General features: G+C 51.4%; 106 protein-coding genes and 1 tRNA gene (1 of these 107 only partly in view). 66 read left to right on the top strand and 41 right to left on the bottom strand.

Annotated elements, in window-relative coordinates; translation table 11 throughout:
- Positions 1-189: the 5' end (the start) of a 30S ribosomal protein S12 methylthiotransferase accessory factor YcaO gene (gene ycaO / locus ACJHYD_RS12200; protein WP_001328457.1), read on the bottom strand. The gene continues 1,572 nt to the left of window position 1, outside the view; the window shows 189 of its 1,761 coding nt (coding positions 1-189); it begins with the start codon at positions 187-189; the stop codon falls past the left edge of the window.
- Positions 190-318: 129 nt separating this feature from the next.
- On the opposite strand from ycaO, the gene ACJHYD_RS12195 reads away from it, so the two are divergent.
- From ACJHYD_RS12195 to ACJHYD_RS12130, 14 genes are all read left to right on the top strand, one after another.
- A complete protein-coding gene (locus ACJHYD_RS12195) occupies positions 319-1,011 on the top strand; it encodes a DUF421 domain-containing protein (protein ID WP_000642852.1) in 693 nt (230 codons plus the stop codon).
- Positions 1,012-1,209: 198 nt separating this feature from the next.
- Entirely contained in the window at positions 1,210-2,298 is a 1,089-nt protein-coding gene (gene serC, locus ACJHYD_RS12190) for a 3-phosphoserine/phosphohydroxythreonine transaminase (protein ID WP_000057132.1), read from the top strand.
- Between the two features lie 70 nt (positions 2,299-2,368).
- A complete protein-coding gene (gene aroA, locus ACJHYD_RS12185) occupies positions 2,369-3,652 on the top strand; it encodes a 3-phosphoshikimate 1-carboxyvinyltransferase (RefSeq protein ID WP_001550903.1) in 1,284 nt (427 codons plus the stop codon).
- A 168-nt stretch (positions 3,653-3,820) separates the two neighbouring features.
- A complete protein-coding gene (ycaL, locus tag ACJHYD_RS12180) occupies positions 3,821-4,585 on the top strand; it encodes a metallopeptidase YcaL (RefSeq protein WP_001550904.1) in 765 nt (254 codons plus the stop codon).
- A 172-nt stretch (positions 4,586-4,757) separates the two neighbouring features.
- Positions 4,758-5,441 (top strand): (d)CMP kinase, encoded by a 684-nt coding sequence (gene cmk / locus ACJHYD_RS12175; RefSeq protein ID WP_000125016.1) that lies wholly within the window; start codon positions 4,758-4,760, stop codon positions 5,439-5,441.
- A gap of 110 nt (positions 5,442-5,551) precedes the next feature.
- Positions 5,552-7,225, top strand: a complete 1,674-nt coding sequence (gene rpsA / locus ACJHYD_RS12170; protein WP_000140327.1) for a 30S ribosomal protein S1 — start codon at positions 5,552-5,554, stop codon at positions 7,223-7,225.
- Positions 7,226-7,384: 159 nt separating this feature from the next.
- Positions 7,385-7,669, top strand: coding sequence for an integration host factor subunit beta (gene ihfB / locus ACJHYD_RS12165; RefSeq protein WP_000167336.1), 285 nt, complete (start codon positions 7,385-7,387; stop codon positions 7,667-7,669).
- 206 nt (positions 7,670-7,875) lie between these two features.
- A complete protein-coding gene (locus tag ACJHYD_RS12160; RefSeq protein ID WP_001550905.1) occupies positions 7,876-10,140 on the top strand; it encodes a ComEC family protein in 2,265 nt (754 codons plus the stop codon).
- Positions 10,141-10,176: 36 nt separating this feature from the next.
- A complete protein-coding gene (gene msbA, locus ACJHYD_RS12155; protein WP_000551270.1) occupies positions 10,177-11,925 on the top strand; it encodes a lipid A ABC transporter ATP-binding protein/permease MsbA in 1,749 nt (582 codons plus the stop codon).
- Complete coding sequence (lpxK, locus tag ACJHYD_RS12150) at positions 11,922-12,908, top strand: tetraacyldisaccharide 4'-kinase (RefSeq protein ID WP_001550907.1); 987 nt, start codon at positions 11,922-11,924, stop codon at positions 12,906-12,908. The genes msbA and lpxK overlap by 4 nt, the downstream gene beginning before the upstream one ends.
- Positions 12,909-12,944: 36 nt before the next feature.
- Positions 12,945-14,177, top strand: a complete 1,233-nt coding sequence (gene ycaQ, locus ACJHYD_RS12145) for a crosslink repair DNA glycosylase YcaQ (protein ID WP_001550908.1) — start codon at positions 12,945-12,947, stop codon at positions 14,175-14,177.
- Between the two features lie 51 nt (positions 14,178-14,228).
- Positions 14,229-14,411, top strand: coding sequence for a protein YcaR (gene ycaR, locus ACJHYD_RS12140; protein WP_000350058.1), 183 nt, complete (start codon positions 14,229-14,231; stop codon positions 14,409-14,411).
- Complete coding sequence (gene kdsB / locus ACJHYD_RS12135; RefSeq protein ID WP_000011612.1) at positions 14,408-15,154, top strand: 3-deoxy-manno-octulosonate cytidylyltransferase; 747 nt, start codon at positions 14,408-14,410, stop codon at positions 15,152-15,154. The genes ycaR and kdsB overlap by 4 nt, the downstream gene beginning before the upstream one ends.
- Positions 15,155-15,307: 153 nt before the next feature.
- Entirely contained in the window at positions 15,308-16,201 is an 894-nt protein-coding gene (locus ACJHYD_RS12130) for a YcbJ family phosphotransferase (RefSeq protein WP_000436922.1), read from the top strand.
- Here ACJHYD_RS12130 and elyC read toward each other — a convergent pair.
- On the bottom strand, positions 16,178-16,957 hold the full coding sequence (gene elyC, locus ACJHYD_RS12125) for an envelope biogenesis factor ElyC (protein WP_000899599.1): 780 nt from the start codon (positions 16,955-16,957) through the stop codon (positions 16,178-16,180). The genes ACJHYD_RS12130 and elyC overlap by 24 nt on opposite strands.
- 135 nt (positions 16,958-17,092) lie before the next feature.
- Here elyC and cmoM point away from each other — a divergent pair, with 135 nt between their 5' ends.
- From cmoM to gloC, 7 genes are all read left to right on the top strand, one after another.
- Positions 17,093-17,878 carry a tRNA uridine 5-oxyacetic acid(34) methyltransferase CmoM gene (gene cmoM, locus ACJHYD_RS12120; RefSeq protein WP_001298300.1) on the top strand — a complete coding sequence of 262 codons (786 nt, stop codon included), beginning with the start codon at positions 17,093-17,095 and terminating at the stop codon, positions 17,876-17,878.
- Positions 17,875-19,197, top strand: coding sequence for a chromosome partition protein MukF (gene mukF / locus ACJHYD_RS12115; protein ID WP_001288850.1), 1,323 nt, complete (start codon positions 17,875-17,877; stop codon positions 19,195-19,197). Before cmoM ends, mukF begins: the two co-directional genes overlap by 4 nt.
- On the top strand, positions 19,178-19,882 hold the full coding sequence (mukE, locus tag ACJHYD_RS12110) for a chromosome partition protein MukE (protein ID WP_001295931.1): 705 nt from the start codon (positions 19,178-19,180) through the stop codon (positions 19,880-19,882). Before mukF ends, mukE begins: the two co-directional genes overlap by 20 nt.
- Entirely contained in the window at positions 19,882-24,342 is a 4,461-nt protein-coding gene (mukB, locus tag ACJHYD_RS12105) for a chromosome partition protein MukB (RefSeq protein WP_000572620.1), read from the top strand. The genes mukE and mukB overlap by 1 nt, the downstream gene beginning before the upstream one ends.
- Positions 24,343-24,602: 260 nt before the next feature.
- Entirely contained in the window at positions 24,603-26,450 is a 1,848-nt protein-coding gene (ldtD, locus tag ACJHYD_RS12100) for a L,D-transpeptidase (protein WP_000925997.1), read from the top strand.
- 180 nt (positions 26,451-26,630) lie between these two features.
- Positions 26,631-27,179 (top strand): YcbK family protein, encoded by a 549-nt coding sequence (locus ACJHYD_RS12095; protein WP_001295932.1) that lies wholly within the window; start codon positions 26,631-26,633, stop codon positions 27,177-27,179.
- Between the two features lie 26 nt (positions 27,180-27,205).
- Positions 27,206-27,853, top strand: coding sequence for a hydroxyacylglutathione hydrolase GloC (gene gloC / locus ACJHYD_RS12090; RefSeq protein ID WP_001109449.1), 648 nt, complete (start codon positions 27,206-27,208; stop codon positions 27,851-27,853).
- 50 nt (positions 27,854-27,903) lie between these two features.
- On the opposite strand, the gene aspC is transcribed toward gloC, so the two are convergent.
- The 4 genes from aspC to pncB form a co-directional block, all read right to left on the bottom strand.
- The gene (gene aspC / locus ACJHYD_RS12085) at positions 27,904-29,094 is read right to left on the bottom strand and encodes an aspartate transaminase (RefSeq protein ID WP_000462687.1); all 1,191 of its coding nucleotides are present in this window, start codon (positions 29,092-29,094) and stop codon (positions 27,904-27,906) included.
- Between the two features lie 184 nt (positions 29,095-29,278).
- Positions 29,279-30,352 (bottom strand): porin OmpF, encoded by a 1,074-nt coding sequence (ompF, locus tag ACJHYD_RS12080; RefSeq protein WP_000977905.1) that lies wholly within the window; start codon positions 30,350-30,352, stop codon positions 29,279-29,281.
- A gap of 602 nt (positions 30,353-30,954) precedes the next feature.
- Positions 30,955-32,355, bottom strand: coding sequence for an asparagine--tRNA ligase (asnS, locus tag ACJHYD_RS12075; protein WP_000117881.1), 1,401 nt, complete (start codon positions 32,353-32,355; stop codon positions 30,955-30,957).
- 169 nt (positions 32,356-32,524) lie between these two features.
- Positions 32,525-33,727 (bottom strand): nicotinate phosphoribosyltransferase, encoded by a 1,203-nt coding sequence (gene pncB / locus ACJHYD_RS12070; protein WP_001305916.1) that lies wholly within the window; start codon positions 33,725-33,727, stop codon positions 32,525-32,527.
- Between the two features lie 265 nt (positions 33,728-33,992).
- Here pncB and pepN point away from each other — a divergent pair, with 265 nt between their 5' ends.
- Positions 33,993-36,605: an aminopeptidase N gene (gene pepN / locus ACJHYD_RS12065; RefSeq protein WP_001550911.1), complete on the top strand. Its 2,613-nt coding sequence runs from the start codon at positions 33,993-33,995 to the stop codon at positions 36,603-36,605.
- Positions 36,606-36,646: 41 nt separating this feature from the next.
- Here pepN and ssuB read toward each other — a convergent pair whose 3' ends face one another.
- From ssuB to ssuE, 5 genes are read right to left on the bottom strand one after another with little or no spacing between them, the layout of a single operon-like run.
- Complete coding sequence (gene ssuB, locus ACJHYD_RS12060; RefSeq protein WP_001550912.1) at positions 36,647-37,414, bottom strand: aliphatic sulfonates ABC transporter ATP-binding protein; 768 nt, start codon at positions 37,412-37,414, stop codon at positions 36,647-36,649.
- Positions 37,411-38,202 carry an aliphatic sulfonate ABC transporter permease SsuC gene (gene ssuC, locus ACJHYD_RS12055; protein WP_000235203.1) on the bottom strand — a complete coding sequence of 264 codons (792 nt, stop codon included), beginning with the start codon at positions 38,200-38,202 and terminating at the stop codon, positions 37,411-37,413. The genes ssuB and ssuC overlap by 4 nt, the downstream gene beginning before the upstream one ends.
- Before the next feature lie 11 nt (positions 38,203-38,213).
- Positions 38,214-39,359, bottom strand: a complete 1,146-nt coding sequence (gene ssuD / locus ACJHYD_RS12050) for an FMNH2-dependent alkanesulfonate monooxygenase (RefSeq protein ID WP_000055996.1) — start codon at positions 39,357-39,359, stop codon at positions 38,214-38,216.
- Positions 39,356-40,315, bottom strand: coding sequence for an aliphatic sulfonate ABC transporter substrate-binding protein SsuA (ssuA, locus tag ACJHYD_RS12045; RefSeq protein WP_001244354.1), 960 nt, complete (start codon positions 40,313-40,315; stop codon positions 39,356-39,358). The genes ssuD and ssuA overlap by 4 nt, the downstream gene beginning before the upstream one ends.
- Positions 40,308-40,883, bottom strand: a complete 576-nt coding sequence (ssuE, locus tag ACJHYD_RS12040) for an NADPH-dependent FMN reductase (RefSeq protein WP_001550913.1) — start codon at positions 40,881-40,883, stop codon at positions 40,308-40,310. The genes ssuA and ssuE overlap by 8 nt, the downstream gene beginning before the upstream one ends.
- A gap of 355 nt (positions 40,884-41,238) precedes the next feature.
- On the opposite strand from ssuE, the gene ACJHYD_RS12035 reads away from it, so the two are divergent.
- The 9 genes from ACJHYD_RS12035 (at position 41,239) to zapC (ending at position 49,865) form a co-directional block, all read left to right on the top strand.
- Positions 41,239-41,778 carry a fimbrial protein gene (locus ACJHYD_RS12035; protein WP_000750289.1) on the top strand — a complete coding sequence of 180 codons (540 nt, stop codon included), beginning with the start codon at positions 41,239-41,241 and terminating at the stop codon, positions 41,776-41,778.
- An 82-nt stretch (positions 41,779-41,860) separates the two neighbouring features.
- Positions 41,861-42,562, top strand: coding sequence for a molecular chaperone (locus ACJHYD_RS12030; RefSeq protein WP_001550914.1), 702 nt, complete (start codon positions 41,861-41,863; stop codon positions 42,560-42,562).
- A 24-nt stretch (positions 42,563-42,586) separates the two neighbouring features.
- A complete protein-coding gene (locus ACJHYD_RS12025; protein ID WP_001550915.1) occupies positions 42,587-45,187 on the top strand; it encodes a fimbrial biogenesis usher protein in 2,601 nt (866 codons plus the stop codon).
- Positions 45,178-46,248 carry a fimbrial protein gene (locus tag ACJHYD_RS12020; RefSeq protein WP_001550916.1) on the top strand — a complete coding sequence of 357 codons (1,071 nt, stop codon included), beginning with the start codon at positions 45,178-45,180 and terminating at the stop codon, positions 46,246-46,248. The genes ACJHYD_RS12025 and ACJHYD_RS12020 overlap by 10 nt, the downstream gene beginning before the upstream one ends.
- Before the next feature lie 11 nt (positions 46,249-46,259).
- Positions 46,260-46,802, top strand: a complete 543-nt coding sequence (locus ACJHYD_RS12015; RefSeq protein WP_000730623.1) for a fimbrial protein — start codon at positions 46,260-46,262, stop codon at positions 46,800-46,802.
- Positions 46,803-46,809: 7 nt separating this feature from the next.
- Positions 46,810-47,325, top strand: a complete 516-nt coding sequence (locus ACJHYD_RS12010; RefSeq protein WP_019842300.1) for a fimbrial protein — start codon at positions 46,810-46,812, stop codon at positions 47,323-47,325.
- Entirely contained in the window at positions 47,291-48,028 is a 738-nt protein-coding gene (locus ACJHYD_RS12005; RefSeq protein ID WP_160362612.1) for a fimbrial chaperone, read from the top strand. Before ACJHYD_RS12010 ends, ACJHYD_RS12005 begins: the two co-directional genes overlap by 35 nt.
- 110 nt (positions 48,029-48,138) lie before the next feature.
- The gene (gene pyrD, locus ACJHYD_RS12000) at positions 48,139-49,149 is read left to right on the top strand and encodes a quinone-dependent dihydroorotate dehydrogenase (protein ID WP_001305914.1); all 1,011 of its coding nucleotides are present in this window, start codon (positions 48,139-48,141) and stop codon (positions 49,147-49,149) included.
- Positions 49,150-49,322: 173 nt separating this feature from the next.
- Positions 49,323-49,865 (top strand): cell division protein ZapC, encoded by a 543-nt coding sequence (gene zapC / locus ACJHYD_RS11995; RefSeq protein ID WP_001295353.1) that lies wholly within the window; start codon positions 49,323-49,325, stop codon positions 49,863-49,865.
- Here zapC and ycbX read toward each other — a convergent pair.
- Positions 49,862-50,971: a 6-N-hydroxylaminopurine resistance protein YcbX gene (gene ycbX, locus ACJHYD_RS11990; protein ID WP_001550919.1), complete on the bottom strand. Its 1,110-nt coding sequence runs from the start codon at positions 50,969-50,971 to the stop codon at positions 49,862-49,864. The two genes, zapC and ycbX, sit on opposite strands and share 4 nt — an antisense overlap.
- A gap of 243 nt (positions 50,972-51,214) precedes the next feature.
- On the opposite strand from ycbX, the gene rlmKL reads away from it, so the two are divergent.
- The 6 genes from rlmKL (at position 51,215) to rmf (ending at position 59,253) form a co-directional block, all read left to right on the top strand.
- Positions 51,215-53,323, top strand: coding sequence for a bifunctional 23S rRNA (guanine(2069)-N(7))-methyltransferase RlmK/23S rRNA (guanine(2445)-N(2))-methyltransferase RlmL (gene rlmKL / locus ACJHYD_RS11985; protein WP_001086527.1), 2,109 nt, complete (start codon positions 51,215-51,217; stop codon positions 53,321-53,323).
- Between the two features lie 11 nt (positions 53,324-53,334).
- Positions 53,335-55,242 (top strand): ABC transporter ATP-binding protein, encoded by a 1,908-nt coding sequence (locus tag ACJHYD_RS11980; RefSeq protein WP_000053080.1) that lies wholly within the window; start codon positions 53,335-53,337, stop codon positions 55,240-55,242.
- A 129-nt stretch (positions 55,243-55,371) separates the two neighbouring features.
- Positions 55,372-56,625, top strand: a complete 1,254-nt coding sequence (pqiA, locus tag ACJHYD_RS11975) for a membrane integrity-associated transporter subunit PqiA (protein ID WP_000333176.1) — start codon at positions 55,372-55,374, stop codon at positions 56,623-56,625.
- A gap of 4 nt (positions 56,626-56,629) precedes the next feature.
- Positions 56,630-58,270: an intermembrane transport protein PqiB gene (pqiB, locus tag ACJHYD_RS11970; protein ID WP_000445541.1), complete on the top strand. Its 1,641-nt coding sequence runs from the start codon at positions 56,630-56,632 to the stop codon at positions 58,268-58,270.
- Positions 58,267-58,830, top strand: coding sequence for a membrane integrity-associated transporter subunit PqiC (gene pqiC / locus ACJHYD_RS11965; protein ID WP_000759123.1), 564 nt, complete (start codon positions 58,267-58,269; stop codon positions 58,828-58,830). The genes pqiB and pqiC overlap by 4 nt, the downstream gene beginning before the upstream one ends.
- A 255-nt stretch (positions 58,831-59,085) precedes the next feature.
- Positions 59,086-59,253, top strand: coding sequence for a ribosome modulation factor (rmf, locus tag ACJHYD_RS11960; RefSeq protein WP_000828648.1), 168 nt, complete (start codon positions 59,086-59,088; stop codon positions 59,251-59,253).
- 69 nt (positions 59,254-59,322) lie between these two features.
- Here rmf and fabA read toward each other — a convergent pair whose 3' ends face one another.
- Together fabA and ACJHYD_RS11950 are read right to left on the bottom strand one after the other, a co-directional pair.
- Positions 59,323-59,841 carry a bifunctional 3-hydroxydecanoyl-ACP dehydratase/trans-2-decenoyl-ACP isomerase gene (fabA, locus tag ACJHYD_RS11955; RefSeq protein ID WP_000227927.1) on the bottom strand — a complete coding sequence of 173 codons (519 nt, stop codon included), beginning with the start codon at positions 59,839-59,841 and terminating at the stop codon, positions 59,323-59,325.
- 68 nt (positions 59,842-59,909) lie between these two features.
- The gene (locus ACJHYD_RS11950) at positions 59,910-61,670 is read right to left on the bottom strand and encodes a Lon protease family protein (protein WP_000156479.1); all 1,761 of its coding nucleotides are present in this window, start codon (positions 61,668-61,670) and stop codon (positions 59,910-59,912) included.
- A gap of 185 nt (positions 61,671-61,855) precedes the next feature.
- Between ACJHYD_RS11950 and matP the strand changes: the two genes are divergently transcribed.
- Entirely contained in the window at positions 61,856-62,308 is a 453-nt protein-coding gene (gene matP, locus ACJHYD_RS11945) for a macrodomain Ter protein MatP (protein ID WP_000877161.1), read from the top strand.
- 74 nt (positions 62,309-62,382) lie between these two features.
- Here matP and ompA read toward each other — a convergent pair whose 3' ends face one another.
- Together ompA and sulA are read right to left on the bottom strand one after the other, a co-directional pair.
- Positions 62,383-63,435 carry a porin OmpA gene (ompA, locus tag ACJHYD_RS11940; protein ID WP_000750418.1) on the bottom strand — a complete coding sequence of 351 codons (1,053 nt, stop codon included), beginning with the start codon at positions 63,433-63,435 and terminating at the stop codon, positions 62,383-62,385.
- Between the two features lie 356 nt (positions 63,436-63,791).
- The gene (sulA, locus tag ACJHYD_RS11935; protein ID WP_000288704.1) at positions 63,792-64,301 is read right to left on the bottom strand and encodes an SOS-induced cell division inhibitor SulA; all 510 of its coding nucleotides are present in this window, start codon (positions 64,299-64,301) and stop codon (positions 63,792-63,794) included.
- 218 nt (positions 64,302-64,519) lie between these two features.
- On the opposite strand from sulA, the gene sxy reads away from it, so the two are divergent.
- Positions 64,520-65,149, top strand: a complete 630-nt coding sequence (gene sxy / locus ACJHYD_RS11930; protein WP_000839153.1) for a CRP-S regulon transcriptional coactivator Sxy — start codon at positions 64,520-64,522, stop codon at positions 65,147-65,149.
- Here the strand turns inward: sxy and yccS are convergent.
- Together yccS and ACJHYD_RS11920 are read right to left on the bottom strand one after the other, a co-directional pair.
- Positions 65,112-67,274, bottom strand: coding sequence for a YccS family putative transporter (gene yccS / locus ACJHYD_RS11925; RefSeq protein WP_001550920.1), 2,163 nt, complete (start codon positions 67,272-67,274; stop codon positions 65,112-65,114). The two genes, sxy and yccS, sit on opposite strands and share 38 nt — an antisense overlap.
- Positions 67,275-67,283: 9 nt before the next feature.
- Entirely contained in the window at positions 67,284-67,730 is a 447-nt protein-coding gene (locus tag ACJHYD_RS11920) for a YccF domain-containing protein (RefSeq protein WP_001261235.1), read from the bottom strand.
- Between the two features lie 122 nt (positions 67,731-67,852).
- On the opposite strand from ACJHYD_RS11920, the gene helD reads away from it, so the two are divergent.
- Positions 67,853-69,907, top strand: coding sequence for a DNA helicase IV (gene helD, locus ACJHYD_RS11915; protein WP_021561301.1), 2,055 nt, complete (start codon positions 67,853-67,855; stop codon positions 69,905-69,907).
- A gap of 31 nt (positions 69,908-69,938) precedes the next feature.
- Here the strand turns inward: helD and mgsA are convergent, their stop codons facing one another.
- Positions 69,939-70,397 carry a methylglyoxal synthase gene (gene mgsA, locus ACJHYD_RS11910; protein ID WP_000424181.1) on the bottom strand — a complete coding sequence of 153 codons (459 nt, stop codon included), beginning with the start codon at positions 70,395-70,397 and terminating at the stop codon, positions 69,939-69,941.
- A 95-nt stretch (positions 70,398-70,492) separates the two neighbouring features.
- A complete protein-coding gene (locus ACJHYD_RS11905; protein WP_000847791.1) occupies positions 70,493-71,155 on the bottom strand; it encodes a DUF2057 family protein in 663 nt (220 codons plus the stop codon).
- A 172-nt stretch (positions 71,156-71,327) separates the two neighbouring features.
- Between ACJHYD_RS11905 and ACJHYD_RS11900 the strand changes: the two genes are divergently transcribed.
- A complete protein-coding gene (locus ACJHYD_RS11900; RefSeq protein WP_000665218.1) occupies positions 71,328-71,741 on the top strand; it encodes a CoA-binding protein in 414 nt (137 codons plus the stop codon).
- Between the two features lie 44 nt (positions 71,742-71,785).
- Here ACJHYD_RS11900 and hspQ read toward each other — a convergent pair whose 3' ends face one another.
- Both hspQ and rlmI read right to left on the bottom strand, forming a co-directional pair.
- Positions 71,786-72,103 carry a heat shock protein HspQ gene (gene hspQ, locus ACJHYD_RS11895; protein WP_001295356.1) on the bottom strand — a complete coding sequence of 106 codons (318 nt, stop codon included), beginning with the start codon at positions 72,101-72,103 and terminating at the stop codon, positions 71,786-71,788.
- 57 nt (positions 72,104-72,160) lie between these two features.
- Positions 72,161-73,351, bottom strand: a complete 1,191-nt coding sequence (gene rlmI / locus ACJHYD_RS11890; RefSeq protein WP_019842299.1) for a 23S rRNA (cytosine(1962)-C(5))-methyltransferase RlmI — start codon at positions 73,349-73,351, stop codon at positions 72,161-72,163.
- A gap of 94 nt (positions 73,352-73,445) precedes the next feature.
- Here rlmI and yccX point away from each other — a divergent pair, with 94 nt between their 5' ends.
- On the top strand, positions 73,446-73,724 hold the full coding sequence (gene yccX, locus ACJHYD_RS11885; RefSeq protein WP_001550923.1) for an acylphosphatase: 279 nt from the start codon (positions 73,446-73,448) through the stop codon (positions 73,722-73,724).
- Here the strand turns inward: yccX and tusE are convergent.
- From tusE to ACJHYD_RS11870, 3 genes are all read right to left on the bottom strand, one after another.
- Positions 73,721-74,050, bottom strand: coding sequence for a sulfurtransferase TusE (gene tusE / locus ACJHYD_RS11880; RefSeq protein WP_000904442.1), 330 nt, complete (start codon positions 74,048-74,050; stop codon positions 73,721-73,723). The genes yccX and tusE overlap by 4 nt on opposite strands.
- Before the next feature lie 90 nt (positions 74,051-74,140).
- The gene (yccA, locus tag ACJHYD_RS11875; protein ID WP_000375136.1) at positions 74,141-74,800 is read right to left on the bottom strand and encodes an FtsH protease modulator YccA; all 660 of its coding nucleotides are present in this window, start codon (positions 74,798-74,800) and stop codon (positions 74,141-74,143) included.
- A gap of 206 nt (positions 74,801-75,006) precedes the next feature.
- Positions 75,007-75,094: transfer RNA gene (locus ACJHYD_RS11870), tRNA-Ser, on the bottom strand.
- Between the two features lie 426 nt (positions 75,095-75,520).
- On the opposite strand from ACJHYD_RS11870, the gene hyaA reads away from it, so the two are divergent.
- The 10 genes from hyaA (at position 75,521) to appA (ending at position 85,309) form a co-directional block, all read left to right on the top strand.
- Complete coding sequence (gene hyaA, locus ACJHYD_RS11865; RefSeq protein ID WP_001058323.1) at positions 75,521-76,639, top strand: hydrogenase 1 small subunit; 1,119 nt, start codon at positions 75,521-75,523, stop codon at positions 76,637-76,639.
- Complete coding sequence (gene hyaB, locus ACJHYD_RS11860) at positions 76,636-78,429, top strand: Ni/Fe-hydrogenase large subunit (RefSeq protein WP_001550924.1); 1,794 nt, start codon at positions 76,636-76,638, stop codon at positions 78,427-78,429. The genes hyaA and hyaB overlap by 4 nt, the downstream gene beginning before the upstream one ends.
- An 18-nt stretch (positions 78,430-78,447) precedes the next feature.
- Positions 78,448-79,155: a Ni/Fe-hydrogenase b-type cytochrome subunit gene (gene hyaC / locus ACJHYD_RS11855; protein ID WP_001550925.1), complete on the top strand. Its 708-nt coding sequence runs from the start codon at positions 78,448-78,450 to the stop codon at positions 79,153-79,155.
- On the top strand, positions 79,152-79,739 hold the full coding sequence (gene hyaD / locus ACJHYD_RS11850) for a hydrogenase 1 maturation protease (RefSeq protein ID WP_001550926.1): 588 nt from the start codon (positions 79,152-79,154) through the stop codon (positions 79,737-79,739). The genes hyaC and hyaD overlap by 4 nt, the downstream gene beginning before the upstream one ends.
- Complete coding sequence (gene hyaE, locus ACJHYD_RS11845; protein WP_001550927.1) at positions 79,736-80,134, top strand: hydrogenase-1 operon protein HyaE; 399 nt, start codon at positions 79,736-79,738, stop codon at positions 80,132-80,134. The genes hyaD and hyaE overlap by 4 nt, the downstream gene beginning before the upstream one ends.
- Complete coding sequence (locus tag ACJHYD_RS11840) at positions 80,131-80,988, top strand: hydrogenase expression/formation protein (RefSeq protein WP_000004895.1); 858 nt, start codon at positions 80,131-80,133, stop codon at positions 80,986-80,988. The genes hyaE and ACJHYD_RS11840 overlap by 4 nt, the downstream gene beginning before the upstream one ends.
- A gap of 133 nt (positions 80,989-81,121) precedes the next feature.
- On the top strand, positions 81,122-82,666 hold the full coding sequence (appC, locus tag ACJHYD_RS11835) for a cytochrome bd-II oxidase subunit 1 (protein WP_001550929.1): 1,545 nt from the start codon (positions 81,122-81,124) through the stop codon (positions 82,664-82,666).
- Positions 82,667-82,677: 11 nt separating this feature from the next.
- On the top strand, positions 82,678-83,814 hold the full coding sequence (appB, locus tag ACJHYD_RS11830) for a cytochrome d ubiquinol oxidase subunit II (protein ID WP_000460792.1): 1,137 nt from the start codon (positions 82,678-82,680) through the stop codon (positions 83,812-83,814).
- A gap of 12 nt (positions 83,815-83,826) precedes the next feature.
- A complete protein-coding gene (cbdX, locus tag ACJHYD_RS11825) occupies positions 83,827-83,919 on the top strand; it encodes a cytochrome bd-II oxidase subunit CbdX (RefSeq protein ID WP_000270305.1) in 93 nt (30 codons plus the stop codon).
- A gap of 79 nt (positions 83,920-83,998) precedes the next feature.
- Complete coding sequence (gene appA, locus ACJHYD_RS11820; protein WP_001550931.1) at positions 83,999-85,309, top strand: bifunctional acid phosphatase/4-phytase; 1,311 nt, start codon at positions 83,999-84,001, stop codon at positions 85,307-85,309.
- Here the strand turns inward: appA and cspH are convergent.
- A complete protein-coding gene (gene cspH / locus ACJHYD_RS11815) occupies positions 85,297-85,509 on the bottom strand; it encodes a cold shock-like protein CspH (protein ID WP_000087763.1) in 213 nt (70 codons plus the stop codon). The two genes, appA and cspH, sit on opposite strands and share 13 nt — an antisense overlap.
- A 285-nt stretch (positions 85,510-85,794) precedes the next feature.
- Between cspH and cspG the strand changes: the two genes are divergently transcribed.
- From cspG to ACJHYD_RS11795, 4 genes are read left to right on the top strand one after another with little or no spacing between them, the layout of a single operon-like run.
- Positions 85,795-86,007 (top strand): cold shock protein CspG, encoded by a 213-nt coding sequence (gene cspG, locus ACJHYD_RS11810; protein ID WP_000066490.1) that lies wholly within the window; start codon positions 85,795-85,797, stop codon positions 86,005-86,007.
- Positions 86,008-86,017: 10 nt separating this feature from the next.
- Positions 86,018-86,206: a cold-shock protein gene (locus tag ACJHYD_RS11805; RefSeq protein WP_071528143.1), complete on the top strand. Its 189-nt coding sequence runs from the start codon at positions 86,018-86,020 to the stop codon at positions 86,204-86,206.
- On the top strand, positions 86,181-86,411 hold the full coding sequence (gene ymcE, locus ACJHYD_RS11800; protein WP_001309400.1) for a protein YmcE: 231 nt from the start codon (positions 86,181-86,183) through the stop codon (positions 86,409-86,411). The genes ACJHYD_RS11805 and ymcE overlap by 26 nt, the downstream gene beginning before the upstream one ends.
- Positions 86,401-86,574, top strand: a complete 174-nt coding sequence (locus tag ACJHYD_RS11795; RefSeq protein WP_001019197.1) for a GnsA/GnsB family addiction module toxin — start codon at positions 86,401-86,403, stop codon at positions 86,572-86,574. The genes ymcE and ACJHYD_RS11795 overlap by 11 nt, the downstream gene beginning before the upstream one ends.
- Positions 86,575-86,622: 48 nt before the next feature.
- Here the strand turns inward: ACJHYD_RS11795 and ACJHYD_RS11790 are convergent, their stop codons facing one another.
- Positions 86,623-87,696: a 4Fe-4S binding protein gene (locus ACJHYD_RS11790; RefSeq protein ID WP_001550932.1), complete on the bottom strand. Its 1,074-nt coding sequence runs from the start codon at positions 87,694-87,696 to the stop codon at positions 86,623-86,625.
- A 71-nt stretch (positions 87,697-87,767) separates the two neighbouring features.
- Positions 87,768-90,512 (bottom strand): TMAO reductase system sensor histidine kinase/response regulator TorS, encoded by a 2,745-nt coding sequence (torS, locus tag ACJHYD_RS11785; RefSeq protein ID WP_023909335.1) that lies wholly within the window; start codon positions 90,510-90,512, stop codon positions 87,768-87,770.
- An 82-nt stretch (positions 90,513-90,594) separates the two neighbouring features.
- Here torS and torT point away from each other — a divergent pair, with 82 nt between their 5' ends.
- Entirely contained in the window at positions 90,595-91,623 is a 1,029-nt protein-coding gene (gene torT, locus ACJHYD_RS11780; protein WP_001550934.1) for a TMAO reductase system periplasmic protein TorT, read from the top strand.
- Here the strand turns inward: torT and torR are convergent.
- Positions 91,596-92,288: a two-component system response regulator TorR gene (gene torR / locus ACJHYD_RS11775; protein WP_001120121.1), complete on the bottom strand. Its 693-nt coding sequence runs from the start codon at positions 92,286-92,288 to the stop codon at positions 91,596-91,598. The genes torT and torR overlap by 28 nt on opposite strands.
- Before the next feature lie 129 nt (positions 92,289-92,417).
- On the opposite strand from torR, the gene torC reads away from it, so the two are divergent.
- The 3 genes from torC to torD are packed head-to-tail and all read left to right on the top strand — an operon-like array spanning position 92,418 to position 96,732.
- Entirely contained in the window at positions 92,418-93,590 is a 1,173-nt protein-coding gene (gene torC / locus ACJHYD_RS11770) for a pentaheme c-type cytochrome TorC (RefSeq protein WP_001550935.1), read from the top strand.
- Positions 93,590-96,136, top strand: coding sequence for a trimethylamine-N-oxide reductase TorA (torA, locus tag ACJHYD_RS11765; RefSeq protein ID WP_001550936.1), 2,547 nt, complete (start codon positions 93,590-93,592; stop codon positions 96,134-96,136). The genes torC and torA overlap by 1 nt, the downstream gene beginning before the upstream one ends.
- Positions 96,133-96,732, top strand: a complete 600-nt coding sequence (gene torD / locus ACJHYD_RS11760) for a molecular chaperone TorD (protein WP_001544437.1) — start codon at positions 96,133-96,135, stop codon at positions 96,730-96,732. The genes torA and torD overlap by 4 nt, the downstream gene beginning before the upstream one ends.
- A 151-nt stretch (positions 96,733-96,883) precedes the next feature.
- Here torD and cbpM read toward each other — a convergent pair whose 3' ends face one another.
- Both cbpM and cbpA read right to left on the bottom strand, forming a co-directional pair.
- Positions 96,884-97,189 carry a chaperone modulator CbpM gene (gene cbpM / locus ACJHYD_RS11755; protein ID WP_000024560.1) on the bottom strand — a complete coding sequence of 102 codons (306 nt, stop codon included), beginning with the start codon at positions 97,187-97,189 and terminating at the stop codon, positions 96,884-96,886.
- Positions 97,189-98,109, bottom strand: a complete 921-nt coding sequence (cbpA, locus tag ACJHYD_RS11750; RefSeq protein ID WP_000420641.1) for a curved DNA-binding protein — start codon at positions 98,107-98,109, stop codon at positions 97,189-97,191. Before cbpA ends, cbpM begins: the two co-directional genes overlap by 1 nt.
- A 259-nt stretch (positions 98,110-98,368) precedes the next feature.
- On the opposite strand from cbpA, the gene ACJHYD_RS11745 reads away from it, so the two are divergent.
- Positions 98,369-99,625, top strand: coding sequence for a YccE family protein (locus ACJHYD_RS11745; RefSeq protein ID WP_001550937.1), 1,257 nt, complete (start codon positions 98,369-98,371; stop codon positions 99,623-99,625).
- Between the two features lie 291 nt (positions 99,626-99,916).
- Positions 99,917-101,158 (top strand): bifunctional glucose-1-phosphatase/inositol phosphatase, encoded by a 1,242-nt coding sequence (gene agp, locus ACJHYD_RS11740; RefSeq protein WP_001044307.1) that lies wholly within the window; start codon positions 99,917-99,919, stop codon positions 101,156-101,158.
- A 37-nt stretch (positions 101,159-101,195) separates the two neighbouring features.
- Here the strand turns inward: agp and ACJHYD_RS11735 are convergent, their stop codons facing one another.
- On the bottom strand, positions 101,196-101,423 hold the full coding sequence (locus ACJHYD_RS11735) for a YccJ family protein (protein WP_001143120.1): 228 nt from the start codon (positions 101,421-101,423) through the stop codon (positions 101,196-101,198).
- Positions 101,424-101,443: 20 nt separating this feature from the next.
- The gene (gene wrbA / locus ACJHYD_RS11730) at positions 101,444-102,040 is read right to left on the bottom strand and encodes an NAD(P)H:quinone oxidoreductase (protein WP_001151437.1); all 597 of its coding nucleotides are present in this window, start codon (positions 102,038-102,040) and stop codon (positions 101,444-101,446) included.
- A gap of 372 nt (positions 102,041-102,412) precedes the next feature.
- Between wrbA and ACJHYD_RS11725 the strand changes: the two genes are divergently transcribed.
- The gene (locus ACJHYD_RS11725) at positions 102,413-102,586 is read left to right on the top strand and encodes a general stress protein (RefSeq protein ID WP_001273658.1); all 174 of its coding nucleotides are present in this window, start codon (positions 102,413-102,415) and stop codon (positions 102,584-102,586) included.
- Between the two features lie 82 nt (positions 102,587-102,668).
- On the opposite strand, the gene rutG is transcribed toward ACJHYD_RS11725, so the two are convergent.
- From rutG to rutA, 7 genes are read right to left on the bottom strand one after another with little or no spacing between them, the layout of a single operon-like run.
- Positions 102,669-103,997 (bottom strand): pyrimidine utilization transport protein G, encoded by a 1,329-nt coding sequence (gene rutG, locus ACJHYD_RS11720; protein WP_001365093.1) that lies wholly within the window; start codon positions 103,995-103,997, stop codon positions 102,669-102,671.
- Positions 103,998-104,017: 20 nt separating this feature from the next.
- Positions 104,018-104,512, bottom strand: coding sequence for an NADH-dependent FMN reductase RutF (rutF, locus tag ACJHYD_RS11715; RefSeq protein WP_069903812.1), 495 nt, complete (start codon positions 104,510-104,512; stop codon positions 104,018-104,020).
- A gap of 10 nt (positions 104,513-104,522) precedes the next feature.
- Positions 104,523-105,113: a malonic semialdehyde reductase gene (locus ACJHYD_RS11710; RefSeq protein WP_001550938.1), complete on the bottom strand. Its 591-nt coding sequence runs from the start codon at positions 105,111-105,113 to the stop codon at positions 104,523-104,525.
- Positions 105,114-105,122: 9 nt separating this feature from the next.
- Positions 105,123-105,923: a pyrimidine utilization protein D gene (gene rutD / locus ACJHYD_RS11705; protein WP_001550939.1), complete on the bottom strand. Its 801-nt coding sequence runs from the start codon at positions 105,921-105,923 to the stop codon at positions 105,123-105,125.
- Between the two features lie 7 nt (positions 105,924-105,930).
- Positions 105,931-106,317: a 3-aminoacrylate deaminase gene (gene rutC / locus ACJHYD_RS11700; protein WP_001126780.1), complete on the bottom strand. Its 387-nt coding sequence runs from the start codon at positions 106,315-106,317 to the stop codon at positions 105,931-105,933.
- 11 nt (positions 106,318-106,328) lie between these two features.
- A complete protein-coding gene (gene rutB, locus ACJHYD_RS11695; RefSeq protein WP_001446784.1) occupies positions 106,329-107,021 on the bottom strand; it encodes a peroxyureidoacrylate/ureidoacrylate amidohydrolase RutB in 693 nt (230 codons plus the stop codon).
- A complete protein-coding gene (gene rutA / locus ACJHYD_RS11690) occupies positions 107,021-108,112 on the bottom strand; it encodes a pyrimidine utilization protein A (protein WP_001313729.1) in 1,092 nt (363 codons plus the stop codon). The genes rutB and rutA overlap by 1 nt, the downstream gene beginning before the upstream one ends.
- 287 nt (positions 108,113-108,399) lie before the next feature.
- On the opposite strand from rutA, the gene rutR reads away from it, so the two are divergent.
- Positions 108,400-109,038: an HTH-type transcriptional regulator RutR gene (gene rutR, locus ACJHYD_RS11685; protein ID WP_000191701.1), complete on the top strand. Its 639-nt coding sequence runs from the start codon at positions 108,400-108,402 to the stop codon at positions 109,036-109,038.
- Between the two features lie 39 nt (positions 109,039-109,077).
- Here rutR and putA read toward each other — a convergent pair whose 3' ends face one another.
- Entirely contained in the window at positions 109,078-113,040 is a 3,963-nt protein-coding gene (gene putA / locus ACJHYD_RS11680; RefSeq protein ID WP_001550940.1) for a trifunctional transcriptional regulator/proline dehydrogenase/L-glutamate gamma-semialdehyde dehydrogenase, read from the bottom strand.
- 54 nt (positions 113,041-113,094) lie between these two features.
- Here putA and ACJHYD_RS11675 point away from each other — a divergent pair, with 54 nt between their 5' ends.
- Both ACJHYD_RS11675 and putP read left to right on the top strand, forming a co-directional pair.
- Positions 113,095-113,304: a hypothetical protein gene (locus tag ACJHYD_RS11675; RefSeq protein WP_000979516.1), complete on the top strand. Its 210-nt coding sequence runs from the start codon at positions 113,095-113,097 to the stop codon at positions 113,302-113,304.
- Positions 113,305-113,462: 158 nt separating this feature from the next.
- On the top strand, positions 113,463-114,971 hold the full coding sequence (gene putP / locus ACJHYD_RS11670) for a sodium/proline symporter PutP (protein WP_001522832.1): 1,509 nt from the start codon (positions 113,463-113,465) through the stop codon (positions 114,969-114,971).
- The last annotated feature ends 372 nt before the right edge of the window (positions 114,972-115,343 follow it).

The raw sequence follows: 115,343 nt of genomic DNA, 5'->3' as shown, positions 1-115,343 counted from the left end.
TGCGCCTTTACCGTTGGTAAAACACAGTGCGCACTCTTTGTCGCGAATATGTACAGACCAGACGTTAGGCACGGGATTCAGCCAGGAGGCCTCTTCAATCTGAAAGCCGAGGTCTGAAAGTTTTTGCTGGAAGCGAGCGATGGAATCTTCCAGTGCGGCATCTTTGCCGGGGATAAATGTTTGCGTCATGAAAATCACTTTAGTCGTACGGAAAGCGCGCAATAATACGGGTTTTATCTCAAAGGCGCTATCACCGCCGCCATGCCGATGATCTGTTGACTATGCTTTTAGCGGATAAACCACGATAAGAGCATACAAATGAAGGCGTTCGATCTCCACCGTATGGCATTTGATAAAGTGCCTTTTGATTTCCTTGGCGAAGTGGCACTACGTAGTCTGTATACCTTTGTACTGGTTTTTTTGTTCCTCAAAATGACCGGAAGACGCGGAGTGCGGCAGATGTCGCTGTTTGAAGTGTTAATCATTCTGACGCTGGGGTCAGCGGCGGGAGATGTGGCGTTTTATGATGATGTGCCGATGGTCCCGGTACTTATCGTCTTTATCACTCTGGCGTTGTTATACCGCCTGGTAATGTGGTTGATGGCACACAGTGAAAAACTGGAAGATCTTCTGGAAGGTAAGCCGGTTGTCATTATTGAAGATGGCGAGCTGGCCTGGTCGAAACTCAATAACTCCAACATGACGGAATTTGAGTTCTTTATGGAGCTACGATTGCGCGGTGTAGAGCAGTTGGGGCAAGTACGTCTGGCGATTCTCGAAACCAACGGGCAAATCAGTGTTTATTTCTTTGAAGATGACAAGGTGAAACCGGGCTTACTTATTTTACCCAGTGACTGTACTCAGCGTTACAAAGTGGTGCCGGAGTCGGCGGACTATGCCTGCATCCGTTGCAGTGAAATCATTCATATGAACGCGGGGGAAAAACAATTATGTCCGCGCTGTGCAAATCCAGAATGGACGAAGGCAAGTCGAGCTAAACGGGTGACCTGACAGCAAAAATATCGGTTTTTTGGTAATAATCCGAGAGATTCTGTTGTGTGACGCGTGCCGCATTTTTGCCCTCAACGCTTTTACCCATTGCGATGCGTGTCACTGAATGATAAAACCGATAGCGACAGGAATAACATATTACCCGCGGTCGCAATCGATTGACCGGGGGTTAATAGCAACGCAACGTGGTGAGGGGAAATGGCTCAAATCTTCAATTTTAGTTCTGGTCCGGCAATGCTACCGGCAGAGGTGCTTAAACAGGCTCAACAGGAACTGCGTGACTGGAACGGTCTTGGTACGTCGGTGATGGAAGTGAGTCACCGGGGCAAAGAGTTCATTCAGGTTGCAGAGGAAGCCGAGAAGGATTTTCGCGATCTTCTTAACATCCCCTCCAACTACAAAGTATTGTTCTGCCATGGCGGCGGTCGCGGTCAGTTTGCTGCTGTTCCGCTGAATATTCTCGGTGATAAAACCACCGCAGATTATGTTGATGCCGGTTACTGGGCGGCAAGTGCCATTAAAGAAGCGAAAAAATATTGCACGCCTAATGTCTTCGACGCCAAAGTGACTGTTGATGGTCTGCGCGCGGTTAAGCCAATGCGCGAATGGCAACTCTCTGATAATGCTGCTTATATGCATTACTGCCCGAATGAAACCATCGACGGTATCGCTATCGACGAAACGCCAGACTTCGGCAAAGATGTGGTGGTCGCCGCCGACTTCTCTTCAACCATTCTTTCCCGTCCGATTGACGTCAGCCGTTATGGTGTAATTTACGCTGGCGCGCAGAAAAATATCGGCCCGGCTGGCCTGACAATCGTCATCGTTCGTGAAGATTTGCTGGGCAAAGCGAATATCGCGTGTCCGTCGATTCTGGATTATTCCATTCTCAACGATAACGACTCCATGTTTAACACGCCGCCGACATTTGCCTGGTATCTGTCTGGTCTGGTCTTTAAATGGCTGAAAGCGAACGGCGGTGTAGCTGCAATGGATAAAATCAATCAGCAAAAAGCAGAACTGCTGTATGGGGTGATTGATAACAGCGATTTCTACCGCAATGACGTGGCGAAAGCTAACCGTTCGCGGATGAACGTGCCGTTCCAGTTGGCGGACAGTGCGCTTGACAAATTGTTCCTTGAAGAGTCTTTTGCTGCTGGCCTTCATGCGCTGAAAGGTCACCGTGTGGTCGGCGGAATGCGCGCATCTATTTATAACGCCATGCCGCTGGAAGGCGTTAAAGCGCTGACAGACTTCATGGTTGAGTTCGAACGCCGTCACGGCTAATGCCGAAATTTTGCTTAATCCCCACAGCCAGCCTGTGGGGTTTTTATTTCTGTTGTAGAGAGTTGAGTTCATGGAATCCCTGACGTTACAACCCATCGCTCGTGTCGATGGCACTATTAATCTGCCCGGTTCCAAGAGCGTTTCTAACCGCGCTTTATTGCTGGCGGCATTAGCACACGGCAAAACAGTATTAACCAATCTGCTGGATAGCGATGACGTGCGCCATATGCTGAATGCATTAGCAGCGTTAGGGGTAAGCTATACGCTTTCAGCTGATCGTACGCGTTGCGAAATTATCGGTAACGGCGGTCCATTACACGCAGAAGGTGCCCTGGAGTTGTTCCTCGGAAACGCCGGAACGGCAATGCGCCCGCTGGCGGCAGCTCTTTGTCTGGGTAGCAATGATATTGTGCTGACTGGTGAGCCGCGTATGAAAGAGCGCCCGATTGGTCATCTGGTGGATGCGCTGCGCCTGGGCGGGGCGAAGATCACTTACCTGGAACAAGAAAATTATCCGCCATTGCGTTTACAGGGCAGCTTTACTGGCGGCAACGTTGACGTTGATGGCTCCGTTTCCAGCCAGTTCCTCACCGCACTATTAATGACTGCGCCTCTTGCGCCGGAAGATACGGTTATTCGTATTAAAGGCGATCTGGTTTCTAAACCTTATATCGACATCACACTCAATCTGATGAAGACGTTTGGTGTTGAAATTGAAAATCAGCACTATCAACAATTTGTCGTAAAAGGCGGGCAGTCTTATCAGTCTCCGGGTACTTATTTGGTCGAAGGCGATGCATCTTCGGCTTCTTACTTCCTGGCAGCAGCAGCAATCAAAGGCGGCACTGTAAAAGTGACCGGCATTGGACGCAACAGTATGCAGGGTGATATTCGCTTTGCTGATGTGCTGGAAAAAATGGGCGCGACCATTTGCTGGGGCGATGATTATATTTCCTGCACGCGGGGTGAACTGAACGCTATTGATATGGATATGAACCATATTCCTGATGCGGCGATGACCATTGCCACGGCGGCGTTATTTGCAAAAGGCACCACCACGCTGCGCAATATCTATAACTGGCGTGTTAAAGAGACCGATCGCCTGTTTGCGATGGCAACAGAACTGCGTAAAGTTGGTGCGGAAGTAGAAGAGGGGCACGATTACATTCGTATCACTCCACCGGAAAAACTGAACTTTGCCGAGATCGCAACATACAATGATCACCGGATGGCGATGTGTTTCTCGCTGGTGGCGTTGTCAGATACACCAGTGACGATTCTTGATCCCAAATGCACGGCCAAAACATTTCCGGATTATTTCGAGCAGCTGGCGCGGATTAGCCAGGCAGCCTGAATGAACAACGTGCAATAAATAGCCAAATCTTTCTTTATCAAAACGTCGGCACATTGCCGGCGTTTTTTTTCGGACCTTGTGAGTCATTTTGATTAATGGTAGCGTCGTTTGTCAATGTAAGTTATTGATACATAATATTTATATATGATTAATCAACGGATGATTCACATGAAGAATACTAAATTACTGCTGGCGATTGCGGCCTCTGCAGCATTACTGACAGGGTGTCAAAATACCCACGGTATTGATACCAATATGGCTATCAGCTCAGGTTTAAATGCCTATAAAGCAGCAACGTTAAGCGATGCTGATGCAAAAGCGATTGCCAATCAGGGCTGTGCCGAAATGGACAGCGGCAATCAAGTCGCAAGTAAATCCAGCAAGTACGGTAAACGTCTGGCAAAAATCGCCAAAGCATTGGGTAACAATATTAATGGCACGCCGGTCAACTATAAGGTTTATATGACCAGCGACGTCAACGCATGGGCGATGGCGAACGGCTGTGTTCGTGTCTACAGTGGCCTGATGGACATGATGAACGACAACGAAATTGAAGGCGTTCTGGGTCATGAACTGGGCCACGTCGCGTTGGGTCACTCGCTGGCTGAAATGAAAGCTTCTTATGCGATCGTTGCCGCACGTGATGCGATTTCCGCTACCAGCGGTGCGGCTTCCCAGCTTTCTCGCTCACAATTAGGTGATATCGCAGAAGGCGCGATCAATGCTAAATACTCCCGCGATAAAGAGTCCGAAGCAGATGATTTCTCCTTTGAACTGTTGAAGAAACGTGGCATCAGCACCCAGGGGCTGGTTGGCAGCTTTGAAAAATTGGCCAGCCTGGATGGCGGTCGTACCCAGTCCATGTTTGACTCTCACCCACCATCAACAGAGCGTGCGCAACACATCCGTGATCGTATCGCCTCTGGTAAGTAAATCATTGTCATCTTTCGGGCTGGTCTTCTGCCAGCCCGCTATAATTGCGCAATAAATCCCCATCTGAATACAGACAAAACTGGTTTTTGCACACAACGTTAACGATTTGTGGCGTCGGCGCGTATAATGCGCGCGGTTATGTTAACGGTACGCCTGTTTTAAGGAGATAAAGATGACGGCAATTGCCCCGGTTATTACCATTGATGGCCCAAGCGGTGCAGGGAAAGGCACCTTGTGTAAGGCTATGGCGGAAGCGTTGCAATGGCATCTGCTGGACTCGGGTGCAATTTATCGCGTACTGGCACTGGCGGCATTACATCACCATGTTGATGTTGCATCGGAAGATGCGCTCGTGCCGCTGGCATCCCATCTGGATGTACGTTTTGTGTCGACCAATGGCAATCTGGAAGTGATCCTCGAAGGGGAAGATGTCAGCGGCGAAATTCGTACTCAGGAAGTGGCGAATGCTGCTTCACAAGTCGCGGCATTCCCACGCGTTCGTGAAGCATTATTGCGTCGCCAACGCGCGTTTCGCGAATTACCAGGCTTGATTGCCGATGGCCGCGATATGGGAACGGTGGTATTCCCTGATGCGCCAGTGAAAATTTTCCTTGACGCCTCCTCGGAAGAACGTGCGCATCGCCGCATGCTACAGTTGCAGGAGAAGGGCTTTAGTGTTAACTTTGAGCGCCTTTTGGCCGAGATCAAAGAACGCGACGACCGCGATCGTAACCGAGCGGTAGCGCCACTGGTTCCGGCAGCCGATGCTTTAGTGTTGGATTCCACCACCTTAAGCATTGAGCAAGTGATTGAAAAAGCGCTACAATACGCGCGCCAGAAATTGGCTCTCGCATAAGCGACCGAATTTGCAGTACCCCCGTTGCAATGGAATGACAGCGGGTATGTTAAACAACCCCATCCGGCATGGAGCCAGGTGGACGTTAAATATAAACCTGAAGATTAAACATGACTGAATCTTTTGCTCAACTCTTTGAAGAGTCCTTAAAAGAAATCGAAACCCGCCCGGGTTCTATCGTTCGTGGCGTTGTTGTTGCTATCGACAAAGACGTAGTACTGGTTGACGCTGGTCTGAAATCTGAGTCCGCCATCCCGGCTGAGCAGTTCAAAAACGCCCAGGGCGAGCTGGAAATCCAGGTAGGTGACGAAGTTGACGTTGCTCTGGACGCAGTAGAAGACGGCTTCGGTGAAACTCTGCTGTCCCGTGAGAAAGCTAAACGTCACGAAGCCTGGATCACGCTGGAAAAAGCTTACGAAGATGCTGAAACTGTTACCGGTGTTATCAACGGCAAAGTTAAGGGCGGCTTCACTGTTGAGCTGAACGGTATTCGTGCGTTCCTGCCAGGTTCTCTGGTAGACGTTCGTCCGGTGCGTGACACTCTGCACCTGGAAGGCAAAGAGCTTGAATTCAAAGTAATCAAGCTGGATCAGAAGCGCAACAACGTTGTTGTTTCTCGTCGTGCCGTTATCGAATCCGAAAACAGCGCAGAGCGCGATCAGCTGCTGGAAAACCTGCAGGAAGGCATGGAAGTTAAAGGTATCGTTAAGAACCTCACTGACTACGGTGCATTCGTTGATCTGGGCGGCGTTGACGGCCTGCTGCACATCACTGATATGGCCTGGAAACGCGTTAAGCATCCGAGCGAAATCGTCAACGTGGGCGACGAAATCACTGTTAAAGTGCTGAAGTTCGACCGCGAACGTACCCGTGTATCCCTGGGCCTGAAACAGCTGGGCGAAGATCCGTGGGTAGCTATCGCTAAACGTTATCCGGAAGGTACCAAACTGACTGGTCGCGTGACCAACCTGACCGACTACGGCTGCTTCGTTGAAATCGAAGAAGGCGTTGAAGGCCTGGTACACGTTTCCGAAATGGATTGGACCAACAAAAACATCCACCCGTCCAAAGTTGTTAACGTTGGCGATGTAGTGGAAGTTATGGTTCTGGATATCGACGAAGAACGTCGTCGTATCTCCCTGGGTCTGAAACAGTGCAAAGCTAACCCGTGGCAGCAGTTCGCGGAAACCCACAACAAGGGTGACCGTGTTGAAGGTAAAATCAAGTCTATCACTGACTTCGGTATCTTCATCGGCCTGGACGGCGGCATCGACGGCCTGGTTCACCTGTCTGACATCTCCTGGAACGTTGCAGGCGAAGAAGCAGTTCGTGAATACAAAAAAGGCGACGAAATCGCTGCAGTTGTTCTGCAGGTTGACGCAGAACGTGAACGTATCTCCCTGGGCGTTAAACAGCTCGCAGAAGATCCGTTCAACAACTGGGTTGCTCTGAACAAGAAAGGCGCTATCGTAACCGGTAAAGTAACTGCAGTTGACGCTAAAGGCGCAACCGTAGAACTGGCTGACGGCGTTGAAGGTTACCTGCGTGCTTCTGAAGCATCCCGTGACCGCGTTGAAGACGCTACCCTGGTTCTGAGCGTTGGCGACGAAGTTGAAGCTAAATTCACCGGCGTTGATCGTAAAAACCGCGCAATCAGCCTGTCTGTTCGTGCGAAAGACGAAGCTGACGAGAAAGATGCAATCGCAACTGTTAACAAACAGGAAGATGCAAACTTCTCCAACAACGCAATGGCTGAAGCTTTCAAAGCAGCTAAAGGCGAGTGATTCTCTGACTCTTCGGGATTTTTATTCCGAAGTTTGTTGAGTTTACTTGACAGATTGCAGGTTTCGTCCTGTAATCAAGCACTAAGGGCGGCTACGGCCGCCCTTAATCAATGCAGCAACAGCAGCCGCTTAATTTGCCTTTAAGGAACCGGAGGAATCATGACCAAGTCAGAATTGATAGAAAGACTTGCCACCCAGCAATCGCACATTCCCGCCAAGACGGTTGAAGATGCAGTAAAAGAGATGCTGGAGCATATGGCCTCGACTCTTGCGCAGGGCGAGCGTATTGAAATCCGCGGTTTCGGCAGTTTCTCTTTGCACTACCGCGCACCACGTACCGGACGTAATCCGAAGACTGGCGATAAAGTAGAACTGGAAGGAAAATACGTTCCTCACTTTAAACCAGGTAAAGAACTGCGCGATCGCGCCAATATTTACGGTTAAGTTTTTACTCAAACTTGAACGCGAGAAAAGCACCTGTCGGGTGCTTTTTTCATTTCTCTAATCTGGAACTGGAAGCTGCCTCGCAGAGTTTTGAACAGTTTTCACCCTCTCGTTAAATTCTTCTGAACGTGCCTCGGGGAACGCAAAACTCCCACCAGACAACCGCTCAACAAAGTTGCACACTTTCCATAAATACGGAGGGGTGCATGAAAATAACGACAGTCGGCGTATGCATAATTTGCGGAATTTTTCCGTTGCTGGTTTTGCCCCAATTGCCTGGGACATTAACCCTTGCGTTTCTGACTGTCTTCGCCTGCGTACTGGCATTTATTCCTGTTAAAGCCGTCCGTTATATCGCGCTGACGTTGCTGTTTTTTCTTTGGGGCATATCAGCGGCAAAGCAAATTTTGTGGGCAGGAGAAACCTTAACTGGCGCGACGCAGGATGCAATAGTTGAGATCACTGCTACTGACGGCATGACCACTCATTACGGTCAAGTCACTCATCTACAAGGTCGACGTATATTCCCTGCGCCAGGCCTCGTGCTGTATGGCGAATATCTCCCGCAAGCGGTTTGTGCCGGACAACTATGGTCAATGAAACTCAAAGTTCGTGCAGTTCATGGCCAACTTAATGATGGCAGCTTTGATAGCCAGCGTTATGCCATTGCCCAGCATCAGCCGCTGACCGGCCGCTTTCTGCAGGCAAGTGTCATTGAACCGGATTGTAGCTTGCGTGCACAGTATCTGGCGTCATTACAAACAACGCTGCAACCCTATCCGTGGAATGCGGTTATTCTTGGTTTAGGTATGGGGGAACGGTTATCCGTTCCCAAAGAAATCAAAAATATCATGCGCGATACTGGAACGGCGCATTTAATGGCGATATCGGGATTGCATATCGCTTTTGCGGCGTTGCTGGCTGCCGGACTCATTCGCAGTGGACAAATTTTTCTGCCTGGGCGCTGGATCCACTGGCAAATGCCATTAATTGGCGGAATCTGCTGTGCTGCTTTTTATGCCTGGCTGACGGGAATGCAACCTCCTGCATTTCGTACCGTGGTGGCGCTTGCCATGTGGGGAATGCTTAAGTTAAGTGGGCGACAATGGAGTGGCTGGGATGTATGGATATGTTGTCTGGCGGCAATTTTGCTGATGGATCCTGTTGCCATTCTCTCGCAAAGTTTATGGCTCTCTGCCGCTGCGGTCGCGGCACTGATTTTTTGGTATCAGTGGTTTCCCTGTCCTGAGTGGCAGCTGCCGCCGGTATTGCGTGCGGTTGTTTCCCTCATCCATCTGCAACTGGGAATCACCCTCCTGCTTATGCCCGTGCAAATCGTCATATTTCATGGCATTAGTCTGACCTCGTTTATTGCAAATCTATTTGCAATTCCCCTGGTGACATTTATCACGGTTCCATTGATCCTCGCCGCGATGGTTGTGCATTTAAGCGGGCCGTTAATCCTGGAACAGGGGTTATGGTTTCTTGCCGACCGGTCTTTGGCTTTACTTTTCTGGGGGTTAAAGAGTTTGCCGGAAGGGTGGATCAACATTGCTGAACGTTGGCAATGGCTAACATTTTCCCCATGGTTCTTACTGGTGGTATGGCGATTAAACGCCTGGCGAACGTTGCCAGCAATGTGTGTGGCTGGAGGCTTGCTGATGTGCTGGCCGCTGTGGCAAAAACCTCGACCTGACGAGTGGCAAGTGTACATGCTTGATGTCGGGCAAGGGCTGGCAATGGTCATTGCGCGAAACGGCAAAGCGATTCTCTATGACACGGGACTGGCCTGGCCCGAAGGGGATAGTGGGCAACAACTGATTATCCCCTGGCTCCACTGGCATAATCTTGAACCGGAAGGCGTTATTCTGAGTCATGAACATCTGGATCACCGGGGAGGGCTGGACTCAATATTGCACACATGGCCGATGTTATGGATCAGAAGTCCGTTAAACTGGGAACATCATCAGCCCTGTGTGCGTGGCGAAGCGTGGCAATGGCAAGGATTGCGTTTCAGCGCGCACTGGCCTTTACAAGCTAGCAACGATAAAGGAAATAACCATTCCTGTGTGGTTAAGGTTGATGACGGGACGAATAGCATTCTTCTAACCGGTGATATTGAAGCCCCCGCTGAACAAAAGATGCTAAGCCGTTACTGGCAGCAAGTGCAGGCAACATTGCTTCAGGTACCTCACCATGGCAGTAATACCTCATCATCGTTGCCATTAATTCAGCGAGTGAATGGAAAAGTGGCACTCGCATCGGCATCGCGCTATAACGCATGGCGATTGCCCTCCAACAAAGTTAAGCATCGCTATCAACAACAAGGTTATAAGTGGCTTGATACTCCACATCAGGGTCAAGTGACGGTCAATTTTTCAGCGCAAGGCTGGCGGATTAGCAGCCTCAGGGAGCAAATTTTACCTCGTTGGTATCATCAGTGGTTTGGCGTGCCAGTGGATAACGGGTAGAATATGCGGCTATTTCAACAAATGCTGGTTTTTTGAATGCATAACGACAAAGATCTCTCTACGTGGCAGACATTCCGCCGACTGTGGCCAACCATTGCGCCTTTCAAAGCGGGTCTGATCGTGGCGGGCGTAGCGTTAATCCTCAACGCAGCCAGCGATACCTTCATGTTATCGCTCCTTAAGCCACTTCTTGATGATGGCTTTGGTAAAACAGATCGCTCCGTGCTGGTGTGGATGCCGCTGGTGGTGATCGGGCTAATGATTTTACGTGGTATCACCAGCTATGTCTCCAGCTACTGTATCTCCTGGGTATCAGGAAAGGTGGTAATGACCATGCGTCGCCGCCTGTTTGGTCACATGATGGGAATGCCAGTTTCATTCTTTGACAAACAGTCAACGGGTACGCTGTTGTCACGTATCACCTACGATTCCGAACAGGTTGCTTCTTCTTCTTCCGGCGCACTGATTACTGTTGTGCGTGAAGGTGCGTCGATCATCGGCCTGTTCATCATGATGTTCTATTACAGCTGGCAACTGTCGATCATTTTGATTGTGCTGGCACCGATTGTTTCGATTGCGATTCGCGTTGTATCGAAGCGTTTTCGTAACATCAGTAAAAACATGCAGAACACCATGGGGCAGGTGACCACCAGCGCAGAACAAATGCTGAAGGGCCACAAAGAAGTATTGATTTTCGGTGGTCAGGAAGTGGAAACGAAACGCTTCGATAAAGTCAGTAACCGAATGCGTCTTCAGGGGATGAAAATGGTTTCAGCCTCTTCCATCTCTGATCCGATCATTCAGCTGATCGCCTCTTTGGCGCTGGCGTTTGTTCTGTATGCGGCGAGCTTCCCAAGTGTCATGGATAGCCTGACTGCCGGTACGATTACCGTTGTTTTCTCTTCAATGATTGCACTGATGCGTCCGCTGAAATCGCTGACCAACGTTAACGCCCAGTTCCAGCGCGGTATGGCGGCTTGTCAGACGCTGTTTACCATTCTGGACAGTGAGCAGGAGAAAGACGAAGGTAAGCGCGTGATCGAGCGTGCGACTGGCGACGTGGAATTCCGCAATGTCACCTTTACTTATCCGGGACGTGACGTGCCCGCATTGCGTAACATCAACCTGAAAATTCCGGCAGGGAAGACGGTTGCTCTGGTTGGACGCTCTGGTTCAGGTAAATCAACCATCGCCAGCCTAATCACACGTTTTTACGATATTGATGAAGGCGAAATCCTGATGGATGGTCACGATCTGCGCGAGTATACCCTGGCGTCGTTACGTAACCAGGTTGCTCTGGTGTCGCAGAATGTCCATCTGTTTAACGATACGGTTGCCAACAACATTGCTTACGCACGGACTGAACAGTACAGCCGTGAGCAAATTGAAGAAGCGGCGCGTATGGCCTACGCCATGGACTTCATCAATAAGATGGATAACGGTCTCGATACAGTGATTGGTGAAAACGGCGTGCTGCTCTCTGGCGGTCAGCGTCAGCGTATTGCCATCGCTCGAGCCTTGTTGCGTGATAGCCCGATTCTGATTCTGGACGAAGCTACCTCGGCGTTGGATACCGAATCCGAACGTGCGATTCAGGCGGCACTGGATGAGTTGCAGAAAAACCGTACCTCTCTGGTGATTGCCCACCGCTTGTCTACCATTGAAAAGGCAGACGAAATCGTGGTCGTCGAGGATGGTGTCATTGTGGAACGCGGTACGCATAACGATTTGCTTGAGCACCGTGGCGTTTACGCGCAACTTCACAAAATGCAGTTTGGTCAATGATCGAAAAAATCTGGTCTGGTGAATCCCCTTTGTGGCGGCTATTGCTGCCACTCTCCTGGTTGTATGGCCTGGTGAGTGGCGCGATCCGTCTTTGCTATAAACTAAAACTGAAGCGCGCCTGGCGTGCCCCCGTACCGGTTGTCGTGGTTGGTAATCTCACCGCAGGCGGCAACGGAAAAACCCCGGTCGTTATCTGGCTGGTGGAACAGCTGCAACAGCGCGGTATTCGCGTGGGGGTCGTATCGCGGGGATATGGTGGTAAGGCTGAATCTTATCCGCTGTTATTGTCGGCAGATACCACCACAGCACAGGCGGGTGATGAACCTGTGTTGATTTATCAACGCACTGGCGCGCCCGTTGCGGTTTCTCCCGTGCGTTCTGATGCGGTAAAAGCCATTCTGGCGCAACACCCTGATGTGCAGATCATCGTAACCGACGACGGTTTACAGCATTACCGTCTGGCGCGTGATGTGGAAATTGTCGTTATTGATGGTGTGCGTCGCTTTGGCAATGGTTGGTGGTTGCCGGCGGGGCCAATGCGTGAGCGAGCGGGGCGCTTAAAGTCGGTTGATGCGGTAATCGTCAACGGCGGTGTCCCCCGCAGCGGTGAAATCCCCATGCATCTGCTGCCGGGTCAGGCGGTGAATTTACGTACCGGTACGCGTTGTGACGTTGCTCAGCTTGAACATGTAGTGGCGATGGCGGGGATTGGACATCCGCCGCGCTTTTTTGCCACGCTGAAGATGTGCGGCGTACAACCGGAAAAATGTGTACCACTGGCCGATCATCAGTCTTTGAACCATGCGGATGTTAGTGCGTTGGTAAGCGCCGGGCAAACGCTGGTAATGACTGAAAAAGATGCGGTGAAATGCCTGCCCTTTGCCGAAGGAAATTGGTGGTATTTGCCTGTTGACGCACAGCTTTCAGGTGATGAACCAGCGAAACTGCTTGCGCAACTAACCTCGCTGGCTTCTGGCAACTAGTTACGCCGCGGCAGCGTTCGATTGATGGAGTCATGAATGTCGCTGCCGCACCTCTCTCTTGCTGATGCGCGTAATCTTCACCTCGCCGCGCAAGGCCTGTTAAACAAACCCCGCCGTCGAGCATCGTTGGAGGATATTCCGGCAACGATCTCCCGCATGTCCTTGCTGCAAATCGATACCATTAATATTGTTGCCCGTAGTCCATATCTGGTGCTTTTCAGTCGTCTGGGAAATTATCCTGCCCAGTGGCTGGATGAGTCTCTGGCGCGTGGCGAATTAATGGAATACTGGGCGCATGAAGCCTGCTTTATGCCGCGTAGCAACTTTCGTCTTATTCGCCACCGCATGCTGGCACCTGAAAAAATGGGCTGGAAATACAAAAACGCCTGGATGCAGGAACATGAGGCGGAAATTGCACAGTTAATTCAGCATATTCATGATAAGGGGCCGGTACGTTCAGCCGATTTCGAGCATTCTCGTAAAGGTGCAAGCGGCTGGTGGGAATGGAAGCCGCATAAACGGCATCTGGAAGGTTTATTTACTGCCGGAAAGGTGATGGTGATTGAACGGCGCAACTTCCAGCGCGTTTATGATTTAACCCACCGAGTCATGCCTGACTGGGATGATGAGCGCGATCTCGTTTCGCAAACAGAAGCAGAAATCATCATGCTGGATAACAGTGCGCGTAGCCTGGGAATATTCCGCGAACAGTGGCTGGCAGATTACTATCGGCTGAAACGTCCGGCACTGGCGGCGTGGCGCGAAGCGAGGGCTGAACAGCAGCAAATCATTGCTGTGCATGTTGAAAAATTGGGCAATCTTTGGCTGCATGCTGATTTGCTGCCGCTACTCGAGCGTGCGCTGGCCGGAAAGCTCACTGCAACGCACAGCGCGGTACTTTCGCCTTTTGATCCTGTTGTCTGGGATCGCAAACGCGCAGAGCAGCTTTTTGATTTTAGCTACCGGCTGGAGTGCTATACCCCAGCGCCGAAACGCCAGTATGGCTATTTTGTTCTGCCGTTATTACATCGTGGGCAATTAGTTGGGCGAATGGATGCCAAAATGCATCGCCAGACAGGCATCCTTGAAGTTATCTCTCTGTGGTTACAAGAAGGCATTAAACCAACGACAACGCTGCAAAAAGGGTTACGTCAGGCGATTACTGATTTCGCTAACTGGCAGCAGGCAACGCGGGTGACATTAGAACGCTGCCCGCAAGGCCTCTTTACTGATTGCCGCACCGGCTGGGAAATAGACCCCGTCGCATAAATGATTATGATAAGATTTATGCATTCATAACCCGATCCATCTGGAGGAACTATGGATCATCGTCTGCTTGAAATCATTGCCTGCCCGGTTTGCAACGGAAAACTTTGGTATAACCAGGAAAAACAAGAACTTATTTGCAAACTGGACAACCTGGCTTTCCCGCTGCGCGATGGCATTCCAGTGTTGCTGGAAACGGAAGCCCGCGTGCTGACTGCTGATGAGAGTAAATCATGAGTTTTGTGGTCATTATTCCCGCGCGCTACGCGTCCACGCGTCTGCCCGGTAAACCATTGGTTGATATTAACGGCAAACCCATGATTGTTCATGTTCTTGAACGCGCGCGCGAATCAGGTGCCGAGCGCATCATCGTGGCAACCGATCATGAGGATGTTGCTCGCGCTGTTGAAGCCGCTGGCGGTGAAGTATGTATGACGCGCGCCGATCATCAGTCAGGAACAGAACGTCTGGCGGAAGTTGTCGAAAAATGCGCATTCAGCGACGACACGGTGATCGTTAATGTGCAGGGGGATGAACCGATGATCCCTGCGACAATCATTCGTCAGGTTGCTGATAATCTCGCCCAGCGTCAGGTGGGTATGGCGACTCTGGCGGTGCCAATCCACAATGCGGAGGAAGCGTTTAACCCGAATGCGGTGAAAGTGGTCCTCGACGCTGAAGGGTATGCACTGTACTTCTCTCGCGCTACCATTCCTTGGGATCGTGATCGTTTTGCAAAAGGCCTTGAAACCGTTGGCGATAACTTCCTGCGTCATCTTGGTATTTATGGCTACCGTGCAGGCTTTATCCGTCGTTACGTCAACTGGCAGCCAAGTCCGTTAGAACACATCGAAATGTTAGAGCAGCTTCGTGTTCTGTGGTACGGCGAAAAAATCCATGTTGCTGTCGCCCAGGAAGTTCCTGGCACAGGTGTGGATACCCCTGAAGATCTCGAGCGCGTTCGCGCTGAAATGCGCTAATTTCACTTCACGACACTCCAGCCAATTTTGGGAGGAGTGTCGTACCGTTACGATTTTCCTCAATTTTTCTTTTCAACAATTGATCTCATTCAGGTGACATCTTTTATATTGGCGCTCATTATGAAAGCAGTAGCTTTTATGAGGGTAATCTGAATGGAACAGCTGCGTGCCGAATTAAGCCATTTACTGGGCGAAAAACTCAGTCGTATTGAGTGCGTCAATGAAAAAGCGGATACGGCGTTGTGGGCTTTGTATGACAGCCAGGGAAACCCAATGCCGTTAATGGCAAGAAGCTTTAGTACGCCCGGAAAAGCCCGACAACTGGCATGGAAAACCACCATGCTGGCAAGAAGTGGAACTGTCCGTATGCCGACTATTTATGGTGTGATGACGCATGAAGAACACCCCGGCCCCGATGTCCTGCTACTGGAGCGGATGCGTGGTGTTTCGGTGGAGGCACCAGCCCGAACACCAGAACGCTGGGAACAGCTCAAAGATCAAATCGTTGAAGCCTTACTGGCCTGGCACCGTCAGGACAGTCGCGGTTGCGTCGGCGCGGTCGACAATACTCAGGAAAATTTCTGGCCCTCATGGTACCGGCAACATGTTGAAGTGCTATGGACCACGCTCAATCAGTTCAATAACACCGGTCTAACGATGCAGGATAAGCGGATCCTGTTTCGTACTCGCGAATGTCTTCCGGCATTATTTGAAGGCTTTAACGACAATTGTGTGCTGATTCACGGTAACTTCTGTTTACGCAGCATGCTGAAAGATTCGCGCAGCGATCAGTTACTGGCGATGGTCGGGCCGGGACTAATGCTTTGGGCACCGCGAGAATACGAACTGTTCCGACTAATGGATAATTCTCTGGCGGAAGATTTGCTCTGGAGTTACCTGCAACGCGCGCCAGTGGCGGAGTCGTTCATCTGGCGGCGTTGGTTGTATGTGTTATGGGATGAAGTTGCGCAACTGGTTAATACCGGACGATTTAGTCGGCGCAACTTCGATCTGGCATCAAAATCACTCTTGCCGTGGCTCGCCTGACGGACCTTTCAGCCACTGCCAGATGCGGCCAAGCGTTTCATAGCCAACACGATCGCTATGCATCAACCAAACCGGAGAAGGGATTGCCCGTTCCCACGGATTAAGCGGCGAGTCGATGGCCAACTGATTCGCTGGGGCTGGTAGCGGATTTAACCCTTCCTGCTGAAAAAAGATCATCGCCCGCGGCAGATGTGATGCGGAGGTCACCAGCAGGAAAGGGGCGTCACCAATCGCCTGTTTCACTGCCGCAGCTTCTTCTTCGGTATCTTTTGGCAAATCCAGAGTGATAATTTGCTCGCGCGGCACGCCCAGCGATTGCGCAACTCTGGCACCTACTTCCGCTGTACTCACCGTATTGGTTTTTGCTACGCCTCCCGTGAAGATCAGTTTTGATCCCGGATTTTCGCGCCATAAGCGAATACCTTCATTCAGGCGAGGCAGACTGTTATTGATTAAATTCGAGCTTGGTGCCCACTGCGGGTTCCAGGTATAACCACCTCCGAGCACCACGATATAGTCCACTTTTTGCGAATTATTCCATGTCGGATAGGTGCTTTCGATGGGACGCAGCAGGCGGTCGGCTACCGGTTGCAAACTCAATAACAAGAGCGCCAGCCACCCAATGCTAATAAAAATCTTCCCGGTTTTTTGAAAACGGCTAAACCACAGCAGCGCCAGGCCAGCGCCAATAATCAACAACATCAGCGGAAGTGGCAGCAACATATTGCCAATCACTTTTTTCAGTGTAAAAAGCATCCTTTCTGGTTCCTTTTTTAACCATATAGCAAGGGATCGCCAGCGATATTACACCAGACAGGTTCATTCTCGCCGTGGCTGTGACAAAATAGCGTCTTTATCAGAAAACGTCTTAGCCAACCGGTGGAGAAAGCAATGCAGGATCGCAATTTTGATGATATTGCGGAAAAGTTTTCCCGTAACATTTACGGCACCACCAAAGGGCAGCTTCGACAGGCTATTCTGTGGCAGGATCTCGATCGCGTGCTGGCGGAAATGGGCCCGCAAAAACTGCGTGTGCTGGATGCTGGCGGTGGAGAAGGGCAGACCGCAATCAAAATGGCCGAGCGTGGGCATCAGGTCATTTTATGCGATCTTTCTGCGCAGATGATCGACCGCGCAAAACAGGCGGCAGAAGCAAAAGGTGTGAGCGACAACATGCAATTTATACATTGCGCCGCTCAGGATGTTGCTTCGCATTTGGAAACGCCCGTTGATCTGATATTGTTCCATGCGGTGCTCGAGTGGGTGGCCGATCCCCGCAGCGTATTACAGACCCTGTGGTCAGTGTTGCGTCCAGGCGGTGTGTTGTCGTTAATGTTCTACAATGCGCACGGCTTGCTGATGCATAACATGGTCGCCGGGAATTTTGATTACGTGCAGGCGGGAATGCCGAAAAAGAAAAAACGGACGCTTTCGCCAGATTATCCACGCGACCCGGCGCAGGTTTATCTGTGGCTGGAAGAAGCTGGTTGGCAAATTATGGGTAAGACAGGCGTTCGCGTGTTTCATGATTATCTGCGCGAGAAGCACCAGCAGCGCGACTGCTATGAAGCATTACTTGAATTAGAAACGCGTTATTGCCGTCAGGAACCGTATATTACCCTGGGGCGTTATATTCATGTCACCGCGCGCAAACCGCAGAGCAAGGATAAAGTATGAGTGAATTTTCCCAGACAGTCCCCGAACTGGTTGCCTGGGCCAGAAAAAATGACTTCTCCATCTCGCTGCCGGTAGACCGACTCTCTTTTCTGCTGGCGGTTGCCACGCTGAACGGCGAGCGTCTGGATGGTGAGATGAGTGAAGGCGAGCTGGTGGATGCATTCCGCCATGTGAGTGATGCGTTTGAGCAAACCAGCGAAACCATCGGCGTGCGCGCCAACAACGCGATCAACGACATGGTGCGTCAACGTCTGCTGAACCGCTTTACCAGCGAGCAGGCGGAAGGGAACGCAATTTACCGTCTGACGCCGCTCGGCATCGGCATTACTGACTATTACATCCGTCAGCGCGAGTTTTCTACGCTGCGCCTTTCTATGCAGTTGTCGATTGTGGCGGGTGAGCTCAAACGCGCAGCAGATGCCGCCGAAGAGGGCGGTGATGAATTTCACTGGCACCGTAATGTCTATGCGCCGCTGAAATATTCGGTAGCAGAAATTTTTGACAGTATCGACCTGACGCAACGTCTGATGGACGAACAGCAGCAGCAGGTGAAGGACGATATCGCCCAGTTGCTGAACAAAGACTGGCGGGCGGCGATCTCCAGCTGTGAATTGTTGCTTTCGGAAACTTCCGGAACGCTGCGTGAATTGCAGGATACGCTGGAAGCGGCAGGCGACAAATTGCAGGCTAATCTGTTGCGCATTCAGGATGCGACGATGACCCATGACGATCTGCATTTTGTCGATCGTCTGGTATTCGATCTGCAGAGCAAACTCGACCGTATTATCAGCTGGGGCCAGCAATCCATAGACTTGTGGATTGGCTACGACCGCCACGTACACAAATTTATCCGTACCGCAATCGATATGGATAAAAACCGCGTCTTTGCTCAGCGGTTACGTCAGTCGGTACAAACCTATTTTGATGAGCCGTGGGCGCTAACTTATGCCAATGCCGATCGTCTGTTGGATATGCGTGACGAAGAGATGGCTCTGCGCGATGAAGAAGTGACAGGAGAACTTCCTGAGGATCTGGAGTACGAAGAGTTTAACGAGATCCGCGAACAGCTGGCGGCGATCATCGAAGAACAACTCGCCGTGTACAAAACCAGACAAGTGCCGCTGGATCTTGGTCTGGTGGTACGCGAATATCTGTCACAGTATCCGCGTGCACGTCACTTTGACGTTGCGCGCATTGTTATTGATCAGGCGGTACGTCTTGGCGTAGCGCAAGCAGATTTCACCGGACTGCCAGCGAAATGGCAGCCGATTAATGATTACGGAGCCAAGGTACAGGCGCATGTCATCGACAAATATTGAACAAGTGATGCCGGTTAAGCTGGCGCAGGCGCTGGCGAATCCGTTATTTCCGGCGCTGGATAGCGCCTTACGTTCAGGCCGCCATATTGGCCTCGACGAACTGGATAATCATGCATTCCTGATGGATTTTCAGGAATATCTGGAAGAGTTTTACGCGCGTTATAACGTTGAGCTTATTCGTGCACCGGAAGGGTTCTTCTATTTACGCCCACGTTCCACCACGCTGATCCCTCGTTCCGTCTTGTCGGAACTGGATATGATGGTCGGGAAAATCCTCTGTTATCTCTATCTCAGCCCGGAACGGCTGGCGAATGAGGGGATTTTTACTCAACAGGAACTGTACGACGAACTGCTCACCCTGGCCGATGAAGCGAAACTGCTGAAACTGGTGAACAACCGTTCAACCGGTTCAGACGTTGACCGGCAGAAGTTGCAGGAGAAAGTACGTTCTTCGCTCAACCGTCTGCGTCGTTTGGGCATGGTGTGGTTTATGGGCCACGACAGCAGCAAGTTCCGCATTACCGAATCGGTGTTCCGCTTCGGAGCCGATGTGCGTGCTGGCGACGATCCCCGTGAAGCACAGCGTCGCCTGATTCGTGATGGCGAAGCAATGCCGATTGAAAATCATCTGCAACTCAACGATGAAACCGAAGAGAGTCAGCCAGATAGCGGAGAGGAAGAATAATGATTGAACGCGGTAAATTTCGCTCACTGACGCTGATTAACTGGAACGGCTTTTTTGCCCGAACTTTTGACCTTGACGAGCTGGTCACGACGCTTTCTGGCGGTAACGGGGCGGGTAAATCCACCACCATGGCGGCGTTCGTTACGGCGCTGATCCCCGACCTGACCCTGCTGCATTTCCGTAACACTACGGAAGCCGGGGCCACCAGCGGTTCGCGTGATAAAGGTCTGCACGGTAAGCTGAAAGCGGGTGTCTGTTATTCGATGCTCGACACCATTAACTCGCGCCACCAGCGCGTGGTGGTCGGTGTGCGTCTGCAACAGGTTGCCGGACGCGATCGTAAAGTGGATATCAAACCATTTGCCATTCAGGGCCTGCCGATGTCGGTGCTGCCGACGCAGTTGGTGACCGAAACCCTGAACGAACGCCAGGCGCGCGTGCTGCCGCTTAACGAGCTGAAAGACAAGCTCGAGGCGATGGAAGGCGTGCAGTTTAAACAGTTCAACTCCATTACCGATTACCACTCGCTGATGTTCGATCTGGGCATCATCGCGCGTCGTCTGCGCTCCGCATCTGACCGTAGCAAATTCTATCGTCTGATCGAAGCCTCGCTGTATGGCGGGATCTCCAGCGCCATTACTCGTTCTCTGCGCGACTACCTGTTGCCGGAAAACAGCGGGGTGCGTAAAGCGTTCCAGGACATGGAAGCGGCACTGCGTGAAAATCGCATGACGCTGGAAGCGATTCGTGTCACCCAGTCGGACCGTGACCTGTTTAAGCATCTGATCAGCGAAGCCACCAACTACGTGGCGGCGGACTACATGCGTCACGCCAACGAGCGCCGTGTCCATCTCGACAAAGCCCTGGAATTTCGTCGCGAGCTACATACTTCGCGTCAGCAATTGGCGGCTGAGCAGTACAAACACGTCGATATGGCGCGTGAGCTGGCAGAGCACAACGGTGCCGAAGGCGATCTGGAAGCGGATTATCAGGCGGCCAGCGATCACCTGAACCTGGTGCAAACCGCACTGCGTCAGCAGGAGAAGATCGAACGTTACGAAGCGGATCTCGATGAGCTGCAGATCCGTCTGGAAGAGCAAAACGAAGTGGTGGCAGAAGCCATCGAACGCCAGGAAGAGAACGAGGCTCGTGCGGAAGCTGCCGAACTGGAAGTGGACGAGCTGAAAAGCCAGCTTGCTGACTATCAGCAGGCGCTGGACGTCCAGCAAACGCGCGCGATCCAGTATAACCAGGCGATTGCTGCGCTTAATCGTGCCAAAGAACTGTGCCATCTGCCGGACTTAACCGCCGACAGCGCCGCCGAATGGCTGGAAACCTTCCAGGCGAAAGAGCTGGAAGCGACTGAAAAAATGCTCTCTCTTGAGCAGAAAATGAGCATGGCGCAAACCGCGCACAGCCAGTTTGAGCAGGCTTATCAGCTGGTGGTGGCAATTAATGGCCCGCTGGCGCGTAACGAGGCGTGGGATGTCGCTCGCGAACTATTGCGCGAAGGGGTCGATCAGCGTCACCTGGCAGAGCAGGTTCAACCGTTGCGGATGCGCTTAAGCGAACTGGAACAGCGTCTGCGCGAGCAGCAAGAAGCCGAACGCCTGCTGGCAGATTTCTGCAAACGTCAGGGCAAGAATTTTGATATTGATGAACTGGAAGCTCTGCATCAGGAGCTGGAAGCACGCATTGCCTCTCTTTCCGATAGCGTGTCTAACGCCCGCGAAGAGCGCATGGCACTGCGCCAGGAACAGGAACAGCTGCAGTCTCGCATTCAGAGTTTGATGCAGCGTGCGCCGGTTTGGCTGGCAGCGCAAAACAGTCTCAACCAGTTGAGCGAACAGTGCGGCGAAGAGTTCACCTCCAGCCAGGACGTCACCGAATATCTGCAACAGTTGCTTGAGCGTGAGCGCGAAGCGATTGTTGAACGTGACGAAGTTGGCGCACGCAAAAACGCCGTCGATGAAGAGATCGAACGTTTAAGCCAGCCAGGCGGCTCTGAAGATCAGCGTCTGAACGCGCTGGCGGAGCGTTTTGGTGGTGTGCTGCTGTCAGAAATTTATGATGACGTTAGCCTGGAAGATGCGCCGTACTTCTCAGCGCTGTATGGCCCGTCACGCCACGCCATCGTGGTGCCAGATCTGTCACAGGTAACCGAGCACCTGGAAGGCTTGACCGATTGCCCGGAAGATCTCTATCTGATCGAAGGGGATCCGCAGTCATTCGATGACAGCGTGTTCAGCGTTGATGAGCTGGAAAAAGCTGTAGTGGTGAAAATCGCCGATCGTCAGTGGCGTTATTCACGTTTCCCGGAAGTGCCGCTGTTTGGTCGTGCTGCGCGTGAAAGCCGTATTGAAAGCCTCCATGCCGAGCGTGAAGTGCTTTCCGAACGCTTCGCCACGCTCTCCTTTGATGTACAGAAAACCCAGCGTCTGCATCAGGCATTCAGCCGCTTTATAGGTAGTCATCTGGCGGTGGCGTTTGAGTCTGACCCGGAAGCAGAAATCCGTCAACTGAACAGCCGTCGCGTCGAACTGGAGCGGGCGTTGAGTAATCATGAAAATGATAACCAGCAGCAGCGTATTCAGTTTGAGCAGGCGAAAGAGGGTGTTACGGCGCTGAACCGCATTCTGCCGCGTCTCAACTTGTTGGCTGATGACAGCCTGGCGGATCGCGTCGATGAAATCCGCGAACGTCTGGATGAAGCCCAGGAAGCCGCGCGTTTTGTTCAGCAGTTCGGTAATCAACTGGCGAAACTGGAACCGATCGTTTCGGTATTGCAGAGTGACCCGGAACAGTTCGAACAGTTAAAAGAAGATTACGCGTACTCTCAGCAGATGCAGCGCGATGCCCGTCAGCAGGCGTTTGCCCTGACGGAAGTGGTGCAGCGTCGTGCGCACTTTAGCTACTCTGACTCGGCAGAAATGCTTAGCGGTAACAGCGATCTCAACGAAAAACTGCGTGAACGTCTGGAACAGGCGGAAGCGGAGCGTACCCGCGCGCGTGAAGCGTTGCGCGGACACGCAGCGCAGTTGAGTCAGTACAACCAGGTGCTGGCTTCGCTGAAAAGTTCTTACGACACCAAAAAAGAGCTACTCAATGATCTGCAACGTGAATTGCAGGATATCGGCGTGCGAGCTGATAGCGGGGCAGAAGAGCGGGCGCGTATTCGCCGTGACGAGTTGCACGCGCAACTGAGCAATAACCGTTCACGCCGCAATCAACTGGAAAAAGCGCTTACCTTCTGCGAAGCAGAGATGGACAACCTGACCCGCAAACTGCGCAAGCTGGAGCGGGATTACTTTGAGATGCGCGAGCAGGTAGTGACCGCGAAAGCGGGCTGGTGTGCAGTCATGCGCATGGTGAAAGATAACGGCGTTGAGCGCCGCTTACACCGTCGTGAGCTGGCTTATCTCTCCGCTGATGATTTGCGTTCCATGTCGGATAAGGCGTTAGGTGCGCTGCGTCTGGCAGTGGCAGATAACGAACATCTGCGCGATGTGCTGCGCATGTCGGAAGATCCAAAACGTCCGGAACGTAAAATTCAGTTCTTCGTGGCGGTTTATCAGCATCTGCGTGAACGTATTCGTCAGGATATTATTCGTACCGATGATCCGGTGGAAGCTATCGAACAGATGGAGATCGAACTTAGCCGTCTGACCGAAGAGTTAACCTCCCGTGAACAGAAACTGGCGATCAGTTCCCGCAGCGTGGCGAACATTATTCGAAAAACCATTCAGCGCGAGCAGAACCGTATCCGTATGCTCAACCAGGGGTTGCAGAACGTATCGTTTGGTCAGGTGAACAGCGTGCGCCTCAACGTGAACGTGCGTGAAACGCACGCCATGCTGCTGGATGTGCTCTCTGAACAGCATGAGCAGCATCAGGATCTGTTTAACAGCAACCGTCTGACCTTCTCGGAAGCGCTGGCGAAATTGTATCAGCGTCTTAATCCGCAGATTGATATGGGGCAGCGCACGCCGCAGACCATTGGCGAAGAACTGCTGGATTACCGCAACTATCTGGAAATGGAAGTTGAGGTTAACCGTGGTTCTGATGGCTGGTTGCGCGCAGAGTCTGGTGCATTGTCGACCGGTGAGGCGATTGGTACCGGTATGTCGATTCTGGTGATGGTGGTACAAAGCTGGGAAGATGAATCTCGCCGCCTGCGCGGTAAAGATATCTCTCCTTGCCGCCTGCTGTTCCTCGATGAAGCAGCGCGACTGGATGCTCGTTCTATCGCCACGCTGTTTGAATTGTGTGAACGTTTGCAAATGCAGCTCATCATCGCAGCGCCGGAAAATATCAGCCCGGAGAAAGGCACCACCTATAAACTGGTGCGTAAAGTCTTCCAGAATACCGAACACGTTCACGTCGTCGGCCTGCGTGGCTTTGCGCCGCAACTCCCTGAAACGCTTCCAGGAAGTGACGAAGCGCCTTCTCAGGCGAGTTAAAATTAAGGCGGCAGCAATGCCGCCTTTTCTTTTTCCGAAAACTCCGTTTCTGCACTAAAAAAGTGGCACATTACGGCGCGCTTTTCTTTAAACTTCTTTACATTAGGTTATGTAAAAACGTATCGGCGTTTATATACTGAAGATAAGCCTGATGAGTAACAGGCTTGCTCGTCATACTTTCGTGAGTATTGGCGTTGTACAGGCAAGTCGTAAAATAACAGCCTGGCTATTCAGAGTATGATAAAAACAGGGGGCAAGGGATGTTGCTTAATATGATGTGTGGTCGTCGGCTGTCGGCAATCAGTTTGTGCCTGGCCGTAACATTCGCTCCACTGTTCAATGCGCAGGCCGATGAGCCTGAAGTAATCCCTGGCGACAGCCCGGTGGCTGTCAGTGAACAGGGCGAGGCACTGCCGCAGGCGCAAGCCACGGCAATAATGGCGGGGATCCAGCCATTGCCTGAAGGTGCGGCAGAAAAAGCCCGCACGCAAATCGAATCTCAATTACCCGCAGGTTACAAGCCGGTTTATCTTAACCAGCTTCAACTGTTGTATGCCGCACGCGATATGCAACCCATGTGGGAAAACCGTGATGCTGTTAAAGCCTTCCAGCAACAGCTGGCCGAGGTGGCGATTGCCGGTTTCCAGCCGCAGTTTAATAAATGGGTAGAGTTACTGACCGATCCTGGTGTTAACGGAATGGCACGCGACGTCGTGCTCTCTGATGCGATGATGGGCTATCTCCATTTCATTGCAAATATTCCGGTCAAAGGCACTCGCTGGCTATATAGCAGTAAACCTTATGCGCTTGCAACGCCGCCGCTTTCGGTGATTAACCAATGGCAGCTGGCGCTGGATAAAGGTCAATTGCCGACGTTTGTTGCAGGACTGGCACCGCAGCATCCGCAATATGCGGCGATGCATGAATCGTTACTGGCCTTACTCAGTGACACCAAACCGTGGCCTCAACTGACCGGTAAAGCAACGTTGCGCCCAGGGCAGTGGAGTAACGACGTACCGGCGTTGCGCGAAATATTGCAACGCACAGGCATGTTGGACGGGGGGCCAAAAATTACTCTCCCTGGCGATGACACGCCAACTGACGCAGTAGTCAGCCCATCCGCTGTTACTGTTGAAACAGCAGAAACTAAGCCGATGGACAAGCAAACGACGTCTCGTAGTAAACCTGCGCCTGCCGTTCGTGCCGCCTACGATAATGAACTGGTGGAGGCCGTTAAACGTTTTCAGGCATGGCAAGGATTGGGAGCAGATGGCGCTATTGGCCCGGCAACGCGTGACTGGTTAAACGTAACGCCCGCCCAGCGTGCTGGCGTGTTGGCACTCAACATCCAGCGATTGCGCTTGCTACCAACAGAGCTTTCTACCGGGATCATGGTTAACATTCCAGCCTATTCGCTGGTCTACTATCAGAACGGCAATCAGGTACTGGATTCGCGAGTCATTGTCGGTCGCCCCGATCGCAAAACGCCGATGATGAGCAGTGCACTTAACAACGTAGTGGTAAACCCGCCGTGGAACGTACCACCAACTCTGGCACGCAAAGATATTCTGCCGAAAGTGCGCAACGATCCGGGATACCTCGAAAGCCATGGCTATACGGTGATGCGCGGCTGGAACAGCAGAGAAGCGATTGACCCATGGCAGGTTGACTGGTCTACAATCACGGCCTCGAATTTACCGTTTCGCTTCCAGCAGGCTCCAGGCCCACGGAACTCGCTGGGGCGCTATAAATTCAATATGCCGAGTTCAGAGGCCATTTATTTGCATGACACGCCGAACCACAATCTGTTCAAGCGTGATACACGCGCATTGAGCTCAGGCTGTGTACGAGTGAATAAAGCTTCCGATCTGGCGAATATGCTGTTGCAGGATGCAGGATGGAATGACAAACGTATTTCTGATGCGCTGAAGCAGGGCGATACGCGTTACGTCAATATTCGGCAGTCGATTCCGGTGAATCTCTACTACCTGACGGCCTTTGTTGGTGCAGATGGTCGTACCCAGTATCGTACAGATATTTACAATTATGATCTGCCTGCGCGATCCAGCTCGCAAATCGTATCGAAAGCGGAACAATTAATCAGGTAAATGAAGCAGTTCGGGGAAATCAGTTGTCGTAATAATTAGCATGATCGGGGGCGATTCTCTGCAGCCCCCGTCACTGCTGGGGTTGAGTCATCTTGACGTCAGCTTTACTGACGGTTAAGGTGCCTCTTGTGCGCCAGAAGTGCATATAAACGATAACATTGACCTGTAGACTTGATTATCATGGACAAATTCGACGCTAATCGCCGCAAACTGCTGGCGCTTGGTGGCGTTGCACTCGGTGCCGCCATCCTGCCGACCCCTGCGTTTGCAACACTCTCTACCCCACGCCCGCGTATTTTGACACTCAATAATCTTCATACCGGAGAGTCAATCAAAGCGGAGTTTTTCGATGGCAGAGGCTATATTCAGGAAGAATTGGCAAAACTTAACCATTTTTTCCGCGATTATCGCGCGAACAAAATAAAGTCCATCGACCCAGGATTATTCGATCAGTTGTATCGCCTGCAAGGGTTGTTAGGCACCCGCAAACCGGTGCAACTCATTTCCGGTTATCGCTCCATTGATACCAACAATGAACTACGCGCCCGCAGCCGTGGAGTAGCGAAGAAAAGCTATCACACGAAAGGGCAGGCGATGGATTTCCATATTGAAGGTATCGCGTTAAGCAATATTCGCAAAGCCGCGTTATCTATGCGCGCAGGTGGTGTAGGATATTACCCACGTAGTAACTTTGTGCATATTGATACCGGGCCAGCACGGCACTGGTAGTAATTGCTTAACGAAACAGGGGCAGTATGAACTATCGTATTATTCCGGTCACCGCATTCTCCCAGAACTGTTCATTGATCTGGTGTGAACAAACCCGTCTGGCCGCACTGGTCGATCCTGGCGGCGATGCGGAAAAAATCAAACAGGAAGTTGACGCCAGCGGCCTGACACTGATGCAGATCCTGCTGACGCATGGTCATCTGGACCACGTTGGCGCAGCGGCGGAACTGGCGCAACATTACGGCGTGCCGGTTTTTGGCCCGGAAAAAGAAGATGAGTTCTGGCTGCAAGGCTTGCCTGCGCAAAGTCGTATGTTTGGTCTGGAAGAGTGCCAGCCGCTGACGCCAGATCGTTGGCTGAACGAAGGCGATACCATCAGCATAGGGAATGTGGCTTTACAGGTGTTACATTGCCCTGGGCATACGCCGGGTCATGTCGTGTTTTTTGATGATCGGGCAAAGCTGCTGATTTCTGGCGACGTTATTTTCAAAGGCGGAGTAGGGCGCAGTGACTTCCCGCGTGGCGATCATAATCAACTGATTTCTTCAATCAAAGATAAGTTGCTGCCACTGGGGGATGACGTGACATTTATTCCGGGTCACGGACCATTATCCACACTTGGTTATGAGCGCCTGCATAATCCATTCCTGCAAGACGAAATGCCCGTCTGGTAAAGGCGCATAAAAAAGCCCGCTTTTTAAGCGGGCTTCATTGTTTTTAACGCTTACAGCACTGCCACAATCGCTTCGCACAGCGGAGCCATGTTATCTGGTGTCATCCCGGCTACGTTCACACGACCAGAAGCAACAGCATACACGCCAAACTCTTCGCGCAGACGCAGCACTTGTTCTTTTGTCAGACCACTGAAGGAGAACATGCCGTTCTGTTTGATGATAAAGCTGAAGTCGCGGTTTGCGCCTTTTTCCTGCAGCGTATTGACGAACAACTGACGCATACGCTGAATACGCTGGCGCATATCAGTCAGCTCTTGTTCCCAAATCGCACGTAACGCATCGTTGCTCAGGATGGTGGCAACAACAGAAGCGCCGTGTGCTGGTGGGTTAGAGTAGTTAGCGCGAATCGCCGCTTTCATTTGGCTGAATGCGCGATCAACGGTTTCACTGTCAGCAGCAACCAGAGTACAAGCGCCAACACGCTCGTTGTACAGGCCAAAGTTTTTAGAGTAGGAACTGGCAACAATCAGCTCTTTATGCATAGCCGCGAAAGCGCGCAGTCCTTCAGCATCTTCTTCCAGACCACGGGCAAACCCCTGGTAAGCGAAGTCAAACAGCGGTAACCAGCCTTTCTCAACGGAAAGTTGTGCCAGTGTCTGCCATTGTTCCAGCGTAGGGTCGATACCGGTTGGGTTATGGCAGCAGCCATGGAACAGCACTACGTCGCCAGCCTGAGCTTCGTTCAGGCTGTTAATCAGTGCATCGAAGTCAAGGGTGTGATTTTCCGCATCATAATAAGCGTATTCACGAACTTCCAGACCTGCAGAGTTAAAGACGCTCTTATGGTTCGGCCAGCTTGGGTTGCTCACCCACACACGCTTAACGCTGGTATTTTTTGCCAGGAAATCGGCAGCCACGCGTAGTGCGCCAGTGCCACCCGGAGTCTGTGCCGTGCGAGCACGTTTGTCATTGATCAGGGCGCTACCTTTACCAAACAGCAGTTCCTGAGTGCAGCGACCAAATTCAGGGATGCCGTCAATGCCGAGGTAATTTTTGGTGGTTTCATTTTCGAGCAAATACTGTTCAGCCTTTTTCACGCTGGTCAGTACCGGGGTTTTGCCCGTCTCATCTTTATAGACACCAATCCCGAGGTTAATTTTGCCGGGACGTTCATCGGCACGAAACAGATCGGCCAGGCCCAGAATCGGGTCGGCAGGAGCGGCGGTAATGTTCTCAAACATGACGAGGTTCCATTATGGTTACAGAAGGGAAGTCCGCTATCAGGGTAACGGGAGATTTACAAAAATCCAACTATTACTGATGAAAACGCAGGCTGTTTTTGCAAGACGTGAGATTGCTCTGGAAGGCATAAAAAAAACAGGACCAAAGTCCTGTTTTTTCGGCATTTAACAAAGAGGTGTGCTATTAGAACTGGTAAACGATACCCACTGCAACGGTGTCGTCAGAACCTACGCCCAGTTTGTTGTCAGAATCGATCTGGTTGATGATGTAGTCAACATAGGTGGACATGTTTTTGTTGAAGTAGTAGGTTGCGCCCACTTCAAAGTAGTTCACCAGATCAACATCACCGATACCTTCTACGTCTTTCGCTTTAGATTTGGTGTAAGCGATGGACGGACGCAGACCGAAATCGAACTGGTATTGCGCAACTAACAGAACGTCTTGCGTTTTGTTGGCGAAGCCGCCTTCAATTGGCGTAGCGTTACGGGTTTCACCGTAGTTCGCTGCCAGGTAGATGTTGTTCGCGTCATACTTCAGACCAGTTGCCCACTGTTCAGCTTTTTTACCTTGACCGCGGAATTCGGCTTCCTGGGCGTCGGTACGGTCTGCTGCACCGTAAGCACCTACGATACCAAAGCCTTCGAATTCGTAGCTGATAGAGCCACCGACGCCGTCGCCGTTGGAACGCTCAGGAATACCAGCACGTTCGTTTTTGCCCAGGTACTGAACGGCAAAGTTCAGGCCGTCAACCAGACCGAAGAAGTTGGAGTTACGATAGGTAGCAACGCCGCCTACACGACCAACGAAGAAGTCATCGCTGTATGCCGTGTCACCGCCAAACTCAGGCAGCATATCGGTGTAACCCAGTGCGTCGTAAACCACACCGTAGTTACGACCGTAGTCGATAGAACCCGCATCAGCGAATTTCAGACCTGCGAATGCCAGACGAGTTTTGTTACCTTTCTGGGCATCAGCGCCTTCAGAGTTGTTACCCTGGAAGTTATATTCCCACTGACCGTAGCCGGTCAGATCGGAATTGATTTGTGTTTCCCCTTTAAAACCAAGACGGGCATAAGTTTTGTCGCCGTTTCCGCCGTAACTGTTTACACCATTGTCTTTAGAAAAATAATGCAGACCGACAGCTTTACCGTACAGATCTACTTTGTTGCCATCTTTGTTATAGATTTCTGCAGCGTTTGCAGTACCTGCTACTAACAGAGCAGGGACGATCACTGCCAGAATATTGCGCTTCATCATTATTTATTACCCTCATGGTTTTTTTTATGACACCTGCCACTGCCGTCAATAAGTTCTGTCAATAAAAATTTACGGAACTATTGATGAGAGTTTGGTGTCTTTATGTGTCTGCAGGCATCTTTCCATTCAAACTAACGTTTCGCTACCGTGAAAGTGCTACAAAGATAAAGATTTGGTTTCAAAAAGAAAAAATATGTAACTAAAAGTAAAATTTAAGGAACTTTGTGAACACCGTCATATTTCCATAGAAGCGTGATGATATTTACAGCAATATTTATCTATTTATATGATTTCCTTATATTTAAATTAACTAAACGGAAATTTTGTTTCTGATGGAAACTTTATCGACCTGGCACTAAATCCTCGTTCAGACATCCAGAACGCCAAAAAATAGTATGAAAATTGTGCTATCAGCTAAGAAAAAACTAATCCGCAATAAGAATGCGGATTATTTTTTGTGCGCAAATGTTGCAGTGTAATATTCCGTAACAGGATGATCGTTATGGTGGGGTTGCAAATAGATTGCTTGACTTAACAAACAGATAACTTGACAGAAAGGATAAAAAAAGAGCCAGCGGGTGCTGGCTCTTGAAGACGCTAAATTAGAAGCTGGCGTTACGCGGAGTACGTGGGAACGGAATCACATCACGCACGTTTTGCACACCAGTTACGTAAGCAATCAGGCGTTCAAAACCAAGACCGAAACCTGAATGCGGAACAGTACCGTAGCGACGCAGATCGCGATACCACCAGTAATCTTCTTTATTCAGGCCCATTTCCAGCATACGCTCGTCCAGCACGTCCAGACGTTCTTCACGCTGGGAGCCACCAATGATCTCACCGATGCCCGGAGCCAGAACGTCCATAGCCGCAACGGTTTTACCGTCTTCGTTAAGGCGCATATAGAACGCTTTAATATCTTTCGGATAGTTTTTAACCACTACCGGTGCTTTAAAGTGTTCTTCCGCCAGATAACGCTCATGCTCAGAAGAGAGATCAACGCCCCAGTAAACTGGGTTTTCAAACTTCCTGCCGCAGTTTTCGAGAATAGTCACTGCGTCGGTGTAATCCACCTGCGCAAAATCGGCTTCAATGAAGCGTTCCAGACGTGAAACGGCATCTTTATCTACGCGTTCAGCGAAGAATTTCATGTCGTCAGCGCGTTCTTCGAGAACCGCTTTGAAGACATATTTCAGCATGGCTTCAGCCAGACCCGCGATATCGTTCAGGTTAGCAAACGCCACTTCCGGCTCCAGCATCCAGAATTCCGCCAGGTGACGGCTGGTGTTGGAGTTTTCAGCACGGAAAGTCGGGCCGAAGGTATAAATTTTGGACAATGCGCAAGCGTAGGTTTCGCCGTTCAACTGGCCAGATACGGTCAGGAAAGACTCTTTACCAAAGAAGTCTTTGTCGAAATCCACTTTGCCCTGATCGTTACGCGGCAGGTTTTCCAGATCCAGCGTAGAAACGCGGAACATTTCGCCAGCCCCTTCGGTATCAGACGCAGTAATCAGTGGCGTTGAAACCCAGAAGAATCCCTGCTCGTTAAAGAAGCGATGCAGCGCCTGCGCCAGCGTATGGCGAACGCGCGCGACGGCACCAATCAGGTTTGTGCGCGGACGCAGGTGAGCGACTTCACGCAGATACTCAATGCTGTGGCGTTTTGCCGCCATCGGGTAAGTGTCTGGATCTTCAACCCAACCAGCAACTTCAACCTTGCTGGCCTGAATTTCAAATTGTTGCCCCTGGCCCGGCGATGCCACGACTTTACCCGTCACAATGACCGAGCAACCGGTGGTCAGACGCAGGACGTCTTCATTGTAATTGGGCAGAGAATTATTGATGACAGCCTGTACAGGATCAAAGCAGGAACCGTCATAAACGGCGAGGAAGGAGATGCCAGCTTTTGAATCTCGGCGGGTACGTACCCATCCGCGTACGGTGACTTCGCTGTCAACGGCTACGCGGCCCTGGAGTACGTCGGCTACAGGCACAACGCTCATAATATTCTCTCTGTTAATAGTCGGAAAAAATAAACACTTGTCCACCCGTAAATGGGGGGGATACCTATGTTACCTGGCATCTGCAATCAGACAAGCAGAATTCGCAAATGCAGCGAAAGATTTCGGAATTAAAGGTAAAAAAAGGGAGCCGATTAGCTCCCTGATGATATTAACTGGCTTTTTTAATATGCGGAAGGTCGAACGCTTTGCGCAGCGCCCGAACAAACGCTTTATCGTGGCAGATAGTTTTGCCAGGGCTGTCAGAAAGTTTCGCCACCGGTTTACCGTTACACTCTACCAACTTAATCACAATATTCAGGGGTTTTACCTGGGGGATATCGCAGGTCAGGCGAGTCCCAATACCAAAACTTAATTGCACGCGGGAAGAGAAGTGGCGGTATAGCTCAACCGCTTTGCGTAAATCCAGATTGTCAGAGAAAACCAGCGTTTTACTCTGTGGATCAATTCCCAGCTTCTCATAATGTGCAATGGCTTTTTCACCCCATTCAACCGGGTCGCCGGAGTCATGACGCAGGCCCTGATAGCGACTGGCGAACTCGACACCGAAATCACGCAGGAAAGCATCCATAGTGATGCAGTCGGTTAATGCAATGCCAAGTTGGTCGGGATATTCTTCCAGCCAGGCAGCAAGTGCAGCTCGCTGGCTGTTGGCTAGATCCGGGCTGATTTGCTGATGCGCCTGGAACCATTCGTGTGCTTGTGTTCCCATTGGCGTGAGGGAAAGCCGACGCGCCAGATCGTAGTTGCTGGTGCCCACGAACCAGGATTCCTGTTGGAGACGTTTCACGATGGTTTCTTGTACTTCACGAGAAAAACGTCGGCGGGTGCCAAAATCCATCAGATGGAAGCGCGACATATCAAGACCGGCGGTTAATGCCGAGAAGTCGGCTAATTTGCTTTCCAGCGTGTCGAGGGCTTGCGCAACGTCGGCCTGCGGTGAGCGATAGCGATGTACCATTTCACTGATAACCGCCAGCAAAGGAACTTCCCAGAGGATGACTTCACGCCACGGGCCGCTTAAACGAATATCCAGCTTGCCATTATCGTTGGACACGGTGACTTGTTCCGGGTTAAAGCGGAACTCGCGTAGCCAGTTAAGATAGTCGGCCTTAAAGAAAGGCAGGGCTGAGAGCCATTGATATTCATCATCCTGCAGGCGCAGGTGCTGCATCGCCTGAACCTGTTCACGAATAGCATCGGCATAAATACCCAGCAGATCGTCACCTCGGCAACGAAACTCCGCCGCGACATGCACATCGTAATAGTGATGAAACACGGCTTGCTGCATATGCAACTTATAAGCATCTGTATCCAGCAACGAGTGCAGAACAGGAGAAGCGAATTGTGTCATAGGTGCGCAGTAGCGTCCTCGTACAGGAGCGTTTAGTACAATAAACATCTTCAGGAACTGCTGGAGTATACCTTGTTTCGCAATTTATTGAACCCCGATCACACCATATGCCACCTTTCTGGTCGATGGCATTACGCGGTGCATGTTATAAAAATGTAGCAATAAAGGCGTTTGTACCTGAAAAGATGAAGATTCTGCATAGCGCGATTTACGCAACAGGAATAGACTGAACACCAGACTCTATAAAAGATGCTAAAGGTTATTTATGACTCAACAGCCACAAGCCAAATACCGTCACGATTATCGTGCGCCGGATTACCAGATTACTGATATTGACTTGACCTTTGACCTGGACGCGCAAAAGACGGTCGTTACCGCGGTCAGCCAGGCTGTCCGTAATGGTGCATCAGATGCTCCGCTTCGTCTTGATGGCGAAGATCTTAAACTGGTTTCTGTTCATATTAATGATGAGCCGTGGACCGCCTGGAAAGAAGAAGAGGGCGCACTGGTCATCAGTAATTTGCCGGAGCGTTTTACGCTTAAGATCGTTAATGAAATTAGCCCGGCGACGAATACCGCGCTGGAAGGGCTTTATCAGTCAGGCGATGCGCTTTGCACTCAGTGTGAAGCCGAAGGTTTCCGCCATATTACGTATTATCTTGACCGCCCGGACGTACTGGCGCGTTTTACCACCAAAATTATTGCCGATAAAACCAAATATCCCTTCCTGCTTTCCAACGGTAACCGCGTTGCGCAAGGCGAACTGGAAAACGGACGTCATTGGGTACAGTGGCAGGACCCGTTCCCGAAACCGTGCTACCTGTTTGCGTTGGTGGCAGGCGACTTCGACGTGCTGCGCGACACCTTCACCACGCGTTCTGGTCGCGAAGTTGCGCTGGAGCTGTACGTCGATCGCGGCAACCTTGATCGTGCGCCGTGGGCGATGACCTCGCTGAAAAACTCCATGAAATGGGATGAAGAACGCTTCGGCCTGGAGTATGACCTCGACATCTATATGATCGTCGCGGTGGATTTCTTCAATATGGGCGCAATGGAGAATAAAGGTCTGAATATCTTTAACTCCAAATATGTGCTGGCCCGTACCGACACCGCCACCGATAAAGATTACCTCGATATTGAGCGTGTTATTGGTCACGAATATTTCCACAACTGGACCGGTAACCGTGTGACCTGCCGCGACTGGTTCCAGCTCAGCCTGAAAGAAGGTTTAACCGTGTTCCGCGATCAGGAGTTCAGCTCTGACCTTGGTTCCCGCGCGGTAAACCGTATCAACAACGTGCGCACCATGCGCGGATTGCAGTTTGCGGAAGACGCCAGCCCGATGGCGCACCCGATCCGCCCGGATATGGTCATTGAGATGAACAACTTCTACACCCTGACCGTTTACGAGAAGGGCGCGGAAGTGATTCGCATGATCCACACCCTGCTGGGCGAAGAAAACTTCCAGAAAGGGATGCAGCTTTATTTCGAGCGTCATGATGGTAGTGCAGCGACCTGTGACGACTTTGTGCAGGCGATGGAAGATGCATCGAATGTCGATCTCTCTCATTTCCGCCGTTGGTACAGCCAGTCCGGTACGCCGGTTGTGACCGTCAAAGACGACTACAATCCAGAAACCGAGCAGTACACCCTGACCATCAGCCAGCGCACGCCAGCTACGCCGGATCAGGCAGAAAAACAGCCGCTGCATATTCCGTTTGCCATCGAACTGTATGATAACGAAGGCAAAGTGATCCCGTTGCAGAAAGGCGGTCATCCGGTCAATTCGGTGCTGAACGTCACCCAGGCGGAACAGACCTTTGTCTTTGATAATGTCTACTTCCAGCCGGTGCCTGCGCTGCTGTGCGAATTCTCTGCGCCAGTGAAACTGGAATATAAGTGGAGCGATCAGCAACTGACCTTCCTGATGCGTCATGCGCGTAATGATTTCTCCCGCTGGGATGCGGCGCAAAGCCTGCTGGCAACCTACATCAAGCTGAACGTCGCGCGTCATCAGCAAGGGCAGCCGCTGTCTCTGCCGGTGCATGTGGCTGACGCTTTCCGCGCGGTGCTGCTTGATGAGAAGATTGATCCGGCACTGGCGGCAGAAATCCTGACGCTGCCTTCCGTCAATGAAATGGCAGAACTGTTCGATATCATCGACCCGATTGCTATTGCTGAAGTACGCGAAGCACTCACTCGTACTCTGGCGACTGAACTGGCGGATGAGCTACTGGCTATTTACAACGCGAATTACCAGAGCGAGTACCGTGTTGAGCATGAAGATATTGCAAAACGCACTCTGCGTAATGCCTGCCTGCGCTTCCTTGCTTTTGGTGAAACGCATCTGGCTGACGTGCTGGTGAGCAAGCAATACCATGAAGCAAACAATATGACCGATGCGCTGGCAGCGCTTTCTGCGGCGGTTGCTGCACAGCTGCCTTGCCGTGACGCGCTGATGCAGGAGTACGACGACAAGTGGCATCAGGATGGTCTGGTGATGGATAAATGGTTTATCCTGCAAGCCACCAGCCCGGCGGCGAATGTGCTGGAGACGGTGCGTGGCCTGTTGCAGCATCGCTCATTTACCATGAGCAACCCGAACCGTATTCGTTCGTTGATTGGTGCGTTTGCGGGCAGCAACCCGGCAGCGTTCCATGCCGAAGATGGCAGCGGTTACCAGTTCCTGGTGGAAATGCTAACCGATCTCAACAGCCGTAACCCGCAGGTGGCTTCACGCCTGATTGAGCCGCTGATTCGCCTGAAACGTTATGATGCCAAACGTCAGGAGAAAATGCGCGCGGCGCTGGAACAGTTGAAAGGGCTGGAAAATCTCTCTGGCGATCTGTACGAGAAGATAACTAAAGCACTGGCTTAAAAAATAACCGAATGGCGGCAATAGCGCCGCCATTCGGGAATTTACCCCTGTTTTCTCAGGCGAGTTTCAGATTCACCACGCTGCATCACCCGTTGCAACACTTCCGCTTCCAGCTCCGCTAATCGCACCGACCCTAACCGGCGCGGACGGGGGATATCCACCGTCAAATCCAGACCAATTTTTCCCTCTTCAATTAACAACACCCGGTCAGCCATTGCTACCGCTTCGCTCACATCATGCGTCACCAACAGTACGGTAAAGCCGTGCTCCTGCCAAAGTGACACAATCAAATCCTGCATCTCCAGTCGCGTTAAGGCGTCCAGCGCCCCGAGCGGTTCATCAAGCAACAACAATCCCGGTCGATGAATCAACGCTCTTGCCAGCGCCACACGCTGTTTCTGCCCGCCAGAAAGTGCGGCAGGCCATTCCCGCGCGCGATTCTCCAGCCCTACCGCAGCCAGCGCCCGACGCGCGGCATCGCGCCACTGACCTTGAAGGCCCAGCCCAACGTTATCAATCACCGATTTCCACGGTAGCAGACGCGCATCCTGAAACATCATTCGCGTGTCTTCCTGAATCTCAGCCAGCGGTGTGGTACCCGCTAACACATCGCCTGCGGTTGGCGTTTCCAGACCTGCCAGCAGGCGCAGCAAGGTACTTTTGCCACCACCGCTGCGGCCCACCACCGCCACAAACTGACCTGCCGGAATATGTAAATCCAGTTGGTTCAGGACGATATTTTCTGCGTAATGTTTGCTTACTGCATTGAGCAACAATGGTGTGCCCTGGTTCAGACGAGCAGTATTCATACCGTGGCCTCCTTCAAATGATAAGCCGGGTTCCAGCGCAACCAGAGGCGCTCTAACAGCTGCGCGCTGACGTCAGCAAGTTTGCCGAGCAGGGCGTAAAGAATAATAGCGACAACCACCACGTCCGTTTGCAGAAACTCCCGCGCATTCATCGCCAGATAACCAATGCCGGAATTGGCAGAAATAGTTTCGGCAACGATCAGTGTCAGCCACATCAGGCCCAACGCAAAACGCACGCCGACCATAATTGAGGGCAGGGCGCCAGGCAGGATCACATGGATAAACAGCGGTATGCCGGATAATCCATAGCTACGCGCCATCTCCACCAGCCCGCGATCGATATTACGGATGCCATGCCAGGTGTTGATATAAATGGGGAATAGCGTGCCAAGCGCCACCAGAAAGATTTTTGCGGATTCATCAATGCCAAACCACAAAATCACCAGCGGGATCAGCGCCAGATGCGGCACGTTGCGCAACATCTGAATTGAGGTATCCAGCAGCCGTTCTCCCCAGCGCGACAGCCCGCTAATCAGTCCCAGAATCAAGCCCAGCGATCCGCCAATTGAAAAGCCAATGAGCGCCCGCCAGGAGCTGATCGCCAGATGCTGCCACAATTCGCCGCTGGCGGAGAGCGTCCAGAACGCCGTCACCACTCCTTCCGGAGAGGGCAAAATACGCGTCGACAGCCAGCCAACTGAGGAGGCCAGTTGCCACACCGCCACGATGCCCACCGGTAAAAACCAGGGGGCAACGCGCAATAACCACTTTTTCACTGGCGTTGCCATTATCGTGTTCCTTAGCTTTGCGCGACTTTACGGGGGATAAAATCATTTGCCACCGCTTCGCCTTGCGGATTCAGCGGCTGCGGCTGGGGAATTTCCGGGATGGCGACATCCAGATGCGGGAACAGCAATTCGCCAACCCGATACGCTTCTTCCAGATGCGGGTAGCCCGAAAGCACAAAACTGTCGATGCCAAGTGCAGCGTATTCGTTGATTCGCGCGGCGACCGTCGGACCATCGCCCACCAGCGCCGTCCCGGCACCGCCGCGCACTAAGCCAACGCCCGCCCATAAATTGGGGCTGATCTCCAGATTGTCGCGCTTGCCGTTATGTAGCGCCGCCATTCGCTGTTGTCCTACGGAATCCGTCCGGGCAAATGCGGCTTGTGCTTTGGCGATGGTCTCATCATCAAGATGCGAGATTAACCGCTCGGCGGCCTGCCACGCTTCGTCGTTGGTTTCACGAACAATCACATGCAGACGAATACCGAAACGAATTTTGCGTCCATGCGCGGCAGCTTTCGCCCGCACTTGTTCGATTTTCTCTTTAACAAGTTCCGGCGGTTCGCCCCAGGTGAGGTAGAGATCAACTTGTTCTGCCGCCAGCTCCTGGGCGACATCTGACGATCCGCCAAAGTAAAGCGGAGGATACGGCTGTTGAATCGGCGGGAAGAGTAGTTTGGCTCCGCGCACATGAATATGTTTACCGTTGAAATTGACGGTTTCCCCCAGCAATAAGCGCCGCCAGACCTGGGTAAATTCCGCCGAGGCTTCGTAGCGCTCGCTATGATCAAGGAACACGCCGTCGCCTGCCAGCTCTTGTGGATCGCTGCCTGTGACCAGATTAAACAACGCACGACCATTCGAGAGACGGTCAAGCGTGGCGGCCTGGCGGGCGGCAACGGTAGGTGAGGTTACGCTGGGACGCAGGGCGACAAGAAACTTCAGCCGTTGCGTCACCGGGATCATCGACGCCGCCACCAGCCACGCATCTTCACACGATCGTCCTGTTGGGATCAGCACACCGGTATAACCCAGACGATCCGCCGCTTGCGCAATTTGTTGCAGATAACCGTGATCAACCGGACGTGAACCTTCTTCCGTTCCCAGATAGTGCCCGTCACCATGGGTCGGTAAAAACCAGAACATATTCAGACTCATAATTGTTTTCCTTCCAGTTGAGTGGGCTGCCAGATGCGCTGGCGAATATCGACTTTTTTAGGCACCAGACGATTTTCATAAAACAGATCTGCCGTTTGCTGCTGTAAGGCGGCAACTTCGGCGTTAACCGGTTTGATGGTGGTAGGGGGGCGATGATCTAAATAAGAGGCAATCACCGGGGCCGGTAAGCCCATCGTTTTTGCCAGTAAAGCGATGCTTTGCTCGCGCTGGCTGCGGGTTAACGCATCGGCCTCACTAAAGGTTGCCAGTACGCCCTGAATAAAAGCGCCGTTTTTTTCTGCATACGGACGGGCAGCCAGATAAAACGATCCGGTTTGATTGAGATCGGTACCGTCTTTTAGCACCCGCACGCCGCCCTGTAATAATGCAGCGGAGTAGTAGGGATCCCAGATAGCCCATGCGTCGACGTTACCTTGCTGGAACGCGGCGCGAGCATCGGCAGGCGTCAGGTAAGTGGGCTGGATATCCGTGAATTTAAGCCCGGCCTGGCGTAGTGCGCGTAGTAAAAGATTGTGCGAGCTGGAACCTTTCTGAAAGGCAACTTTGTGACCTTTAAGATCGGCTACGGTTTTGATCGGGCTGTTTTCTGGCACCAGAATCACTTCGGCTTTGGGCTTCGGCGGCTCGACGCCCACGTACACCAAATCAGCCCCGGCAGCCTGGGCAAAGATTGGCGGAATATCTCCGGTACTGCCGAGATCAATACTGCCAACGTTTAACGCCTCCAGCATCTGTGGGCCAGCGGGGAACTCCACCCAGGAGATTTTGGTTTGCGGATAGCGTTTTTCCAGTAACTGGTGGCTTTTTGCCAGCACCATACCAATACTGCCTTTCTGATAGCCTATACGTAACGCTTCAGGAGAGGATTCTGCAGCAACCGCAATCGTAGAGACGCTAAGTAATCCCGCCAGCGCCAGTTGAATGATGTTACGCATGGGCATTACCTCGCAGAGACAGAAGGTCAGGAACCTGAACATCCCGACGGTGCAATGCCTGCCAGAAAGTTTCCAGCGCGGTATCAAGACGGGTTTGCAGATTTGGCGTGAACTGGGGTTTGTGGTGGTAATCAATTACTTGCGAGTCATCGGCAAACACGCCGTGCAGGATCTCCTGGGCTTTCAGCGCACTTAAAACTGGTTTAAGGGCGTAATCGACCGCCAGCAGATGAGCCACCGTGCCGCCCGTCGCCAGTGGCAGTACCACTTTGCCTTGCAAAGCGCGTTCTGGCAGCAGGTCGAGCAGGGTTTTCAGCGCACCGGAATAGGCGGCTTTATACACAGGCGTGGCGACTATCAGTCCATCGGCCTGTTGCAGTTGTTCGGTGAAGTTCTTGAGTGCCGGACTATCGAAACGAGCATAAAGCAGATCTTCCGGGGCAAAGTTTTGCAGATTCCAGTGATAAACCTCTACATCCAGGCCATTCAGTTTTTCCCGCGCATATTCCAGCAAGGAGCTGGAGCGAGAAGGAAAACGAGGACTACCCGCCAGGGTGATGACACGCATACTCTCTCCTTATAACCAATTGTTCTTGTTTTGTTAACATTGATAACAATTCGGTCAGTCTGTCGGAGAGACAAGAAAATGCCAAATATAAATTTTGTGTATCTTTTTCTGAAAATAAACTAAAGAAAGGGCTTTATATATCACGCATATTTATTTATTGGATAGTCATTAGATGTTGAATCAATGAATTACTCGTTCAGTTAATATTTAAATATTCATGAAATCTATAAATTAAAGATTTGTCACTTATTGGATTTAGTATGCTTGATTTAAATGGCGGACAATTATTGTTATTATTAAGTCTAATGTCATTTAAAGGCATTATCATATTTACGAAGAGATCAGGATGATAACGATGAAAAAAAGTGTATTGACGGCGTTTATAACTGTGGTATGTGCAACGTCCAGTGTTATGGCAGCTGATGATAATGCTATCACGGATGGCTCAGTAACATTTAATGGTAAAGTCATTGCCCCAGCGTGTACGCTGGTAGCTGCGACGAAAGATTCCGTGGTGACTTTGCCAGATGTTAGTGCTACGAAGTTGCAAAATAATGGCCAGGTTTCTGGGGTGCAAACTGATGTGCCAATTGAATTAAAAGATTGTGATATTACCGTAACAAAAAATGCAACGTTCACCTTTAATGGCACTGCGGATACTACGCAGATTACAGCGTTTGCTAATCAGGCCTCTACTGATGCTGCTACAAACGTGGCCCTGCAAATGTACATGAATGATGGCACAACGACCATCACGCCAGACACAGAAACCGGGAACATCTTGTTGCAGAATGGAGATCAGACGTTGACCTTTAAAGTTGATTATATCGCTACGGGTAAAGCCACTTCAGGTAATGTTAATGCGGTAACAAACTTCCATATTAACTATTATTAATAGAACACATTAATTGTTTTATTAATTATTCCCCCTCCAGTGTTCTGGAGGGGATATCCATATTTTTTAAGAGTGACTATTTATGAAAACTTGCATAACAAAGGGAATTGTGACCGTAAGTTTAACGGCAATATTACTCAGCTGTTCGTCCACATGGGCGGCAGGTAAAGGCGGGGTTGGACTTGCAGCAACACGTCTTGTTTATTCGGAAGGTGAAGAGCAAATTTCACTGGGTGTACGTAACACCAGTCCGGATGTTCCTTATCTGATTCAGTCATGGGTGATGACACCTGATAATAAAAAGTCAGCGGACTTTATTATTACACCACCGCTATTTGTGCTGAATCCGGCAAACGAGAATCTGTTACGCATTATGTATATTGGTCCGCCGTTGGCGAAAGACAGAGAAACTCTTTTCTTCACCAGCGTACGGGCAGTCCCTTCAACAACGAAGCGGGAAGAAGGCAATACCCTGAAGATTGCCACACAAAGCGTCATCAAACTTTTCTGGCGACCAAAAGGTTTAGCATATCCCTTAGCCGAGGCTCCGGCGAAACTGCGTTGCACTTCGTTAGCTGACATGGTTATGGTCAGTAACCCAACACCTTATTTCATTACCCTGACAGACCTGAAAATAGGTGGAAAAGTAGTTAAAAATCAAATGATCTCCCCCTTTGATAAATACCAATTCCCTCTGCCAAAGGGTGCTCAAAACAGTAGCGTAACGTACCGAACCATCAATGACTACGGGGCGGAAACGCCGCAACTCAACTGTAAATCGTAAGCCGTCTTCAGTTAAGAGAGCGAGATGCCTAGAACTCACCGACAACACAGCCTGTTAACCTCTGGTGGAGTGCCATCGTTTATTGGTGGGCTGGTGGTGTTTGTGTCGGCGGCGTTCAATGCACAAGCTGAAACCTGGTTCGATCCCGCCTTTTTCAAAGATGATCCCTCAATGGTGGCCGATTTGTCCCGTTTCGAAAGAGGGCAAAAAATAACGCCAGGCGTTTATCGTGTCGATATTGTTCTGAATCAGACAATGGTAGATACGCGCAACGTTAATTTTGTTGAGATAACGCCAGAGAAGGGGATTGCCGCCTGCTTGACTACTGAAAGCCTGGATGCAATGGGCGTGAATACTGATGCGTTTCCGGCTTTTAAACAACTGGACAAACAAGCGTGTGCGCCATTGGCAGAGATTATTCCGGATGCCAGCGTAACCTTTGATGTGAATAAACTCCGTCTGGAAATTTCAGTACCGCAAATTGCTATAAAAAGTAACGCCCGTGGCTATGTTCCCCCTGAACGCTGGGATGAAGGGATCAACGCACTATTACTGGGATATTCTTTTAGCGGGGCCAACAGTATTCATAGCAGTTCAGATAGTGATTCCACAGATAGCTATTTTTTGAATTTAAACAGTGGCGTGAATTTAGGTCCGTGGCGATTGCGCAATAATTCCACGTGGAGTCGTAGTAGCGGCCAAACCGCAGAATGGAAGAATCTCAGCAGCTATTTGCAGCGGGCGGTTATTCCTCTGAAAGGCGAACTGACCGTCGGTGATGATTATACCGCAGGCGATTTTTTCGACAGCGTCAGCTTTCGTGGCGTACAGCTGGCGTCAGATGACAACATGCTGCCAGACAGCCTGAAAGGGTTTGCGCCTGTGGTGCGTGGTATCGCCAAAAGCAATGCCCAGATAACGATTAAGCAAAACGGCTACACCATTTACCAAACTTATGTCTCGCCAGGCGCTTTTGAGATTAGTGATCTCTACTCCACGTCGTCGAGCGGTGATTTGCTGGTTGAAATAAAAGAAGCTGACGGCAGCATCAATAGTTACAGCGTGCCCTTTTCCAGTGTGCCATTACTCCAGCGTCAGGGGCGAATCAAATACGCGGTGACGCTGGCGAAATACAGAACCAATAGTAATGATCAGCAAGAAAGTAAATTTGCTCAGGCCACGCTGCAATGGGGCGGACCGTGGGGAACGACCTGGTATGGCGGTGGACAATATGCTGAATATTACCGTGCCGCTATGTTGGGGCTGGGTTTTAACCTCGGCGATTTCGGAGCGATTTCGTTCGACGCGACCCAGGCGAAAAGTACACTGGCAGACCAAAGTGAACATAAAGGGCAGTCATATCGTTTTCTGTATGCCAAAACGCTCAACCAATTGGGCACTAACTTTCAATTGATGGGCTATCGCTATTCGACGTCAGGCTTCTACACCCTTTCCGACACCATGTATAAACACATGGATGGCTACGAATTTAATGACGGTGATGATGAAGATACGCCGATGTGGTCGCGTTATTACAATTTGTTTTACACCAAACGTGGCAAACTGCAGGTCAATATCTCCCAGCAATTAGGCGATTACGGTTCGTTTTATTTAAGTGGTAGCCAGCAAACATACTGGCATACCGATCAACAGGATCGGCTATTACAGTTTGGCTACAACACGCAAATTAAAGATCTCTCACTGGGCGTTTCCTGGAACTACAGTAAGTCCCGTGGTCAACCTGATGCTGATCAAGTATTTGCACTTAATTTTTCCCTGCCGCTCAATCTGTTGCTCCCCAGAAGTAATGATAGCTATACCAGGAAAAAAAATTACGCATGGATGACCTCTAATACCAGTATCGATAACGAAGGGCACACTACACAAAATCTTGGTTTAACGGAGACACTGCTCGATGACGGTAACCTGAGCTACAGCGTGCAACAGGGATATAACAGCGAGGGGAAAACGGCGAATGGTAGCGCCAGCATGGACTACAAAGGGGCGTTTGCGGATGCCCGAGTGGGCTACAACTACAGCGATAGCGGTAGCCAACAACAACTTAACTACGCCCTTTCAGGCAGTTTAGTTGCCCATTCACGGGGCATTACCCTGGGGCAATCACTGGGGGAAACCAACGTTCTGATTGCAGCACCAGGCGCGGAAAATACTCGTGTGGCGAATAGCACCGGGCTGAAAACTGACTGGCGCGGATATACCGTTGTCCCCTATGCCACTTCTTATCGTGAAAATCGAATCGTACTTGATGCTGCATCGTTAAAACGTAACGTGGATCTTGAAAATGCAGTAGTAAATGTAGTTCCCACCAAAGGGGCGTTGGTTCTGGCGGAGTTCAATGCCCATGCGGGGGCGAGGGTATTAATGAAAACATCAAAGCAGGGTATACCGCTGCGATTTGGCGCGATAGCAACGCTGGATGGGGTACAGACCAATAGCGGCATAATTGATGACGATGGCTCGCTCTATATGTCCGGTTTGCCCGCTCAGGGAGCGATAACTGTACGCTGGGGTGAAGCTCCCGATCAAATTTGTCATATCAGTTACCAGCTTACCGAACAACAAATTAACGCTGCGATTACGCGAATGGATGCCATATGCAGATAATCTATGGAGAAAAATGCGTGTCATTACTACGACTATTTTTTGCCGCCATCTTAATGCTATGGTGCGCTCAAACTATGGCTTATACCGGGCAGTGCCATACCGCTCAGGGGAATCCGTATATTGGCGTCAATTTTGGCGTTAAAACCCTGGATGAAGAAGAAAATACGGCCGGAGTAGTTAAAGACAAATTTTATCAGTGGAACGAATCGAATGATTACTATGTTTCTTGTGATTGCGATAAAGACAATGTCAGGAGTGGCAGATGGGCATTCGCTGCGGATTCACCGTTAGTCTATTTAGGCGACAGCTGGTACAAAATTAATGACTATCTTGCCGCCAGGGTTTTATTACAGGTTAAAGGTAATTCTCCTACGGCGGTTCCATTCGAAAACGTGGGCACCGGGGGGGATACCCGATGGCATATTTGCGATCCCGGCGGTCAACGTTTAGGCGGCCAGGGGGCTAGCGGTAATAGCGGTAGCTTTTCCCTGAAAATATTGCAGCCGTTCATTGGCTCGGTCGTCATTCCTCCTATGACGCTGGCACGATTGTTTGAATGCTACAACATACCCGCAGGGGATTCCTGTACGTCGTCAGGCGACCCGGTTTTAGTGTATTACCTGTCTGGCACGATCAATTCACTTGGCTCATGTTCCGTCAATGCCGGAGAGACAATCGAGGTCGATCTGGGCGATGTATTTGCGGCTAATTTTCGTGTTGTAGGGCATAAGCCTCTTGGGGCCAGAACGGCTGAACTCGCAATCCCTGTCAGGTGTAACACTGGAAACGCTGGGTTAGTTAAGGTCAACCTGAGTCTGACGGCAACTTCAGACCCCAGCTATCCCCAGGCGATTAAGACTTCACGTCCTGGCGTGGGCATTGTGGTGACCGATAGCCAGAACAACATTATTTCCCCGGCGGGTGGAACACTACCGCTCTCTATTCCTGATGATGCAGACAGTATCGCGCGAATGAATGTCTATCCGGTTAGCACGACAGGCGTACCACCAGAAACCGGGCGATTTGAAGCCACGGCAACGGTGAGAATAAATTTTGATTAACGCGTGAACGTATGAAGAAAAAAACAATATTTCAGTACGTTATCTTGTTCTTTAGCTTTCTTAACACCCATGTCGGGATGGCTGGGCCTGAACAAGTCAGTATGCATATTTATGGTAATGTGGTCGATCAGGGCTGTGATGTTGCCACCAAAAGCGCATTACAAAATATTCATATTGGCGATTTTAATATCAGTGATTTTCAGGCTGCGAATACCGTAAGCACAGCTGCTGATTTGAATATCGATATCACCGGTTGTGCCGCTGGTATTACTGGCGCGGACGTCCTTTTTAGCGGCGAGGCTGACACCCTTGCGCCGACACTACTCAAACTAACTGACACAGGCGGAAGCGGTGGTATGGCAACGGGGATTGCCGTGCAAATTCTTGATGCGCAAAGTCAGCAAGAAATCCCGCTCAATCAGGTCCAGCCTCTTACGCCCTTAAAAGCGGGGGATAACACACTCAAATATCAACTTCGTTATAAGTCCACAAAGGCGGGGGCTACGGGCGGTAATGCGACGGCGGTTCTCTATTTTGATCTGGTTTACCAGTGAAGGAGTGATGTTGAAACGGATAATCTGGATTCTGTGCTTACTGGGTTTAACGGGGAGTTGTGAGCTATTTGCCCATGATGGCACGGTCAACATCAGCGGATCGTTTCGCCGTAATACATGCGTGCTGGCACAGGATAGCAAGCAAATCAATGTGCAGTTAGGCGATGTCTCGCTGACACGTTTTTCTCATGGGAACTATGGCCCGGAGAAATCTTTCATCATTAATTTGCAGGATTGCGGAACAGATGTCAGCACGGTTGACGTTACCTTTTCAGGAACACCCGACGGAATGCAGAGCGAAATGCTGTCCATTGAAAGTGGTACGGATGCAGCCAGTGGGCTGGCAATTGCTATTCTGGATGATGTGAAAATATTGATTCCGCTTAACCAGGCGAGTAAAGACTACAGCCTACATAGCGGTAAGGTGCCATTAACTTTTTATGCGCAATTGCGACCTGTTAATAGCGATGTGCAGTCGGGTAAAGTGAATGCCAGCGCGACATTTGTACTTCATTATGACTAATACGTGGAACAGATTGACGCTCTCGATTTTTGCCGTTTTATCGCTGCTGGTGGCGGGGGAATTGCAGGCAGGAGTGGTGGTTGGCGGAACGCGATTTATCTTCCCGGCAGACAGAGAATCGATATCTATTTCACTGACTAATACCAGTCAGGATTCCTGGCTTATTAACAGTAAAATCAATCGCCCAACGCGTTGGGCCGGGGGGGAAGCGTCGACAGTGCCAGCACCATTACTGGCCGCTCCGCCACTTATTCTCCTGAAGCCCGGTACTACAGGCACGTTGCGCTTGCTGAGAACGGAAAGCGACATCTTGCCTGTGGATCGCGAAACGCTATTTGAGTTAAGCATTGCCAGCGTACCATCCGGCAAAGTTGAAAATCAGAGCGTAAAAGTGGCGATGCGCTCGGTATTTAAACTGTTCTGGCGACCCGAAGGTTTGCCGGGCGACCTGCTGGAAGCTTATCAACAATTACGCTGGACACGGAATTCGCAGGGTGTACAACTCACTAACCCAACGCCTTACTACATTAACCTGATTCAGGTGAGCGTAAATGGTAAAGCGTTAAGTAATGCGGGAGTTGTGCCACCTAAAAGCCAGCGTCAGACAAGCTGGTGTCAGGCAATAGCACCGTGTCATGTCTCCTGGCGGACGATAAATGATTACGGCGGGTTGAGTGCAAAGAAGGAGCAAAATCTGCTCTGAAACAGGCTCGGAAAACGTTTGCGCTTTTTTTGCCACAGGTCAATTCCCTTTTGGTCCGAACTCGCACATAATACGCCCCCGGTTTGCACACCGGGAATCCAGGAGAGTTCATGTACTACCCCTTCGTTCGTAAAGCCCTTTTCCAGCTCGATCCAGAGCGCGCTCATGAGTTTACTTTTCAGCAATTACGCCGTATTACAGGAACGCCGTTTGAAGCACTGGTGCGGCAGAAAGTGCCTGCGAAACCTGTTAACTGCATGGGCCTGACGTTTAAAAATCCGCTTGGTCTGGCAGCCGGTCTTGATAAAGACGGGGAGTGCATTGACGCGTTAGGCGCGATGGGATTTGGATCGATCGAGATCGGTACCGTCACGCCACGTCCACAGCCAGGTAATGACAAGCCGCGTCTCTTTCGTCTGGTAGATGCCGAAGGTTTGATCAACCGTATGGGCTTTAATAATCTTGGCGTTGATAACCTCGTAGAGAACGTAAAAAAAGCCCATTATGATGGCGTCCTGGGTATTAACATCGGCAAAAATAAAGATACGCCGGTGGAGCAGGGTAAAGATGACTATCTGATTTGTATGGAAAAAATCTATGCTTATGCGGGATATATCGCCATCAATATTTCATCGCCGAATACACCGGGATTACGTACTCTGCAATATGGCGAAGCGCTGGATGATCTCTTAACCGCGATTAAAAATAAGCAAAATGATTTGCAAGCGATGCACCATAAATATGTGCCGATCGCAGTGAAGATCGCGCCGGATCTTTCTGAAGAAGAATTGATCCAGGTTGCCGATAGTTTAGTTCGCCATAATATTGATGGCGTTATTGCAACCAATACCACACTCGATCGTTCTCTGGTTCAGGGAATGAAAAATTGTGATCAAACCGGTGGCTTAAGTGGTCGTCCGCTTCAGTTAAAAAGCACCGAAATTATTCGCCGTTTATCACAGGAATTAAATGGTCGCTTACCGATCATCGGTGTTGGCGGCATCGACTCGGTTATCGCTGCGCGTGAAAAGATTGCTGCGGGGGCCTCACTGGTGCAAATTTATTCTGGTTTTATTTTTAAAGGTCCGCCGCTGATTAAAGAAATCGTTACCCATATCTAATTATTTCTTCGAATTCCTCTTTATAAGATAATCAGGGCTTTATTTTAAGTCCTGGTTGTTTTATATTCATCGCTGTTGCTTATTTAGACATTTTGTACTTTTATTGTTGAGGTTATTAAGCGAAGCGACAATGGATTGTGTTGCTGCGGTTTTATAGGGTAGGGGAGAGGCAAATGCGAATTAAACCAGATGATAACTGGCGTTGGTATTACGATGAAGAGCACGATCGAATGATGCTCGATTTAGCCAATGGTATGCTATTTCGCTCACGTTTTGCGCGCAAAATGTTGACTCCAGATGCCTTTTCTCCCGCAGGCTTTTGCGTTGACGACGCCGCGCTCTATTTCTCATTTGAAGAAAAATGCCGCGATTTTAATTTATCTAAAGAACAAAAAGCCGAACTGGTGCTTAATGCGCTGGTAGCAATTCGTTATCTCAAACCGCAAATGCCGAAAAGCTGGCATTTTGTTTCCCATGGTGAAATGTGGGTGCCCATGCCGGGCGATGCGGCCTGCGTTTGGTTGAGCGACACTCACGAGCAAGTCAATTTGCTGGTCGTTGAATCTGGCGAAAATGCCGCACTATGCCTGCTGGCACAACCCTGCGTTGTTATTGCGGGTCGCGCGATGCAGCTGGGCGACGCCATCAAAATCATGAACGACAGGCTGAAACCGCAGGTTAATGTTGACAGCTTCAGCCTCGAACAGGCAGTCTAACGCGTCAGCTTAAGCGCAGTCTTCGGTACACAGCTACAGCAAAGAATGGTGCCATCATCGCCCATTGCTGATTTTTTCAGCGGCGTGACTTCGCCTTCTAAAAGCTGAACACGGCAACTTCCACAAATGCCCGCGCGGCAAGAATAAGGGATACGAATTCCCTGATTTTCTAATTGCTCCAGCAACACTTGTTGGTTATTTCCACGAAATGCCTGTCCCTGCCAGTCAATATCTACATTTGCGTCCGGTTGTTGCGTGATGTTGGCGGTATCATCAGCGGCAGCTGCGCCGTAAATTTTTGCCGGAGCCGTTGCCAGAATTTCCACCTCATCGCCAACGCGAATCACGCCGCTATTACGGGCAATTAAATTCTGACCAAAATCGACATCGCCGTTATCCTGGGCAGTGCGGAAAGATTGCAATGTTTTTAATGGTTCGCCTGCCGGATGTTTTTGCCCTTTTTCTGGGCTGACGGTGGTGAAAATACAGCGGCTACAAGGTTTAACCACATCAAATACCACATCACCAATGCGAATCACTTTCCAGCGATCTTCTTCCCAGGCTGACGCGCCGGAAACCACCAGATTAGGGCGGAATTGCTCCATTTTTACACTGGCCGGACAACGTTGTTGGAGATCACGTAACGAGGCTTCGTTAGCAAGAAGGTAAGGATAGCCATCAGCAAATGACAGAGGTACAGTGTTGTGGCGTTTCACGCGCCGGGTCATTTGTGGCCCCACCCAGCGCAACTGCACTTCGCGGGAGAAAAATCCACTTAGCCATTTGTTGATCGCGTCTGGTGCAATTCGCGCGGTAAAATGTGTGCCCCAAACTTCGGTTGGTGCGTCTTGTGTGGCGAAATCAGCAAAACGAACATATGCGCTACTGCCATCTGGTGCGGTGAGATGCAAGCCATCATGCACAGGTGAAGGAGTAAACCGTACCATCTGGGGAAACTGGCGAGCGGTAATAAACGTACCGTCAGGTTCCGTGATCATAAAGATGCGATCGAAGGCCAGGCCACTGATATCTGCCAGGGCATGTGTAAGACCAATGCCGCGCATCGATTTAACAGGATGAACAAAAAGCCGGGTTAATGTCGCCACGATGCGGTCCTCAAATGAAAATAAGCCCTCAACTTTATGACATGACGCGCTTATTAGCTATAATGCGCAACAATTTTCTTAGCGCCTGTCCCATTAGGCTATTTTATTTGTCAGTTTGGCCCAGGGAAGTGCTCGAAATCCTCACGTACTTGTGTACGCTCCGGTTTCTCCGCGCTGTCCATGTCCAGACTGACTGCAACAATTACGCCTACTGCGGTAGGCTCTTAGAGTAAAAGTGACGATATGAATTCTCTGTTTGCCAGTACGGCCCGTGGGCTGGAAGAGCTGTTAAAAACTGAACTGGAAAACCTGGGGGCCGTTGAATGCCAGGTGGTTCAGGGTGGGGTCCATTTCAAGGGCGACACACGGCTTGTTTACCAGAGCCTGATGTGGAGCCGCCTGGCCTCGCGTATTATGTTGCCGCTGGGCGAGTGTAAGGTTTACAGCGATTTAGACCTCTATCTCGGTGTTCAGGCGATCAACTGGACAGAGATGTTTAATCCTGGCGCGACCTTCGCTGTCCACTTCAGTGGTTTGAATGACACCATCCGCAACAGTCAGTACGGTGCGATGAAAGTGAAAGACGCGATTGTCGATGCTTTCACGCGGAAAAATCTGCCGCGTCCAAATGTTGATCGCGATGCGCCGGATATTCGCGTTAACGTCTGGCTGCATAAAGAAACCGCCAGTATCGCCCTTGATCTCAGTGGTGATGGTTTACATCTGCGTGGCTATCGCGATCGTGCTGGTATTGCGCCGATCAAAGAAACCCTGGCAGCCGCGATTGTTATGCGATCCGGCTGGCAGCCAGGAACACCGCTGCTCGATCCGATGTGTGGTTCCGGTACGTTGTTGATTGAAGCGGCGATGCTGGCGACCGATCGCGCACCAGGCTTGCACCGTGGACGTTGGGGCTTTAGCGGCTGGGCACAGCATGATGAAGCCATCTGGCAGGAAGTGAAAGCAGAAGCGCAAACCCGCGCCCGTAAAGGCCTGGCTGAGTATAGCTCTCATTTTTACGGTTCGGACAGCGACGCACGGGTGATTCAACGTGCGCGCACTAACGCCCGTCTTGCGGGGATTGGTGAACTGATCACCTTTGAGGTGAAAGATGTCGCGCAACTGACCAATCCGCTGCCGAAAGGGCCGTACGGTACAGTGTTGAGCAACCCGCCTTACGGCGAACGTCTGGACAGCGAACCGGCGCTGATTGCGCTGCATAGCCTGCTGGGCCGAATCATGAAAAACCAGTTCGGCGGCTGGAATCTCTCTTTATTCAGTGCCTCGCCGGATCTGTTAAGTTGCCTGCAGTTGCGTGCAGACAAACAGTACAAAGCGAAAAACGGTCCATTAGACTGCGTGCAGAAAAATTACCACGTTGCCGAAAGCACACCAGACAGCAAACCGGCAATGGTGGCAGAAGACTACGCCAACCGTCTGCGTAAGAACCTCAAAAAATTCGAGAAGTGGGCGCGTCAGGAAGGCATTGAATGCTACCGCCTGTACGACGCCGATCTACCGGAATACAACGTTGCCGTTGATCGTTATGCCGACTGGGTGGTGGTGCAGGAGTATGCGCCGCCAAAAACTATTGATGCGCACAAAGCGCGTCAGCGTCTGTTCGATATTATCGCTGCAACCATTTCGGTACTGGGGATTGCGCCAAACAAACTGGTGCTGAAAACCCGTGAACGCCAGAAGGGCAAAAATCAGTACCAGAAACTGGGCGAGAAGGGCGAGTTTCTCGAAGTTACCGAATATAACGCTCACTTGTGGGTGAACCTGACGGATTACCTCGATACCGGTCTGTTCCTCGATCACCGTATCGCCCGTCGTATGCTCGGTCAGATGAGCAAAGGCAAAGATTTCCTCAACCTGTTCTCTTATACCGGCAGCGCCACCGTGCACGCGGGATTAGGCGGTGCACGCAGCACTACCACCGTGGATATGTCGCGTACTTATCTGGAGTGGGCAGAACGCAACCTGCGTCTGAATGGCCTAACCGGGCGTGCGCATCGCCTGATTCAGGCCGATTGCCTGGCGTGGCTGCGTGAGGCTAATGAACAGTTCGATCTGATCTTTATCGATCCACCAACCTTCTCTAACTCGAAACGAATGGAAGATGCGTTTGATGTTCAGCGCGATCATCTGGCGCTGATGAAAGATTTGAAACGTCTGCTGCGTGCAGGTGGGACGATCATGTTCTCGAACAACAAACGCGGTTTCCGTATGGATCTTGACGGACTGGCAAAACTGGGACTGAAAGCACAAGAAATTACGCAAAAAACGCTCTCCCAGGATTTCGCCCGTAACCGCCAGATCCACAACTGCTGGCTGATTACCGCAGCCTGAAAGGAATAGTAATGTCATTAATCAGTATGCATGGCGCATGGCTGTCGTTCAGCGACGCGCCGCTTCTCGATAACGCAGAACTGCATATCGAAGATAACGAACGTGTTTGTCTGGTGGGCCGCAACGGCGCAGGCAAATCGACGTTAATGAAAATCCTCAACCGTGAACAAGGGCTGGATGACGGTCGCATTATTTACGAGCAAGATTTGATTGTAGCTCGTCTGCAACAGGATCCGCCGCGTAACGTTGAGGGGAGTGTTTATGATTTCGTTGCCGAAGGCATTGAAGAACAAGCGGAATACCTGAAACGCTATCACGATATTTCGCGCCTGGTGATGAACGACCCGAGCGAGAAAAATCTCAACGAACTGGCGAAGGTTCAGGAACAGCTGGATCACCACAACCTGTGGCAGCTGGAAAACCGCATTAACGAAGTGCTGGCGCAACTGGGGTTAGATCCTAACGTTGCGCTGTCGTCGCTTTCCGGCGGCTGGTTGCGTAAAGCGGCATTAGGACGCGCGCTGGTGAGCAATCCGCGCGTATTGCTGCTCGACGAACCGACTAACCACCTGGATATCGAAACCATCGACTGGCTGGAAGGGTTTCTCAAAACCTTCAATGGGACGATTATTTTCATCTCCCACGACCGTTCGTTTATCCGCAATATGGCGACGCGTATTGTTGATCTCGATCGCGGCAAGCTGGTGACCTATCCAGGAAATTACGACCAGTACCTGCTGGAAAAAGAAGAAGCCCTGCGCGTGGAAGAACTACAAAATGCCGAGTTCGATCGCAAACTGGCGCAGGAAGAGGTGTGGATCCGCCAGGGGATCAAAGCACGCCGTACCCGTAATGAAGGCCGCGTACGCGCCCTGAAAGCAATGCGTCGCGAGCGTGGCGAACGTCGCGAAGTGATGGGTACCGCAAAGATGCAGGTGGAAGAGGCCAGCCGCTCCGGTAAGATCGTTTTCGAAATGGAAGACGTTTGCTACCAGGTCGACGGTAAGCAACTGGTGAAAGATTTTTCTGCCCAGGTTCTACGTGGCGACAAAATTGCCCTGATTGGTCCGAATGGATGCGGCAAAACCACGCTGCTGAAACTGATGCTCGGTCAGCTTCAGGCGGACAGCGGGCGTATTCACGTTGGCACCAAACTGGAAGTGGCTTATTTCGATCAGCACCGTGCGGAACTGGATCCCGATAAAACGGTGATGGATAACCTTGCTGAAGGTAAGCAAGAGGTGATGGTTAACGGCAAGCCACGCCATGTTTTGGGCTATTTGCAGGACTTCCTGTTCCATCCGAAACGGGCGATGACGCCGGTACGTGCGCTTTCTGGCGGTGAGCGTAACCGCTTGTTGTTGGCGCGTTTGTTCCTCAAACCAAGCAACTTATTGATTCTTGACGAACCGACCAACGATCTTGATGTTGAAACGCTGGAACTGCTGGAAGAACTGATCGACAGCTACCAGGGCACGGTATTGCTGGTGAGCCACGATCGTCAGTTTGTCGATAACACCGTTACAGAATGCTGGATCTTCGAAGGCGGCGGTAAAATTGGTCGTTATGTCGGCGGTTATCATGATGCCCGTGGTCAGCAAGAACAGTATGTGGCGCTCAAACAGCCTGCGGTGAAAAAAATCGAAGAAGCCGCCGCGCCAAAAGCAGAAACTGTAAAACGCAGCAGTAGCAAACTAAGCTATAAATTGCAGCGCGAACTGGAGCAGCTACCGCAATTGCTCGAAGATCTGGAGGCGAAGCTGGAAGCCCTACAGACGCAGGTGGCGGATGCTTCCTTCTTCAGTCAGCCGCATGAGCAGACGCAAAAAGTGCTCGCCGATATGGCTGCTGCAGAGCAGGAGCTGGAGCAAGCCTTTGAACGCTGGGAGTATCTTGAAGCGTTAAAAAATGGTGGCTGATCGCAAAATAGTCGATTTAAACAGAGACAGCTGACAACGGTAAAATTGCCTGATGAACTGGGTTTATCAGGCATGAAAACCAACACTTTGTTAGTCATCTGTAAAATAGCGCATCATTAAGGAGTACCAATGTGCGAACATCATCATGCCGCGAAGCACATCCTGTGCTCGCAGTGTGACATGCTGGTGGCGTTACCGCGCCTTGAGCATGGTCAGAAAGCGGCATGTCCCCGGTGTGGCACAACGTTAACCGTGGCGTGGGATGCCCCTCGGCAGCGTCCCACCGCCTATGCGTTGGCTGCACTGTTCATGCTGTTGCTGTCCAACTTGTTTCCTTTTGTGAATATGAACGTTGCAGGAGTTACCAGTGAAATTACATTACTGGAAATTCCCGGCGTGCTTTTTTCTGAGGACTACGCCAGCCTCGGCACCTTTTTCCTGTTGTTTGTGCAACTGGTTCCCGCGTTTTGTCTGATAACCATTCTGTTACTGGTGAATCGCGCGGAATTACCGGTCCGTTTAAAAGAGCAACTGGCACGGGTGCTTTTTCAACTCAAAACCTGGGGAATGGCGGAGATTTTCCTCGCGGGTGTGCTGGTCAGTTTCGTTAAACTGATGGCTTACGGCAGCATTGGTGTAGGCAGCAGCTTTCTCCCATGGTGTTTATTTTGTGTCCTGCAACTGCGCGCTTTTCAGTGCGTTGATCGTCGCTGGTTATGGGATGACATCGCCCCGATGCCAGAACTGCGCCAGCCGCTAAAACCAGGCGTCACGGGGATACGTCAGGGGCTGCGTTCATGCTCCTGTTGTACGGCAATCCTTCCTGCTGACGAACCCGTATGCCCGCGCTGTAGTACCAAAGGGTACGTTCGGCGTAGAAACAGCCTGCAATGGACACTCGCGCTGCTTGTTACGTCCATCATGCTGTATCTTCCGGCTAATATTTTGCCCATCATGGTGACGGATTTATTAGGCTCGAAGATGCCGTCGACGATTCTCGCTGGGGTCATCCTGTTATGGAGCGAAGGATCTTATCCCGTCGCTGCGGTTATCTTTCTGGCCAGTATTATGGTGCCAACGTTAAAGATGATCGCCATAGCGTGGTTGTGTTGGGATGCCAAAGGGCATGGCAAGCGCGACAGTGAAAGAATGCATTTGATTTATGAAGTTGTTGAGTTTGTAGGCCGCTGGTCGATGATTGACGTTTTCGTTATCGCGGTGCTCTCGGCGCTGGTGCGTATGGGAGGTTTAATGAGTATTTATCCGGCAATGGGTGCATTAATGTTTGCTTTAGTCGTCATAATGACAATGTTTTCTGCTATGACGTTTGACCCACGTTTGTCGTGGGATCGTCAACCTGAATCAGAGCATGAGGAGTCCTGACAGTATGGAATCTAATAATGGGGAAGCCAAAATCCAGAAAGTGAAGAACTGGTCTCCCGTGTGGATATTTCCTATCGTCACGGCGCTCATTGGGGCCTGGGTTCTTTTTTATCATTACAGCCATCAGGGGCCGGAAGTGACCCTGATCACCGCGAATGCGGAAGGAATAGAAGGTGGTAAAACCACCATTAAAAGCCGTAGCGTTGACGTCGGCGTGGTTGAAAGCGCCACACTGGCTGATGATTTGACGCACGTTGAAATCAAAGCGCGGCTGAATTCCGGTATGGAAAAATTGCTGCATAAAGATACCGTCTTTTGGGTGGTTAAACCGCAGATTGGTCGAGAAGGGATTAGCGGCCTGGGAACGCTGCTGTCTGGTGTTTATATCGAACTGCAGCCAGGCGCGAAAGGCAGCAAAATGGATAAATACGATTTGCTGGACTCACCACCGTTGGCCCCGCCTGATGCGAAAGGTATCCGTGTGATTCTCGATAGCAAAAAAGCCGGGCAGCTCTCGCCAGGAGATCCCGTGCTGTTCCGTGGCTATCGGGTAGGTTCGGTTGAAACCAGCACCTTCGATACGCAAAAACGCAATATCAGCTATCAACTGTTCATCAATGCACCTTATGACCGACTGGTGACCAGCAATGTTCGCTTCTGGAAAGATAGTGGCATTGCGGTTGATCTGACGTCAGCGGGGATGCGTGTGGAGATGGGCTCATTGACAACGCTGCTTAGTGGCGGTGTCAGCTTTGATGTGCCGGAAGGTCTGGATTTAGGGCAGCCAGTGGCACCGAAAACAGCTTTTGTTTTGTATGATGATCAGAAGAGCATTCAGGATTCGTTGTACACCGATCACATTGATTATCTGATGTTCTTTAAAGATTCGGTACGCGGTCTGCAACCGGGAGCTCCGGTAGAATTCCGGGGTATTCGCCTGGGTACCGTAAGCAAAGTGCCATTCTTTGCGCCGAATATGCGTCAGACATTTAACGATGATTACCGTATTCCGGTACTGATTCGTATCGAGCCAGAGCGGCTGAAAATGCAGCTTGGCGAAAATGCGGATGTTGTTGAGCACCTTGGCGAATTGTTGAAACGTGGTTTACGCGGATCGCTGAAAACCGGAAACCTGGTCACTGGTGCACTGTATGTTGATCTCGATTTCTATCCAAATACGCCTGCAATAACCGGTATTCGTGAATTTAATGGTTATCAGATTATCCCGACCGTTAGCGGCGGTCTGGCGCAAATCCAGCAACGACTGATGGAAGCGTTGGATAAGATCAACAAACTGCCATTGAATCCGATGATTGAACAGGCAACCAGTACGCTTTCTGAAAGTCAGCGCACAATGAAAAACCTGCAAACGACGCTGGATAGCATGAACAAGATCCTCGCCAGCCAGTCGATGCAGCAGTTACCGACGGATATGCAGTCAACGTTGCGTGAATTGAATCGCAGTATGCAGGGCTTCCAGCCTGGCTCCGCAGCCTACAACAAGATGGTGGCGGATATGCAGCGACTTGATCAGGTGTTGCGAGAACTGCAACCGGTGCTGAAAACGCTCAACGAGAAGAGTAACGCGCTGGTATTTGAAGCGAAGGACAAAAAAGATCCAGAGCCGAAGAGGGCGAAACAATGAAAAAGTGGCTAGTGACGATTGCAGCACTGTGGCTGGCCGGATGCAGCTCCGGCGAAATTAATAAAAACTATTACCAGTTACCTGTGGTGCAGAGCGGTACACAAAGTACCGCCAGCCAGGGTAATCGCCTGTTATGGGTAGAGCAGGTCACTGTTCCTGACTATCTGGCGGGAAATGGTGTGGTTTATCAAACCAGTGATGTGAAGTATGTGATTGCCAACAACAACTTGTGGGCCAGCCCATTGGATCAACAGTTGCGCAACACCCTGGTTGCCAACCTGAGCACGCAACTGCCCGGCTGGGTGGTTGCCTCCCAGCCTCTGGGAAGCGCCCAGGACACGCTCAATGTTACCGTAACGGAGTTTAACGGTCGCTATGATGGCAAGGTCATTGTCAGTGGGGAGTGGCTGTTGAACCACCAGGGACAACTGATCAAACGTCCGTTCCGTCTGGAAGGGGTGCAAACTCAGGATGGTTACGATGAAATGGTTAAAGTGCTGGCCAGTGTCTGGAGTCAGGAAGCCGCTTCTATTGCGCAAGAGATAAAGCGTCTACCTTAATTATAAAGATTTGTAAATATAACCGCCTCCGGTATGTTGCCTGAGGCGGTTTTTTTGTTTCTAAGGTGCGGAAAAAGTTGTTCCTCTTCACATTTTTTGTACAACTGACATGCCCGTGTAGCTCACAAATATGACAGTGGCGTGAATTTTGCGCATTGACGGCAGTTATGATTCGCGGTATTGCTTAACTGTGATTGCACATTTAGTAATCACTGTTTTCTTTTCCACCAGAAACCAGTATGAGGGAAACGAGGCATGAAGAGACAAAAACGAGATCGCCTGGAACGGGCACATCAACGTGGTTATCAGGCCGGCATCGCCGGACGCTCAAAAGAAATGTGTCCCTATCAGACGCTGAATCAAAGGTCACAATGGCTGGGAGGCTGGCGAGAAGCCATGGCGGACAGGGTAGTAATGGCCTGATTCTGTCTCTTTAAAAAGAAACCTCCGCATTGCGGAGGTTTCGCCTTTTGATACTCTGTCTGATTATAATCAGAAGGCAGACGTATCCTGGAACAGACCGACTTTCAGGTCGCTGGCGGTATAGATCAAACGACCATCAACCAGCACTTCGCCATCCGCCAGGCCCATAATCAGACGACGGTTAACAATGCGTTTAAAGTGAATACGGTAGGTCACTTTTTTCGCTGTCGGCAGTACCTGACCAGTGAATTTCACTTCGCCAACGCCCAGCGCGCGGCCTTTACCTTCGCCGCCCAGCCAGCCGAGGTAGAACCCTACCAGCTGCCACATTGCGTCCAGGCCCAGGCATCCCGGCATAACCGGATCGCCAATAAAGTGGCATCCGAAGAACCACAGATCCGGATTGATATCCAGTTCTGCTTCAACATACCCTTTGTCGAAGTTACCACCCGTTTCGGTCATTTTGACCACACGGTCCATCATCAGCATGTTCGGTGCTGGCAATTGCGGGCCTTTAGCGCCAAACAGTTCACCGCGACCAGAGGCAAGAAGGTCTTCTTTTGTATAGGATTCGCGTTTATCTACCATGTTCTCTGTAAGCCTTATTTTATTGAAGCACGCAGGATAGCTAACACGTGTACGCTGAACAAGTCCGATCAGTTCGGAATAAACCAGTTCAGCCAACGTAATGGCCATGGAAAACGGTGACGTCCTTCCTGTTGCGATGCTTGCGCGATACGTTCCTGGATGGTTTGCATCAGCGTCGTTTGGCCTTCGCCATCCCACACCAGATTTAATAATAACGGCAGTGCGTCAGTCACATCGTCTACTGCCCAGATGGTGAATTTGCCTTCCTCTACCGCTTTCAACAGTTCACTGGGAAGACTTAAATGGCGAACGTTAGCAGTGGGGATAATGACACCTTGTTTCCCGGTTAACTCACGTTGCTGGCAAATAGCAAAGAAGCCTTCGATTTTCTCATTTAAACCACCGACCGGCTGGGCACGACCGAACTGATCGACTGAACCTGTGATAGCGATACTCTGATTCACCGGCACATCGGCGAGGGCGCTTATCAGGGCGCAGAGTTCAGCCATCGAGGCACTATCGCCATCCACTTCACTGTATGACTGCTCAAATGTCAGCGATGCTGAGAAGGGGATCTGTTGCTCAAGCTGTAGTTCCGACATCAGGAACGCCTGCATGATCATCATCCCTTTCGCATGGATATTGCCGCCAAGCTCCGCTTTGCGTTCGATGTCGGTGAACTCACCATCGCCAATATGCACAACGCAGCTAATGCGAGAAGGTTCGCCAAAAGCGCGTGGATGACCCGGAAATTCAATGACCGAAAGGGCGTTAATTTGCCCGATGCGTTCGCCTTCGGTTTCAATCAGGATTTGCTCCTGAAGGATCTCATCCTGCATGCGTTCAGCGAGGAAACCTTCGCGCCATTCACGCTGCTGTAGCATTAAGTTTAGCTGCTCGCCGGAGAAGGTGTCGCCATCGCACAGGGAGGCGACCTCTTTACACTGGCGGAGGATCCACTGCGGGCTAAGCGGAAGTGTTTCTTGTTCACCGGTGTAGCGTGCTGCTTCGCGGATAAGCACCGGCCAGGCATCCGCTCCCGGTGCAGGTAAGTGATTATGTCTGGCGGTCAATGTTACCCAGCGACACCACTGGCTTACTGACTCCGCATCGACAATCTGCAGAGTATCTTCAAATTCGCTATAAATAGCCTGCTCTGAAAGCTCTGGTTCCATCTCCTGGAAATCAGCCAATGATTCGCGTTCGCCTACCAGAATGACTTTCAGCTTCAATGGCATCGAAGGCACAGAGACGGGGAGAGGGCGCGACTCATCAAACGCAACCCAGTCAAAACGCTCGCGGTTAACGATATTTTTCAGCCGCATCCACAGCAGAGGTTGCGCCAGCAGTGTACGCAAAGAGATGATGAGAATACCGCCATTTGCCTGATGCACCAGACCTGGCTGCAGGGTAATGTCGCCATTAAACTGGCGCAGGCAGCCAAAGAGTTGTTCCGCTTCTACCCAGTCGGCAGCGACAACTTGCGTTAAAGTCGCAAAATTATCATCTGCACTCACTGCGTTACGTAAGCGGATGGTGTGCCCGGAAACCTCATAGTGACCGCCCACCAGTTGGCCTGCATCGCTTTGTAGCGCACGCGCGGCATCGGCAATAAGATTCAGATACTCAGACTCTTCCGGGGCCTTCGCCAGCATAAAAGAGGAGGATGCTCGCGTATGCAGCAACTGCTCCAGCGCAAATTGCAGTCGCGGTTGAGTATCACTGAATAAAGGATCGTTTTCGTCAATCAAATGTGGCTGAGCAAATATTTCCTGATAGCTATCGGTATCAGGAACCAGGTCACGCCATGCAAGTTTCGTAATGGTCAAAGTTGATGTTTTTTAGTCTGTTGTCAAAGCCGCGATTATACCGTAACCGGCACTGCAGCACACGTAGAAAGCACCGACAATACTCCTGGCATGGGCGTTAAAGCTCACAGGATGGAGATTCTTTTCTTCACTGGCCCAAAAAGCTGATATTCTGTAAAGAGTTACACGGTAACATTGAGATCGCTATGAAATATCAACAACTTGAAAATCTTGAAAGCGGTTGGAAATGGAAGTATCTGGTGAAGAAGCATCGCGAAGGGGAGTTAATCACCCGTTACATAGAAGCCAGTGCCGCCCAGGAAGCCGTCGATGTGTTGCTCTCGCTGGAAAATGAACCCGTGCTGGTAAATGGCTGGATTGACAAGCATATGAATCCGGAACTGGTCAATCGCATGAAGCAAACCATTCGGGCCAGACGGAAGCGCCATTTTAATGCGGAACACCAGCATACGCGCAAAAAATCGATCGATCTGGAATTTATTGTCTGGCAACGTCTGGCTGGTCTTGCGCAGCGTCGCGGTAAAACGCTTTCTGAAACGATTGTTCAGCTGATTGAAGATGCGGAAAACAAAGAGAAATACGCGAATAAAATGTCTTCTTTGAAGCAGGATCTGCAGGCATTGCTGGGTAAGGAATAACTGACGAAAGTCAGTTCAATTTTCTATAGACGAAAAAAAACCCCGCAGCAGCGGGGTTTTTACCAGACGAGAACTTAAGCCTGCGGCTGAGTTACAACGTCTTTGATGCCTTTAACTTCGATCTCTACGCGACGATCCGGAGCCAGGCAGTCGATCAGTGCAGCACGCTGTTTCACGTTGTCACAGGTGTTGCCAGTAACCGGGTTGGATTCGCCCATACCACGTGCGGAGATTTTGTCTGCCGGGATACCTTTAGAGATCAGGTAATCAACAACAGACTGAGCACGGCGCTCGGACAGACCCTGGTTGTAAGCGTCAGAACCGATGCGGTCGGTGTAACCCAGAACAACTACGGAACCGTCTTTCGGATCCAGGTTGCTCAGCTGGCTGTACAGCTGATCCAGAGCAGCCTGACCTTCCGGTTTCAGGGTTGCTTTGTTGAAGGTGAACAGAACGTCAGACTTCAGAGTGAAGTGCTTGGTCTGTACTTCCGGTGCCGGAGCTGGAGCCGGAGCAACTACTGGAGCTGCTTCGCCCTGACCGAAACGGTAGGAAACACCCAGGCTCAGCATGCCGTTGTCCGGACGAGTACCGATGGTGTGTGCGTCACCGATGTTGTTGGTCCACTGGTATTCCAGACGGGTAGCGATTTCAGGAGTGATCGCATACTCAACACCGCCAGCGAAGACCGGAGAAACGCCGGTATCGTGGTCTTTAAAAGATGCGCCACCAGGTACGTTAGCCTTGGTGTCTGCACGCCATACCATACCACCCAGACGAGTGTAGATGTCCAGATCGTCAGTGATTGGGTAACCCAGTTTAGCGGTCAGCTGAACGCCCTGAGCTTTGTATGCGCCGTTGATGTTGTCGCCTTTGTACGGCATACGACCTAACCAGTCGTAACCCATTTCAAAGCCAACATACGGGTTAACCTGGTAACCACCAAAAGCACCTGCACCCAGTTGGTTTTCGTGGGTCGGACCATTGTTAGGAATAAAACCAGTGTCATGGTACTGGGACCAGCCCAGTTTAGCACCAGTGTACCAGGTGTTATCTTTCGGAGCGGCCTGCGCTACGGTAGCGAAACCAGCCAGTGCCACTGCAATCGCGATAGCTGTCTTTTTCATTTTTTGCGCCTCGTTATCATCCAAAATACGCCATGAATATCTCCAACGAGATAACACGGTTAAATCCTTCACCGGGGGATCTGCTCAATATTAACTCTACCGATATCTTCGGCTTATGCCGAGCACCCCTGGCGATGTAAAGTCTACAACGTAGTTGAAAACTTACAAGTGTGAACTCCGTCAGGCATATGAAAAAAAAGTCTTGTATAAGGTACGTTTAATCTTTTTTGTCAGCGACAATTTACAGAAGAAAATCGCGGAAACCGCTTCAGACAAGCCTCCGCAAGGAAAATTAGTCACGACTGAAAGCATTGGCTGGGCGACAAAAAAAGTTCCAGGATTAATCCTAAATTTACTTAATGATACAAATTAGAGTGAATTTTTAGCCCGGAAAGTTGTCTCGTTGCGTGAGAGGATGCGCTTACCGGACGCATAATAAACCCCATAGCGTTACCTTCATTTGCCGCATCAACAAGTTCAGCATGCTCTTCTTCAGTCAAATCATCTGCCAACCAACCGATCACCACACTGTAATTGCCCGTGCGTAAAGCGCGAACCATTGACTCCACGGTGTGGCAAGGGGAGAGCTGGCTAATCTGCATCACTTTCGTTAAGGGTAGCCCAGATGCCAGAACCCATTCCCGACTCAGTTTTTGTTGCGGTGTTAACCAGAGTTGCCAGCGCGATTGCTGACCGAGTTGCTGTAACAATGGCAACAGTAGAAGTTGCGTCATCATGGGCTGATCTTCGCGATAGACAACTTCACTGATAAGCCCGGCTGTAGTGTTTTCCGTAGAGACACGCGCAATTTTACTTGCTGCGGATGAGAACGACGAAGAACGATGTGCATAGCCTGAAGTGTACATAATCAATCCAGCCCCTGTGAGTTACTGTATGGATGTACAGTACATCCAGTGACAACAAAGATCAACCCTATTTTCGGAAAGAGCCTCGCAAATTTTGTCGTTGGTGACGGGAAAACATAAATTAATCTTGCCCCTTAAGAATAAGTTGCCTATTTTCGTAGTTAACGGATCCGTTAATGTGAATCATTCTTTTATGTTATGATTTTAAAAGGAATTTTATGAAAAGCCTCTCCTATAAGCGGATCTATAAATCACAAGAATACCTGGCAACGTTGGGCACAATTGAATACCGATCATTGTTTGGTAGTTACAGCCTGACCGTTGACGACACGGTGTTTGCGATGGTTTCTGATGGTGAGTTGTATCTTCGGGCTTGTGAGCAAAGTGCACAGTACTGTGTAAAACATCCGCCTGTTTGGCTGACATATAAAAAGTGTGGCCGATCCGTTACCCTCAATTACTATCGGGTTGATGAAAGTCTATGGCGAAATCAACTGAAGCTGGTGCGTCTGTCGAAATATTCTCTCGATGCAGCGCTGAAAGAGAAAAGCACGCGCAATACCCGGGAAAGACTGAAAGATTTGCCCAATATGTCTTTTCATCTGGAAGCGATTCTCGGGGAGGTGGGGATTAAGGATGTACGGGCGTTACGTATACTTGGGGCAAAAATGTGTTGGTTGCGACTGCGGCAGCAAAACAGTCTGGTGACAGAAAAGATTCTGTTTATGCTTGAAGGGGCCATTATCGGCATTCATGAAGCTGCGCTCCCGGTGGCACGCCGCCAGGAGCTTGCAGAATGGGCTGACTCTCTTACGCCGAAACAGGAGTTTCCTGCGGAACTTGAGTAATCTGGCGTTGCAGACGACCAATCTCTGGCAGTAATGCAATCAATAACCCAACTTGTTGTACGACCAGAGGTTCTTTGCTGTCTGCCCGCGGTTCAAGTTGCTGCATCCGCTGTTTCAGGCCAGCTAATGCCTGATTGACGCGTTCTTCATCAGCAGGTTGATGATGTAGCGCGTCATCAACATAGCAAACTGCGTCATCAAGAAACGTCAGAATTTCAGGATTAGTTAACTGCTCCCGGTGAGCACCGAGGGCTGAGATATAGCTGGTAAACGTATGGTTAAGGCACAGCAACCGAAACGCGGCCTCGCGAATTTGCGGGGTAACGTTCGGCTCGCTGGACATATTTGATACCACCGACGCCAGTTCAGCATCACGGTTGTGTGCATCGCGGCGGGCAATACGATACGCCAGACGGTTATCACGCCCCTGATGGTATTGCTCCAGTATGGCATCGAGATAGCGACAGTTGGCCTCGGTGGCACGTTCGAGCATGCGCGGCAGATTGCGAAACTTCCAGTCAGGCCAGATGTAGCTCACCGCCGCCCACGCAATGGCACAACCAATCAGCGTATCGATTACGCGAGGTAACGCCACTTCAAAACCTTCACCCAGCAAGTTAAAACAAAGTAGCACCAAAAGTGTGATGAACATCGTTGCATGGGCGTATTGCACGTTACGGAAGGCAAAAAAGAGCACGCCGGTGATAACCAGTAGCACCAGTTGCCCTTCCAGTGACGGTACAAACCACAGCACAGGAATGCCAATGGCGATACCTACCAGCGTACCAATAATCCTTAACTTCAGGCGGTGGCGCGTGGCGTTATAGTTTGGCTGGCAGACAAACAAACTTGTCAGCAAGATCCAATACCCGTGATGCATTCCGGTTATCTGAATGATGGCGTAGCCGAAGCACAACACCAGCGACATTCTTACCGCATGACGGAAGAGGGCGGATTCCGGCGTGAAGTGACGGCTAAGACGCAGCCAGATATCACTCAATCCGTGCGGGCTGTCATCAGCGAGCTCATTTTCGTCATTATTATGGGGCAGTGCCTGGGCCTGTTCTGATTCAATTGTTGCCAGTTGGGCATCAATGGCGCGTAAATTGTTCAGCAAAAATCCCAGTGTTTTGAGTAAATCGGCAGGTGCGCCGTTATCGCGCATCCGCTCCAGCGCAGCATCAATATGCGTAAAAGCGCGCTCGAAATGCGGATCATGTTGATAAGGCTGACGCAACAAAATACAGCGTGACAGTTGCTGGCACGCCTGGCCCTGCATCGACATCAGCCGCTGAAAACGGAACAGCACGTCGCTGTGGCGAAAATGTTCACGCAATGTTTGATACTGAATATGAGAAGAGCTGGCACGCTCGTGAATATCCTGCGCGACGAAGTAATAATGCAGCGTGCGACGCGTTCCCCGTTGACCACGATCGCCACGTAAGCGGGTCAGCAGCGAGAGTTTCGTCTGATTCAATGTCGCCATCAGCTGACCGTTGGCGAGAGCCAAATCGTACAGCGGTGCCTGGCTTTCATCTTCAATATCAGGATCAAACATGCGCGACTTGAGCTCAAGGTAACGCGCCAGTTGTTCATAGCAACGCGCCAGGTTGTCCTGCAGCGGGCGGACCGGGAACAGTAGATGACCAATAAGTGTCAGGACGTTGTACCAGACGGCACCGGCCAGCAGATACATCGGCTGCTGATACCAGTGCTCATACAGTGATGTTCCCAACATAGTGTAAATGGCGATCAGCAATGCACCGAAGGCAATTGTTGCATAGCGTTGACCCAGACCGCCGAGCAAAATGAAGCCGCTGGTAGAGAGCGTTAAGCCAATCGCAAATAGCCAGGGCCAGGGAAACAGCAATTCTACTGAGGCCGAGGCGATAAAAAAGCAGAACAGCGTAATGATGAGGTTACGCAAACGTCCCGCCAGTCGGTCATCGAGATCGGTCAGCGCCGCTGCCACCATCCCCAGCGTTAGCGGAATCGTCAGTTTTACATCACCCAGCCACCACGGAAACGCTGTGGTTCCACAAAGCGCAATAAAAATACGCGCGTAATACAGCCAGGCGCTGTTCCAGGTATAGCGTTTGAGCAAAGGACTTAGCATAAAGGCCATATTAGTGGATTATTCAAAACGACGACGTGCATTGGCTTCACGCGCAGCTTGCGCTGTTTCTACCGATACCACGCGACGACCGACCGGCCATAGTGCAATAGCGGCAATTTTAAAGTTCGCAATGCCGACAGGAATGCCAATGATGGAAATACATTGTGCGATGCCCGTTGCAATGTGCATCAGGCATAACCACCAGCCAAAGAAAATCAGCCAGAAAATATTCAATACCGTACCGCCAGTATTTAGCAGCACATTTTTGCCAGCCGGGTTCAGTTCATCGACATGAATAGCTTCATTGCCATAAGGCACCAGAGACAGTTTAGTGATCTCCCAGCAGGATCGTGTCAGCGGTAAGGTAAAAATCAGCACAATACTGACCAGAGTCGCCAACAGCCAGCCCAGAGTGGTGGCAAATCCGCCAAGCACAAAGTTCAGAATGTTCAAAACGGTACGCATAAAACCTCGCTTTACTGTGGTTTTCAGTAATGGGCGGCAATTGTAACGTTTTTTTGGGCTGGAGCACGTTTTCTCTGACGGTTACACTGATAAGAAATCATTTCGTGTGGATCTACAGAGTCATGGAACTGAAAGCGACAACGCTTGGAAAACGTCTGGCACAGCACCCTTACGATCGGGCGGTGATCCTCAATGCCGGGATTAAAGTCTCCGGCGATCGCCACGAATACCTCATTCCTTTCAATCAATTACTGGCGATTCACTGTAAGCGCGGTCTGGTGTGGGGCGAGCTGGAATTTGTACTGCCGGGCGAAAAAGTGGTGCGTCTGCACGGTACTGAATGGGGCGAGACGCAGCGTTTTTACCATCATCTTGATGCTCACTGGCGGCGGTGGAGTAGCGAGATGAGCGAAATTGCATCTGGTGTTTTACAGCAGCAACTGGATTTAATTGCCACGCGCACCGGAGAAAATAAATGGCTGACGCGTGAGCAAACCTCTGGCGTGCAGCAACAAATCCGCCAGGCTTTGTCGGCGTTGCCGTTGCCGGTTAACCGACTGGAAGAATTCGATAACTGCCGTGAGGCGTGGCGTAAATGTCAGGCCTGGTTGAAAGATATTGAAAGCGCTCGGTTGCAGCATAATCAGGCATATACCGAAGCCATGCTTACCGAGTATGCGGATTTTTTCCGCCAGGTCGAGTCTTCACCGCTGAATCCGGCGCAGGCCCGGGCAGTCGTTAATGGCGAGCATTCTCTGTTAGTGCTGGCAGGTGCAGGAAGCGGAAAAACGTCGGTGCTGGTAGCCCGTGCAGGCTGGTTGCTGGCGCGTGGTGAAGCGTCCCCTGAGCAAATTTTATTGCTGGCGTTTGGTCGCAAAGCCGCTGAAGAGATGGACGAGCGTATTCGAGAACGACTACATACCGAAGACATTACCGCACGCACATTTCATGCGCTGGCGCTGCATATTATTCAGCAGGGCAGCAAAAAAGTTCCGATAGTCAGCAAACTGGAAAATGATACCGCTGCCCGTCATGAACTTTTTATTGCTGAGTGGTGCAAGCAATGCAGCGAAAAGAAAGCGCAGGCGAAGGGCTGGCGGCAATGGCTGACGGAAGAAATGCAGTGGTCAGTGCCAGAAGGTAACTTCTGGGATGATGAAAAATTACAGCGTCGTCTTGCCTCACGCCTCGATCGTTGGGTAAGTCTGATGCGGATGCACGGTGGTGCACAGGCAGAAATGATTGCCAGTGCACCCGAAGAGATTCGCGATCTGTTCAGTAAACGTATCAAGTTGATGGCTCCGTTATTAAAAGCCTGGAAAGGTGCGCTGAAGGCAGAAAACGCTGTCGATTTTTCGGGCCTTATTCACCAGGCGATTGTGATTCTGGAGAAAGGTCGCTTTATCAGCCCGTGGAAGCATATTCTGGTTGATGAATTTCAGGATATCTCGCCGCAGCGCGCAGCGTTGTTAGCGGCATTACGCAAGCAAAACAGTCAGACGACGTTGTTCGCCGTTGGTGATGACTGGCAGGCGATTTATCGCTTCAGCGGTGCGCAAATGTCGCTCACCACCGCTTTCCATGAAAACTTTGGTGAAGGTGATCGCTGCGATTTAGAGACGACTTACCGTTTTAACAGTCGTATCGGTGAGGTGGCAAACCGGTTTATTCAGCAGAACCCAGGCCAGCTGAAAAAGCCGCTAAACAGCTTAACCAATGGAGACAAAAAAGCCGTCACGTTATTGGATGAGAGCCATCTTGACGCTTTGCTGGATAAGCTCTCTGGTTATGCCAAACCGGAAGAGCGCATTCTGATCCTGGCGCGTTACCATCACATGAGGCCTGCCAGCCTGGAAAAAGCGGCAACACGCTGGCCGAAGTTGCAAATCGACTTTATGACCATTCATGCCAGCAAAGGGCAACAGGCGGATTACGTCATCATCGTTGGCTTGCAGGAGGGAAGTGATGGTTTTCCGGCTGCGGCGCGGGAGTCGATTATGGAAGAGGCGCTACTGCCACCGGTTGAGGATTTCCCGGACGCTGAAGAACGGCGGTTAATGTACGTGGCGCTGACCCGGGCACGCCATCGGGTATGGGCACTGTTTAACAAAGAGAATCCCTCTCCCTTTGTGGAAATACTGAAAAATCTGGATGTGCCGGTGGCGAGAAAACCGTAAGAAACAGGTGGCGTTTGCCACCTGTGCAATATTACTTCAGACGGTCCGCGAGATAACGCTGATAATCGGGGATCAGAATATCGACCGCGTCGTTGAAATGCGGCGACTGGATTATGAAGTCTGCCGTTGCCACGTTGGTGGCGACCGGAATGTTCCATACCGTCGCCAGACGCAGCAAGGCTTTCACGTCAGGATCGTGCGGCACGGCATTTAGTGGATCCCAGAAGAAAATCAATACATCAATTTTCCCTTCTGAGATCAATGCGCCAACCTGCTGGTCACCCCCCATTGGGCCACTCAACATCGCGTTGACGTTCATGCCGGTCGCGCGGGAAATTAAGTTACCGGTAGTGCCTGTTGCATACAGTACGTGTTGTTCCAGTAACGGTTGATGCCGTTCCACCCAGCTCATCAGCATTTGTTTGCAGTGATCGTGTGCCACCAGCGCAATATGTTTCCGCGCAGGTAAAGTGCGAGTCGTCAGTTCCATAATGTACATCCGTAGTTAACTTTCCTACAGATTACTGTAAGCACTTATCGCTGCAAGATAAAGACCGAAAAAGCCTGCGCACAGGCACAAAAATCTCAGGAAGATGGTTGTTTTTCCGCCCATTGCAGGAAAGTATTTCGCGTTTGTGGGTCAGCCAGTTTAAACCAATACTTCAGCCGTTGTTCTGTGAGCACCTGAGACTGCGGTGGAATAGCATCCAGCTCGGAAACCCCCGAAAGCAGCGTACTGTCATCTGCCATCATCGTGGCAAATTGCGGTAGTGAAGCGCGTTTCGCGGATTTGTTATAGCGTTCAACCTCGACCTCATAATCAATCGTTTTTGCCGTTGAGGTAATGGCGAGAATATCCAGCTTTACCGGAATCGGCGTCGCATCGCCATCCAACAATTCAAGGCGCGGCGCAGCATCAAAATGGTTAGCTTCCCGCTCATTCTCCAGACGAGGCAGGCGAAAATTGACCTGGTTGATGAGCTGGGTATTAAAACTGACCACCAGCGGTGGGGAGATATACAGCCGTTCTTCACTATTGGAAAGATGAATCGTCTTCTCAACGCGAAACACTAACTGATGCGGTCCGTTATCCAGTTCAATGCTGTCCGCACCGCGCAGCAGAGAGCTGGAAACCTTTTTACCGTCGAGTACCAGAAGATCGACATCGGTTGAAAGCCGCAGCGTGGTGGCAAAAACGGATACCGGCAAACATAATGCAATCAAGGTGGTCACGATGCCGGTTTTCATAGGTAGCTCCTGTCAAAAGACCGCCCGAATAATAATGTGTCAAAATTTTTCTTTAATCATACTTACTAACATATAGACATATTTCCCGCTTTTGCTCTCATTCATTCGTATTAGCTGCATGGTTGGCATGTCGGCTTTGTCGTACACTTTGTTAAACAGTCTGGAGGAAATAATGAAAGAAACCGATATTGCAGGCATTTTAACGTCCACTCACACCATTGCGCTGGTGGGGGCAAGCGACAAACCCGATCGTCCCAGCTATCGCGTGATGAAATATCTACTCGACCAGGGGTATCACGTCATTCCGGTTTCGCCAAAAGTTGCTGGCAAAACACTGCTGGGCCAGCAGGGGTATGGCACGCTGGCAGAAGTTCCTGAAAAAGTCGATATGGTCGATGTTTTCCGGAATTCAGAAGCAGCGTGGGGCGTAGCGCAGGAAGCGATCGCCATCGGCGCGAAAACCCTCTGGATGCAACTGGGGGTGATTAATGAGCAAGCGGCAGTACTGGCACGGGATGCCGGATTAAATGTAGTGATGGATCGCTGCCCGGCTATTGAGATCCCTCGCCTGGGCCTGGCCAAATAAAAAATCCCCGGAAGGCAAAAACCTTCCGGGGATTTGTTCAGGGATTAGTTACGCAGACGCGGGGCCTGGAGTTGTTTGCGGATGGTCTGCGCCAGCTCATCCATGGATGGCTGTTCAGGATGTTCATCCTGCAATTCGCTACTTAGCTGGGCTTCAGCCAGGTAGGTATGAACCGGTAGGCCGTTATCGTCCTCCATCACCACGTGATACCACGGAGCGGCGCGAAGCTCGTCATTCACCGCCAGCTCATCAGGCGACGGTTCAGAGAGCGAATAAACCGGGTCGATATCCACGACCACTCCGAGATAACCTAACAGGGAATGGCGGACCTGCTGGCCGATACCGAATTTGCTGGCAATCATAGTCACCTCCCGGGAAATCTTTACCTTTGATATAAGGGTAAAATTCCACATTTCAAGTTACATGACGCGACAGGCAAACCCTTTCAGATATAGCCCTTCCGGATAGGTAGCGATCACCGGATGATCGGCTGCCTGACGGAACTGCTCTATAAATTGTACATCACGACCGGCATCAATTGCGGCATCCGCGATGATTTTCTGAAATAAATCGCTGGTCATCAGGCCAGAACAGGAGAAAGTCAGGAGAACTCCGCCTTCATTCAGCAACTGAATCGCCAGCATGTTGATGTCTTTATAGCCACGACACGCGCCCATCAACTGGCTTTTATTCTCAACAAACTTCGGCGGGTCCATCACGATAACGTCAAATTTTTCACCGCGATCGCGATAAGTACGCAGCAATTTAAAGACATCATCACGGACAAACTCAGCCTTGCTCAGATCCAGTTTGTTCAGCTCAACGTTCTGCCGTGCAATATCCAGCGCTTCCTGGGAGGTATCAACGCTGACAACCTGGCTGCAACCGCCCATCAGTGCCGATACGGCGAAACCACCGGTATAGGAGAAACAGTTCAGCACACGTTTATTTTCAACGTAGCGGCGGGTAGCCAGGCGGCTGTCACGCTGGTCCAGGTAGTAGCCCGTTTTGTGCCCGTGCTGTATGTCCACCAGCAGCTTCATGCCGTGTTCTTCAATCGGCAGCAGGGCAGGCGGTAGCTCTCCGGTAACGGGGCCCTGGGTCAGTTCCATCCCTTCTTTTTTACGTACCGCAACGTCGCTGCGATCGTAAATCGCACATTCCGGGTACAGCGTTTGCAGGGCACTAATTAATGCTGCGCGCTGATATTCTGCGCCAGCACTCAGCAATTGCAGCACCAGAAAATTACCGAAACGATCGATAGTAATACCCGGCAGGCCATCAGATTCACCGGCGATTAAACGATAGCTGTCGAGGCCATCTTTTTGCGCCAGCCAGTCACGCCATTTTTGTGCTTGTTGCAAACGGCGGGAAAAAAAAGCAATGTCGATAGATTCATTCGGGTCAAACGTCCAGACGCGCGCCCGGATTTGCGAAGCTGGCGAATAAGCGCCGCGTGCTAACCATTTTCCCTGATGATCAACAATATCGATGGTTTCCCCGAGGCTGGCTTTACCTTCCATGCGGGCAACGGCCCCGGAAAAGATCCACGGATGGCGACGAAGTAATGATTTTTCGCGCCCTTTGGCTAACACTAAACGTACACTCATAATTTACTTTTCTGTCGATGCAAAGAAATGGGCGTCATTGTCCGGAGTTTTCCATGGATTTGCAACGCGTCCATTAAGGATAAGGAGAGCAGCAATGTCGAAAGTCTGCATAATTGCCTGGGTTTACGGGCGAGTTCAGGGCGTTGGATTTCGCTATACCACGCAGTACGAAGCGAAAAAACTGGGATTAGCCGGGTACGCCAAAAATCTTGACGATGGCAGCGTGGAAGTGGTTGCCTGCGGTGAAGAAGGGCAGGTAGAAAAATTAATGCAGTGGTTAAAGAGTGGCGGCCCGCGTTCTGCGCGTGTAGAACGGGTGCTCAGCGAGCCGCATCATCCCTCGGAGGAATTAACCGATTTTCGTATCCGTTAAATACATTTAACCGGTTTTGGCAGGCCAGCAATTTTGGTGGCTTGCTTAGCCGGACCTTTCGGAAACAGTCGGTATAAATAGCGGCTGTTACCTTTTTCTTCGCCAAATTTATTCGCCATCGCTTTTACCAGCATACGAATCGCCGGAGAAGTATTGAATTCCAGATAGAAATCACGCACAAAACGCACCACTTCCCAGTGTTCTGGCGACAGCGAAATCCCTTCGTTCTCTGCAATCACCACTGCCAGCGGCTCACTCCACTGGCTGCTTTCTTTGAGATAGCCTTCGGTATCCGTTTCTATCTCTTTACCTTCGAAGATCAGCATAATTATTACTACCTTAATCAGACTGGCGGCAGTGTAACAAAAAACAAAGCCCCGCATAAAGCGAGGCTCGGTAAGTAACCCTGGGCGAGATTAATCGCGGCTGGCGAAGCCCAGAATGCTCAGCAGGCTGACGAAGATGTTGTACAGCGAAACATACAGGCTAACCGTGGCACGAATATAGTTCGTTTCACCGCCATGAATGATGTTGCTGGTTTCAAACAAAATAGCGCCAGAGGAGATCAGAATGAAGACCGCGCTGATCGCCAGATGCAGAGCAGGCAGTTGCAGGAAGATATTAGCAACCATACCAATCAGCACCACCACAATACCCGCCATCAGCATACCGCCGAGGAACGACATATCTTTGCGGGTGGTCAGCACATATGCAGAGCAGCAGAAGAACACTAACGCCGTTCCGCCCAGTGCCATAGCGATTACGTCACCCATTCCGGCAGACAGATAGGTATTCAGAATTGGTCCGAGGATATAACCCAGAAAACCGGTAAAGGCGAATGCGGAGATAATCCCGGTCGGCTTATTCGCCGTTTTATAGGTCAGGAACATCAAACCATACATACCCACCAGCGTCAGAATCAGACCCGGAGATGGCAGCATCAGCACCGTACTGGCAGTTGCGGTAATCGCAGAAAAGGCCAGCGTCAGGCTCAGCAGAAAATAGGTATTACGCAGCACCTTATGGGTGCTAAGCAGCGATGTACGGTCATGTGAAGAACTAACAATACGATCCATTGAGTCACTCTCTATGACAGATGTAATTAATTAAGCAGCATAATGATAATGCGTAAGGGCACCCAGAAGTTTTACCCATCTTTACGCATTTGATCTGGAACAGGTTTAACAGCGGATTATCAGGTCATTAAGCAAATATAACGCCCTGAGAATTTCGACAGGCAAAAGAAAAAGGGGTTAGCATTTAGCTAACCCCTTATCTCATTTGGCGGAAGCGCAGAGATTCGAACTCTGGAACCCTTTCGGGTCGCCGGTTTTCAAGACCGGTGCCTTCAACCGCTCGGCCACACTTCCGGAATGACGCGCACTATAAACATCCCGATGCGGCGTGTAAACCCCTAATTTGTTTGTTTGCCTGAAAAACAGACAAAAGTGCATTGATAGCGTGAAATAACAGCAGATTGATCATTTCATCACCATGAATTCCTTCTCTTTTACTCGTTTAGCAACCGGCTAAACATCCCCACTGCCCGGCAAAAAGAAAAATAGGTCCATTTTTATCGCTAAAAGATAAATCCATACAGTTTGTATTGTTTTGTGCAAAAGTTTCACTACGCTTTATTAACAATACTTTCTGGCGACGTGCGCCAGTGCAGAAGGATGAGCTTTCGTTTTCAGCATCTCACGTGAAGCGATGGTTTGCCTTGCTACAGGGACGTCGCTTGCCGACCATAAGCGCCCGGTGTCCTGCCGGTGTCGCAAGGAGAAGAGACGTGCGATATGAATAACGAGGAAACATTTTACCAGGCCATGCGGCGTCAGGGCGTTACCCGGCGCAGCTTTCTCAAATATTGTAGTCTGGCTGCCACGTCGCTGGGCTTAGGCGCGGGAATGGCACCAAAGATTGCCTGGGCGCTGGAGAACAAACCGCGCATTCCGGTGGTATGGATCCACGGTCTGGAATGCACCTGCTGTACCGAATCTTTTATCCGCTCCGCTCACCCGCTGGCGAAGGACGTCATCCTTTCCCTGATTTCCCTCGATTATGACGATACTTTGATGGCTGCCGCCGGAACCCAGGCGGAAGAAGTCTTTGAAGACATCATCACGCAATACAATGGCAAATATATCCTCGCAGTAGAAGGTAATCCGCCGCTGGGCGAGCAGGGGATGTTCTGTATCAGCAGCGGACGACCGTTTATTGAGAAACTCAAACGTGCCGCTGCCGGAGCCAGTGCGATTATCGCCTGGGGAACCTGCGCGTCCTGGGGCTGCGTGCAGGCCGCGCGACCCAATCCGACGCAGGCAACGCCTATCGACAAAGTCATCACCGACAAACCTATTATCAAAGTACCTGGCTGCCCGCCGATCCCGGATGTGATGAGCGCCATCATTACTTACATGGTGACCTTTGATCGCTTGCCAGATGTCGACAGAATGGGCCGTCCACTGATGTTTTATGGTCAGCGTATCCACGATAAATGTTATCGCCGCGCTCACTTCGACGCCGGAGAGTTCGTCCAGAGTTGGGATGATGACGCTGCCCGCAAAGGTTACTGCCTGTACAAAATGGGCTGCAAAGGGCCTACCACCTATAACGCCTGTTCCTCCACACGCTGGAACGATGGCGTTTCCTTCCCGATCCAGTCAGGTCACGGCTGCCTGGGTTGTGCGGAAAATGGTTTCTGGGATCGCGGTTCGTTCTACAGCCGCGTGGTCGATATTCCACAAATGGGTACTCATTCCACCGCCGACACCGTCGGTTTAACCGCGCTTGGCGTGGTGGCAGCGGCTGTTGGTGTGCACGCAGTCGCCAGCGCCGTTGACCAGCGCAGACGTCATAACCAGCAACCTACAGAAACCGAACATCAGCCAGGCAATGAGGATAAACAGGCATGAGCACTCAGTACGAAACTCAGGGATACACCATCAATAATGCCGGACGCCGCCTGGTGGTCGACCCGATTACGCGCATTGAAGGCCACATGCGCTGCGAAGTGAATATTAACGATCAGAATGTGATCACCAATGCCGTCTCCTGCGGCACCATGTTTCGCGGGCTGGAGATCATCCTGCAAGGGCGTGACCCGCGCGATGCGTGGGCGTTCGTTGAACGTATCTGCGGCGTCTGTACCGGCGTACACGCTCTGGCTTCGGTCTATGCCATCGAAGATGCTATCGGCATTAAAGTGCCGGACAACGCTAATATCATCCGCAACATTATGCTGGCGACGCTCTGGTGCCATGACCATCTGGTGCACTTTTATCAGCTTGCCGGGATGGACTGGATCGATGTGTTAGATGCGCTGAAAGCCGACCCGCGGAAAACCTCCGAACTGGCGCAAAGTCTCTCCTCTTGGCCGAAATCATCCCCTGGCTATTTCTTCGACGTACAAAATCGCCTGAAGAAATTCGTTGAAGGCGGCCAGTTGGGGATCTTCCGCAATGGCTACTGGGGGCACCCGCAGTACAAACTGCCGCCAGAAGCCAACCTGATGGGCTTTGCCCACTATCTCGAAGCTCTCGATTTCCAGCGTGAAATTGTCAAAATCCACGCTGTCTTTGGCGGTAAAAACCCGCATCCAAACTGGATTGTCGGCGGGATGCCTTGCGCCATTAACATTGACGAAAGCGGCGCGGTCGGGGCGGTCAATATGGAACGCCTGAACCTGGTGCAGTCAATCATTACCCGCACGGCGGATTTCATTAACAACGTGATGATCCCCGACGCCTTAGCCATTGGTCAGTTCAACAAACCGTGGAGCGAAATCGGCACGGGTCTTTCTGATAAATGCGTTCTCAGTTACGGCGCGTTCCCGGATATCGCCAACGACTTTGGCGAGAAAAGTCTGCTGATGCCTGGCGGCGCGGTGATTAACGGCGACTTCAACAATGTGCTGCCAGTGGATTTGGTTGATCCGCAGCAGGTGCAGGAGTTTGTCGACCACGCCTGGTATCGATATCCCAACGATCAGGTCGGGCGTCATCCGTTCGATGGCATCACCGACCCGTGGTACAACCCCGGCGATGTCAAAGGCAGCGATACCAACATTCAGCAGCTGAATGAACAGGAACGCTACTCGTGGATTAAAGCGCCACGCTGGCGCGGTAACGCGATGGAAGTGGGGCCGCTGGCACGCACGTTAATCGCTTATCACAAAGGCGATGCTGCGACCGTTGAGTCGGTCGATCGCATGATGTCGGCGTTGAAACTGCCGCTTTCCGGCATCCAGTCAACGTTGGGCCGCATTTTGTGTCGCGCGCACGAAGCGCAGTGGGCCGCAGGTAAGTTGCAGTATTTCTTCGATAAGCTGATGACCAATCTGAAAAACGGCAATCTCGCCACTGCTTCCACTGAAAAATGGGAACCTACAACCTGGCCGACAGAGTGCCGTGGCGTCGGCTTTACCGAAGCGCCGCGCGGGGCGTTAGGCCACTGGGCTGCCATTCGCGATGGCAAGATTGATCTCTATCAGTGCGTGGTGCCGACCACCTGGAACGCCAGCCCGCGCGATCCTAAAGGGCAAATTGGCGCTTATGAAGCGGCGCTGATGAACACCAAAATGGCGATCCCCGAGCAACCGCTGGAGATCCTGCGTACTCTGCACAGCTTTGATCCGTGCCTCGCCTGTTCAACACACGTGCTGGGCGACGACGGTAGCGAGCTGGTCTCCGTGCAGGTGCGTTAACAGCGAAGGAGAATCATCATGCAACAGAAAAGCGACAACGTTGTCAGTCACTATGTCTTTGAAGCACCCGTGCGGATATGGCACTGGCTGACGGTGTTATGCATGGCGGTGTTGATGGTCACCGGTTACTTTATCGGCAAGCCGCTACCTTCCGTCAGCGGCGAGGCGACGTATCTGTTCTATATGGGCTACATCAGGTTAATTCACTTCAGCGCCGGGATGATTTTTACCGTGGTCTTGCTGATGCGGATCTACTGGGCTTTTGTTGGCAATCGTTACTCCCGCGAGCTGTTTATCGTGCCGGTATGGCGTAAAAGCTGGTGGCAGGGCGTGTGGTATGAAATCCGCTGGTATCTGTTTCTGGCAAAACGTCCGAGTGCCGATATAGGCCATAACCCCATCGCCCAGGCGGCGATGTTCGGCTATTTCCTGATGTCAGTTTTTATGATCATCACCGGCTTTGCGCTGTACAGCGAACACAGCCAGTACGCTATTTTTGCGCCGTTCCGTTATGTGGTGGAATTTTTCTACTGGACGGGCGGCAACTCAATGGACGTTCACAGCTGGCATCGGCTGGGGATGTGGCTGATTGGCGCGTTTGTGATCGGTCATGTCTACATGGCGCTGCGTGAAGATATCATGTCCGACGACACGGTGATCTCCACCATGGTCAACGGCTACCGTAGCCACAAATTTGGCAAAATAAGTAACAAGGAGCGTTCATGAGCGAGCAACGCGTGGTGGTAATGGGGCTGGGCAACCTGCTGTGGGCCGATGAAGGCTTCGGCGTGCGGGTGGCGGAACGGCTGTATGCCCATTACCACTGGCCCGAGTATGTGGAGATTGTCGATGGCGGTACTCAGGGACTGAACTTGCTGGGGTATGTCGAAAGCGCCAGTCACTTGTTGATCCTCGATGCCATTGACTACGGGCTGGAACCAGGAACGCTGCGAACCTATGCCGGAGAACGCATTCCGGCTTATCTCAGCGCGAAGAAAATAAGCCTGCACCAGAACAGCTTCTCCGAAGTGCTGGCGCTGGCGGATATACGTGGTCATTTGCCAGCACATATTGCCCTCGTCGGTCTGCAACCCGCAATGCTCGACGACTACGGCGGTAGCCTGAGCGAACTGGCGCGGGAGCAACTGCCCGCTGCGGAACAATCGGCGCTGGCGCAGCTGGCTGCGTGGGGAATTGTGCCGCAACCGGCTAATGAATCGCGCTGTCTCAATTATGACTGTCTGTCGATGGAAAATTACGAAGGCGTTCGCTTGCGTCAGTACAGGATGAGGCTGGAGGAACAGGGATGAGCAACGACACACCATTTAATGCGTTGTGGCAACGAATGCTGGCGCGTGGCTGGACGCCGATCAGTGAATGCCGTCTCGACGACTGGCTTACGCAAGCGCCAGACGGCGTGGTGTTATTAAGCAGTGACCCGAAACGCACGCCAGAAGTCAGCGATAACCCGGTCATGATTGGCGAATTACTGCGCGAGTTTCCCGACTATACATGGCAGGTAGCGATTGCTGACCTTGAGCAGAGCGAAGCCATCGGCGATCGCTTTGGCGTCTTTCGCTTTCCCGCCACATTAGTATTTACCGGCGGAAACTATCGCGGCGTGCTGAATGGTATTCACCCGTGGGCGGAACTGATAAACCTGATGCGCGGACTTGTCGAACCGCAGCAGGAGCGTGCCTCATGAGCGAAACTTTTTTCCATCTGCTGGGGCCAGGAACGCAACCGAACGATGACAGTTTCAGCATGAATCCACTGCCGATCACCTGTCAGGTGAATGATGAACCGAGTATGGCGGCCCTGGAGCAATGTGCTCACAGCCCGCAGGTGATTGCGCTATTAAACGAGTTACAACATCAACTAAGCGAGCGCCAGCCGCCGCTGGGCGAGGTGCTGGCAGTCGATCTGTTAAATCTCAACGCCGACGATCGTCACTTTATCAATACGCTTCTCGGGGAAGGGGAAGTGTCAGTGCGCATTCAGCAGGCTGACGACAGTGAAAGTGAAATACAGGAGGCGATCTTCTGCGGATTATGGCGGGTGCGCAGACGTCGCGGCGACAAGTTGCTGGAGGACAAACTGGAGGCTGGCTGCGCGCCGCTGGTATTGTGGCAGGCGGCAACGCAAAACGTCTTGCCGACAGATTCGCTGTTACCGCCGCCCATTGATGGCCTGATGAATGGCCTACCGTTGGCGCATGAGTTACTGGCGCATGTACGTAACCCCGACGCGCAGCCGCACAGCATTAATCTGACGCAATTACCCATCAGCGAGGCTGATCGGCTTTTTCTCTCACGTCTCTGTGGGCCGGGAAATATTCAGATTCGTACCATTGGCTATGGCGAGAGCTATATCAACGCCACGGGGTTACGCCATGTCTGGCATTTACGCTGTACGGACACCTTAAAAGGCCCGTTACTGGAAAGTTATGAAATCTGCCCAATACCGGAAGTGGTGCTGGCAGCGCCAGAAGATTTGGTCGACTCTGCGCAGCGGCTTAGTGAGGTATGTCAGTGGCTGGCGGAAGGGGCACCGTCGTAAAAAGACGGTAAGTATAGCTTTCAGGCTTATGAATATCGCAATCGGCGAATACCTCTGGTCGTAGAGTTTCAGGATAAAGAGGGAGATCTACCATTAACGGGTTATTTTTCTCTCTTCGCCTACAGGAGTGCGCATGTGGGATGTCATTGATTTATCGCGCTGGCAGTTTGCTCTGACCGCGCTGTATCACTTTTTATTTGTACCCCTTACCCTGGGGCTGATTTTTTTGCTGGCTATCATGGAAACCATTTACGTGGTCACCGGCAAAACAATCTACCGCGATATGACGCGCTTCTGGGGTAAGCTCTTCGGTATCAACTTTGCTCTTGGCGTGGCTACCGGCCTGACGATGGAGTTTCAGTTTGGTACTAACTGGTCATTCTATTCCAACTATGTGGGCGATATTTTTGGCGCACCGCTGGCAATGGAAGCATTAATGGCCTTCTTCCTCGAGTCCACCTTTGTCGGGCTGTTCTTCTTCGGCTGGCAGCGGCTGAATAAATACCAGCACCTGCTGGTGACGTGGCTGGTGGCGTTCGGTTCAAATCTCTCTGCGTTGTGGATATTGAATGCCAACGGTTGGATGCAATACCCGACCGGTGCGCATTTTGATATCGACACCCTTCGTATGGAAATGACCAGCTTCAGCGAGCTGGTCTTTAACCCGGTCAGCCAGGTGAAATTTGTGCACACCGTAATGGCGGGCTACGTGACCGGGGCCATGTTTATTATGGCGATCAGCGCCTGGTATTTACTGCGCGGACGGGAGCGCGATGTCGCATTACGCTCGTTTGCCATCGGTTCCGTCTTCGGTACTCTGGCGATTATCGGTACGCTGCAACTCGGAGACAGTTCGGCGTATGAAGTCGCGCAAGTACAACCGGTTAAACTGGCGGCAATGGAAGGGGAGTGGCAAACGGAACCTGCACCTGCACCGTTCCATGTGGTTGCCTGGCCGGAACAGGATCAAGAGCGTAACGCCTTTGCCATCAAAATTCCCGCGCTGCTAGGGATCCTCGCCACTCACTCATTAGATAAACCCGTGCCGGGTCTGAAGAATTTGATGGCTGAAACCTACCCACGCTTGCAACGCGGACGTATGGCCTGGCTGTTAATGCAGGAAATATCGCAGGGCAATCGTGAGCCGCATGTGTTGCAGGCATTCCGGGAGCTGGAAGGCGACCTTGGTTACGGCATGTTGCTCTCCCGCTATGCGCCGGATATGAATCATGTCACAGCCGCACAGTACCAGGTGGCGATGCGTGGCGCGATACCTCAGGTTGCGCCGGTATTCTGGAGTTTCCGCATCATGGTGGGCTGTGGTTCCCTGCTGCTACTGGTGATGCTGATTGCGCTTGTCCAGACGCTGCGTGGCAAAATCGACCAGCATCGCTGGGTGCTGAAAATGGCGCTCTGGAGTTTGCCGCTGCCGTGGATTGCGATTGAAGCCGGGTGGTTTATGACCGAGTTTGGTCGTCAGCCGTGGGCGATACAGGACATCTTACCGACATACTCCGCGCACTCCGCCTTAACCACAGGACAACTGGCTTTCTCACTGATCATGATCGTAGGGCTTTACACCCTGTTCTTAATCGCCGAAGTCTACCTGATGCAGAAATATGCCCGTCTGGGGCCGAGCGCGATGCAGAGTGAACAACCGACGCAGCAACAGGGGTAAAGGAGAAAATCATGTTTGATTATGAAACATTGCGCTTCATCTGGTGGCTGCTGATTGGCGTGATCCTGGTAGTCTTTATGATCTCCGATGGATTTGACATGGGGATCGGCTGTCTGCTGCCGCTGGTGGCGCGTAATGATGATGAACGTCGGATAGTGATAAACAGCGTTGGCGCGCACTGGGAAGGCAATCAGGTCTGGTTAATCCTCGCAGGTGGGGCATTATTTGCCGCCTGGCCCAGAGTGTATGCAGCGGCGTTTTCCGGCTTTTATGTGGCGATGATCCTGGTGCTGTGCTCGCTGTTCTTCCGCCCGCTGGCCTTTGATTATCGCGGAAAAATTGCCGATGCACGCTGGCGTAAAATGTGGGATGCCGGTCTGGTCATCGGCAGTCTGGTGCCGCCGGTAGTCTTCGGTATTGCCTTCGGCAACTTGCTGCTCGGCGTGCCGTTTGCCTTCACACCGCAATTACGCGTGGAATATCTCGGCAGCTTTTGGCAACTGCTGACGCCATTCCCTTTATTGTGCGGATTGCTCAGCCTTGGGATGGTGATTTTGCAAGGTGGCGTCTGGTTACAACTAAAAACTGTTGGTGCGATTCATCTGCGTTCACAGCTGGCGACCAAACGCGCCGCACTGCTGGTGATGCTCTGCTTTTTGCTGGCGGGTTACTGGCTGTGGGTCGGTATTGATGGCTTTGTACTGCTCGCCCAGGATGCTAACGGTCCTTCCAATCCGTTAATGAAACTGGTGGCAGTGCTACCTGGTGCCTGGATGAATAATTTCGTCGAATCGCCCGTTCTGTGGATCTTCCCGCTGCTGGGGTTCTTCTGCCCATTGCTGACGGTGATGGCGATTTATCGTGGTCGCCCGGGTTGGGGATTTTTGATGGCGTCATTGATGCAATTTGGCGTGATTTTCACGGCAGGCATCACGCTGTTCCCCTTTGTCATGCCGTCAAGCGTGAGTCCGATCTCCAGCCTGACGTTGTGGGACAGTACTTCCAGTCAGCTGACGCTGAGCATCATGTTGGTAATCGTGCTGATATTTTTGCCCATTGTGTTGCTCTACACTCTCTGGAGCTACTACAAAATGTGGGGGCGCATGACAACAGAAACTCTCCGCCGTAACGAAAACGAGTTGTACTAAGGAGCAGGAACAATGTGGTATTTACTTTGGTTCGTCGGCATTTTGTTGATGTGTTCGCTCTCCACCCTTGTGTTGGTATGGCTGGACCCGCGTCTGAAAAGTTAACGAACGTAAGCCTGATGCGGCGCATTAGCGTCGCATCAGGCAATCAATAATGTCGGATATGAAAAGCGGAAACATATCGATGAAAGCGATCTTGATCCCATTCTTATCTCTTCTGATTCCGTTCACCCCGCAATCTGCATTCGCTCAGAGTGAGCCGGAGCTGAAGCTGGAAAGTGTGGTGATTGTCAGTCGTCATGGTGTGCGTGCCCCAACCAAGGCCACGCAACTGATGCAGGATGTCACCCCAGACGCATGGCCAACATGGCCGGTAAAACTGGGGTGGCTGACACCGCGCGGTGGTGAGCTAATCGCTTATCTCGGACATTACCAACGCCAGCGTCTGGTGGCTGACGGATTGCTGGCGAAAAAGGGCTGCCCGCAGCCTGGTCAGGTCGCGATTATTGCTGATGTCGACGAGCGTACCCGTAAAACAGGCGAAGCCTTCGCCGCCGGGCTGGCACCTGACTGTGCAATAACCATACATACCCAGGCAGATACGTCCAGTCCCGATCCGTTATTTAATCCTCTAAAAACTGGCGTTTGCCAACTGGATAACGCGAATGTGACTGACGCGATCCTCAGCAGGGCAGGAGGGTCAATTGCTGACTTTACCGGGCATCGACAAACGGCGTTTCGCGAACTGGAACAGGTGCTTAATTTCCCACAATCAAACTTGTGCCTTAACCGTGAGAAACAGGACGAAAGCTGTTCATTAACGCAGGCATTACCATCGGAACTCAAGGTGAGCGCCGACAATGTCTCATTAACCGGTGCGGTAAGCCTCGCATCAATGCTGACGGAAATATTTCTCCTGCAACAAGCACAGGGAATGCCGGAGCCGGGGTGGGGAAGGATCACTGATTCACACCAGTGGAACACGTTGCTAAGTTTGCATAACGCGCAATTTTATTTACTACAACGCACGCCAGAGGTTGCCCGCAGCCGCGCCACCCCGTTGTTGGATTTGATCATGACAGCGTTGACGCCCCATCCACCGCAAAAACAGGCGTATGGTGTGACATTACCCACTTCAGTGCTGTTTATCGCCGGACACGATACTAATCTGGCAAATCTCGGCGGCGCACTGGAGCTCAACTGGACACTTCCAGGTCAGCCGGATAACACGCCGCCAGGGGGTGAACTGGTGTTTGAACGCTGGCGTCGGCTCAGCGATAACAGCCAGTGGATTCAGGTTTCGCTGGTCTTCCAGACTTTACAGCAGATGCGTGATAAAACGCCGCTGTCATTAAATACGCCGCCCGGAGAGGTGAAACTGACCCTGGCAGGATGTGAAGAGCGAAATGCGCAGGGCATGTGTTCGTTGGCCGGTTTTACGCAAATCGTGAATGAAGCACGCATACCAGCGTGCGCTCTCCATCAAGACAAATAAACATTTGCCGCTGTTGGTCCTCGCAGGCCATTTACGCGGCAAAATTCCACGCGTAATCCTGGTATAAGCACTTCTGCGTCGCGGGGAGTGAATGCGGAAATATGGACCTGGACTTCTTTACGACCGTCGGAGGGGATAATGAATCCTTTGCCGCTTTTGCGATCAAAGGTTTTGACAATTCCTGTCATTTTACGGGACAAACAAATTCCTTACTGAATATACTGCGCTGCACTATACGGGGTTAATAAAATAAAGCCAGCGATATTTAAGACCGCCGGACGGCTAAAATAAAATTTGCTTAATCTCAATTATCATGCGTTAATAGCTGCGTCGGTTTGAAAGACAGACAGCATACAAAGTAGTTTACTAAAGCAGTTCTCATTATCAGGCATTATCCCCTTCTTTTGAGTCTCTCTCCTGAACACTAAGTAGTTTCTGTATTAAAGCCCTGTTTGCCGAAAGGCCCAAAATGAAGGAAGTAAAATATGTCTAATAAAATGACTGGTTTAGTAAAATGGTTTAACGCAGATAAAGGTTTTGGCTTTATCACTCCTGATGATGGCAGCAAAGACGTTTTCGTCCATTTCACCGCCATCCAGAGCAATGAATTCCGCACGCTGAACGAAAATCAGAAAGTTGAATTTTCTATTGAGCAGGGGCAACGTGGTCCCGCGGCAGCGAACGTTGTTACGCTCTAAGGTTGCCGTTATTACTCAACATCTCCATTTCCGCTGTCCATGTTGTCATGGTTCACAGTACCGCACATCGGCATTCGATGTGACGGAGCGAAATCCTTTAGGGGCAAAGTGTATTTTTTGTAAATCGACGATGATCACCTTTGATAACGTCGCGCTGCAAATACGCACTGAGCATGCGCCGCTGGATTTCACAAAATAATATCAGGCTCCCTCGTGGAGCCTTTTTTATATCTGCCTTATTTTTCTTCAACGCTGTATGTATAGTAAGCGATAACCTGTTGATTATTGAATCTTTCGGGGAGATGGCTTATAACATTTCTTACCTGACCAGGGTACCGGGAACCAACACCTTACTGGCGTGTTGCTGTCTTTTAAGACCAGAAGAGGTTAACAGTGAATATTGAAGAGTTAAAAAAACAAGCCGAAACGGAAATCGCTGACTTTATCGCGCAAAAAATCGCCGAGCTGAACAAGAATACAGGGAAAGAAGTCTCTGAAATTCGCTTCACTGCACGAGAAAAAATGACCGGGCTTGAAAGTTATGATGTCAAAATCAAAATAATGTGATTTTGTGAACATCACCCCGTGCGAGGTGATGTTCCGCTTGTTGCTAATTTAGTGCCCAATCATTGGCGCTTGCGGAATTAAGCGTCGGTACAATTCTTCCGGCACCGGGCTTTGCCATACACCCGCATACATTGCGTAACCAATCACCGCAAACATAATCCCCAGAACCAGTAGCGTCATTAACCAGCCAGACAACGCAAAGGCTTTTTTATTTGCCGCAGGTTTTTGCAGTGAAAAGGTCAATGTTGAGGCTACCGGACATGACTCTACGCAAGTCATACAACCGGTACATTCCACGGTTCGTACCTGAATTAATTTATCGACCGGGATCCGCGATGGGCAATTTTTTGCGCATTTGCCACAATCGATACAACTTTCGGCATTGCGACGAATCTTAAACGGTGATAATAGCGAAACCACGCCCATCAGCGCGCCATATGGGCAAAGATAACGACACCAGGCATGGCGAATAAACAGGCTGGCAATCAGCAAAACGATCACGCTGATTAATGTCGCTGTCCCCATATGGCGAAAGAAATCGAGCATTTTAACGTCCATCACCACGCTGTAGGGCGACAACATAAAATAGTGAATCGCCTGAGCGGGCATCAATAACGCAATATAGAGAAAAAAACTCAACAGCAAATACTTCACGCCGCGCAGAGGAATATCCAGCCAGCGGGGAAGGACACATTGCCGACCAAACAGTTTGTTACCGAGATCGCCGATTAATTCAGAAAGCGTACCAACCGGGCATAACCATGAACAAAAGGCCTTTTTGAGTAATAGACTGATGACGATAAAAGCGACCAATAACAGCATCGCGGCGGCGTGGACGGACGGTAACTGACCTGTTGCAAGGCTATATTTCAGATTCATCAGACCGGCAATCGGTAGCCAGCCTTCGATGCCTCCTGGCCTGGCGACAAATGTCGTACTACCTGCCGTTTCGTAATAGCGCACCCAATACCAGAACGTGATGGCAATATAAATATTCATTGCCAACAGTAATAATTGCGTCGCTTTACGCCAGGTCGTGGCATTGCGCCAGTCATACCACGGTAATTTGCCGCCCGTCGTGCCTGGCCGCCGCTGCCAGCGGGTTCTTCTTTTCTCTGTCATGATTTTGCCAGTCCGTTAAGTTGCATACCAAATGCCACTATTCTAGTTGTTCTTAACTGGCTGATATTGATTCAAATCGCGTTCAGGTCTTTCTTATTCAACCATGCTTCCAGAGCGGCAACACTGCGTGTAATTTCTTCGTGTGGAAGGGGGGCAGATAATGGCTGCTGCTCCAGTTGTGCGCATAGCTGGCTGGCGCTACGCATTCCCAGACTCGAGCAACTGCTTTTTAGCTGATGTGCGGCACGCTTTATTTTTTCGCTGTTCTGGCTGGAGCGGGCGATGCCGATGTCATCGAGAAGCGGCAGGGCATGTTGTTTAAATAATGCCAGCCATTCGTGGATCTTCTCCGTCCCCATCAACTGAGCATCTTCATTGAGTTGCGATACATCCAGCGGTTGATCGTTATTGACTTGCAGTTGGAGATAGTGCGCCAGTAACTGACCGAGCACTTCACGCGGCACCGGTTTAGGGATAATCCCGCGAAATAATGAACTGGTACGCTGGCGCAACGTTTCGTCGATGACATGAGCGCTAAAGCCAATCAAAACCAGCGACGGATATTGCTGTGCCAGTTGCCGGGCAAGCGTAATGCCGTCGATATCGGGCAGATCAAAATCCACCAGTGCGGCAGCAAACGGTTCGCTATTTTGCAACGTCTCTATTGCGTGCGCGGCATTTCCTACCGCAACGACCTGCGCCCCACTGTTGTTCAGCATCTCAACGGTAATTCGCTGGGTTAGCGGGTTATCTTCAATTAACAGCAAACGTAAACCGTCCAGATGCACCGCCTGATTGACTGTTTTTGGCACGGGTGCAGTGGCAACACGTAACGGCAAGCGTAAACAAAAACAGCTTCCAACCTCCGGCGTGCTGGTGGCGCTCAGTTCGCCGCTCATCGCCTGGGCCAGACGGCTACTGATAGTCAGCCCCAGCCCGGTGCCGCCGCGTTTGCCGCTAACCTGAACAAATGGCTGGAAGATTTCAGCCAGTTTCGCGGGATCAATACCGCAGCCGCTGTCTTCCACTTCGACCAGCCACAGCTCGCCATCAGTGCGACTACGCAGGATAATGTGCCCTTCGTCGGTGAAACGCAGGGCGTTGCTCAACAGGTTGGTTATGACCTGACGAATACGCCGCGGATCGCCCATTAACGCAGTCGGTACATCGTCGGCAATTTCTGTTGCCAGGCGAATCGGGCGACCTTTCACCCTTCCGCTCATTAATTGCAGGGTACTTTCCAGCAGCGGGCGCGGTTCAAAGGGTTCATCGCTGACCGAAACATTCTTGCCGCCTGCTTCGATAGCCGAATAATCGAGAATATCGTTGAGGATGGTCAGCAACGATTCACCAGAGTCGGTAATTGCCCGCAAATCATCACGCTGGGCATTAAGTGCGGGGTTATCTGCCAGCAGTTGCGCGGTGCCAAGAATACCGTACAGCGGTGTGCGGATCTCATGGCTCATCGCCGCCAGAAACGCCGATTTTGCCTGGCTGGCTTTTTCTGCTTCCGCTCGTGCCTGTCGGTGTTCTATCACCAGTTCCTGCAATTCAGCTGTACGCGCTTTGACCTGCGCCGCCAGCTGTTCGCGGTGGCGATTCAGTGCATGAACACTGCTGCGAAACGCATCCATCAGCCGCCCGATGGTGTCCAGCTCCCGCACGCCAGCGGTTTCCGGAAAAGGGGAGTCGATATCACCGTCCAGTAAGCGTTGCAGCGCCTGCGTTTGTTCGGCAAGTGGACGCGTGACTGAGCGATAAACCACGCGCCAGAGGATCAGAATCAATGCACAAAGTGAAACTATCCCCAGTAATAACAGGCTGTATTGCCCGCGTGCACTGGCTTTTTCCAGATGTGCCAGCCCGTGCTGATTGCGCAGCTCAATACTGTCGACCAGCTGACTGACTTCGCTACTAAACTGCGCGAACTGGGCGATGTTATTTTGCGTGAGAGTTTGCAGGCGATGACTGATTTCATTGTCCTGTTGATACAGCGCCAGCAAATCGCCATATTGGCTTACGGTAGTTAACGTTGTTGCGACCTGAGCACGAACTCCCGGATCTTCAATGCGTATTTGCCGACGTTGCAGAATTTTCACCGCATTATTGAGCTGCTTTTCCAGCGTTGGCGCATTTTTCTGGATCTGTTCCAACCCCAGATTCATCACCATTTGCTGCACCCGCAGGGCGCTAAGGCGCAGTTCATTCATCTGGTTAACATACTCAAGATCGATATCAATCAGCCGATCGAGTGCACTTTCTGCGGCCTGACGCTGATGTTGTTCAATCAAATCGTAAATCCCGGCCTGGGTCGCTCCGGCGGAGGTTGCCGCATTATTCGCCTGACCTTGCGCCAGGCGTGCGATTTCATCGGCGGCGGCGACTATCTGCTGACTGAGTTGCTGTTGTTGCTGGCGCAGTTGCAAACGCTGCCCCACCAGCTCCCCTTGTTGACGTAACGAACGGGAAATCTCCTGCTCCTGTTGTTCAATAGCGGTGGTATCAAAACCTTGTTCCCGTAACGCTTGCAGCAACGCATTAATCTTCAGGCTTTGTGCGGTGAGCATTCGCCCCTGCGCCTGCCACATCTTTTCGTTATCGGCACTGGTCAGGTTCTGCGCGGCGAAAAGTTCCCAGGCGCTGGCTTCGCTCAACTGGCGCGCCATATTCATGGTAGGAATCAATGCCTGAGTGTTGTCTTTTTCCACCTGGCTGATAAAGCGCAGGTTGTACCATCCCACCAGGGTACTGGTCAGGGTTAACAGCGCCATCAGGGCAAAGCCCATCCAGAGTCTTCGGGTCAGGGTTAAATTCACGGTCGGTGCACTTAAGGTGAAAAAGGTTGAGTCGCAAAGCGGAATGCATCTAGCATAAAGCCTTATTATTGATGAGGCTATCATGCGCGTACTGCTATTGTTACTTCTTTCCCTTTTCATGTTGCCTGGTTTTTCGGCTGATAACCTGTTGCGCTGGCATGATGCGCAGCATTTCTCTGTGCAAGCCTCTACGCCGCTTAAAGCCAAACGCGCATGGAAACTGTGCGCGCTTTATCCCAGCCTGAAAGATTCATACTGGTTATCGTTGAACTATGGTATGCAGGAGGCTGCTCGCCGCTACGGTGTGGATTTAAAAGTGCTGGAGGCAGGCGGCTACAGCCAGTTGGCTACCCAGCAAGCACAAATCGACCAGTGTAAACAGTGGGGCGCAGAGGCCATTTTGCTCGGTAGTAGCACGACGTCATTTCCCGATCTGCAAAAGCAGGTAGCAAGTCTGCCGGTGATCGAACTGGTAAATGCTATTGATGCTCCCCACGTGAAAAGCCGCGTTGGTGTGCCCTGGTTTCAGATGGGCTATCAACCAGGACGATATCTGGTGCAATGGAGCCACGGTAAACCACTGAACGTGCTGTTGATGCCCGGACCCGATAACGCCGGGGGCAGTAAGGAGATGGTCGAGGGTTTTCGCGCAGCCATTGCCGGAAGCCCGGTACGTATTGTTGATATTGCGCTTGGCGATAACGATATTGAAATCCAGCGTAACCTGTTGCAGGAGATGCTGGAGCGCCATCCAGAAATCGACGTCGTTGCCGGAACGGCCATTGCGGCAGAGGCGGCAATGGGGGAAGGGCGTAATCTGAAAACACCGCTTACCGTGGTGTCGTTTTATCTTTCACATCAGGTGTATCGCGGGCTGAAGCGGGGAAGAGTGATTATGGCTGCCAGCGATCAAATGGTCTGGCAGGGGGAACTGGCGGTTGAGCAGGCCATCAGGCAATTACAGGGGCAATCGGTGTCTGATAATGTCAGCCCACCGATTTTAGTTCTGACGCCGAAAAATGCCGACCGTGAACATATCCGCCGCTCGCTGTCACCAGGGGGATTTCGTCCGGTCTATTTTTATCAGCACACATCAGCGGCTAAGAAATAACCTTCACCATGTTGCGTCACCAGTAAATCCGCGCTGAGTTTATGGCGTAAACGACGAATTAACACATCGACGGTGCGCAGGTCAGGGTTTTCCACCCGACGCGCAGAGAGCATACGCAGCAGACGTTCACGGCTAAGAATTTCGCCCGGATTCGTCACAAATGCCACCAACATTTCATACTCTGCGCGGGTCAGTTTAATCGGCTCGCCATCCCGCTCCAGCGTATGGCGCGACACATTCAGGCAATAACCGGCAAAGCGATAGCAGTTGTCCTGTGTGTGCGGTTGAGCTTGTCGCGTGAGGTCGATTCGCCAGAGCAGATTTTTCACCCGTACTACCAGTTCGCGCAGTTCCAGCGGTTTGGTGACGTAATCGTCTGCGCCCATTTCCAGCCCAACAATACGGTCAATCCGATCGCTGCGTCCCGTAACCAGAATAATCCCCACCGTTGAGCGTTCTCGCAGGGCGCGGGTCAACATCAGGCCATTTTCATCGGGCAAATTGATATCCAGCAGAATTAAATCCACCGGCTGATTCTGCATAATTTCCCGCAGCCCGGCACCGCTCGCCGTAACGGAAACGGTATACCCCTCCTGAGTGAAGTAGGATTGTAATCGCGCCTGGGTAACCGGCTCATCTTCAACAATAACAATGTGATGTGGCATCAGAGGGTTTTACTCATTCTGTTCATATCTGTTCATATTCTGCCGTAAGCCGTTCATCCTGACCAGTGCCGCTGTTCATATTTACTCATTAAGATCGCTTCACTAAACCATAATTTTACAGGGGCTATTATGCGGAAACTCTGGAACGCGCTACGCCGACCCAGTGCTCGTTGGTCGGTACTGGCGCTGGTCGCTATTGGGATTGTGATTGGCATTGCGCTGATTGTATTGCCACACGTTGGGATCAAAGTCACCAGCACAACCGAATTTTGTGTCAGTTGCCACAGTATGCAACCGGTGTATGAAGAATATAAACAGTCGGTGCATTTCCAGAATGCCTCCGGCGTGCGAGCTGAATGCCATGACTGTCATATCCCGCCGGATATTCCAGGCATGGTGAAGCGCAAACTGGAAGCGAGCAACGATATCTACCAGACCTTTATTGCCCACTCCATTGATACACCTGAAAAATTCGAAGCCAAACGCGCGGAACTTGCCGAGCGTGAATGGGCGCGAATGAAAGAAAACAACTCGGCAACCTGCCGCTCCTGCCATAACTACGACGCGATGGATCATGCCAAGCAGCATCCTGAAGCGGCACGTCAGATGAAGGTGGCAGCGAAAGATAATCAATCCTGCATCGACTGTCATAAAGGTATTGCCCACCAGTTGCCGGATATGAGTAGTGGCTTCCGTAAGCAGTTCGATGAGCTGCGCGCCAGTGCTAATGACAGTGGTGACACGCTGTACTCCATTGATATTAAGCCGATTTATGCGGGGAAAGGCGATAAAGAAGCCTCTGGTTCTCTGCTGCCTGCTTCGGAAGTGAAAGTCCTTAAACGTGACGGCGACTGGCTGCAAATTGAAATTACCGGCTGGACGGAAAGCGCCGGACGTCAGCGTGTTCTCACCCAGTTCCCAGGTAAACGCATCTTTGTTGCCTCGATTCGTGGTGATGTGCAGCAGCAGGTGAAAACGCTGGAGAAAACTACCGTTGCCGACACCAATACTGAGTGGAGCAAATTGCAGGCCACTGCGTGGATGAAGAAAGGCGACATGGTAAACGATATCAAACCGATCTGGGCTTATGCGGATTCGTTGTACAACGGCACCTGTAACCAGTGCCACGGCGCACCGGAAATCTCTCACTTTGACGCTAACGGTTGGATCGGCACGCTCAACGGCATGATTGGCTTTACCAGCCTCGATAAACGTGAAGAACGCACCTTGTTGAAATATCTGCAAATGAATGCGTCTGACACCGCAGGTAAGGCTCACGGCGATAAGAAGGAAGAAAAATAATGAACAATAACGATCTCTTTCAGGCATCACGTCGGCGTTTTCTGGCACAACTCGGCGGCTTAACCGTCGCCGGGATGCTGGGGCCGTCATTGTTAACGCCGCGCCGTGCGTCTGCGGCGCAAGCGGCGACTGAGGCTGTCACCTCGAAAGAGGGCATTCTTACCGGGTCGCACTGGGGGGCTATCCGCGCGACGGTGAAGGAGGGTCGCTTTGTGGCGGCAAAACCGTTCGAACTGGATAAATATTCGTCGAAAATGATCGCCGGATTGCCGGATCACGTACACAACGCGGCGCGTATTCGTTATCCGATGGTACGCGTGGACTGGCTACGTAAGCGCCATCTGAGCGACACCTCCCAGCGCGGTGATAACCGTTTTGTGCGCGTGAGCTGGGATGAAGCCCTCGACATGTTCTATGAAGAGCTGGAACGTGTGCAGAAAACGCACGGGCCGAGTGCCTTGCTGACCGCCAGTGGTTGGCAGTCGACGGGGATGTTCCATAACGCTTCGGGGATGCTGGCGAAAGCGATTGCCTTGCATGGTAATAGCGTTGGTACGGGCGGAGATTACTCTACCGGTGCTGCGCAGGTGATCCTGCCGCGCGTAGTCGGTTCGATGGAAGTGTATGAACAGCAAACCTCCTGGCCGCTGGTATTACAGAACAGCAAAACCATTGTGCTGTGGGGCTCCGATTTGCTGAAAAACCAGCAAGCGAACTGGTGGTGCCCGGATCACGATGTTTATGAATATTACGAGCAGCTAAAAGCGAAAGTCGCCGCCGGTGAAATTGAGGTCATCAGCATCGATCCGGTTGTCACATCCACCCATGAGTATCTGGGGCGCGAGCATGTGAAGCACATTGCGGTTAACCCGCAAACTGACGTGCCGCTGCAACTGGCGCTGGCGCATACGCTGTACAGTGAAAACCTGTACGACAAAAACTTCCTCGCTAACTACTGTGTAGGTTTTGAGCAGTTCCTGCCGTATCTGCTGGGTGAGAAAGACGGTCAGCCGAAAGATGCCGCATGGGCTGAAAAACTGACCGGCATTGATGCCGAAACCATTCGTGGGCTGGCGCGGCAGATGGCGGCGAACAGAACGCAAATTATTGCTGGCTGGTGCGTGCAGCGTATGCAGCACGGTGAACAGTGGGCGTGGATGATTGTCGTTCTGGCGGCGATGCTGGGGCAAATTGGCCTGCCAGGTGGTGGCTTTGGTTTTGGCTGGCACTATAACGGCGCAGGCACGCCGGGGCGTAAAGGCGTTATTCTGAGTGGTTTCTCCGGCTCTACGTCGATTCCGTCTGTTCACGACAACAGTGACTACAAAGGTTACAGCAGCACCATTCCGATTGCCCGTTTTATCGATGCGATCCTCGAACCGGGGAAAGTGATCAACTGGAACGGTAAATCGGTAAAACTGCCGCCGCTGAAAATGTGTATTTTTGCCGGAACTAACCCGTTCCATCGCCATCAGCAGATCAACCGCATTATTGAAGGCTGGCGTAAGCTGGAAACGGTTATCGCCATAGATAACCAGTGGACCTCAACCTGCCGCTTTGCCGATATCGTACTGCCTGCGACCACGCAGTTTGAGCGTAACGATCTCGACCAGTACGGCAACCACTCCAACCGTGGCATTATCGCCATGAAACAGGTCGTGCCGCCGCAGTTCGAGGCGCGCAACGACTTCGATATTTTCCGCGAGCTGTGCCGTCGCTTTAATCGCGAAGAAGCCTTTACCGAAGGGCTGGACGAAATGGGCTGGCTGAAACGCATCTGGCAGGAAGGTGTACAACAGGGCAAAGGACGCGGCGTTCATCTGCCAGCGTTTGATGACTTCTGGAATAACAAAGAGTATGTCGAGTTTGACCATCCGCAGATGTTTGTTCGTCACCAGGCATTCCGCGAAGATCCGGATCTCGAACCGCTGGGTACGCCGAGTGGCCTGATTGAGATCTACTCGAAAACCATCGCCGATATGAACTACGACGATTGTCAGGGGCATCCGATGTGGTTTGAGAAAATCGAACGCTCCCACGGCGGGCCCGGCTCGCAGAAGTATCCGTTGCATCTGCAATCTGTGCATCCGGATTTCCGACTTCACTCGCAGTTATGTGAGTCGGAAACGCTGCGTCAGCAATATACGGTAGCGGGCAAAGAGCCAGTGTTCATTAACCCGCAGGATGCCAGCGCGCGTGGTATTCGTAACGGTGATGTGGTACGCGTCTTTAACGCTCGTGGCCAGGTGTTGGCTGGAGCAGTGGTTTCTGACCGCTATGCACCCGGCGTGGCGCGAATTCATGAAGGGGCATGGTACGATCCAGATAAAGGCGGCGAGCCTGGTGCGCTGTGCAAATACGGTAACCCCAACGTGCTGACCATCGACATCGGTACATCGCAGCTGGCGCAGGCGACCAGTGCGCACACTACGCTGGTGGAAATTGAGAAGTACAACGGAACAGTGGAGCAAGTGACGGCGTTTAACGGCCCCGTGGAGATGGTGGCGCAGTGCGAATATGTTCCCGCGTCGCAGGTGAAATCATGACCACGCTGACAGCACAACAGATTGCCTGTGTTTACGCCTGGCTGGCGCAGTTGTTCTCCCGTGAACTGGACGATGAACAACTGACGCAAATCGCCAGTGCGCAGATGGCTGAATGGTTTTCGTTGCTGAAAAGTGAACCGCCGCTCACTGCGGCGGTGAATGAGCTGGAAAACCGTATTGCCACGCTGACAGTACGTGACGATGCCCGTCTGGAACTGGCCGCTGACTTTTGCGGTCTGTTTCTGATGACCGACAAACAAGCGGCGCTGCCTTATGCATCGGCCTACAAACAGGACGAGCAAGAGATTAAACGCTTGTTAGTTGAGGCAGGGATGGAAACCAGCGGCAATTTCAACGAACCGGCAGATCATCTGGCGATCTATCTCGAGTTGTTGAGTCATCTGCATTTTTCGCTGGGAGAGGGGACCGTTCCTGCGCGAAGAATCGACAATTTGCGGCAAAAAACACTGACGGCGCTGCGACAATGGTTACCAGAGTTTGCTGCGCGTTGCCATCAGTACGACAGTTTCGGTTTTTACGCGGCACTAAGCCAGTTATTGCTGGTGTTAGTGGAATGCGACCACCAAAACAGATAACATCGTTTGTTGGCCTGATAAGACGCGTTTAGCGTCGCATCAGGCATTATGGCGCAGTTGCCGGATGCGGCATGAACGTCTTATCCGGCCCACAGGAACTGTAATCGTTGTAGACCGGCTAAGATGCGTCATCGCATCCGGCAAACACACATCACGGATGAGCTACAAACCGGGAAAGCCGCTGGCGCAGCAGGCGGTTTTCCTGCTTCAGGTGCGCAATATCATCCATTAACGTCAGCGCCACCGCGATCCCCGGCCAGTCCAGAGCGAGTTCATGACGCAGGCGTACCGCGCGTTGCACCACAATGGCGGCATGGTCGTCAAATACCCAGGTTGTTTCCTGGATCTCACGCGGTTCAACCACCCCCAAACCGACAATTTCATTTAGCTCCTCTTCAGAGATGCCGGTATGCAGGCAAAATTCGGTAATAGTAAAAGTCACCGTAACATTAGCCATTATGCTTTCCCCCAATCTTTACGTGGATCAAAAGACGACTGGGCGTCTGCCAGTTGCTGCCATAGCGCGGCAGTGTTTTCATCCGGTTTCGGCGGCATCACGATTTTCAGTACCGCATACAGATCGCCGGTCTGTTTTTTGCTCACCAGACCTTTGCCTTTAACGCGCAATCGTTGCCCTGCCTGGCTGCCAGGCGGGATAGTCAGCAAAATGCTTTCTTTCAGTGTTGGAACGGTGACTTTAGCACCCAGCGCCGCTTCCCACGGGCTAACCGGCACCACAATTTCCAGATCCTGGCCGACAATATCAAACAGCGGATGTGGCGCAATATGAATCACCAGCCACAAATCGCCATTCGGGCCGCCATTTTCGCCAGGCGTCCCCTGGCCTTTCAGGCGGATGCGTTGACCATTGCCGACGCCCGCCGGGATCTTCACATTCAGCGTTTTCGGGATTTCCTGTTCGATCATGCCAAAGGCGTTATAAACCGGCAGGTTATAGCTGATGGTACGCTTATGCTCAGTAAGCGTTTCTTCGAGGAATACCGCCACTTCGATTTCAATATCGTGGCCGCGTGTGGCGGGGCGTTGACGGCTCTGGCGGGCATGCTGACCGAAAATTGACGAGAAGATATCGTCAAAATCTTCGGCGTTAAAACTCTGACCGTCGCCATGCTGGAACTGACGGCTAAATTGCGGATCGTTGCGATGTTGCCACATCTGATCATACTCAGCGCGACGTTGTTCATCACTTAACACTTCCCAGGCTTCAGCGACCTCTTTGAAGCGGGCTTCGGCATCCGGTTCTTTGCTGACATCAGGATGGTATTTGCGGGCCAGTCGACGATAGGCGGTCTTGATTGTCTTGAGATCGTCCGTCGGTTTCACGCCCATGATGGCGTAATAATCCTTTAATTCCATAGCGTTATCTCGCGTAAATCAACTCAAATTGAAGGAACCCCTGTAAGGTAACTCCTATAAGTGTAGGGTAATCCTCAAAATTTCATATGCCAACACAGAATATGTTATTGAAATCATCGCGGAGAGGAGGTCGCCTCAAGGTGGGGTGTTGAACATATTTTAAACAGGTGAAAAAGGGTGAGCGATTTTTGATAGTTGAAACAGGCACTTTAAGTTTAACTGGGGCGTCATTATTTATTAAATTTTATAGGCGCTATATATGAGTAGTAATATACATGGAATTAGTTGCACTGCAAATAATTATTTGAAAGAAGCATGGAGCAATATAAAAAATGAGCACGAAAAAAATCAAACATATTCAATCACGCTTTTTGAAAACACACTGGTGTGTTTTATGCGGTTGTATAAAGAAATCAGACGTCAAAAAGCTGAAGACTACATTCCATGCCTGGAATGCGAATCACTAGAAAAAGAATTTGAGGAAATGCAGAATGATAATGATCTATCATTATTTATGAGAACATTGCGTACTAATGATACAAAAATTTATTCAGGGGTTTCAGGAGGTATGACATATACTATACAATATGTTCAAGATATTGATGTTGTTAGAGTGTCCTTGCCGGGCAGAGCTTCAGAGTCTATCACAGATTTTAAAGGTTATTATTGGTATGGCTTTATGGAATATATTGAAAACATTAATGCGTGTGATGATGTTTTTTCTGAGTATTGTTTAGAAGATGAAAATATAAGTGTCCAGCCAGAACGGTTAAATACGCCGGGAATATTTAATTTAGATGCTGGTATTGATTTGTCTGGTATATCTTTTATTCAGAGTGAAATTAATAAAACTTATGAATTAAAATACGCTCCAGTAGATGGCGATGGATATTGTCTGTTAAGAGCCATACTGGTTTTAAAACAACATGATTATTCATGGGCGCTGGGCAGTCATAAGACGCAAAAGGAAGTATACGAAGAGTTTATTAAAATTGTTGATAAACCAACAATCGAGGCTCTTGTTGATGCTGCATTTTGTGATCTCAGGGAAGATGTTAAGACATTATTTGGCGTTGATCTGCAATCTGACAACAAAATTCAGGGTGTGGGTAGTCTTATGTCATGGAGCTTTCTGTTTTTTAAAAAAGAATTCATTGATAGTTGCTTGAATAACGAAAAATGTATCCTGCATTTACCCGAGTTTATATTTAATGATAACAAGAATTTGCTTGCTTTAGATACCGACACGTCGGATAGGATTAAAGCGGTGAAGAATTTTCTTGCTGTTCTTTCAGATAGCATTTGCTCATTATTTATTGTTAATAGTAATGTGGCATCAATCTCCTTGGGAAATGAATCCTTTTCAACAGATGAAGATCTTGAATATGGTTATTTAATAAATACCGGCAATCATTATGACGTTTACCTCCCTCCTGAACTTTTTGCTCAGGCTTACAAGTTAAACAATAAGGAAATGAATGCGCAACTTGACTATTTAAATCGTTATGCAATTTAATGGCAAAGGCATATGCTAAAACCATTGTTATTAGTCTCACACTTTTTTATTGGTAAATATTGTCTCTGTATTGGAAACGCCGCAGATATTCTGTTTAGCCACAGGTGCAATTATCAGCGGCGTACGCGAGGCAGGGGCTAATCAGGCATAGTTTGCGTCAAACCTTGCCTGTTTTTGAAGATGTATATAGAAAAACAGGTTTTCAACAAGCCATTTTGCGAACCTGTTCCCGGAAAAAAGTCATATTTCTGTCACACTCTTTAGTGATTGATAACAAAAGAGGTGCCAGGAATGAACAAAACGCTAATCGCCGCAACTGTGGCAGGGATAGTTTTACTCGCTTCAAATGCTCAGGCACAAACCGTACCGGAAGGCTATCAGCTACAGCAAGTGCTCATGATGAGCCGCCATAACTTACGTGCGCCGCTGGCGAACAATGGCAGTGTGCTGGAGCAGTCGACGCCGAATAAATGGCCAGAATGGGACGTCCCCGGTGGGCAACTCACCACCAAAGGTGGCGTGCTCGAAGTGTATATGGGCCATTACATGCGTGAATGGCTGGCAGAGCAGGGGATGGTAAAATCGGGGGAATGCCCGCCGCCGGACACCGTATATGCCTATGCCAATAGTCTGCAACGTACCGTTGCGACTGCACAGTTCTTTATTACCGGCGCATTCCCCGGGTGTGATATTCCTGTTCATCATCAGGAAAAAATGGGCACTATGGACCCAACCTTTAACCCAGTGATCACCGATGATTCCGCCGCATTCAGTGAACAGGCGGTGGCGGCAATGGAGAAAGAGCTCAGCAAACTCCAGCTTACCGACAGCTACCAGCTACTGGAAAAAATCGTTAACTATAAAGATTCCCCTGCCTGTAAAGAGAAACAACAATGTTCGCTGGTGGATGGCAAAAATACCTTTAGCGCGAAGTATCAACAAGAACCAGGTGTTTCCGGGCCGCTGAAAGTCGGCAACTCGCTGGTAGATGCGTTTACTTTGCAATACTACGAAGGTTTTCCGATGGATCAGGTGGCCTGGGGAGAAATCAAATCTGACCAGCAGTGGAAGGTGTTGTCGAAGCTTAAAAACGGTTACCAGGACAGCCTGTTTACCTCACCGGAAGTGGCGCGCAATGTTGCGAAACCGCTGGTCAGTTATATCGACAAAGCCCTGGTCACCGATCGCACCAGTGCACCGAAAATCACGGTGTTAGTTGGGCACGACTCCAACATTGCCTCTCTGTTAACGGCGCTGGATTTCAAACCGTATCAGTTGCATGACCAGAACGAACGCACGCCGATTGGCGGCAAAATCGTTTTCCAGCGTTGGCATGACAGCAAAGCCAATCGCGACCTGATGAAAATCGAGTATGTGTACCAGAGTGCAGAACAGTTACGTAATGCTGACGCGTTAACCCTTCAGGCACCTGCGCAGCGCGTGACGCTGGAATTAAGCGGTTGTCCGATAGATGCCAACGGTTTCTGCCCAATGGATAAGTTTGATAGCGTGTTGAATGAAGCGGTGAAATAACAGAAAACTCCCCCGCGAGAAGCGGGGGAGTCGCGTATTAAACGTTTTTACGTTCGATGGTCTGTTCGCCCCAAAAAAGCGAATCTTTATCGGTCTTAGCAAAGGCTTTGACTAACACTTCATCGCTACCTTCTTCCCAAATCTTTTCCGCCATTTTTTCGTCGTACCCGGCGACTTCGAAAATGGCCTCGGCTATTTCCGGCGACGTATTGCGCAGAGATGCCCATTCACCGACGTGATGAGCTTTCGCTTCTTGAGTTGGCATGCGTATCCTCCTGTTGAAGATTAGCCGTTAAGTTTAACTGCCAGACCTGCGACATATTCCCCTTGATAACGAGCAATAGACAGTTCTTCCTGGCTTGGCTGGCGTGAACCGTCACCGCCTGCGATGGTGGTTGCGCCGTACGGCGTACCGCCGCGAACCTGTGAAACGTCAAATAATTCCTGCGCTGCGTAGCCAATGGGGACAATCACCATGCCGTGATGCGCAAGGGTCGTCCAGGTGGATGTGATGGTTTGTTCCTGACCGCCGCCAGTACCGGTGGAACTAAAGACGCTCGCCAGTTTTCCGTATAGTGCGCCGGAAGCCCACAGGCCGCCCGTCTGGTCGAGGAAGGTACGCATTTGACCGGACATGTTGCCAAAGCGGGTAGGTGTACCAAAAATAATGGCGTCGTAATCGGCCAGTTCTTGCGGGGTTGCAACCGGTGCAGTTTGCGTTTTACCGCCTGCTTTTTCAAATAATTGCGGCGGCATGGTTTCCGGTACACGCTTAACGACAACTTCTGCGCCATCCACTTTGCTTGCACCCTCAGCGACTGCGCGTGCCATCGTTTCGATATGTCCGTACATGGAATAATAAAGCACCAGAACTTTAGCCATTTCTAACCACTCCTCGTGTTATCTCTATTCCGTAGCGATTCGCTACCACTCTTTTAAAGATAAGACGTCCTTTTCAGAGTGCAAATTTCACAACCACTTATTTGATTTATAACAACTTTCACAAGCGCGTAATTTTGTCGCAAAATGACACATTTTTATCTCATCGCGTTTTTTTAATCATAAGAGCGGCTTATGGATAATTATTGGAGATGATATCTATTCTCGCTAAGAAGCTGTTGCAGGATATTACTAAATGCGGGCCTGACCGTGTCAGTTCACTAAGCTTAGTCCCACGTAGCGAAAATATGGCAGCCGCCATACGCCGCGTTAATTCTATGCAATATGATGTCTATACCCAGACGGAGGTCAGTAATGGCAAACCATCGAGGCGGTTCCGGCAATTTTGCAGAAGACCGCGAAAGAGCATCAGAAGCAGGTAAAAAAGGTGGACAGCACAGCGGGGGTAATTTCAAAAATGACCCGCAGCGCGCATCTGAAGCAGGTAAAAAAGGTGGCAAGAGCAGTCACGGCAAAAGCGACAACTAGCCGGGCTAATCAATGACGAATGTATTTTTGTCTGAAGCTCGTCAAAAAGTCATCACCGCCGGTTACCCCGGCGGTTTTCTGTTTATGGCTCCTGATGAACAACTTCTGGCGGTGGAACGTCAACCAACCTTCTGCTTAACAACGCATTGAGTAAAATCGCGCCAAAGGTTGCTGTACCGATCCCTCCCAACGTAAAACCGCCTAGCGTGAGAGCAAAATCACCCGCGCCCAGCACTAAGGTTACTGCGACCATAATCAAATTACCGTTCTGGCTTAAATCGACACGGTTTTGTACCCAGATCCTTGCGCCTGCGACGGCAATCAGCCCGAACACAACAATTGATGCACCACCAATCACCGGTGCTGGAATGGTATGAATCAGCGCGCCAAATTTCGGCGAAAAGCCCAACAGCATGGCGATGACGGCAGCAGCAACAAACACCAGCGTCGAGTAGACTTTTGTCACGGCCATCACACCGATATTTTCAGCATAGGTGGTCACGCCGCTACCGCCGACAGAGCCGGAAAGCATCGTCGCCAGCCCATCGCCCACGAATGCCCGCCCCATATATGGATCCATATTGCGTCCGGTCATCCCGGCGACCGCCTTGAGATGGCCTAAGTTTTCCGCCACCAGAATCACCGCCACGGGCGCAATCAGCATCATTGCCTGACCATTAAAAGCAGGAGTGGAAAAATGTGGCAAACCGAACCAGGCAGCATGGCTGACGAGAGTAAAATCGACGGCTTTTCCCAGCCCTAAAACGTTGGTCATCACGCCATACAGCAGACAGGCGACAATTAATCCTACGAGAATCAATAACCGCTGGATCATGCCACGGGTAAACACCGCTACCAGCCCAATACACAGCACCGTCATTACCGCCATCCAGCTATCAAAGGCCGAAGCCGATACACTTTTCACTGCGATAGGCGCTAAGTTCAGGCCAATCGCCATCACTACCGCACCCGTCACCACCGGCGGCATCAGCCGTTCAATCCAGCGCGTACCGATTTTCATCACCACCAGGCCAATGACGGTATAAACCAGCCCACAGGCGATAATCCCGCCCAGCGCGATGCTGATATTCGGGTTAATGCCCTGACCGTTAAAGCCCGTCGCGGCAATCACCACGCCGACAAAAGCCGCGCTGGAACCGAGATAACTGGGGACGCGCCCGCCGGTAATAAAGAAAAACAGTAACGTGCCGATCCCCGACATCAAAATGGAAAGATTGGGATCCAGCCCCATCAGAATCGGCATTAACACCGTCGCGCCAAACATCGCCACCGCGTGTTGAACGCCCATTACTGCCGTCTGAGCAAACGGCAATCGTTCATCCGGCGCGACCACGCCGCTCTCTGTAGAGGTCGATTTTAACTGCCAGTGAGGAAAACCGAACATTGCCATCAGCTGTCTCCTTAAGGAGGTTAACAAGCAGGGCGCATCAACGCGTGATAACTGCGATCGAACCACACCAGCCCGCAGGGGGTGGCGTGACGATGAATCGCTTCTATGGCACAAAACAGAATGTCGTGGGTGCCGACGCTCACCACCTGGCTGATACGGCAGTCAAACGAAACCAGTGCCTCTTCCAGTTGCGGGCATCCGGTCACACCAGTCTGCCAGCGGGCGGCGGCAAAGCGGTGTTCCATGGGCGTTTTGCCGCCAAAAAGGTTTGAAAGCGGCTCCTGCCCGGCGCTAAGTGTATTTACACACAGCGTTCGATTTTCATTGAATACCGGCCAGACGGACGCCCCACGATTCAGGCACACCAGTAATGTGGGCGGCGTATCGGTCACGCTGCAGACGGCGCTGGCGGTGAACCCGGCGCGCCCGGCTGGACCGTCCGTGGTGATAATATTGACCGCCGCGCCCATGCAGGACATCGCATCGCGAAAAGTTTGTTGATCGACAATGTTCATAGTTTGCTCCTTACAACAGCCCGCAGGCTTCTTCAAAGGACAGACGTGGCAGGCGCGCATAAAGCTTGCTGCTATCGCCATAGCCGATATTAATCAGCAGATTGCTCTTCAGCGTGCTGCCCGTAAAAAAGGCGTCGTCCACGTGTTGACGGTCAAAGCCGGACATCGGGCCGGTATCCAGCCCCAGCGCCCGGCAGGCGACGATCAGATAGGCCGCCTGTATGGAACTGTTGCGAAACGCTGTTTCTTCGGCAAGTTGTGGGCTGGAGGTAAACCAACTGCGGGCATCGCCGTGAGGAAACAGCTGTGGTAACCGTTCATAAAATTCACTGTCCCAGGCGACGATCGCGGTGACGGGCGCGGTCAGGGTTTTTTGCAGATTGCCGCTGGAAAGCGCCGGGCGCAGACGTTCTTTTCCTTCTGCAGTGCGGATAAACACGATCCGTGCCGGAGAACAGTTAGCTGATGTCGGCCCCCATTTCATCAGGGCATAAAGCTCCCGTAACGTCTCATCGCTGACGGGTGTCTCCCGCCAGCCGTTGTGAGTGCGGGCATCGGTGAACAGGGTGCTAAGCGCACCTGGGCTAATGGCTTCGTTCATAGCAATTCCTTACAGGGCGGCTTCACGGTGATGTAACAGGCTGGCAAGCCCGTTGAGTAACAGAGCATTAAACGTTTCGGGATCGGTCACGTTGCAGGCGTGTCCGCCATAGCGCATCACCATTTTCTGGCTATCGGGCAGGGCGGCATGAAGTTCACTGGAACATGCTGTTGGCACCAGCAGATCATCACTGGCGCAGATGATTTGCACCGGGCAGCGGATGCGATCCGCATGGTGACTAAAGTCAGCGCGTTTGAGGGCGTTAAGTCGACGCAGTAAATTATTTTTGCCCTGAAAATGCGCCAGTGCCAGCGCGTCTTCAGCTTCCAGGCGAGGTGCGCGGGCCGCCATCCAGTCGGCGGGATAGAGGAACAATGGCTGAGCTTCCACCCATGCCTGCGCGCCGCCGCTATGTAGTAACTGCTCGCGAACCTGAAAACAGCGGCGCGTATGGGCGTTTATTCGTAGCCAGCCGTTAACGCTGACCAGCACAGTTAACGACGCGGGATAATCCAGCGCCAGCTGCATTCCCACCAGTGCACCGAGCGCATGGCCGACCACCGCGTAACGCTCAATCCCTGCGGCTACCAGCGCCTGATGCAGTTCCGCTGCCATCTGGGCGATACTGTAATCTTCTTCCAGCGTGTCGGGATTATTGCCGGTGCCGCGCTGGTCGTAACAGATTACCTGATACTCCTGCTCCAGTACCGCCAGTTGCGGTAACCAGTAACTGCCGCTACCGCCAAGACCCGAAATCAACACCACTACGGGCGCATCAGCATAAGGGGGAGGTGAGAGTGAAAGTTTCATCGCGGCCTCACTTGGCGATATGCGCAATTGTGGCGATTTCCACCAGCGCGTCAGGTTTTACCAGTCCGCACTGAATGCAGAATCGCGCCGGTTTGTCACCCGGGAAAAACTCGGCGTAGATTTCGTTAATCGCGGCGTAATTTTTCCAGTCGGTAATAAAGATGCTGTTGAAGGTCACATCCGCCATCGTGCCACCCGCCGTCTCGATCACCTTGCGGATGGTTTCCAGAACGTGGCGGGTTTGCGCCTTTGGGTCATCGGCAAACAGCACGTTATTATGTTGATCAAAAGCCAGCGTACCGGAGACATACACCACGCCATCAGCCAGCGTGCCGGGAACGAAGGGAGCCAGCGGTGCGCTGCTGCCAGCGGGAATAATTACGGATTTTGGCATCGTTAAACTCCTTAAGCGATACGAGCAAAGGACGTGGGAGAAAGCGCGTCGCAGAACGTTTCGACGTCGCTGACCCAGCCAAAAAAGGTTTCGATATTGAACAACGCGGCCTTCTGTGCAAATTCCGGCCCCGCCTGGTGTGTTGCGTCTTCCAGCACCACGCCGAAATACTCCAGAAAAAAGCCGTCGCGTAGCGTCGATTCGACGCAGACGTTGGTAGCGATACCGGTGAAAACCAGATGGCGTATTCCGCGGCTGCGCAAAATGCTGTCCAGCGGCGTATTGAAGAAACCGCTGTAGCGCGGCTTAGGCAGCACAATATCGCCAGGCTGCGGCACCAGTTCATCCACCAGTTGATAATCCCAGGAGCCTTTCGCCAGCAATTTCCCCTGTAGCTGCGGCTGCTTACGCATGGTTTTCAGGGCGTTCGATTTATGAAAATTTGGTGAGCCGGGGCCGCCAGCCTCGACATACTGTTCATCCCAGCCATTTTGAAACCAGATAATCAACATCCCTGCCGCTCGCGCTGCGGTCACGGCGGTTTGAATGTTGGCAATGACCGGGCGAGTGGTTGAGACATCAAACCCGGCGAGATCTAAGTAGCCGCCTGGCGTGGCATAAGCGTTTTGCATATCCACCACAATCAGCGCACTTTGCTGCGGATCGAAGGTAATGGCTTCCGGTCGAGCGGTTAAGATTGTCATCATGCCACCTCCTGAGTCAGCGCAGGGAGATGGGCGCGGCACTGCATCAGTGGTTGAATGCGCTCGCCGAAGGTTTCGATTCCCGACAGAAAATCATCGAAGGTCAATAGCACGCCTTCGGCACCAGGCACGCTTGCGACTTCATCTAACATGCGCGCGACACTGGCGTAAGAACCGACTAACGTCCCCATATTGATGTTTACCGCCGAAGTGGGATCGGCCATCTGACGGACGTTGGTGTCAGTACCGGAGCGGGTATCTTTCTGACTTTGTTCGGTTAGCCAGCTTAACGCCTCTTCATCCGCGCCCGCTTTGTAGTGTTCCCATTTGGCGCGAGCGGCATCGTCGGTTTCATCGGCAATCACCATAAACAACACATAAGAGCCAACGTCGCGTCCGGTTTGCTCTGCGGCCTGTTTCATCCGCGCAGCGGTCGGGGCGAAAGCCGTGGGTGTATTTACGCCTTTGCCGAAACAGAAGTTAAAATCGGCATACCGGGCGGAGAACGCCATGCCAGCGTCGCTTTGCCCGGCGCAGATCACTTTCATGGGGACACTCGGTTGCGGACTGACGCGACAATCATCCATAGTGAAAAAATCGCCTTTAAAATCGCTTTTCCCCGAGCCCCACAGGTCGCGCAGCACCTGAACATATTCGGTGAGATAGTCGTAACGACGGGAGAAATAGTCATCGCCAGGCCAGATACCCATCTGCTCATACTCGGGCTTTTGCCAGCCAGTCACGAGGTTGACGCCAAAACGCCCGCCAGAGATGGAGTCAATGGTTGCGGCCATACGGGCGACGATTGCCGGAGGTAACGTTAAGGTGGCAGCTGTCGCGTATATCTGAATGCGCGAGGTCACGGCTGCCAGCCCCGCCATCAAGGTGAACGACTCAAGGTTGTGATCCCAGAACTCAGTTTTGCCGCCAAAGCCACGCAGTTTGATCATCGACAGGGCGAAATCGAAATGGTAGTGCTCCGCTTTTTGCACAATGGCTTTATTCAGTTCAAAGGTCGGCATGTACTGCGGCGCGTGGGTCGAAATGAGCCAGCCGTTGTTGCCAATAGGTACGAATACGCCAATTTTCATCATCAACCTCTCTTCGTCTCGTAAAGTGAAAGTCAGACGGGGCGCTGCATCCTGCATATCCTTTTCAGCCGCGTAATGGTTTGTTTGCAAAGCGGATGCCAGTTTTTAAAAAGTGAATGTTATTAATATGTTAATGTTAAGTTGTCTAAAATATCTGGAAAAAAGTGGACTAAACGGTCAAAACAGTTGCACATAAAACATGCATCCGTGCGCGATGAAAGTGCAGAAGGTCGAGGCCGGGCAGGGGTTTTGCTATCCTGTTGCCAATCTACAAGAGGGGAGAGCGCATGACGCAAGGCGCAGTGAAAACAACGGGTAAACGTTCGCGCGCAGTGAGCGCGAAGAAAAAAGCGATTCTTAGCGCAGCACTGGACACTTTTTCACAATTCGGTTTTCACGGCACAAGGCTGGAGCAGATCGCAGAGTTGGCGGGTGTTTCAAAAACCAATCTGCTGTATTACTTTCCGTCAAAAGAGGCGCTGTATATTGCCGTGCTGCGGCAGATTCTCGATATCTGGCTGGCACCGTTAAAAGCGTTTCGTGAAGATTTCGCCCCGCTGGCGGCGATCAAAGAGTACATCCGTCTGAAGCTGGAAGTCTCACGCGATTATCCGCAGGCTTCGCGCCTGTTCTGTATGGAGATGCTGGCAGGCGCGCCGCTGTTAATGGATGAACTGACGGGCGATTTGAAGGCATTAATTGATGAGAAATCGGCGCTGATTGCCGGTTGGGTAAAAAGCGGCAAACTCGCGCCGATTGACCCGCAGCATTTGATTTTTATGATTTGGGCTTCCACTCAACATTACGCCGATTTCGCCCCTCAGGTGGAGGCGGTGACAGGCGCGACGTTGCGCGATGAGGTATTTTTCAATCAAACGGTTGAAAACGTGCAGCGGATTATTATTGAGGGGATTCGACCACGTTAAAGATGCCGGAGGAGGTTGTAACATCCTCCGGCTACCTGTTTAACCGATCGTCATTAAACTGGCGTTACCGCCAGCGGCAGCGGTATTCACACTCAGCGAGCGTTCGATATACAGCCGTTCCAGAAGGATATTGCTTTCGCCTCGGGCAAAACCCTGCACCGAAACAATTGCGCCATCCCGCGCGGCAACGGCTTCACACAATGCGCGAAGCTGATCCGAATCACCGTGGAAGATCACCGCATCAAAGGGTTGAGCGGTTATATTTTCCGCTTTCGCCAGTTGAATACGTTCGCTGACTGCCGATGGCAATGCCTTCACTAACTGACGATGCAGCGTGTCATCCGGCCACAGTACCTGGCTGCCCACCGCCAGCACGGCGGCGAGCTGAGTCAGCGCATCCTGTTCATCATCCGCAATACACAACACGCGCTCACGCGGCAGCAGCGTCCAGGTGTTGCGTTCACCCGTCGGCCCTGGCAGCAATCGTTGTGTTCCTGCCTGCGCCAGCTCGCCATATTGCGTACATAACGCCTGCAATTCTGGACGGTTTGCCGCCCATTCCCGCAGTGCATTTAGCGGCTGAGTCAATGCGGCTTTCAACTGCGCATCGACCGGATACTCTGCATCCTGACGCGCGAGCGTCACTGCCAGTGCACTTTCCGGGCGATTCGCCAGCAGACGGTAGAGATAGAGCGGACCGCCTGCTTTCGGCCCGGTGCCGGACAACCCTTCGCCGCCGAATGGCTGCACCCCGACCACTGCGCCCACCATATTACGGTTAACGTACAGGTTACCGACATGGGCCGAGCCAGTGACCTGGGCGATGGTTTCATCAATGCGCGTATGGACGCCAAGCGTCAGACCATAACCGGAAGCGTTAATTTGCTCGATCAGCTCCGGCAGCTGGTTACGGTTATAACGCACCACATGCAGCACCGGACCAAAGACCTCTTTTTGCAATTCGGCAAAGTCATCCAGTTCAATCAGCGTCGGGGCGACAAAGGTGCCGCTTTGCCATTCACGGGCATCTTCACTGTTTTCCCGCACTGCCTGGAACACCGGACGGCCTTTACTACGCATAGTCTGAATATGACGCTCAATATTGGCTTTCGCTTCGCTATCAATCACCGGACCGATATCGGTGGTCAGGCGACCAGGATTACCCATCCGGCATTCGGCCATTGCGCCGCGCAGCATTTTCAACGTGTGGTCGGCAATCTCATCTTGCAGGCACAGCACGCGCAGTGCCGAACAACGCTGGCCCGCACTGTCGAACGCTGAGGCCAGCACATCTATTACTACTTGTTCGGTCAGGGCGGAGGAGTCGACAATCATCGCGTTCATACCGCCGGTTTCCGCGATGAGCGGAATAGGGCGACCCTGAGCGTCGAGGCGGCTGGCGATATTGCGTTGCAGTAACGTAGCGACTTCGGTTGAACCGGTAAACATCACCCCGCGCACGCGATCATCACCCGTCAGTTGCGCGCCCACGGTTTCACCCTGACCTGGCAGCAATTGCACCACGCCTGGCGGTACACCCGCTTCCAGCAAAATGGCGATCCCTTGCGCGGCAATCAGCGGCGTTTGTTCTGCCGGTTTTGCCAGCACGCTGTTACCTGCCGCCAGTGCAGCAGCAATCTGCCCGGTGAAAATCGCCAGCGGGAAGTTCCACGGACTGATACACACCACAGGCCCTAATGGACGGTGGGTTTCGTTAGCGAAATCATCCCGCACCTGTCCGGCGTAGTAGTGGAGAAAATCGACCGCTTCGCGCACTTCGGCAATGGCGTTACTGAAGGTTTTTCCGGCCTCACGTACCAGAATACCAATCAGTTGCTGCATCTGGCTTTCCATCAGCACGGCAGCGCGGTGCAAAATCGCTGCGCGTTCAGCCGGAGGCGTGGCAAACCAGATTGGCGCGTTATTAACCGCACTTTCCAGCGCCTGTTCTACTTCACGCGGCGTGGCTTCACGCACAAAGCCCACAATATCTTTCGGTTCCGCAGGGTTAATAACGGGCGACATCTCACCAGCCGCGACCGATTGTTCCAGCATTGGCAAGGCCTGCCATTTTTGCAGTGCACTATTGAGCAGGGCAGAAGAGAGCGATGCCAGACGGTGTTCGTTAGCGAGATCCAGCCCTGCCGAGTTGTCGCGCCCGTGACCGTAAAGATCGCGCGGCAGGGGAATTTTCGGATGTGGTAATCCAGTTTGCCCTTCCTGTTGCGCCAGTTTTTCTACAGCAGTGACCGGATCGGCAACCAGTTCATCCAGTGGCAAAGAGGTGTCAGCAATACGGTTAACAAACGAGGTGTTAGCACCGTTTTCCAGCAGGCGACGCACCAGATACGCCAGCAGCGTTTCATGGGTACCGACAGGAGCATAAATACGACACGGACGGTTAAGTTTGCCGTCGGCAACTTTCCCGGTGACCTGCTCATACAGTGGCTCGCCCATACCGTGCAGGCACTGGAACTCGTACTGACCCGGGTAGTAGTTCTGACCCGCCAGTTGATAAATTGCCGCCAGCGTATGGGCGTTATGCGTTGCGAACTGCGGGTAGATTAGATTTGGCACCGCCAGCAGCTTTTTCGCACAGGCAAGATAAGAAACGTCGGTATACACCTTGCGAGTATAAACCGGATAACCTTCAAGGCCGTCCATCTGCGCACGTTTGATTTCACTATCCCAGTACGCGCCTTTCACCAGACGAATCATCAGACGGCGACGGCTGCGGGTGGCGAGATCAATCAGGTAATCAATCACCAGTGGGCAGCGTTTTTGATAAGCCTGAATAACAAAACCGATGCCGTTCCAGCCTGCCAGTTCCGGCTCGAAACAGAGTTTTTCCAGCAGATCGAGGGAGATCTCCAGACGATCGGCCTCTTCGGCATCGATGTTAATACCAATATCGTACTGACGCGCCAGCAGGGTGAGTGATTTCAGACGCGGGTAAAGCTCTTCCATTACCCGATCATACTGGGCGCGGCTGTATCGCGGATGCAGCGCCGACAGCTTGATTGAAATGCCCGGACCTTCATAGATGCCACGACCATTGGACGCTTTACCAATGGCGTGAATCGCCTGCTGATAGGAAACCATATACGCCTGTGCATCTGCGGCAGTCAGCGCGGCTTCGCCCAGCATGTCGTAAGAGTAACGGAAACCTTTCTCTTCCAGCTTGCGGGCATTGGCTAACGCTTCCGCGATGGTTTCGCCAGTGACGAACTGCTCGCCCATCAGGCGCATCGCCATATCCACACCTTTGCGGATCAGCGGTTCACCGCTCTTACCGATAATGCGGTTCAGCGAGCGGGAGAGGCTGGCTTCGTTATGGGTGGAAACCAGTTTGCCAGTAAACAGCAGCCCCCAGGTGGCGGCATTAACAAACAACGACGGGCTACGACCAATGTGTGACTGCCAGTTACCGTTGCTGATTTTGTCGCGAATTAACGCGTCGCGGGTGGCTTTGTCGGGAATACGCAACAACGCTTCTGCCAGACACATCAGCGCCACGCCTTCCTGCGATGACAGCGAAAACTCCTGCAATAACCCCTGGACCATACCTGCGCGACCACTGGCATTTTTTTGATTACGCAGTTTATCGGCCAGTTGATATGCCAGTTTATGCGCCTGTTCAGCAATCGGCTGCGGCAGGCGAGCTTGTTCCAGCAACATAGAAACCGCTTCGGTTTCCGGGCGGCGATAGGCAGCGGTGATCGCGGCGCGGGAAACCGACTGGGGCAAAATTTGCTCGGCAAAGTCGAGGAAAGGCTGGTGTGGTTCCTCTGCCGGAGTCGGTGCTTCATCGCTCTCATTGGCAGCGCCAGAGAGCAGCGCAGGTAGCTCCGGAAGAGTATCGCTGTTTTCCAGTTGTTCAAGATAAGAAAAAATCGCCTGCTTAATTAACCAGTGTGGCGTGCGATCGATACGTGTCGCGGCAGACTTAATACGCTCACGCGTCGCGTCGTCCAGCTTAACCCCCATGGTGGTGGTTCCCATGCCATTACTCCTGTTGTTCTGAAAGGTGCAACTTAACGTTATCGTGAAATATCCATGATGTTGCAACTTTGTGCAACCATGTTAAATGTGACCTGCGTAGCAAGCTTAAAAATGAATGAAATGTTAATAAAAGAAATCGATATGACAGGGATTAAAAAAATAACTCAGACTTTTTCTCTGCGGCAGTTAACATTTTTGAAAGGTGCAACCGCAAAAAATGTGAGAGAGTGCAACCTGATGAAAAATAGTGTCGCTGAGCACTAAAATTTAATGTAAATGGTGTGTTAAATCGATTGTGAATAACCAGCGCTTCCGGCAGGATACGGTCGCCCTGGTAAAACATAAACTCTGCTACCCCGTTCCGGTGGCAGATATAACGGCAAGTTTCGACATTGCCGATAATAATTTTTTGGAGACTTTAGATGGCTATTAGCACACCGATGTTGGTGACATTTTGTGTCTATATCTTTGGCATGATATTGATTGGGTTTATCGCCTGGCGATCAACGAAAAACTTTGACGACTATATTCTGGGCGGACGTAGCCTTGGGCCATTCGTGACGGCATTATCGGCGGGTGCATCGGATATGAGCGGCTGGCTGTTAATGGGGTTGCCGGGCGCGGTTTTTCTTTCCGGGATTTCCGAAAGCTGGATCGCCATTGGCCTGACATTAGGCGCGTGGATTAACTGGAAGCTGGTGGCCGGGCGGTTGCGTGTGCATACCGAATACAACAATAACGCCTTAACATTGCCGGATTATTTTACCGGGCGCTTTGAAGATAAAAGCCGTATTTTGCGCATTATCTCCGCGCTGGTGATTTTGCTGTTCTTCACCATTTATTGCGCTTCGGGCATCGTGGCAGGCGCGCGTCTGTTTGAAAGTACCTTTGGCATGAGCTACGAAACGGCTCTGTGGGCGGGCGCTGCGGCGACGATCCTTTACACCTTTATTGGTGGCTTCCTTGCAGTGAGCTGGACTGACACTGTACAGGCCAGCCTGATGATTTTTGCCCTGATCCTGACGCCGGTTATCGTAATCATTAGCGTTGGTGGGTTTGGCGACTCGCTGGAAGTGATCAAACAAAAGAGCATCGAAAACGTCGATATGCTCAAAGGACTGAACTTTGTTGCCATTATCTCGCTGATGGGCTGGGGGCTGGGTTACTTCGGGCAGCCGCACATCCTGGCGCGTTTTATGGCGGCGGATTCTCACCACAGCATTGTCCATGCGCGTCGTATCAGTATGACCTGGATGATCCTCTGCCTGGCAGGGGCGGTGGCTGTCGGCTTCTTTGGTATTGCTTACTTTAATGAGCACCCGTCGGTAGCAGGTGCGGTAAACCAGAATGCTGAACGTGTGTTTATCGAACTGGCGCAAATTCTGTTTAACCCGTGGATTGCCGGGATTCTGCTGTCGGCGATTCTGGCGGCGGTAATGTCAACCTTAAGTTGCCAGCTGCTGGTGTGCTCCAGTGCGATTACCGAAGATTTATACAAAGCGTTTCTGCGTAAACAGGCCAGCCAGAAAGAGCTGGTGTGGGTAGGGCGTGTGATGGTGCTGGTGGTGGCGCTGGTGGCCATTGCGCTGGCGGCAAACCCGGAAAACCGCGTGCTGGGCTTAGTGAGCTACGCGTGGGCAGGCTTTGGCGCGGCGTTTGGTCCGGTGGTGCTGTTCTCGGTGATGTGGTCACGCATGACGCGCAACGGTGCGCTGGCGGGGATGATCATCGGTGCGCTGACGGTTATCGTCTGGAAACAGTTCGGCTGGCTGGGTCTGTACGAAATTATTCCGGGCTTTATCTTTGGTAGTATCGGGATTGTAGTGTTTAGTTTGCTGGGTAAAGCGCCGTCAGCGGCGATGCAAAAACGCTTTGCCGAGGCCGATGCGCACTATCATTCGGCTCCGCCGTCACGGTTGCAGGAAAGCTAAGGGACTTAGCCTTCGGCGGTTTTGTTTGGCTTCAGCAGCGGGTTGCGCTCCCTTAATGTGCCTCGCCATATAAATTGAATGGTGCAGGGGGCGGCCAATCGCCGCCACCCCCTGCACCCCGGGCTCTGGCGAACAAAATCGCCGCTGCGCGGTACCTTCAGCTTATCCCCTTCGGCTACCGGGTCGGGCGCGAGGTAATGTCCTGTAAGACGCGCCCTCAGCCCACATCCATGTGGGCTGCCCCGGCCTTCGGGGAACGCTTCAGCGACTTTGACGCCACCAACACCCGAGCTGTTATTATGTTCCGGGCAAAAAGTTAGATTTGATAATCGCGGATGGACGAAATTGCTTGATACACCCGCTTATCAGTTT

This window comes from Escherichia sp. WS1368 (assembly GCF_046487485.1).
Taxonomy (GTDB): domain Bacteria; phylum Pseudomonadota; class Gammaproteobacteria; order Enterobacterales; family Enterobacteriaceae; genus Escherichia; species Escherichia coli.
This window is presented reverse-complemented; position numbering and strand designations above follow the sequence as displayed.

Bases quoted from the DNA above. Each gene is read 5' to 3' on its own strand.
- ACJHYD_RS12195 (WP_000642852.1), top strand. From the start codon at position 319: ATGAAGGCGTTCGATCTCCACCGTATGGCATTTGATAAAGTGCCTTTT.
- serC (WP_000057132.1), top strand. From the start codon at position 1,210: ATGGCTCAAATCTTCAATTTTAGTTCTGGTCCGGCAATGCTACCGGCA.
- aroA (WP_001550903.1), top strand. From the start codon at position 2,369: ATGGAATCCCTGACGTTACAACCCATCGCTCGTGTCGATGGCACTATT.
- ycaL (WP_001550904.1), top strand. From the start codon at position 3,821: ATGAAGAATACTAAATTACTGCTGGCGATTGCGGCCTCTGCAGCATTA.
- cmk (WP_000125016.1), top strand. From the start codon at position 4,758: ATGACGGCAATTGCCCCGGTTATTACCATTGATGGCCCAAGCGGTGCA.
- rpsA (WP_000140327.1), top strand. From the start codon at position 5,552: ATGACTGAATCTTTTGCTCAACTCTTTGAAGAGTCCTTAAAAGAAATC.
- ihfB (WP_000167336.1), top strand. From the start codon at position 7,385: ATGACCAAGTCAGAATTGATAGAAAGACTTGCCACCCAGCAATCGCAC.
- ACJHYD_RS12160 (WP_001550905.1), top strand. From the start codon at position 7,876: ATGAAAATAACGACAGTCGGCGTATGCATAATTTGCGGAATTTTTCCG.
- msbA (WP_000551270.1), top strand. From the start codon at position 10,177: ATGCATAACGACAAAGATCTCTCTACGTGGCAGACATTCCGCCGACTG.
- lpxK (WP_001550907.1), top strand. From the start codon at position 11,922: ATGATCGAAAAAATCTGGTCTGGTGAATCCCCTTTGTGGCGGCTATTG.
- ycaQ (WP_001550908.1), top strand. From the start codon at position 12,945: ATGTCGCTGCCGCACCTCTCTCTTGCTGATGCGCGTAATCTTCACCTC.
- ycaR (WP_000350058.1), top strand. From the start codon at position 14,229: ATGGATCATCGTCTGCTTGAAATCATTGCCTGCCCGGTTTGCAACGGA.
- kdsB (WP_000011612.1), top strand. From the start codon at position 14,408: ATGAGTTTTGTGGTCATTATTCCCGCGCGCTACGCGTCCACGCGTCTG.
- ACJHYD_RS12130 (WP_000436922.1), top strand. From the start codon at position 15,308: ATGGAACAGCTGCGTGCCGAATTAAGCCATTTACTGGGCGAAAAACTC.
- elyC (WP_000899599.1), bottom strand. From the start codon at position 16,957: ATGCTTTTTACACTGAAAAAAGTGATTGGCAATATGTTGCTGCCACTT.
- cmoM (WP_001298300.1), top strand. From the start codon at position 17,093: ATGCAGGATCGCAATTTTGATGATATTGCGGAAAAGTTTTCCCGTAAC.
- mukF (WP_001288850.1), top strand. From the start codon at position 17,875: ATGAGTGAATTTTCCCAGACAGTCCCCGAACTGGTTGCCTGGGCCAGA.
- mukE (WP_001295931.1), top strand. From the start codon at position 19,178: ATGTCATCGACAAATATTGAACAAGTGATGCCGGTTAAGCTGGCGCAG.
- mukB (WP_000572620.1), top strand. From the start codon at position 19,882: ATGATTGAACGCGGTAAATTTCGCTCACTGACGCTGATTAACTGGAAC.
- ldtD (WP_000925997.1), top strand. From the start codon at position 24,603: ATGTTGCTTAATATGATGTGTGGTCGTCGGCTGTCGGCAATCAGTTTG.
- ACJHYD_RS12095 (WP_001295932.1), top strand. From the start codon at position 26,631: ATGGACAAATTCGACGCTAATCGCCGCAAACTGCTGGCGCTTGGTGGC.
- gloC (WP_001109449.1), top strand. From the start codon at position 27,206: ATGAACTATCGTATTATTCCGGTCACCGCATTCTCCCAGAACTGTTCA.
- aspC (WP_000462687.1), bottom strand. From the start codon at position 29,094: ATGTTTGAGAACATTACCGCCGCTCCTGCCGACCCGATTCTGGGCCTG.
- ompF (WP_000977905.1), bottom strand. From the start codon at position 30,352: ATGATGAAGCGCAATATTCTGGCAGTGATCGTCCCTGCTCTGTTAGTA.
- asnS (WP_000117881.1), bottom strand. From the start codon at position 32,355: ATGAGCGTTGTGCCTGTAGCCGACGTACTCCAGGGCCGCGTAGCCGTT.
- pncB (WP_001305916.1), bottom strand. From the start codon at position 33,727: ATGACACAATTCGCTTCTCCTGTTCTGCACTCGTTGCTGGATACAGAT.
- pepN (WP_001550911.1), top strand. From the start codon at position 33,993: ATGACTCAACAGCCACAAGCCAAATACCGTCACGATTATCGTGCGCCG.
- ssuB (WP_001550912.1), bottom strand. From the start codon at position 37,414: ATGAATACTGCTCGTCTGAACCAGGGCACACCATTGTTGCTCAATGCA.
- ssuC (WP_000235203.1), bottom strand. From the start codon at position 38,202: ATGGCAACGCCAGTGAAAAAGTGGTTATTGCGCGTTGCCCCCTGGTTT.
- ssuD (WP_000055996.1), bottom strand. From the start codon at position 39,359: ATGAGTCTGAATATGTTCTGGTTTTTACCGACCCATGGTGACGGGCAC.
- ssuA (WP_001244354.1), bottom strand. From the start codon at position 40,315: ATGCGTAACATCATTCAACTGGCGCTGGCGGGATTACTTAGCGTCTCT.
- ssuE (WP_001550913.1), bottom strand. From the start codon at position 40,883: ATGCGTGTCATCACCCTGGCGGGTAGTCCTCGTTTTCCTTCTCGCTCC.
- ACJHYD_RS12035 (WP_000750289.1), top strand. From the start codon at position 41,239: ATGAAAAAAAGTGTATTGACGGCGTTTATAACTGTGGTATGTGCAACG.
- ACJHYD_RS12030 (WP_001550914.1), top strand. From the start codon at position 41,861: ATGAAAACTTGCATAACAAAGGGAATTGTGACCGTAAGTTTAACGGCA.
- ACJHYD_RS12025 (WP_001550915.1), top strand. From the start codon at position 42,587: ATGCCTAGAACTCACCGACAACACAGCCTGTTAACCTCTGGTGGAGTG.
- ACJHYD_RS12020 (WP_001550916.1), top strand. From the start codon at position 45,178: ATGCAGATAATCTATGGAGAAAAATGCGTGTCATTACTACGACTATTT.
- ACJHYD_RS12015 (WP_000730623.1), top strand. From the start codon at position 46,260: ATGAAGAAAAAAACAATATTTCAGTACGTTATCTTGTTCTTTAGCTTT.
- ACJHYD_RS12010 (WP_019842300.1), top strand. From the start codon at position 46,810: ATGTTGAAACGGATAATCTGGATTCTGTGCTTACTGGGTTTAACGGGG.
- ACJHYD_RS12005 (WP_160362612.1), top strand. From the start codon at position 47,291: ATGCCAGCGCGACATTTGTACTTCATTATGACTAATACGTGGAACAGA.
- pyrD (WP_001305914.1), top strand. From the start codon at position 48,139: ATGTACTACCCCTTCGTTCGTAAAGCCCTTTTCCAGCTCGATCCAGAG.
- zapC (WP_001295353.1), top strand. From the start codon at position 49,323: ATGCGAATTAAACCAGATGATAACTGGCGTTGGTATTACGATGAAGAG.
- rlmKL (WP_001086527.1), top strand. From the start codon at position 51,215: ATGAATTCTCTGTTTGCCAGTACGGCCCGTGGGCTGGAAGAGCTGTTA.
- ACJHYD_RS11980 (WP_000053080.1), top strand. From the start codon at position 53,335: ATGTCATTAATCAGTATGCATGGCGCATGGCTGTCGTTCAGCGACGCG.
- pqiA (WP_000333176.1), top strand. From the start codon at position 55,372: ATGTGCGAACATCATCATGCCGCGAAGCACATCCTGTGCTCGCAGTGT.
- pqiB (WP_000445541.1), top strand. From the start codon at position 56,630: ATGGAATCTAATAATGGGGAAGCCAAAATCCAGAAAGTGAAGAACTGG.
- pqiC (WP_000759123.1), top strand. From the start codon at position 58,267: ATGAAAAAGTGGCTAGTGACGATTGCAGCACTGTGGCTGGCCGGATGC.
- rmf (WP_000828648.1), top strand. From the start codon at position 59,086: ATGAAGAGACAAAAACGAGATCGCCTGGAACGGGCACATCAACGTGGT.
- fabA (WP_000227927.1), bottom strand. From the start codon at position 59,841: ATGGTAGATAAACGCGAATCCTATACAAAAGAAGACCTTCTTGCCTCT.
- matP (WP_000877161.1), top strand. From the start codon at position 61,856: ATGAAATATCAACAACTTGAAAATCTTGAAAGCGGTTGGAAATGGAAG.
- ompA (WP_000750418.1), bottom strand. From the start codon at position 63,435: ATGAAAAAGACAGCTATCGCGATTGCAGTGGCACTGGCTGGTTTCGCT.
- sulA (WP_000288704.1), bottom strand. From the start codon at position 64,301: ATGTACACTTCAGGCTATGCACATCGTTCTTCGTCGTTCTCATCCGCA.
- sxy (WP_000839153.1), top strand. From the start codon at position 64,520: ATGAAAAGCCTCTCCTATAAGCGGATCTATAAATCACAAGAATACCTG.
- yccS (WP_001550920.1), bottom strand. From the start codon at position 67,274: ATGGCCTTTATGCTAAGTCCTTTGCTCAAACGCTATACCTGGAACAGC.
- ACJHYD_RS11920 (WP_001261235.1), bottom strand. From the start codon at position 67,730: ATGCGTACCGTTTTGAACATTCTGAACTTTGTGCTTGGCGGATTTGCC.
- helD (WP_021561301.1), top strand. From the start codon at position 67,853: ATGGAACTGAAAGCGACAACGCTTGGAAAACGTCTGGCACAGCACCCT.
- mgsA (WP_000424181.1), bottom strand. From the start codon at position 70,397: ATGGAACTGACGACTCGCACTTTACCTGCGCGGAAACATATTGCGCTG.
- ACJHYD_RS11905 (WP_000847791.1), bottom strand. From the start codon at position 71,155: ATGAAAACCGGCATCGTGACCACCTTGATTGCATTATGTTTGCCGGTA.
- ACJHYD_RS11900 (WP_000665218.1), top strand. From the start codon at position 71,328: ATGAAAGAAACCGATATTGCAGGCATTTTAACGTCCACTCACACCATT.
- hspQ (WP_001295356.1), bottom strand. From the start codon at position 72,103: ATGATTGCCAGCAAATTCGGTATCGGCCAGCAGGTCCGCCATTCCCTG.
- rlmI (WP_019842299.1), bottom strand. From the start codon at position 73,351: ATGAGTGTACGTTTAGTGTTAGCCAAAGGGCGCGAAAAATCATTACTT.
- yccX (WP_001550923.1), top strand. From the start codon at position 73,446: ATGTCGAAAGTCTGCATAATTGCCTGGGTTTACGGGCGAGTTCAGGGC.
- tusE (WP_000904442.1), bottom strand. From the start codon at position 74,050: ATGCTGATCTTCGAAGGTAAAGAGATAGAAACGGATACCGAAGGCTAT.
- yccA (WP_000375136.1), bottom strand. From the start codon at position 74,800: ATGGATCGTATTGTTAGTTCTTCACATGACCGTACATCGCTGCTTAGC.
- hyaA (WP_001058323.1), top strand. From the start codon at position 75,521: ATGAATAACGAGGAAACATTTTACCAGGCCATGCGGCGTCAGGGCGTT.
- hyaB (WP_001550924.1), top strand. From the start codon at position 76,636: ATGAGCACTCAGTACGAAACTCAGGGATACACCATCAATAATGCCGGA.
- hyaC (WP_001550925.1), top strand. From the start codon at position 78,448: ATGCAACAGAAAAGCGACAACGTTGTCAGTCACTATGTCTTTGAAGCA.
- hyaD (WP_001550926.1), top strand. From the start codon at position 79,152: ATGAGCGAGCAACGCGTGGTGGTAATGGGGCTGGGCAACCTGCTGTGG.
- hyaE (WP_001550927.1), top strand. From the start codon at position 79,736: ATGAGCAACGACACACCATTTAATGCGTTGTGGCAACGAATGCTGGCG.
- ACJHYD_RS11840 (WP_000004895.1), top strand. From the start codon at position 80,131: ATGAGCGAAACTTTTTTCCATCTGCTGGGGCCAGGAACGCAACCGAAC.
- appC (WP_001550929.1), top strand. From the start codon at position 81,122: ATGTGGGATGTCATTGATTTATCGCGCTGGCAGTTTGCTCTGACCGCG.
- appB (WP_000460792.1), top strand. From the start codon at position 82,678: ATGTTTGATTATGAAACATTGCGCTTCATCTGGTGGCTGCTGATTGGC.
- cbdX (WP_000270305.1), top strand. From the start codon at position 83,827: ATGTGGTATTTACTTTGGTTCGTCGGCATTTTGTTGATGTGTTCGCTC.
- appA (WP_001550931.1), top strand. From the start codon at position 83,999: ATGAAAGCGATCTTGATCCCATTCTTATCTCTTCTGATTCCGTTCACC.
- cspG (WP_000066490.1), top strand. From the start codon at position 85,795: ATGTCTAATAAAATGACTGGTTTAGTAAAATGGTTTAACGCAGATAAA.
- ymcE (WP_001309400.1), top strand. From the start codon at position 86,181: ATGCGCCGCTGGATTTCACAAAATAATATCAGGCTCCCTCGTGGAGCC.
- ACJHYD_RS11790 (WP_001550932.1), bottom strand. From the start codon at position 87,696: ATGACAGAGAAAAGAAGAACCCGCTGGCAGCGGCGGCCAGGCACGACG.
- torT (WP_001550934.1), top strand. From the start codon at position 90,595: ATGCGCGTACTGCTATTGTTACTTCTTTCCCTTTTCATGTTGCCTGGT.
- torR (WP_001120121.1), bottom strand. From the start codon at position 92,288: ATGCCACATCACATTGTTATTGTTGAAGATGAGCCGGTTACCCAGGCG.
- torC (WP_001550935.1), top strand. From the start codon at position 92,418: ATGCGGAAACTCTGGAACGCGCTACGCCGACCCAGTGCTCGTTGGTCG.
- torA (WP_001550936.1), top strand. From the start codon at position 93,590: ATGAACAATAACGATCTCTTTCAGGCATCACGTCGGCGTTTTCTGGCA.
- torD (WP_001544437.1), top strand. From the start codon at position 96,133: ATGACCACGCTGACAGCACAACAGATTGCCTGTGTTTACGCCTGGCTG.
- cbpM (WP_000024560.1), bottom strand. From the start codon at position 97,189: ATGGCTAATGTTACGGTGACTTTTACTATTACCGAATTTTGCCTGCAT.
- cbpA (WP_000420641.1), bottom strand. From the start codon at position 98,109: ATGGAATTAAAGGATTATTACGCCATCATGGGCGTGAAACCGACGGAC.
- ACJHYD_RS11745 (WP_001550937.1), top strand. From the start codon at position 98,369: ATGAGTAGTAATATACATGGAATTAGTTGCACTGCAAATAATTATTTG.
- agp (WP_001044307.1), top strand. From the start codon at position 99,917: ATGAACAAAACGCTAATCGCCGCAACTGTGGCAGGGATAGTTTTACTC.
- ACJHYD_RS11735 (WP_001143120.1), bottom strand. From the start codon at position 101,423: ATGCCAACTCAAGAAGCGAAAGCTCATCACGTCGGTGAATGGGCATCT.
- wrbA (WP_001151437.1), bottom strand. From the start codon at position 102,040: ATGGCTAAAGTTCTGGTGCTTTATTATTCCATGTACGGACATATCGAA.
- ACJHYD_RS11725 (WP_001273658.1), top strand. From the start codon at position 102,413: ATGGCAAACCATCGAGGCGGTTCCGGCAATTTTGCAGAAGACCGCGAA.
- rutG (WP_001365093.1), bottom strand. From the start codon at position 103,997: ATGGCAATGTTCGGTTTTCCTCACTGGCAGTTAAAATCGACCTCTACA.
- rutF (WP_069903812.1), bottom strand. From the start codon at position 104,512: ATGAACATTGTCGATCAACAAACTTTTCGCGATGCGATGTCCTGCATG.
- ACJHYD_RS11710 (WP_001550938.1), bottom strand. From the start codon at position 105,113: ATGAACGAAGCCATTAGCCCAGGTGCGCTTAGCACCCTGTTCACCGAT.
- rutD (WP_001550939.1), bottom strand. From the start codon at position 105,923: ATGAAACTTTCACTCTCACCTCCCCCTTATGCTGATGCGCCCGTAGTG.
- rutC (WP_001126780.1), bottom strand. From the start codon at position 106,317: ATGCCAAAATCCGTAATTATTCCCGCTGGCAGCAGCGCACCGCTGGCT.
- rutB (WP_001446784.1), bottom strand. From the start codon at position 107,021: ATGACAATCTTAACCGCTCGACCGGAAGCCATTACCTTCGATCCGCAG.
- rutA (WP_001313729.1), bottom strand. From the start codon at position 108,112: ATGAAAATTGGCGTATTCGTACCTATTGGCAACAACGGCTGGCTCATT.
- rutR (WP_000191701.1), top strand. From the start codon at position 108,400: ATGACGCAAGGCGCAGTGAAAACAACGGGTAAACGTTCGCGCGCAGTG.
- putA (WP_001550940.1), bottom strand. From the start codon at position 113,040: ATGGGAACCACCACCATGGGGGTTAAGCTGGACGACGCGACGCGTGAG.
- ACJHYD_RS11675 (WP_000979516.1), top strand. From the start codon at position 113,095: ATGATGTTGCAACTTTGTGCAACCATGTTAAATGTGACCTGCGTAGCA.
- putP (WP_001522832.1), top strand. From the start codon at position 113,463: ATGGCTATTAGCACACCGATGTTGGTGACATTTTGTGTCTATATCTTT.